A 109871-nucleotide genomic window follows, 5' to 3' on the forward strand; every position below is an offset into this window, starting at 1 on the left:
CGCCCGACCCTGCGTGGGGGCCGCGTGACGGCGGGGATGAGCAGAGAATAATAGCGCGCTTCGGGGCGGGGATAAATTTTTGATGGGGAGGCCCAAAAAAGCAAAATCCCCGAAGCGGGCTTCGGGGATTGGGGCCTGATCGTCAGCGTTTCGCTTGCAGCAGCCTTACGGGCGCTTGGTAACCGCGCCGATCAGCTGGTGCTGCATGCGGTAGCTGACCTGGCGTGTGGCTTCACGACCGCGGGCGTCGATGAGACCTCCCAGTGCAGTGCGGAAACCATTCTTGCTCTCAGTCATCTTCTACTCCATGCGCCGAGGGGTCTTTTGCCCATCGGCATCGTCTATCTAGGCTATTCGCGCGCCCCTGGTTAGGGCCCTGCCGGCAAGCCAGCCATGCCGTTTCTGCAAGGCGCGGTTAACGCCCCTTCATCTTGTCGTGCTGGCGGCCATGAGCGCGCTCGAACTGGGCGACATAGCGCTCGGCCTGCCGGGTGCGGCCCTCGACCAGGGCATCGACGGCGCGCTGGAAGAAATTGCGGTTCTTGCTCATTTTTCTCTCCTTGTCTCTCCTGTGTAAGATAGGATTCGCCAGCGCGGTGACCACCGCCAAAGGATCAAGCCAGCCATGACCGGAGCGCACTCCGGCGCCAGGATATGCCGATGAACGCCTCTTCTTTCCCGCCCGCCCGGTTCCAGTCCTTCGAGGAAAAGGCCGATCCCGGCCAGGTCGCGCCCCGCCTCGTCGCGCTGCGCGCCGCGATGAAAGCGGCGAGCGTGGACGGCTTCCTCATCCCCCGGGCTGACGCGCATCGCGGCGAATCCGTGCCCGCCAGCGAGGCGCGCCTGGCCTATGTCACCGGCTTTACCGGCTCGGCCGGGCTGGCGCTGATCGGGGCGAAGAAGGCGGCTTTGTTCGTGGACAGCCGCTATACGCTGCAGGCGCCCAGCCAGACCGATATTACCAAGATCGACGTGATCGAGGTGCAGGGCGGCATCAGCCCGGACATCAGGCTCTATGTGCCCAAGGGCGGCAAGCTGGCCTATGACCCCTGGCTGCATACGCCGGGGGAAATCCGCGACCTTGCCGACAAGCTCGCCGGCCATGCCGAAATCGTGCCGCATGCCAATCTGGTCGATGCCATCTGGACCGATCGCCCTGCCCCGCCGGTCAGCCCTATCGAATTCCTGGGCCATAACCGCGCCGGCCGCACCGCCCAGGACAAAATCGGCTATCTGCACGAGGTTCTGGCCGCCGAAAAGGCCGATGCCGCCGTGCTGACCCTGCCCGAATCCATCTGCTGGCTATTCAACATGCGTGGCCGCGACGTGCCCAACACGCCTTTCGTGCTCGGCTTCGCCATCGTGCCGAAATCCGGCCTGCCCACGCTCTATCTCGATGCCGCCAAGATCACTCCGGACCTCACCAGGGCGCTGGACGGCATTGCCCGGATCGCCAAGGCCACGACGCTCACCAAGGCGCTGGAAAAGCTCGGCGCGGGTCAGAAGGCCGTCTTGGTCGATCCCCAATCGGCCCCTGCCGCCATCGCCGAAACGCTGCGCGGGGCCGGCGCCCGGCTGATCGAGAAGCGCGATCCGGTCCTGGGCCCGAAATCGCGCAAGAACGACGCCGAACTGGCCGGCATGCGCGAGGCCCACAAGCTGGATGGCGTGGCCCTGGCCAAGTTCCTCTGCTGGTTCGACGCCAAAGCACCCAAGGGCGCGCTGACCGAAATCGGCATCGTCACCGCGCTCGAGGCCTTCCGCCGCGAGGAAGAGACCTGCATCGATGCCAGCTTCGACACCATTTCCGGCGCCGGCCCCAATGGCGCCATCGTGCATTATCGCGTGACCACCAAGACCGACCGCAGGCTCAATGCCGGCGAGATCATGCTGGTCGATAGCGGCGCCCAATATCTCTCGGGCACCACCGACATCACCCGCACGCTCCATACCGGCGCGGCGACCCCCGAGCAGAAGGACCGCTATACGCGCGTGCTCAAGGGCATGATCGCCATTTCCACGGCCCGCTTTCCCAAGGGCACGACCGGCGCGCAGATCGATATCCTGGCCCGTCAGTTCCTCTGGCAGGAAGGCATCACCTATAATCACGGCACCGGGCACGGCGTCGGCGCCTTTCTGGGGGTGCATGAGGGGCCGGTGGGCATCGCGCCCCGCTATGTCCTGCCGCTGGAAGCCGGCAATGTGCTCTCCAACGAGCCCGGCTATTACAAGGCCGGGGAATATGGCATCCGCATCGAAAACCTGATCGCGGTGCGCGATGCCGAGGATTTTCCCGGCTATCTCGATTTCGAAACCCTGACCCTGGCGCCGATCGATACGCGCCTGATCGACCGCACCCTGATGACGGCGGCGGAAACGGCCTGGCTCAACGCCTTCCATGCCCGCGTCTGGAAAGAAATCGGCCCCTTGGTGAGCGGCAAGGTCAAGGACTGGCTGAAAGCGGCGACGGCCGCGATTTAGGGCGCCAATACGCAAGTAGACCTCATCCTGAGCCTGTCGAAGGGCGAGGTCGTGGTACCCAGGCTTCGGTGCGCCCGACCTCGTGGTTCGACGGGCTCACCATGAGGTCTTCGGGCGTGCGCATTTGAACGTCAAAAGTGGAATGCGCTTCGCCTCACTCCCCGCCCAGGGCCGCCGCGAAGATATCGCTCAGCCGGTAGGGATATTCGCCGCCGCTGGACACGACGTCGTCGATCTTCCAGCCATTGCCCTCATGGACCAGTTCATAGGTCAGCGCGGTGGGCCGGCCGAAATTGGTGAAGCTGACAGCCACCGATGCGGCATCGCCCGAAATTTCGGCCGCATCGATCACCAGATCCGCGAGCTGGTAATCCTGTCCGTCGACATAGGGATCGAAGCCCAGCGCGCCCATTTCGCCCAGGGGCGTATTCTCGGCATCGGCCGCATAGAGCGCGTTCAGCGCGGCGGAGCGGAAGGCGCTTTCGTCCTCGGGAAATTCATCGGTGAAATAGGGTTCGTAGAAGGCCTCGAGCAGGGCCTCGGGCGTCTCGAATGGCTGCGCGATCGCCGCGCCGGCCAAGGCGAGCAAGACGCCCGCCGCAAGGAAAATCCGTCGCATCGCCGCCCGCCCGCTCAATTGAACCAGATGGCAAAGCTCGGCCAGTTCTCGCCGAACACCGCATTGCCCGCCGCGAAACTCTCGGCATCGGCGACCGGCCCGTCACGCAGGAAGGGCAGCGCGCCCTGCCCGGTGAACAGCATGACCAGGTCGGTTTCCGTCGCCGTTTCGAAATAGGCCTTGAGATCGAAACCCTGCTGGAAGCGCCAATGGGGCAGCAGCAGCTCGCCGGCCAGGATTTCATCCACCCGATCCAGCGTCGCCATCCAGGCCTCGACGACCTCGTCGGTGACATTATGGCCGGGCACCAGGGAGGTTTGGCCGGGCGCGGGCACGAGCTCGCGATTGTCGTCGGTCTCGGCCAGGATCGCCTCCCAGTTCCGTCGCGACAATTCCGTCACCGCCTGCGCCCGCGCGAGAACGCCGCGCAGGCGCTCGGCATCCTGCACCGGGAAGCTGGCCCGATGCAGGGCCGCGATCACGTCGGCGAAGAAAGCGTCGGATTCGGCATCCATCACCAATGTGCCGCCGCGCGCATGGTCCTGCATGGGCAGGTCGGCATTGGGGAAGAAGCGATGGCCGATCGCCGCGAAAAGGTCGGAGAAATCGTGCGCCAGAAGCAGGTCTACGGGGGCGGCGGTGATCTGCGTATAGCCGGCGAACCAGAAGGCATCGGCCCGGTCAAAGCCGATATTGGTTTCCGGCGCGCTGGTCTTGTCGCCCTTGGTGCGCGGCGCGGGCAGATCGATCATGTCGCCGAGCAGGGCCGCCAGGGTCTCGCCGTCCCCGGCCGTGCCGTCGCCGTCCATATCGAGCCGCACGCGCAGGGGATCAACGAGCATGAGATAATCGCCCGCCTCCCCGGCGCGCAGGAAGCTCTGCCGGGCCTGATCCAGGCCGGCCACGAAGTCCTCGAGAATGGCGCGCAGGCCTGCATAATCGAGCGGTTCCGGATCGGGATTGGCCGGTTCGACCTCGATATCCAGGGGCAGGCCGAGGAAGAACGCGGCCCCGGCCATGTCCGGCGTGGTGGCGCCATGCCGGTACAAGGCCTGCGACAGGCCCTCGGCGGTGGTGACGAGATCGATGAGGCCCAGCCCGAAACAGGCATCGGCGGCCCCGCCATCGCATTCGGCCAGCACGGCCTCGCGGTTCTCGACGGCCGTGCCGGCATAGAGCAGGTCCGGCAATTGTTCGCCCATGGGACTCGCCAGGACCGGGCCGAACATGATCATCCCGGCCAGCGCCAAACCGCAAAATGCCCGCATATTCCCTCCGGTTCTATCGTCCGACCCGCGCGAACCACTCGTCCTCGCTGATCACCTCGACGCCATGCTCCTGCGCCGTCTTCAGCTTGGAACCCGCGCCGGGGCCGGCCACCAGGATATCGGTCTTGGCCGATACCGAGCCGGCGACCTTGGCGCCCAGCCGCTCGGCCATAGCCTTGGCTTCCGATCGTGTCATTTTTTCGAGGGAGCCGGTGAAGACCACGGTTTTCCCCGCCACCTGGCTGTCGGCGGAAATATTGATCACATAGGGCTTTGGATGCACCTGGACCAGCAGGGCCTCCAGCACGTCGTCATTGCGCTCATTGCCGAAAAAGTCGACCAGCGCCTCGACCACGGTGGAGCCGATGCCGTCAATGGAGGGGAAGGCGGCCATGGGGTCCTCGGCCGCCGCCACCTCCTTGCCCACCCGCATCAGCTCTTCCATGGTGCCGAAGGTGCGCGCCAGCGCGGCGGCCGTGGTTTCCCCGATATGGCGGATGCCCAGCGCGAAGATGAAGCGGTCCAGTTCCGGCTCGCGCCGCGCATCGATGGCGCCGAACAGCTTGTCGAGCCCTTCATAATTGCGGTCCTGGACGGCGCGGACATTCTTGCGCGTCTTGCCCGAGGCCGCCTCGCGCGCCCGCGCCTGCTCCTCGCGGCGCTCCGCAAGCGCCTCCTGCACGGCGGCACGGCGCTCCCTGAGGGTGAAGATATCGGCGGCGTTGCGCACCAGGCCCTTGGCGAAGAACAATTCGATATTCTCCGCGCCCAGCCCTTCGATATCCAGCGCCCCGCGCGAGACGAAATGCTTGAGGTTTTCCACCGCCTGGGCGGCGCAGACCAGTTCGCCGGTGCAGCGGCGGCGCGAATCCTCCTTGCCGGTCTTGGGATTGATCTCCCGCGTCGCGGGCGAGCCGCAGACCGGGCAGGTCTCGGGCATGCGATAGGGCTCCGCCCCGGCCGGGCGCTTGTCGATCAGGACATCGACGATCTGCGGAATGACGTCGCCGGCGCGCTGGATGACGACGCTGTCGCCGATGCGGATATCCTTGCCCTCGCGGATGGGCAGGCCATTGCTGTCCCTGCCGGCAATATAATCCTCGTTGTGCAGCGTCACATTGACCACGGTGACGCCGCCCACGCTGACCGGGTCGAGCCGCGCCACCGGGGCCAGCGTGCCGGTGCGTCCCACCTGGATATCGATGCCGCGCAAGGTGGTCGTCGCCCGCTCGGCGGGGAATTTATGCGCAATGGCCCAGCGCGGCTCGCCGGTGACATAGCCCCATCGCTTCTGCAATTCGATGCTGTCGACCTTGTAGACCACGCCATCGATATCGTAGCCGAGCGAAGACCGCTGCGCCTCGATGGTGCGGTAATGGGCGATCAGGTCTTCGGCCGATTTCGCCCGCACCATGAGCGGGCTGACGGCAAAACCCCATTCGGCGAATTTCTGCACCGCCTCATATTGGCTGGTGGCCGGCTCGCTGCTGGCCAGGCCCCAGGCATAGGCGAAGAACTTGAGATTGCGGCTGGCGGTGATCGTGGGGTCCTTCTGGCGCAGCGACCCGGCCGCCGTATTGCGCGGATTGACGTAATCCTGCCCGCCAATAGCGGCCGAACGCTCCTTCAGCGCCTGGAATTCGGCATAGGTCATATAGACCTCGCCGCGGATTTCGATCACCTCCGGCCAGCCGGAGCCGGCCAGCTTTTCGGGAATGTCCTTGATGGTCCGGAGGTTGGCGGTGATATCCTCACCCACGCTGCCATCGCCGCGCGTCGCCCCCTGCACGAAGACGCCGTTCTCGTAGCGCAGCGAGGCCGAAAGCCCATCGATCTTCGGCTCGGCGGTGAAGGCCAGTTCCAGCCCCTCATCGCGCTGAAAAAACCGCTGCCCGCGCTCGATGAAATCGACCACGTCCTGATCGGTATAGGCCTTGGCCAGGCTCAGCATCGGCACGCCATGGCGCACCTTGGCAAAGCCCTCGGCCGGCGCCGCGCCCACCCGGCCCGTGGGGCTGTCCGCGCGCACCAATCCGGGAAAGGCTTCCTCGATGGCGTCGTTCCGGCGCTTCAGCGCGTCATATTCGGCGTCGCTGATCTCCGGCGCGTCGTTCTGGTGATAGGCGATATCGGCCGCGGCGATGGCAGCGGCCAGGCGCTCAAGCTCCAGGCGGGCCTCATCCTCGGACAGATCGGCAACGTCTTTTTGTGGTCGGTCGGACATCGTTCACTCTCGCCCGCTACGGCATTTTGGAGGCCTCATGGTGAGCCTGTCGAACCACGAGGTCGGGAACATTGGAATCCGGGTGCCACGACCTCGTCCTTCGACAGGCTCAGAATGAGGTCTACTTAGGAGATTCCCGAAGGCCGGGGAATGTCCACCTCTATCCCACCGCGCCGAGCAATTTCTTGGCAGCAGCCCGCGCTTCGTTGGTGATTTCCGCGCCGGCCAGCATGCGGGCCACTTCCTCCTGCCGCGCCGGCCTGTCGAGCGGGCGCACATGGGTGCGCATGAAGGCCCCCTCCTCCACCATCTGCTTTTCGATGAGCAGGTGGCGCTGCGCCCGCGCCGCCACCTGCGGCGCATGGGTCACCGTCAGCACCTGTACGCCATCGGCCAGCCGCGCCAGGCGCCGCCCGATGGCGTCGGCCACCGCCCCGCCCACCCCGGTGTCGATCTCGTCGAAGATCAGCACCGGCGCCGAACCGCGGTCGGCCAGGACCACCTTGAGCGCCAGGAGGAACCGGCTCAATTCGCCGCCCGAAGCCACCTTGAGCAGCGGCCCCGCCGCCGTGCCCGGATTGGTCTGCACGTGAAAGGCGATCTGATCGAAGCCCGTCGCGGCCACGCGCGCCGTATCGGCCTGATGATCGACGATGAATTTCGCGGCGCCCAGCTTGAGATCGGGCAATTCGGCCTCGACCGCCTTGCACAGCGCCTTGCCCGTCCTGGCACGGCCGGCACTGAGCGCCTCGGCGGCTTCACGATAATGGGCCCGCGCCGCTGCCTCGGCCGCTTCCAGCGCCCGGAGCCGGCTTTCTCCGCTCTGCAGGGTCTCGAGGTCGCCCTGATATTTCGCCAGCACCTCGACCAGGCCGTCGCAGGTCGTCTGATGCTTGCGCGCCGCCGCGCGCAACGCGAACAGGCGCTCCTCCACCGCTTCCAGTTCGCCCGGATCGAAAGCCATTTCGCGCTTCAAGTCCTCGAGCGCATCATTGGTGCGGTCCAGCACTTCGAGCGAGGCATCCAGCGCCTCCACGATCGGCTGGAACAGGCTCGTGCCGCCGTCGATCTTGCGCATCAGCCGACGCATCAAGGAGGCCAGAGCCGGGGTCGGCGCATTCGGCCCATTGAGGATTTCGTCGATCTCAACCACGTCGGCCGAAGCCTTCTCGGCCTGCTGCAATTGCTGGCGCCGCTCGGCCAGTTCCTCTTCCTCGCCAATGGCGGGGGCCAGCTTGCCCAATTCCTCCACGCTGTGGCGGGCATAATCCTCGGCCGCCAGCGCCTCGGCCACCAGGCCGCGCTGCTCCTCGACGGCCTGCTGGGCCTCCACCAGGCTGGCCCAGGTCTGGCGTACGGCGGCGACCTCGGCGGTCAATTCCCCGAAAGCGTCCAGCGCCGCGCGATGGGTGGCCACATCCACCAGCGCCCTGTCGTCATGCTGGCCGTGAATCTCGATGATCTGGCTGCCCACCTTCTGCAGCAGCGAAGCCGAAACCGGCTGGTCATTGATGAAGGCGCGGGTGCGGCCATCGGCGAATTGCACGCGCCGCAGGATGACATCCTCGTCGTCGGCAATGGCATTGTCGCGCAGCAGGGCGCGGGCCGGGTGATCGGCCGCCAGCTCCAGCACCGCGACCACCTGGCCGCTCTCCTGCCCCTGGCGCACCAGCGAGGCATCGCCGCGCCCGCCCAGCGCCAGCGCCAGGGCGTCGAGCAGGATGGACTTGCCGGCGCCGGTCTCCCCGGTCAGCACCGTCATGCCGGCATCCAGGGCCAGGTCGAGCTGGTCGATGAGGACGATATTGCGGACCGACAGCGCGTTGAGCATGCGCAAGTTCCCGAAAATGGACCGATGGCCACCTATAGCATCGCCCCGCCCGGTTCACCGGCCGCAGCGCAACGCTTCCACAACAAAGGCCGCAATCATCATAGCCGAACGGAACAAAATGGCAACACGATTTGGCCGGCGCCTTATCGCATTCGCCTGTCGTCACTGCCAGGGTTGTCCCGCCGATAGTGAGATGATCCGGCACAAACAAAAAGGGCCCCGAACGGGGCCCTTTCGCATAACAAAAACTCTGGATCAGTCTGTTGAATTGAGGCCCAGCGCTTCCCTATCACCGCTGTCATCCCGGCGCAGGCCGGGATCCATCTCGCGATCTCAAGATGGACCCCGGCCTCCGCCGGGGTGACAACCGAGTGTGTGGACGGTCCAGCTCGAAGCGTAACGTTCCGAGCTAATTCCGAACGGCGGCGAGCCAGCTTCCGGAATTGAGCTGCGGGGCCAGGCCCTGCTTGCCCAGAAGCTCGAAGGCGCGCTTGTACCAATCGCTGGAGGGGTAATTGTGCCCCAGCACGGCCGCCGCCGACATGGCCTCGTTGGTCAGGCCCAGAAGCAGATAGCTTTCGGTCAGCCGGTACAGGGCTTCCTCGATATGGGTCGAGGTCTGCCAACGCTCCACCACTTCGCGGAAGCGGTTGATGGCGGCGGCATATTGGCCATTGCCCTGGTAATAGCGGCCCACCGACATTTCCTTGCCGGCCAGCTGGTCGAACGCGACCAGGAGCTTTTCCTTGGCGTCGATGGCGTGTTCGGACTTGGGATAATTGTTGATCAGCAGCTGATAGGTGTCGATGGCATCGCGCGACAATTGCTGGTCGCGGGTGATGTCCTTGATCTGGGCAAAATAGGCCGTGCCCTTGAGCCAGAGCACATAGGGAACGTCCTTGCCATTGGGATAGAGCGCCAGGAAACGGTCGGCGGCCATGATGGCTTCGTCCAGCTTGCCGCTGCGATAATGGGCAAAGACCAGCATCAGCTTGGCCTGTTCGCTCAGCGGATCGCGCGGATGCTGGCGCTCGAGCTGTTCCAGCTTCTTGATGGCGGTCTGGAAATATTGCCGGTCCATATCGTCCAGCGCGCCCTGATAGAGCGAGGCAGCAGGCACGATCGGCTCTTCGCGCACCTTGGGCGGGCTGAACATGCTGCAGCCCGCGAGAGCCACGGCCAGCAGGCCAATGGCGGCGATCCGGGCGGCCCGGCTGGAAAACTGGCTCAAGTCGACAAGTTTCACGAACTGCCCCGTTTCTGGATATTCCGCATGAAGGGCTGCGGCGTAGTTGGCAAATGGATCAAAACTGTGGCGCGGCTTTCCGGGTCTTGATCCCGGATCAGCGCACGGACCGCAGATAATGATGGACCTCCAGACCCTCCGGCTGGTCATCGAATGCCTCGAATTCCAGCGGCAGATCTTCGGCGCTCACTATCTCATAATTGGCCTCGCTCGAAAAGAGACCGGCCAGAACATGTGCATTGAGCGCGTGGCCTCCCTTATATGAGCGAAAGCGCCCCCAGATAGGCAAACCGCCCAGCGACAGGTCGCCGATGGCGTCGAGCAGCTTGTGGCGGACGAATTCGTCCTCGAAGCGCAGCCCGCCCGGATTGAGAATCCGGTCCTCGTGCACCGTGATGGAATTGTCGAGGCTGGAGCCCAGCGCATAGCCGGCCTGGCGCAGGATCTTGGCGTCGCGCACGAAGCCGAAAGTGCGGGCGCGCGCCACATCCTCGTAATAGCGGCGCGGCGTCCAGTCGAAGATCATCCGCTGCCGGCCGATCACCTTGGAATCGAAATCGATCTCCAGGTCCAGCGCGCGGCCATTATAGGGTTCGAGCGCGGCGAAGGCATCGTTATTGCGCACCGTGACCGCGCGCAGCACCTTGAGGAACTTGCGCTGCGCCGGCTGGATCTCGATGCCGCGCGACAGGATCGCCTCGGCGAAGGGAAAGGCCGAGCCGTCCATGATCGGGCATTCCGGCCCGTCGAGCGTGATCAGCGCATTGTCGATGCCCATGCCCGAAAGCGCCGACACGACATGTTCCACCGTCGCCACGCTGACGCTGTCGCCCAGGTCGAGCGTGGTGCACAGGGTGGTGCGGCTGACACGCGTGTGATGCACCGGCACCGCACTGGTCATGCGGCCATTGCCGAGATCGCGGCGGATCAGATAGCCGCTATCGGGCGCCGATGGCCCGATAGTCAGCGTCACCGGCTGCGCGCCATGGACGCCATAACCGGCAAAACTTATCTCACCGGCGAGCGTGCGCTGGCGCGTCGAAAGCCTGTTCATGGGATGATTTACTCCGCGATAACGTCGCTCACCGAACTGTTAGCCAAAAAAAACTCGGTGCGGAAGCCGCACCGAGTGAGCATTTGGTAAAAGATTGCCAGCGGTTCAACCGTGCTTGCGCAGGAAAGCCGGAATTTCCAGGTGCTCCTTGGGCGCCGCAGCGGCCGGAGCACGACCCTGGCTGTCGAGCGTACCGCGAGCACCTTCGCTGGCCGGGGGCACCCGCGAAGCCCTTGCACCACCGGCCTCGATGGCGCTGCGGGCGGCCGCGTCGTCGGCCATGGACGGCTGCGGCTCGCTGCGGGCCGGAGCCTGGGGCTGGCTGAGATTGAGCCCGACATTGGAGGCCAGGCGCTTGAACAGGGCGCGGGCATTGCGCGGCTCGGCATCCTGCCGTTCCTGCGCGGCCTGTGTCCGACGCGCAACAGCGGGCAATTCCTCGGTGCGCGGCATGCGGCGCTGCCCATCGGGGCGAGCGGCATGGGACGGCACATAGACGCTGGGGATCGGCTGTTCCTGCACCATCGGCGCATCTTCCGGCTCGGCGATGGCTTCGGCGGCCGGCATATAGGGCTCGACCAGGATGCCGTCGTCTTCCTGCGCATAGCCGTGATGGTCCGGCTGCTGGGTGGCGAAAGCCTCGGCCACGGCGGCCTCGACCTGATGGCCGATATCCTCGACCTCTTCCATGGCCGGCTGGGGCGCCTGCGGCACCACCGAGCGCTCGGCCGGCACATGGCGCTTCACCGAAAGCGGCGTGCGCGAGGCATTCGGCTTCGGCGGCTCCAAGGCCTGCACCATGGTGGCGTCGGTGCCGGTGGCGACCACCGAGACACGGATCGTGCCATTGAGGTTCGGATCGTAGGTCGCGCCCAGAATGATATTGGCGTCGGTATCGACTTCCTCACGAATGCGGCTGGCCGCTTCGTCCACCTCGTACAGCGTCAGGTCCGGACCGCCGGTGATGGAGATCAAGAGGCCCCGCGCGCCATGCATGGAGACGTCGTCCAGGAGCGGATTGGCGATGGCCGCCTCGGCGGCATGGCGGGCGCGATCCTCGCCCGAAGCCTCGCCCGTGCCCATCATCGCCTTGCCCATGCCGCGCATCACGGCGCGCACGTCGGCGAAGTCGAGGTTGATCAGGCCTTCCTTGACCATGAGATCGGTAATGCAGGCCACGCCCGAGAACAGCACCTGGTCGGCCATGGCGAAGGCATCGGCGAAGGTGGTCTTTTCGTTGGCGACGCGGAACAGGTTCTGGTTGGGGATGACGATCAGCGTATCGACATGGCGATGCAGCTCGTCGATACCGTCCTCGGCCAGCCGCGCCCGGCGATTGCCCTCGAAATTGAACGGCTTGGTCACCACGCCAACCGTCAGGATGCCCTGCTCGCGCGCCGCGCGCGCCACCACGGGCGCCGCGCCGGTGCCGGTGCCGCCACCCATGCCCGCGGTGATGAACACCATGTGCGAGCCGGAGAGATGGTCGTTGATCTCGTCCCAGCTTTCCTCGGCGGCCGCACGGCCGACTTCCGGATGCGAGCCGGCGCCAAGCCCTTCGGTGACGCCCACGCCCAGTTGGATGATCCGCTGCGCCTTGCTGAGCGCCAGCGCCTGCGCATCGGTATTGGCAACGACGAAATCGACCCCGTCCAGGCCGGATTCGATCATGTTGTTGACGGCGTTGCCGCCGGCGCCACCTGTGCCGAACACGGTGATGCGGGGCTTGAGTTCTTGAATATCCGGGATCGTGAGATTGATGGTCATTACTGGCCCCATAGTGGCGTGGTTGGTTAAGATTTACCCGCCCATTCGTTAACTCCACCCTAACAAGTGCGCCCTTCCCGTTAACTTCCGCGCAAATTGCGACACTGCGCGCCGCCCCATTCACCGCCCATTAACCACGCCGAAAGCCCGGATTGCCGGGCTTGACAGGTTATTTTTCTGTATATACCTATACGGTAATATAGCCTTTTGGTTATATCAAATGTGAACGGAGAAGTTTCCATGACCAGCATCATGCCTTGCCTGTGGTTCGACAACCGCATCGACGACGCCATCGAATTTTACACCACCACCTTCAAGGACGCGAAAGTGCACGAGCGGGTGCGCCAGGCGCCGGACGCCCCGACCTTCACTGCGGTGCTCGAATTGCAGGGGCAGAAATTCCTGCTCCTCAATGGCGGCCCGCAATATCGCTTCAACGAGGCGGTGAGCTTCGTCATCGAGACCGATGGCCAGGAAGAAACCGACTATTTCTGGAACCGCCTTACCAGCGATGGCGGCGAGGAAAGCATGTGCTCCTGGTGCAAGGACAGGTTCGGCCTGTCCTGGCAGGTAACCCCCAAACAGCTCACCGCCGCCATTGCCGGTCCCGACCGCGACGGCGCCAACCGCGCGATGCAGGCCATGCTGCAGATGAAGAAGATCGACGTGGCCGCGATCGAACGGGCCTATGCGGGGGTGTGAAGCTGGATCGTTCGGCAAATGCGATGTGGCACCCTCCCCCTTGCGGGGAGGGTTGGGGTGGGGGGATGGGCGGCATGGGGCCTGATTTCTAACGCCTGTGCGTGGGAGCACCCCCTCCTAGCTTCGCTAGGCCTTCGGCCAAGCTGCGCTACCTCCCCCATCAAGGGGGAGGTGGGAGTTCCGCGTTTACCTCACTCACTGCGCGTCACCTTCGGGCTCGACCCGGGGGCGTTTGCCACGCACCCAAAACCAAAGAACCCTCGGGTCAAGCCCGAGGGTGACGAGCGGTGGGTCGAAACGCCTAAAAGCTGCTGCGCAGCCAGCTGCCGACCCGGGCCAGGTAGCCGTCGGTGCCGGTCAGCCTCGCCCTGCCGCGCGGCTCGGTATATTCCTGGGCGCAGACCTGCGGATAGACGAGCATGCCCGCCATGGTGGCGAAGGCCGCGCCCTTGGCGATATCGGGCAGGCCGGCAATGCCCATGGGCCGGCCATTGCGCACATTGCGCGCCAGCGTCCGGCGCGCCACTTCCGGCAATCCGGTCATTTCGCTGGCGCCGCCGGTCAGCACGAACCGCCGGCCGCACACATCCATCATGCCGGTGGCCTGCATGCGGTCGCGGATGGCGGTGAGGATTTCCTCGATGCGCGGGCGCATGATCCGGGTCAGCACGGCGCGCGGAATCTGACCCGGCGCTTCGTCATGGCTGGCACCGACTGGCTGGATGGCGATCATTTCACGCTCGTCAGCCTGCCCCGGCAGAACCGAGCCATGCAGGGTCTTCAGCCGCTCGGCATCGGCCACGCTGACCGAGAGCTGCCGCGCGATATCGAGCGTCAGATGGTGCCCGCCGATGGCGATGGCATCGGCATAGACCATGTGTCCGTCATTGAAGACGGAAACGGTGGTGGTCGCGCCGCCGAAGTCGATGCAGGCCACGCCCAATTGCGCTTCGTCGTCCACCAGCGTGGCAAGGCCCGATGCATAGGGCGTCGCCACCAATGCCTCGATCTGCAGGTGGCAGCGATGCAGCACCAGTTCGAGATTGCGCATGGCCAGGGTTTCCGCGCTGACCACGGCGACATCGACGCCGAGCTTCTCGCCCACCATGCCATTGGGGTCGCGGATGCCCTTGTGCCCGTCCAAGGCGTAACCGATCGGTAACGCATGGATGATGGAGCGTTCCGGGCGCACCGAGCGGGAATTGACCGCCTTCAGCACGCGCACGATGTCGGATTTCTCCACTTCCTGCCCGTCCAGGGAGACGGCGGCGGAGAAGGTTTCGGAACCCAGCCGTCCGGCGGTGACGTTGACCAGCACGCTTTCCAGCGTCAGCCCGGCGGCCCGCTCGGCCATGCCCACCACATTGCGGATGGCATGCTCGGCCCTCTCGATATCCACCACCACGCCGCTCTTGACCCCCGTGGAGGGGCCATAGCCGAAACCGATCACCTCGGCCTGGTGCGAGCGGCCCCTGAGGGACTTACCCTCGGGGCGCGGCGTCAGCCGGGCGATGACGCAGCAGATCTTGGTCGACCCGATATCGAGCACCGCAACCAGCGTCGTCTTGCCGGGCTGAACCGGCCGCAGCCGGGAGGTCATCGCATCGGTGATCATGATTTGTCGGAATCTTCGGTCTTGTTGGGGCGGATGGCGACGATATTGTCGATGCGCAGATCGATGATGGAAACGTCGCGATCGAGAAGCTGATATTCGTCCTGATAGGAAACGAGGCGCCGCAGCGCCTGGGCCACGCCCTGCTCCGGCAATTGCACCCGCAGGCCGGTATCGTAGAGCATGTCCCAGCGGCGGTCGGCGATGCGCGACAGCGCGATCAGCCCCTCTTGCAGGCGCGGCACATTTTCGAGCGCCCGGATCATCACCAGCGCATCGTCGGCCGCGCCATCGCCGATCACCAGCGGCAGGTCGCCATAAGTGCCGCGATCTTCCCCGATCTGTTCGCCACGGCCATCGATGAGGAAGGTCACCCCATCCACCCGCCAGCGGGCCACCGGTATCTTTTCGATGATGACCACATCGACGTCACCCGGATAGGTCTTGCGCACGGTCACGCTGTGGACCGCCGGCAATTCGGCGATGCGCTGGCGCGCCTCTTCCACGTCGAAGCCCAGTGTCGAGGTATGGGGCGCGATGCCGAGCGCATCGAAAATGGCCTGCTCGGAGGTCAGGCGCTGGCCCGAAATCGAGATTTCGCCGATGGCGAGGCCCGCCTGGGCGAAATTACCCTGGGCGACCTCCCCCAGCGTGGCGGCCAGCATGCCGATGGGCTCGCGGACCTGGTAGAGGCCCAAGGCCACGGCGCAGACGGCCATGGCCGTCATGGTCCGCCGGATGATGCGGCCATGCAGCACGAAGGCGCGATTGACCCTGTTGGCGAGGCGCTGGCGTGGCGAGCGGACAGGAACAGGCAATGTGCGCGGATGAACCATCTGCGCACCGGCGAGAAAGGACTCGCTCTTTACCTGTTGCAACTCGCGTCCTCCACCATCCAGGAGACCAGATCTTCAAAACTGTGCCCCACCTGCGCCGCCTGCTCGGGCACCAGCGAAGTGGGCGTCATGCCGGGCTGGGTATTGATCTCCAGGCAGACCAGTTCGCCATCCTCGCCGGCCGCGTCGTTGAAGCGGAAGTCCGTCCGCGTCACGCCGCGGCAGCCGAGCGCTGCATGGGCAGCAAGGCTAAGCTTTTGCACTTTGTCGTAAATTTTAGGTTTAACATCGGCCGGCAGGATATGGCGCGATCCGCCCTGGGCATATTTGGCTTCGTAATTGTAGAAGCTGAGATCAGTGACGATCTCGGTCACCGGCAGGGCCACGTCACCCATTACCGCGCAGGTCAGCTCGCGCCCGGGAATATAGCGCTCCACCATCAGGTCTTCGCCGCCATTCCATTCTTCGCCCAGGATTTCCTGGGGCGGATGGGACTGGCCCGCCTTGACGATGATGACGCCGAAACTGGAGCCGTCGGCGATCGGCTTGACCACATAGGGCGGCGGCATGACATGGCCGCGGCCCACTTCGGCGCGATTGGCCACGACATGGTCGGTCACCGGAATGCCGGCCGCCTTCATCATGATCTTGGCCTGGTGCTTGTCCATCGCCAGGGCGGAGGCCAGCACGCCCGAATGGGTATAGGGAATGCGCAGGAATTCCAGCACGCCCTGAATGGTGCCATCCTCGCCGAACCGGCCATGCAGGGCATTGAAGGCCACATCGGGGGCCAGGTCGCGCAATCGCTCGGCCACGTCATAGCCGACATCGAGTTCGGTGACGCGATAGCCCGCCCGGCGCAGCGCCTCGGCGCAACCCTTGCCGGTGCTCAGGGATACGGGGCGCTCATTGGAGAGCCCGCCCATCAGGACGGCGACGTGTTTGGTCATGGATTGGTCCTGTCGAGAGTTTCGAGCACGAGGAACACCCCCTCACCCGTCTCGGCCTGCGGCCGATCCACCCTCTCCCCGAGGGGGAGAGGAATAAGAGGCATCGTACGAAAACGGATGCCGGAGCAATTCTTCTCCCCCTCGGGGAGAAGGTGGCGCGTAGCGCCGGATGAGGGGGATGCCGCAACTTGCACCGTCACTTTGCCTCCGCCCCGATCAACTCGCCCAGCTCACCCGGCAGCGCCGCCGCCCATTGGGTGATGTTGCCGGCGCCGAGGCAGACCACGTAATCGCCGTCCTCGACCCGGCTTGCCAGGAGCGGCGCCAGGGCTTCCGGGCGGTCGATCACCCGCGCATCGCGATGGCCGCGCGCCATGATGCGGTGCACCAGTTCCTCATGCGTGACGCCGGGGATCGGCTGTTCGCCTGCCGCATAGATGGGCGCCACGATCACCGTATCGGCGTCGTTGAAGCAGGCGGCGAAATCGTCGAACAAATCCTTGACGCGGCTATAGCGGTGCGGCTGCACCACGGCCACGACATCACGCCGCGCCGATTGCCGCGCCGCCTTGAGCACGGCCGCGATTTCCACGGGATGGTGGCCGTAATCGTCGATCACCGTCACCCCGCCGACCTCGCCGGTCTTGGTGAAGCGCCGCTTGACCCCGGTGAAACCCTTGAGGCCGCGCCGGATGGCCTCGGCCGGCACATGCAATTGGTCGGCCACGGCGATGGCCGCGGTAGCGTTGAGCGCGTTGTGGATGCCGGGCATGGGCAATTCCAGCCCATCGATGCGCAATTGCGTCTGCCGGATGCGGTCGCGGATTTCCACCGAGAAATGCTGCACCCCGTCCCGGTTCTCGAGGTCGATCAGGCGCACATCGGCCTGCGGGTTCTGCCCATAGGTGATGACGCGGCGGTCTCGGATATCGCCGACCAGCGACTGCACTTCGGGATGGTCGAGGCACATGACCGCGAAGCCATAGAACGGCACGTTCTCGACGAATTGGTGGAAGGCCTTCCGCACCCCGTCGAAATCGCCGTAATGGTCGAGATGTTCGGGATCGATATTGGTCACCACCGCCACGTCGGCCGGCAGCTTGATGAAGGTGCCGTCGCTTTCATCGGCCTCAACCACCATCCATTCGCCGGCGCCCAGCCGGGCATTGGTGCCATAGGCATTGATGATGCCACCATTGATGACGGTGGGATCGAGATTGCCGGCATCGAGCAGCGTAGCCACCAGCGTGGTCGTCGTGGTCTTGCCATGGGTGCCGCCGATGGCGATGGCGGTCTTGAAGCGCATGATCTCGGCCAGCATCTCGGCGCGCCGTACGATGGGCAGCGCCTTGGCGCGGGCGGCAACGAGCTCGGGGTTGTCCTTGCGGATGGCCGAGGACACCACCACGACCTCGGCCTTGCCCAGATTGTCACCGCTCTGGCCGATCTCGACCTTGATCCCCATGTCCAGGAGGCGCTGCACATTGGGATTGAGCGCCGCGTCAGAGCCCTGAACCACATAGCCCTGGTTGTGCAGGATCTCGGCGATGCCGCTCATGCCGATACCGCCGATGCCGATGAAATGGACCGGCCCGATATTGCGCGGCATCTTCATGGTGTGGGTCCTTCTTCCATCTGGACATGCTTGCCGGCCAGCGCCTCGGCGAGGCCGGCGAGTTTTTCGACCGCGTCCGGGCGGCCCAGCGCGCGCGCCGCCTCGGCGGCCCGCTGCAGGGCTGGCGGATCGGTCAACAGGTCGTGAAGCCGAGTGGCAAGCGATTGCGGTGAAAGCGTGGCCTGCTCGGCCACCCAGCCGCCGCCACCCTGCTCGAGGAACAGTGCATTGTGCTTCTGGTCCGCATCGAGCGATCCCGGCAGGGGCACGAGAATGGCCGGCCGGCCCAGAACGGCGAGCTCTGTAATGGTCGACGCCCCGGCCCGGCAGATGACCAGATGGGCATCGGCGATGCGTTCGGGCAGATCGGGGATGAAGCTGGCGATCTCCACGCTGGTCCGCGAGCGGCGGTAATTGTCGGTGACCCGCTCGACATCTTCCGGCCGCGCCTGCTGCACGATTTGCAGCCGGTTGCGCAATTCGGGCGGCAGGAGCGCGATGGCTTCGGGAACCATGTCCGAAAGCACCCGCGCGCCCTGGCTGCCCCCGGTCACCACCAGCCGGATGGGGCCGTGCCCGTCCAGGGCTGGATAGGGCTTGCCGATCAGGGCGCGCACCCGGTCGCGGACCGGATTGCCGGTCAAGACCTTGTCCAGCCCGTGCCTGTCGGCGAATTTGGTTTGCGGGAAACTCATCGCCAGCATGTCGGCAAAGCGCGCCAGCGCCCTGTTGGCCCGGCCCATCACCGCGTTCTGCTCATGCAGAATGCCCGGAATGCCCAGCACATTGGCCGCGATGAAGGGCGGAAAAGTGGGATAGCCGCCAAAGCCGATCACGGCGTCGGGGCGCAGCTTGCGCAGCTTGCCATGCGCCACGGCCATGCCGCGCAGGATGGTCATCGCCGCAGCGGCCAGTTTCAGCGGATTGCCGCCCGATGGCGTGGCCGCCGGCACGATATGGATCTGCCGGGCCGGGAAATCGGCGCCGTAGCTTTCCACGCGATGGTCGGTCATCAGTTCGACGGCATGGCCGCGGCGGATGAGTTCCTGGGCCAGCGCCATGGCCGGGAAGAGATGGCCGCCCGTGCCACCTGCCATAAGGACAAATGTTTTCATTCGGCGGGGGCTACCACGGCGCTGCGGTAAGAGGGAAGCCCGGTGGCCATGCGCTCTTCCGGCTTGGTGCGGGTCAGGGCCAGCATCAGCCCCATGCCGAAGGCGACGGCCAGCATCGAGGTGCCGCCATAGGAGACGAAGGGCAGGGTCATGCCCTTGGGCGGGATGAGGTTGAGGTTCACGGCCAGGTTGATGCCCGATTGCATGGCGAACTGCACCGCAATGGTGGAGGCGGCCAGCCGCGCGAACAGGCTCGTCTGCCGCTGCGCCGCAATCATGGCGCGAATGACGATGAACCCGATCAACCCCACCAGCCCCATGCAGAACAGGATGCCGAACTCGCCCGCCGCCGCCGAGAACACATAATCGGCATGGGCGTCGGGGATCAGCTTCTTGGCCATGGATTCACCCGGGCCCCGGCCGAACCAGCCTCCCTCCATCAGCGATTGCAGCGCGCGGTCGATCTGGTAGGTGTTGCCGCCGCCTTCGGGATTGAGGAAGGTATCGATGCGGCGGGCGAAGTGTGGAAAGAACACATAGGCGCCGACCAGCAGCGCCCCGCCGGCCCCGGCCAAGCCGAAGATGATCCACCAGGAAATGCCCGAGAAGAACAGCAGCACCGCCCAGGTCGCCAGGACCAGCGCGGTCTGGCCGATGTCCGGCTGAAGCAGCAACGCTCCCACGATGGCGCCCATGATCAGGGTCGCGATCAGGCGTCCGGGCACGTTGCGGTGGATCATATATTCGGAGAACAGCCAGGCCCCGATGACCGCGAAGGCCGGCTTGACGAATTCCGACGGCTGCAGGGACTGTCCGGCAATGGATAGCCAGCGCCGCGCGCCCTTGACCTCGGTGCCGAAGCGCAGCGTCGCCCAGAGCATGAGCACCATGACGATCAGCACGCCCAGGGCCGCGAGCCGGGCCTGGCGCTGGCTGAGCAGCGAGGTGACCATCATTACCGGCACGGCTAGGACCGCGAACAGGGCGTGGCGGATGACGAAATGCCATTCGTCGAGGCCGATGCGTTCGGCCACGGCGGGGCTGGCGCCGAAGCTGAGCACCACGCCCACGGCCAGAAGCATGATCAATGCCCCCAGCAATTCCTTGTCAATCGACCACCACCATTCGGCAAGCGGGGTCTTTTCGGCGCGGGAGAACATCATCGGGGCAGCCCGGTACTCGATACAAACTGCCTATAATTGTAGACAGCTTTGGTTACCGATTTGCCAAGGCTTTCGCGTTTTGCGAGTCAAAAGATGAAGAAATTCCGGCCCGCGTTCGGCTCGCGCGAATGTGACGAAGACTGTTAGCGCAGCTTGAGGCTCGACAGACCGATCAGCGCCAGCACGAAGGAGATGATCCAGAAGCGGATCACCACCTGGCTCTCGGTCCAGCCCAGATGCTCGAAATGGTGATGTATGGGCGCCATGCGGAACACGCGCTTGCCGGTGAGCTTGAACGAGGCCACCTGCACGATCACCGACACGGTTTCCAAGACGAACAGCCCGCCGATAATGGCCAGCACAATTTCGTGCTTGGTGGCGACGGCAATGGCGCCCAGCGCGCCGCCCAGGGCCAGCGAGCCGGTATCGCCCATGAAGATCTGCGCCGGCGGGGCATTGAACCAGAGAAAGCCGAGGCCTGCCCCAATCAACGCGCCGCAGACCACGGCCAGTTCAGCCGTGCCCGGCACGGCGTTGAGCAGCAGGTAATCGGCATAATTCTGCGAGCCGACCAGATAGGCGATGAGCCCGAAACAGGCGGCCGCCACCATGACCGGAACGATGGCCAGGCCATCCAGCCCATCGGTGAGATTGACGGAATTACCCGCCGCCACCACCACGAAACCGCCGAACAGGATATAGAAATAGCCCAGGTTAACCGCCAGGTCCTTGACGAAGGGGAACAGCAGCGAGGTGCCGTAAGCGCCTGACGCCAATTGGGAAATGGCGAAGGCCGCGATACCGCCGATCAGGGCTTCCAGGATCAGGCGCTGCTTGGAGCCGAACCCGGTATGGCTCATCCGCTTGACCTTGAGGTAGTCGTCGTAAAAGCCGATGGCGCCGAAGCCGACGGTGACGAACAACACCACCCAGACATAGCCATTGGTGAGGTTCGACCAGAGCAGCGTGGAAATCACCGCGCCGGAGAGGATCATGAGCCCGCCCATGGTCGGCGTGCCCTTCTTGGTCAGCAGGTGTCCGGCCGGACCGTCCTCGCGGATCGGCTGGCCCCGCCCCTGCTTGACCCGCAGCAGGGCGATCATGCCCGGTCCGAACAGGAAAACGAAGAACAAGGCCGTAACCACCGCGCCCGCCGTGCGGAAGGTGATGTACCGGAACACGTTGAAGGCGGCGAATTGTTCGCCCAGCTGGCCGAGAAAATAGAGCATTTATTCCGCTGTTCTGCTTGGTGTTTCAGCTCTTTTCGAAGCGCGCGGTAATCGCATTCACAATGCGCGCCAGCCCGACACCGTTGGACCCTTTGACCATAATAGCATCGCCATAAGCAAGATCGGCGACGATAACGTCTTCTCCATTCCCAACGGTTTCCGCATGGCTGGCGACCAGACCTCCGGGCAGCGCCGCGGCCAGGGCGGCCATGTGCTTTCCCACCAGATGCACCCGTTCGGCGCCGCTCATCCGCACCGCTTCGGCGAGGCCGGCATGGAGATTGTCGGCCTGCTCGCCCAGCTCCAGCATGTCGCCCAGGACCAGGATCTTCCGGCCGCCCGGGGCGTCGATGGCGGAGAAGACATCCAAGGCCGCGACCATAGAGGCGGTGTTGGCATTGTAGCTTTCATCGATAAGTAACAAGGGCTTAGCGGCCGGTCCGAGGGTCTTGCGCAGCCCCCTGCCCGGCTGGGCGCCGAAGCCGGCCAGGGCCCGGATGGCGACATCCGGCTCGATGCCGGCGATATGGGCGGTGGCCAAAGCCGCCGTGGCATTGGAGAGCATGTGGCGGCCGGAAACGCCCAGGGCAAGGGCGTATTGCCGGTCGCCATGCAGCACGGTGGCGAAGCTGCGATCGGCCGCGCTTTGCGGATTGACGATCTGCCAATCGGTGCCCCTTGCGAAGCCAAAAGTCAGCAGACTGTTCACCTTTGCCGCTGCACTTGCCGCGATAAGGTCACCAATCTGCGCATGATCGGCATTGACCAGGGCCGTACCGCCCGGTTCGAGCCCGTCGAAGATTTCCGCCTTCGCCCTGGCGATGTTTTCGAGACTGCCGAGACGCTCCAGATGCGCCGGCGCGATGGCGGTGATCACCGCCACATGCGGCCGCACCATCTGGCTCAGGGGCCGGATTTCGTCGAGGGCGTTCATGCCCATCTCGAAAATGCCGAACTGCGCCGTCTCGGGCATGCGCGCCAGCATCAGCGGCACGCCCCAATGATTGTTGAAACTCTTGATCGAGGCATGGGTCTCCCCGGCCGCCTCGAAGACCACGCGCAGCGCTTCCTTGGTGGTGGTCTTGCCGACGCTGCCGGTGACGCCAACGATGAAGGCGCGGCTGCGCGCACGGGCGGCGCGGGCGAGGTCGCGCAACCCACCGAGGGCATCGGGAACCACGATCCGCCCCGGACCGCTGCCGCGCCCCTCGCTGACCAGGGCCGCCACGGCGCCATTGGCCAGAGCCGCATCGACGAAATCATGGCCGTCGAAGCGATCGCCCTTGATGGCGACGAACAGGGCGTCGGGGCCGAGCTCGCGGGAATCGATGGAGATCGAATTGATCGCCTCGGCCTCGATGCCCTCGGTGCGTCCGCCCGTGGCCTTGAGGATGGCGTCGATGGTGAAGAGGGGTGGGGTCATGTCGTGATGCTGCCGCTTGCGCCACCTCTCCCTCTTGGGGGAGAGGTCGACCCTCTTGGGTCGGGTGAGGGGGACTTTACTGAATGCAGCGAGGGGGAAGGCCCCCTCACCCGGCGCTGCGCGCCGACCTCTCCCCCAAGGGGAGAGGTGAAACGGGCCACCTGCCAAGCATTCAAAATCCTACCCCCCGATCGCCGCTTCGACCACTTCGTGGTCGGAGAAATGGTGCTTGGTGGTGCCGATGATCTGGTAGGTCTCGTGGCCCTTGCCGGCGACGAGCAGCACGTCGCCCTTTTCGAGGGCGCGCACGGCCTGTTCGATCGCTTCCTTGCGGTCGGCAATTTCCCTGGCCCCCTTGGCCCCAGCCAGCACTTCGGCGCGGATGGCAGCCGGGTCCTCGGTGCGCGGATTGTCGTCGGTGACAATCACGATATCGGCAAGCTCGCTGGCAATTTCGCCCATTTGAGGGCGCTTGCCCTTGTCGCGGTCGCCGCCGCAGCCGAAGACCACATGCAGCTTGTTCTTCGCATAGGGGCGCAGCGTCTTGAGCGCGGTGCGCAGCGCTTCGGGCTTGTGGGAATAATCGACGAAAATGGCGGCGCCGTTATATTCGCCGACCAGTTCCAGCCGCCCGCGCGCGCCCACCAGCTCGGACAGCGCCGCAAAGGCATCGGCCTTGTCGACGCCCGAGGACATGGCCAGGGCCGCCGCGACCAGGGCATTGGACACCTGGAATTCGCCGGGCACCTTGAGATGGAAGCTCACCTTCTCCCCGACATGGCGCACTTCCACGCGCTGCCCGTAATTCTCCGGCTCGATGGAGAGGATTTCGATATAGGCGCCCTCGCGGCCCACGGTCAGCAGCGTGGCGCTGGCCGAAAGCGCGGCGAACATGAATTGCTCATGCTCGGGATCGTCGACATTGACGATGGCCGCGCCGCCATCGACGAGCAGGTCGGTGAACAGCCGCAGCTTGGCATTGCGGTATTCGTCCATGTCCTTGTGATAGTCGAGATGGTCGCGGCTGAGATTGGTGAAGGCCACGGCCTCGAAATGGATGCCGTCCAGCCGGTGCTGGTCGAGACCATGGCTGGAGGCTTCCAGCGCCACATGGTCGATGCCCTGCGCCTTGAGCGCCCGCATGGCCTGATGCAGGGTGCGGGAATCCGGCGTGGTCAGCGCGCCCTCGATCCGCCGCTTGGCCGTCTCGATGCCCAGCGTGCCGATGCTGGCCCCGGCAATGCCGGCATAGTCCCAGATCTGGCGGACGAAGGAGGCCACCGAGGTCTTGCCATTGGTGCCGGTGACCGCGACCAGGATTTCCGGCTGCGGCTCGAAGACACGCGAGGCGGCACGCGCATAGGCGGCGCGCACATCCTTGACGATGATGACCGGCACGCCCGGATCGCCCGGCGGGGCCACATCGGTGACGATGGCCAGCGCGCCGCGCTCGATGGCGTCGGCCACGAATTGATTGCCATGCACCTTGGCGCCCGGCAGGGCGAAGAAAACGTCGCCGGGCTCGATCCGCCGGCTATCCGAGTTCAATCCGAAGACGGCGCCGAGCCCTTTCTTGGGACGGGCGCCCGAACCTTCGAGGAGTTGAGTTACGCTGATAGACAAGAGCTCATATCCTTCTGGATCGATCTAGCGGAGTGCGGGTGGCACGATTTGGCGGTCGAGCGCTTCGTTGAAGTCGGGCGCGACGCCGAGCATCGGCGCCACCCGCTGGATGAGGCGTCCCGTCAGGGTACCCGCATTCCAGCCGGCCGTCGTGCCCGATTGGGGATTTTCCGCCTTGGGCTCATCGACCATGACCACGATGGCATAACGCGGATTGTCGAGCGGAAAGGCGGAGGCGAAGAAATTGGTGACCTTGCTGGACGAATAGCGGCCATCCACCACCTTTTCGGCCGTGCCGGTCTTGCCGCCGGCGCGATAGCCCTGCGCGGCGCGGTTCATCTGCGAGCCGGAGCCTTCCAGGGCATTGAGCCGCATCAGATAGCGCATGACATCGCTGGTCTGCGGCGAGAGGACCCGCTCGTAAAGCGTTTCGGCTTCGGCCACGTCGCGCTTGTAGAGCGTGGGGGCGATGTAATTGCCGCCATTCACCAGCGCCGCATAGGCCGTCACCATGTGCAAGGGCGAGACCGAGAGGCCATGGCCGAACGAGGCGGTCGCGGCGCCGACTTCGGACAGCGTCTTGGGCACCGTGGGCACGCGCATTTCCGGCAGCTCGAACGCGACGCGCTCGTCGAATTTCAGCCGGCTCAGGAAGTCGCGGAAATTGTCCTTGCCCATGGCCTGCATGATGCGGATCGTGCCGATATTGGACGAGTATTTATAGACTTCCGGCAGGCTGAGGATACGGTTCTTTCCGTGGAAGTCGGAAATGGTATAGCGGCCGAAACGCACGCCATAGCGGGCATCGAACTGATCGGTCACCCGCACGGCGCCGCTGTCCAGCGCCCCGGCAATGGTGATGGTCTTGAAGATCGAGCCCGGCTCGAAAATGCCCGAAGTGATGCGGTTGAACGTATCCTTGACCAGCGCGGTGGCGGGCTCGTTGGGGTTGAAATCGGGCACCGAGGCCAGGGCGATGATCTCGCCGGTATAGATGTCCATCATCACGCCGGCCGCCGCGATGGCCTGATAGCGCGTCATGGCGTCCATGAGTTGGTCGTGCAGCACGTGCTGCACCCGCATGTCGACAGATAGCTCCACCGGCGTCAGCGCATTGCCGCGCGCCAGGCCGAGCTCCTGCAGGAGCGCAATGGATTCGCTGTCCATATGCCGTTCGATGCCGGCAATGCCCTGATTGTCCACATTGGTGGACCCCAGAATATGGGCGGCCTCGTTCATGGCCGGGTAGAAGCGCTTGGATTCGGTGATGAAGTCGATGCCGGGAATGCCCAGCCGCATCACCTGGTCCTGGATCGCCGGGGTCAGCTCGCGCTGCACCCAGACAAAGCCCCGGTCGCCGCTGAGACGGTTGCGCAGCCATTCCTCGCTGAGATCGGGCAGCACCGTGCGCAGTTTCTGCACGGCTTCCTCGACATCGATGATCCGGCGCGGCTCGGCATAGAGCGAGGGCACGCGGATATCCACGGCCATTTCCAACCCGTTGCGGTCCAGGATGGGCGGCCGACTGGCCTGGATGGCGTCGCGCGTCTGGCCCTCGATGGTCTGGTCGGTCTCGACCATGCCCAATTGCACCAGCCGACCGCCCACCAGCGCGAAGCCGATGAGCACGCCCAGGATCATCCAGCGGATGCGGGCCTGGGTCAGGCTGCCGCGCTGCTTGCGGGCGCCATCCAGCGCGATTGTCGGCGCATGGCCTTCGGCGAGCGCAGCCATTACTCAATACCTTCCAGTTCAAGAATGGCATCGATGGGGTCGATGCCCTGGGCGATCGCCTCGAACAAGGCGTTCATGGCCGCGCTGTCCGGCTTGGCCGGGCGCATCGGCAGGCCGGCGAACGAGCCGAACTGCTCCTGCTTGACCTGGGCGATCTCCAGCTCCGCCTCATGCCGGCGCACTATGGGATCAATATGGCCGGGCTGGTTCAGCACCGCCCAATCGGCCTTGAGCAGGGAAAGCTGCCCCTCCTGGTCGGCGATGCGCGCGGTCAAAGCCGTGCGCTCGGCCGCCGTGCCCTCGATGGAGAATTTCAGCGCATAGACGCTGGCCAGCATGACGATGGACAGCACGATGAGGAAGATATTGATCGAGCGGATCATGCTGCACCCCGGATTGTCGGCACGCCGAGCCCCGCCATCTGCACCGGACGGGCCGGCAACCCCGTCCGCGTGGCGCTGCGCAGGACCGCCGAGCGGGCCCGCGGATTGCGCGCCAATTCCCCTGCCCCGGCCTTGACCGCCTTGGCGACCTCATGCCAGCGCAACGGTTCCGTTTCGGCCTGCGGCAGGTGTCGCGACTGGGCCGGGCCGCCCTTGCCGGGATCGAAATAGCGTTTGACGATCCGGTCCTCCAGCGAATGGAAGCTGACCACGGCCAGCCGCCCCCCTTCCGGCAGGAGGCGCTCGGCCGCGAACAGGCCTTCGACCAATTGCTCGAATTCGCCATTGACGGCGATGCGCAGCGCCTGGAAGGAGCGGGTCGCGGGGTGGGCGTCGCCCGGCTTGCGCCCGATGGCCTTCTCGATGATCCGGGCCAGGTCCAAGGTCGTGGTGATCGGTTTCTCGGCGCGCGCCGCAACGATGAATTGCGCGATCCGGCGCGACTTGCGCTCTTCCCCGAAGGCATAGAGCAGATTGGCCAGCGCCTCGGGCTCCAATTCGTTGACCAGATCGGCCGCGCTGGTGCCCGCCTGGCTCATGCGCATGTCGAGCGGCCCCTCGCGCATGAAGGAAAAGCCGCGCCCGGCCTCGTCGAGCTGCATGGAGGAAACCCCGATATCGAGCACCACGCCATCGACCGGGCCATGGCCCGCGGCGAGGCTGTCGAGTTCGGAAAAGGTGCCGGGCACGAAGGTGAAGGTATCGGGAAATTCGGCCTCGAGCGCCGCCACATGGGGCGCGACCGAGGGATCGCGGTCGATGCCGATGACATGGGCGCCCGCCTGCAGCAGGGCGCGCGAATAGCCGCCGGCCCCGAACGTGCCATCGACGATGCGACGGCCAGGCTCCGGCGACAAGGCCGCCAGGACCGCATCGAGCAGGACGGGAACATGCGGTCCGCCCGCCTCGGTTTCGGGCAGGGAAGGCTTGCCCATATCCGCCACAACTCCACTCCGGCACGAACCGGTTACTGAAACTCTCGCCGGATTTTGCATGGCGACGCTTAAGATTCTGTTTCCCATTTCGCCGCCTGGCCAAGCTTGGGGAAATCGCAAAATCCTCCCGCGACTTAATCTATGCATATTGCCCTGGCCCGCCATCCGGGCCATGAAGTCCTATTCGTCGGGGAGCGTCATGCCGATCACAAGCCAGACATTTGTGCGGTCCACCGCCCTGCTGCTGCTGATTGGCCTGCTGACGCTCATGGGTATCGTCGGCACCAATATCTGGCTGGTCGAACGCTCGCAGGTCTATTTCGACGAGGTGCTGGAAGGCCGCATCGCCCGCCGCGCCGCCATCGAGCTGCGCACCTCCATGCAGGACGCCGAGAGCGGGCAGCGCGGCTATATCATCACCCTCGAGGACGATTACCTCACCCCCTATAACAGCGCCATCGACCGGATCGACGAACAGCTCGAGCAATTGCGCCTGGTCCTCGCGCCCTATCCGGAAGCCCAGGCGCCGCTGCGCCAGCTCGAGGCCGACATCGCCCTGAAGCTCGACGAGCTGGCCGAAACCGTGCAACTGGCGCAATCCGGCGACGTGCAGGGCGCCATGCAGCAGGTGCGCACCGATCGCGGCAAGGACGCCATGGATTCGGCGCGCGCCTTCGTCGACGCCCTGATCCAGACCATCGACAACCGGCTGGTCGAGGGCGTCGCCAATCAGCGCAATACCATGACCGCGCTGCGCTGGGTGACGATCATCGGCGGCATCATCATCCTGGGCGTCATCGGCGGCGCCATCTGGGCGGTGTGGAGCTATACCCAGGAACTGGCCGGGGCCCGCCGCGCGGTGGAGGAGGCCAATGCCAGCCTCGAGGACCGCGTCCGGGAACGCACCTCCGACCTGGGCCGGGCCAACGAGGAAATCCAGCGCTTCGCCTATATCGTCACCCACGACCTGCGCGCGCCGCTGGTCAATATCATGGGCTTTACCAGCGAGCTGGAAACCAGCGTCGCTTCGGTGAAATCCTATATGGAGACGCAGCCGGAAACCGACGATCCCGTCGCCGGGGAAGCGCGCCAGGCCGCCACCGAGGACCTGCCCGAAGCGATCTCCTTCATCCGTGCCGCCACCCGCAAGATGGACGGGCTGATCAACGCCATTCTCAAGATTTCGCGCGAGGGCCGCCGCCAGCTCAAGCCCGAGCCGGTCGATATCGCCGAAATCGCCGAAATCAGCGCCGCCGCCGTCCACCACCAGGTGGCCGATAATGGCGGCGAGATCGCCACCGATATCCGCATCGGCAAGATCATCACCGACAAGCTCTCCATCGAGCAGGTGCTGGGCAATATGCTCGACAACGCGGTCAAGTATCAGCAGCCCGACCGGCCGCTGCGCGTGCGCATCAGCGCCCGCCACCTGCCGGGCAATCGGGTCATGATCGAGGTCGAGGACAATGGCAGGGGCATAGCCGACACCGACCACGAGCGGGTCTTCGAGCTCTTCCGCCGCTCCGGCTCGCAGAACAATCCGGGCGAGGGCATTGGCCTGGCCCATGTCCGCACCATGGTGCGCAGCCTGGGGGGCGATGTCACCTTGACCTCCCGCCTGGGGGAAGGCACCACCTTCATCATCAACCTTCCGCGCGACCTGCGCCTCTATCTGGGGAATACCGGAGCATGAACACCGCACGGCCAGTGACCATCATCATGATCGAGGACGACGAAGGCCATGCGCGGCTGATCGAGAAGAATATCCGCCGCGCCGGCGTCGCCAACGAGATCATCCCCTTCACCAACGGCACCGACGCGCTCGCCTTCCTGTTCGGCGCGGACGGCAGCGGCATGGTCAACAAGGGTCGCCAGCTCCTGGTGCTGCTCGATCTCAACCTGCCCGACATGACGGGCATCGATATCCTGGAAAAGGTGAAGGCCAACGAGCATACCCGCCGCTCGCCCGTCGTGGTGCTGACCACCACCGACGACCAACGCGAAATCCAGCGCTGCTACGACCTGGGGGCCAATGTCTATATCACCAAGCCGGTGGATTATGACGGCTTCGCCAATGCCATCAAGCAATTGGGCCTGTTCTTTTCGGTCATGCAGATTCCCGAGGCCGAATAGACACCATGCCCAATCGTACGCCGCATGTTCTTTATATCGACGACGATCCGGGACTCATCCGCCTGGTGGACAAGGCCATGCAGCGGCGCGGCTATCGGTTCAGCCAGGCCAGCGACGCCGAAACCGGCCTCAGGATCATCGGCAATGGTGACGTCGATGTCGTGGCGCTCGACCATTACCTGCCCACCGGCACCGGCCTCGACCTGCTCCAGGCGCTCGACGGCATGGAGAACAAGCCGGCCATCGTCTATGTGACCGGCTCGGCCGACATGGCCATCGCCGTGGGCGCGCTCAAGGCCGGCGCCACCGATTTCGTGCCCAAATCCGGCGCCGAGGAGTTCATGGAACTGCTCCTGGCCGCCATCGACCAGGCCATCGCCCATGTGCGCCTGTCGCGCGCCAAGGCGGCCGCGGAACGCGAAATGCAGGAAGCGCGCGAGCGCGCCGAAATGCTGCTGGGCGAGGTCAATCACCGGGTGGCCAATTCGCTCGCCATGGTCGCGGCGCTTGTGGGCCTGCAGGCCAATGCCGTCGAAGACCTCGAGGCCAAGCGCGCCCTGAGCGAGACCCAGGCCCGCATCCAGGCCATTGCCGGCGTCCACCGCCATCTCTACACCTCCGACGATACCCGCTGGGTGCAGATCGCCGATTATCTCAACGGGCTGATCGGCGAACTCGAAAACACCATGCAGGCCGAAGACCGCACGCCCAGCATAAGGGTGCAGGTGGAGCGCTTCCCCATGCCCACCGAAAAGGTGGCCTCGCTGGGCGTCATCGTCACCGAACTGGTCACCAATGCGGTCAAATATGCCTATTCCGACCGCGAGCCGGGCGAAGTGCGGGTGTCGATGAGCCGCGACGGCGAAGTGGTGCGGCTGGTGGTCGAGGACGACGGCATCGGCTGGACCGGCACCGGCAAGCCACAGGGCACCGGCCTGGGCAGCCGCATCGTGCGCGCCATGGCCCACAGCCTGGACGCCGACGTCGCCTATGGCGAAGGCCCGGGCACCAAGGTGCTGGTGACGTTCAGCGCGTGAGGGGAGCTGACTGTTCCTCACTCGTTCGTCACCCTCGGGCTTGACCCGAGGGTTCTGGCCTTGCGCGGCTGAGGGACCGTGCTCCGGTCTTGCCAATCACGTCAGATGCAATCGCCAGGTAAGAGCCCTCGGGTCAAGCCCGAGGATGACGAACGGTGGGTGTGGCTGGTCAGGGGTGACGAGTGGTGGGTTTGGCTGGTCGAGAGACGGTGGGGCTGGCCGCACCTATGCCGGATGAGCGCCGCGTTTCAAAACAAAACGGCCGGGAAATCCCCGGCCGTTCGTGCATGTCGCCGATGTCAGGCGCCGCGGACCTGGGCGGTCTGGCGGCGGTCTTCGCGGAATTCGGCAGGATCGAATTCCCGGTCGCCTTGGGCGTCCCGCACCCGGGTCGGCAGGCCGATCTTGCCCAGGAGCTCGATGAAGGGCACCGGAGGCAATTCCTCGACATTGGCCATGTGGTGGCAATCCCAATCGCCTTTGGCGATCAGCATGGCCGCGGCGATGGCGGGCACGCCGGCCGTATAGGAGATGGCCTGGCTGTTGGTTTCGGCGAAGGCGTCTTCATGATCGCTGATATTGTAGACCAGCAATTCGGTCTCGACCCCGTCGCGGACGCCCTTCACCAGGTCGCCGATAAAGGTCTTGCCGGAATAATCCGGCGCCAGCGACATCGGATCGGGCAGCACGGCCTTGACCACCTTGAGCGGCACGACTTCGAGCCCCTCGGCGGTAAGAACCGGCTTTTCCGACAGCAGGCCGAGATTGTTCAGCACGGTGAAGACGTTGATGTAATGCTCGCCGAACCCCATCCAGAAGCGGATATCGGGCACATCGAGATTGGCCGAGAGCGAATGCACCTCGTCATGGCCGGTGAGGTAGGTGGTATGGGTGCCCACCACCGGCAGGTCGTCGGTGCGCTTGACCTCGAACATCTTGTTGGCCTGCCACTGGCTCTCCTGCCAGCTCCAAACCGTGCCGGTGAATTCCCGGAAATTGATCTCCGGATCGAAATTGGTAGCGAAATAGCGGCCATGGCTGCCCGCATTGACATCGATGATATCGATGCTGTCCACGCGGTCGAAATAGGCATTGGCGGCCAGGGCGGCATAGGCATTGACCACGCCCGGATCGAAGCCGGCGCCGAGCACGGCGGTCACGCCCTTGCGTTCGCATTCCTCTCGGTGCTTCCACTCGTAATTGCCGTACCAGGGCGGCGTCTCGCACACCTTGGTGGGGTCTTCGTGGATGGCCGTGTCGATATAGGCAACGCCCATATCCATGCAGGCGCGCAGCACGCTCATGTTGAGGAAGGCCGAACCGGCATTGAGGACGATCTGGCTCTTGGTCTGCCGGATCAGGGCCTTGGTGGCCTCGATATCCATGGCATCGAGATGATGGGCGGCCAGAATGCCCGGGCGCTTCAGCGCCTTTTTGTCGAGTATGCCGCCAATTATGGCCTCGCATTTCGACAGCGTGCGGGAGGCAATATGAATGTCTCCAAGCACATCGTTGTGCATTGCTGCCTTAAACGCAGCGACTTGCGCGACACCTCCGGCGCCGATGATCAACAGATTCTTTTTCAATTGGCACGAAACACCTTTTTGCGGGTGGACGATATCAGCCTGTCCTCAGGACAGACTGGCGACATAGTCGGCATAATCGAACGATTTCACAAGATCGATTGCGCCATTTTTCCTGCGGATGGCTATAGCGGGCATTGCCACGCCGTTGAACCAGTTTTTCTTCACCATGGTGTATCCCCCCGCATTGAGCAGCGAAATCCGGTCCCCCACGGCCAGCGGGGCGGGGAAATCGAACTCCCCGAACACATCGCCGGCCAGGCAGGATTTGCCGGCGATCACATAGTGGTGAGGCCCGGAATCGGGCGCCAGTGACGCGCTCTCGCGATAGACGAGCAGATCCAGCATATGGGCCTCGACGGCACTGTCGACAATGGCCACGGCCTTCTCGTTTTCCACAATATCAAGCACCGAGACTTCCAGTGTGGTCGTATTGGTGACGATGGCATCACCCGGCTCGAGATAGACCTGCAGCGAGAACTTTTCGGCAAAGGCCCTGAGGCGCGCGGCCAGGGCGTCCAGCGCATAATTCTCGCCGGTGAAATGGATGCCGCCGCCGAAGCTGATCCAGTCAATGCGCTCGAAGAAGGAGCCCAGCCTGGCCTCGAAGGCATCGAGCAAGGCGGCGAAGGACTCGAAGGAATCGTTTTCGCAATTGCAGTGGATCATGAAGCCGCTGACGCGATCCATGGCCTGTTCCACCCGCGCCAGGTCCCATTCGCCCAGCCGGCTGAAGGGACGCGCCGGATCGGCGATGTCGAAATGGGAATGGCTGACGCCCGGATTGACGCGAATGCCGATGGGCAGGTGCTTTGCCTTGTCGCCGAAGCGGTCGAGCTGGTTCAGCGAATTGAAGATGATCTTGTCGGCATAGGAGATCGCCTCGTCGATTTCCCCATCCGACCAGGCCACCGAATAGGCATGGGTCTCGCCGCCGAACTTTTCCCGGCCCAGGCGCACTTCGTTGAGCGAGGAAGAGGTGGAGCCATCCATGTGCGGCGCGATCTGGGCGAAGGTCGACCAGGTCGCGAAGGCCTTGAGCGCCATGACGCATTTGGCCCCGGACAAGGCGCGCAGCCGGTCCACCTTGGCCAGATTGCGGTCCAGCGCGGTTTCGTCGACAAGGTAATAGGGGGTAGCCAGGGGCATCGCGCCGCAACTCCAACAAGCGTGTGCCCGCCGGATTGCACGGCGGAAGGAAGGGCGACGGTGTACCGGGCGCGGCGCGGCTTCGCAAGAGTTGAGGCCGAATATCACCTATGCCGCGGGGCTTTGCCACCAGGTCATTTCACCATCGAACTGAAACGATTGTCCCATCATCGTCACCACCGGGCCATCCTTGGGCTTGACCCGAGGACCCGGTGGTCCATGCCTGCGGCAAGATGGATTGCCGGGACAAGCCCGGCAATGACGATAAACCTTAATGAGAGCGTCTGCCATTTCAGTCGATGAAATGCTCCAGCACTCAACGCGGCGAGGCGTTGCAAAGCCTGGTGCAGGGAGTCAACGCCAGTTGACCTGTAAGCCGGGTTCTGTAGGGCCGCTTGCGCGACGTGGTGACCATTCATCTGAGGCGGCCGTTGCCGGCGCGCTCGTGCAACCAACCCGGACGACATGGCCTCGAAACAGGCTGGAGCCGAGGCTCCGCGTCATCCCTATTTGGTCTTGCTCCCGGTGGGGTTTACCGTGCGGCCTCTGTCGCCAGACGCCCGGTGCGCTCTTACCGCACCCTTTCATCCTTACTCCGGCAAGCCGGAGCGGTTTGCTTTCTGTGGCACTTTCCCTGGGGTCGCCCCCGGCGGCTGTTAGCCGTCACCGTGTTTCGATGGAGCCCGGACTTTCCTCCGGCATGGAGTTACCTCCATGCCAGCGGCCACCCGGTCAACTGGCCGCGCTTATGTGCGGTAGGCGCAAGCCGCCGTCAAGTGAGCAGCGGCTGCGGCCGGGGCCGGGTAATGGCCTGATAGGCGAGGTTGATGGCCGACATGCGGGCCGTCGCCATGTCGATCAGGTCTTCCGGCACGCCCTTGGCGATCAGCCGGTCGGGGTGATGCTCGGCCACGAGGAGCCGGTAGACCCGGCGCACTTCCTCGGGCGGGGCATCGTGGGACAGGCCGAGCACCGTATAGGGATCGACATCGTCATCCAGCATCACATGCTGGGACGCGATCTGCTCGAAGCGGGCCTCGTCGAAGCCGAAAATGACGCTGACCTCGCGCAGGTATTCGAGCTCGGCCTCGTGCACCAGGCCATCGGCCGTGGCGATGAAGAACAGCCCGTCGAGCACATGTTCCAGCGTTTCGGGCGTATCGGCGAAGAACCGGGCCACCTTGCGGGCATAGGCCTCGTAGCCGGCCACGTCCTGCTTGGCCAGGTTGAACAGCTTTTCCACCTGCGGTTCCTGCCCCTTGGCGATCTCCACCGTGGCGTTGAAGGCGCGCACTTCCGACGCCGTCACCGCGCCATCGGCCACCGCCATCTTGGCCGAAAGGGCGATCAGCGCCAGGGTGAAGGCGGCGTCGCGCCCGCCGGGCAGCCAGGTATCGGGGTCCAGAATGTCGGCGACCTTGCCGGCAAGCCCGGTGCGCGCCGAGAACGAGCCGAGAAACTGCGTGAAATGCTGCCACACATCCCGGTTTTCCTCAGCCTTGCGGACGCAGCACAACATGTCGGGACTTCTCCTGCTTGGCCCTCAGACTAGCGCCTGGCACGATTGGGGTCCATGCCCCCGGCCGCATGGCCGCCCTGCCCTATTGGCCGAACGGATAATAATAGGTGTCGCCATAGGCGGGGGGATAAGGCCGATTGGGCCCGGAGCCGGGGCCCTGGTCGAGCCAGAACCCGCCGGCATCGTAATCGCTGGGCGGCGGACTGCCCTGCCCGCGGCGATTGGCCAGGAATTCGGAAAGCGGGCCGGATTCCCAATCCTCGAGCTCCTGGGCGGTAACGACCGGGGCCGGATTGTCGACGATCAGCGGCGGCTGGTTCACCGTCGGCTGGGGATTGATGACGGGTGCCGGCGGCCTCGAGGCCACCGAAGCGGGACGCTCGGAAACCGGGGTCGGGAAGGTGACGGTCCTGGTCGGCGAGGCGACGGGCGGCGTCACCGGCGGCTGGGTCGGGGCCGCGGGCGCAGGCTGCGGCGTCACCGCGGGAGATGGCGGGCTTGCGGCCGGACGTGGAGCCGGAGCCGGCGTGGCGGGAGCCGGTGCGGCGGGCGTGTCGCCATTGCTGATATAGCTCGGCAGGGGCCGGCCCGATTGCAGATAGGCATCCACCGCATCGCCGTCCGATGTCGCGGCTGCGGCGGTGCGCACCGGCTCTTCGGCAGGCGGCGGCGCCTCGGCCTCGGCGGCGGGGGCAGGAGCGGCCGGCTCCGGGCGCTCGGCCGCGGCTTCCTCGGGCTCTTCCTGCACCACGGCCACTTGCGGCTCGGGCGCGGAGGCGAATTGCCTGGCGATCAGGTCGGCCGTGGGAATGGCCACGATCAACGCGGCCCCGGCCCAGGCCAGTCCATTGGTGATGCGGCGACGATCGAATTGCATAGGCTTGGTTCCGAAGGCATGTGCCCTTTTGGGGCGAACATGCCCCTGTTCATGGCCAGAATATGGAAAGGCGCGCGGCAAATATCGCGCCGCGCGCCTGAACTGGCGATGAACGGGACGCCTTCAGGGCCGCCGGCCGAGCAGCCGCGCCAGCGCCAGAACCAGGTTCGAGCGGTTGAGCGTATAGAAGTGGAACTCGGTCACGCCCTCGTCGAGCAGCTCGGTCACCTGCTCGGCGGCGACCGCCGCGGCCACCAGCGCATGGGTCTCCGGATCGTCCTCAAGTCCTTCGAAACGCTCGGCAAGCCAGGCCGGGATGGAGGCGCCGCAGCGGGCGGCGAAGCCCGAAATCTGCTTGAAGGAATGGATCGGCTGAATGCCCGGCACGATGGGCGCCGTGACCCCGGCCCGGCGCGCCCGCTCGAGATAGCGCAGGTAATCGGCATTGCTGAAGAACATCTGCGTGATGGCCCGGTCGGCCCCGGCATCGAGCTTGCGCTTCAAATTATCGATATCGGCATCCCAATCGGCGCTCTGGGGGTGTTTTTCGGGATAGGCGGCGACGGAAATGTCGAAATCGCCGATCCTGCGGATGCCCGCCACGAGATCGGCGGCATTCTGATAGCCCTCGGGATGAGGCGTGAAGGGCTGGCCGACGCCTTCCGGCGGATCGCCGCGCAGGGCCACGATGCGGGACACCCCGGCGGCCTGATAGCCCCGCACGACCTCATCGACTTCATCGCGGGTGGCGCCCACGCAGGTGAGATGGGCCGCGGCCGGCACGCCGGTATCGGACTTGATGCGGCTCACCATGCGCAGCGTGCGCTCGCGCGTGGAGCCGCCCGCGCCATAGGTGACGGAGACGAAACGCGGATGCAAAGGCGCCAGCTTCTGGATGCTCTCCCAGAAGCGCTCTTCCATCGCGTCGGTCTTGGGCGGGAAGAATTCGAAGGAAAGCTGCAGGTCCGGGCGCTGGCCGGCGGTCAGTCGGCTGGCGCGGAGATTGTCGTCGAGCATAATGGTCTAGTCCGTTCTGTTGCGGTCGCCGAGGTGCCAGAGGCAGACCGTCAGGCCGCGATCCTTGGTATCGCTGGGAAATTCGCGCATGGCGAGCACGTCGAGCCCCGCCAGAGCGGCCCAGCCATTCATCTGCTTCGGCGACAGGCCGAGCCGCCGATGGGCATGCTCGCTGCGCAGGAATTCGAGGTCGTGCGGCGCGAAATCCACGATGAGGATTTCCCCGCCCGGCTTGAGCAGGCGTCGCGCCTGCGCCAGCATCCGGCCCGGATCGTCGAAATAATGCAGCACCTGGTGGATGACGATGACATCGGCCGGCCCGATGGCGGGGTCCAGCGCGCCGATATCGCCCAGGCGCACCTGGGCATGCGTCAGGCCGGACGCGGCGAGGCGCGAGCGCGCCACGGCCAGCATTTCGCGGCTGGAATCGATGCCGATCCCGTGCTTGTAGGCCGGCGCCAGCACTTCCAGCATGCGGCCGGTGCCGGTGCCCAGATCGACCAGGAAATCGACGCTGCGCCCGCCCAGCTCGGCCAGGATGGCCGCTTCCACCGCCGCTTCGGGCACGTGCAGGGTTTTCAGCAGATCCCAGCTTTCGGCCACCTTGGCGAAATAATCGCCCGCCAAGGCCTGCTGCGCCGCCCGCGCCTCGGCCTGGCGGGCCTTGTCGCGGCGGCGCTCGGGATCGGCCGGATCGACCCGCGCCGTCAGCCAGCGCGCCAGATCGGCCCCCTGCCCGTTCGGCGCCAGCCGGTAATAGGCCCATGCGCCCTCGGCATGCCGCTCCACCAGGCCCGCATCGGCCAGGAGCTTGAGATGGCGCGAGACGCGCGGCTGGCTCTGGTCCAGAATTTCGGTGAGATCCTTGACCGAGTGATCCCCATCGGCCAGAAGCGCGAGCAGGCGCAGGCGCGTGCTTTCGCCCGCTGCCTTCAACACCCCGACAAGTTTGTTCAAACCGCCCATCGCGCCCTCGGATATAAAGATATCTTTATATGCAATTCGCGCGCGAGGTCCAGCCCGTTCTTGCGATCGGTTTAGGGGAGGCGCCTCCCTCCCCCTTGAGGGGAGGGAATGAGGGTGGGGGTTCGGGCCTATCAGCAATCGCCACAACCATGCGAGTACGCTGCACCTCCAGAACCCCCACCCCGGCCCTCCCCTCAAGGGGGAGGGAGGCGATGGAGCCCCCCCCGATTTGAGCCATGCGGAAAATCGTGTTAGGCGCGGCGGACAAAGTCTTTTCGTCAACCAGCCAATCCCCACACCGGAGCCGACCTGGCCGCATCCCCCGATGCGCCGCGTGGAGCATTTGACCGGGGGCCAGAAGGAGAGCCATGCCGACCGAGCTGATCGAGACCTATCCGTTGATCGGAACCGCCATGGCGCTGGTGCTGCTGGCCCTGGCGGCGCTGTTCGCCAATTTCGTGGTCAAGGTCCTGCTGCTGCGGCTGGTCAATCGGCTGGTGTCCTATACGGCCTATGGCAAGGACGCCGAATTGCGCCGCCATGGCGTCATCGAGCGGCTGGCCAATGTGATGCCCGCCCTGGTGGTTTCGGCCGGGATCGCGCTGGTGCCCAACCTGCCCGAATTCCTGGTCATCGTCGTGCGCAACGTGGCCAATGCCACGATCATCCTGACCGTGGCCATGGCGGTGAGCGCCAGCTTCAACGTCATCGACGTCATCTATCACCGCCGGCCCCAGGCCCGGCTTCGCCCGATGAAGGGCTATATCCAGGTCTTCAAGATCGCCATCTATGTGGTGGCGGCGCTGCTGATGCTGGCCACCCTGCTCGATCAATCGCCCCTGATCCTGCTGTCGGGCCTGGGCGCCATGGCCGCCGTGCTGATCCTGGTGTTCCAGGACACCTTGCTGGCCCTGGTGGCCGGCATCCAGATTTCGTCCACCGACATGGTGCGCGTCGGCGACTGGGTGGAGATACCCGGCCAGAGAGCCGATGGCGCCGTCATCGCCATCGAACTGCACACGGTCAAGGTGCAGAACTGGGACAAGACCATCACCACCGTGCCGATCCGCAAGCTCGTGACCGAGCCGTTCATCAATTGGCGCGGCATGCAGGAATCGGGCGGCCGCCGCATCAAGCGGGCCATCCATATCGACCAGAGCAGCATCCGCTTCCTCAGCCAGGACGAGTTGGACCGGCTGCAGGCCATCGGCCTGCTGGAGCATTACCTGCTGAAAAAGCGCGAAGAGCAGTCGGAATGGAATGCCGGGCTCGGCGAGCGGGCCAAGATATCGGCCAATACCAGGCGCTCCACCAATATCGGCACTTTCCGCGCCTATGCCGAGGCCTATCTGCGCAACCATCCCCATATCCATCAGGGCATGACCATCATGGTCCGGCAATTGGCGCCCGGCCCTGACGGCCTGCCGATCGAGCTCTATGCCTTTACCGACACCGTGGCCTGGGTCGATTACGAGGGCATCCAGGCCGATATTTTCGACCATCTCTATGGCGTGCTGAGCGAATTCGACCTGCGCGTGTTCCAGAACCCGGCGGGACACGACATGCAGCGGATTGGTGCAGTTGGTGAGAGTGGGGGTCCGGCGTGATCTCCAGAGCCTCATGGTGAGCTTGTCGAACCACGAGGTCGGGCGCGCCGAAAGCTAGAGCGTTTCATCGACTGAAACGGCAGACGCTTTCACCCAATTTGCCGTCATTGCGGGGCCTGTCCCGGCAATCCATCTTGCCGCAGGCATGGACCACCGGGTCCTCGGGTCAAGCCCAAGGATGGCCCGGTGGTGACGATGATGGGGATAGTTGTTTCAGCTCGATGGTGAAACGACCTAATTGCCACACGCGTAGTGGCGCTGGCATTTCCGCGTGACTCTCAGGCCGTCTGCCGGTCTTCGGTCATGGCGCGCTTGCGGAAGGAATGGGCGCGCCAGAGTTCGAAGATGTTCCGGGCGTCCTCGCTGTCCAGCGCCTCGAAACGCGACAGGACCATGCTCTTGTCGGCTTCGCTCGGCAGGTCGCGCCAGGGCAGAGTCGCCACGATGGCCTCGAACAGGTCGGGGCTGAGCCGGGCGGCGCGCAGGGCGACGGTGACCGCCACGTAATCCTGGCTGGCGAGCCACTTGACCACCACTTCGGGCGAAACGCTCAGGATCACCGCCATGGCGGCGGCGGCATGGTGCCCATAGCCGAAGCGGGCGAACCGGGCCAGGGCGCGGTCATCGAGCTGCTTGCGGTCGGCCAGGCCCTTGACCTGGTTATAGGCGACTTTCCATTCCTGGGCGCTGAAACCGGCCCGGTTGCGGATGCGGTTATAGACGACGGTATTGACCTTACCGGCAGCGACCGGGTCGAAGCGGCGCTCGACCTCGCCCAGGGATTCCAGCACCTTGCCGGCGACTTCGTCGATCTCGCCGCGCAGCGATTTCCAGTCGATATCGGCACGGCCCCGCAGGTCGGCGGCGATTTCGGCATCCTTGGCGGCGCGCTCGACCAGCTTTTCCAGCGTCGCGCGATCCAGCTCGGCGCGGCTATTGCGCACCAATTGCACCACGGAGGCCTTCTCGCCATGCTCGACAATGGCTTCGCCGACGCGCTCATTGAGCCCGGCGCGGCTGGCAATGGCCAGGCGATGGCCCTCGGATTGCTTGGCGATGATGTCGATGAGATCGTCGTCGCTCAGCACGCTGGAAAATTCCAGCAGCGGGCGGGCCACCTCGATATCGTCATTGGCGAGCTTCAGCACCACCGTGCCCGGCGCGCGGTCCAGCGGCGCCAGCAGCTTGGCGACATGCACGCGGGCCTCGAGCTCGACCAATTCGGCGAGCTGGCACAGGACCTCGTCATATTGGGCCACCTGCTCGTCGTCGCAGCGATCGGACACGAAGCTGAACAGCCGCGCCATGTTGCGGAACAATTGCTCGCGCTCGGTCTGATTGTCGTCGCCGTTGAGCACGCGAAAATTCGCGAATGCGCGATGGCCTTCGTCCAGGTCGGTCATGGCGTCGGTCATTGGTGGTCTCTCCCGGCTTCTGCCGCACAGTTCCACCAGCTTGCCCGGGAACGTCTTGCGGGACCTGAAGGTGGCGCGGGGGATTTGAATCAAATTGTAGCCATCGGCCCGCCGGCCATGAAAAAGGCCCCGGAGACTGTGCTCCGGGGCCTCGTTCGATCTTGTGGAAATCCTAGCGGAGATCGAAGCGATCGGCGTTCATCACCTTGGTCCAGGCCGCCACGAAATCCTTCGTGAACCGGGCCGGGCTGTCGGCCTGGCCATAGACCTCGGCAACGGCACGCAATTGCGAATGCGAGCCGAAGATGAGGTCGATGCGCGTGCCGGTCCAGCGGATCTCGCCGCTCTTGCGGTCACGACCCTCATAGACACCCTCTTCGCCCGCCTTGGGCTGCCAGACGATGTCCATGGTCAGCAGGTTCGTGAAGAAGTCATTGGTCAGCGTCTCGGGGCGATCCGTGAACACGCCATGATCGTTGACGCCGATCTTGAGGACACGCAGGCCGCCCAGCAGCACGGTCAGCTCCGGTCCGGTCAGGCCGAGAAGCTGCGCCTTGTCCACCATGGCCTCTTCCGGCTTCATGAATTGCCGGCCGCTGAGATAATTGCGGAAGGCATCGGCGCGCGGCTGCAGCGCGGCGAAGGAGTCCACGTCGGTCTGTTCCGCCGAGGCATCCATGCGGCCGGGCGTGAAGGGCATGACGACTTCCTGCCCGCCATCGCGGGCCGCCTTCTCGATGGCGGCGCCACCGGCCAGCACGATCAGATCGGCCAGCGATACCTTCTTGCCGCCGCTCGCGGCTGCATTGAACTCGGCCTGGATGGCTTCGAGCGCCGAAAGCACCTTGGCCAATTGCTCGGGCTTGTTGACTTCCCAATCCTTCTGCGGGGCGAGGCGGATGCGCGCACCATTGGCGCCGCCGCGCTTGTCCGACTTGCGGAAGGTGGAGGCCGACGCCCAGGCCGTTCCGACCAGCTCGGCAACCGAGAGGCCCGAATCCAGGATCTTGCCCTTGAGCGCCGCGATATCGGCGTCATCCACCAGCGGGTGATCGACCGCCGGGATGACGTCCTGCCAGATCAGGTCCTCGGCCGGAACCTCGGGCCCGAGATAGCGGACCTTGGGGCCCATGTCGCGGTGGGTCAGCTTGAACCAGGCGCGGGCAAAGGCGTCCGCGAACTGGTCCGGATTTTCCATGAAGCGACGGGAAATCTTTTCATAGACCGGGTCGAAGCGCAGTGACAGGTCGGTGGTGAGCATGCGCGGCACATGGCGCTTTTCCGGATCGAAAGCGTCCGGAATGGTGGCGCCGGCGCCCTTGGCGCGCCATTGCTTGGCCCCGGCCGGGCTCTGCTCCAGCTCCCATTCATAGCCGAACAGGTTCCAGAAGAAATTGGTGCCCCACTTGGTGGGGGTCGTGGTCCAGGTGACCTCGAGGCCCGAGCCGATCGTGTCGGCGCCCAGCCCGCTATTGTAGCCGCTCTTCCAGCCCAGGCCCTGGTTCTCGATATCGGCGCCTTCCGGGGCCGCCGCGATCAGCGAGGGATCGCCCGCGCCGTGGGTCTTGCCGAAGGTATGGCCGCCGGCGATCAGCGCCACGGTTTCCTCGTCGTTCATCGCCATGCGGCGGAAGGTCTCGCGGATATCGCGCGCCGCCGCGATCGGATCGGGATCGCCGTTCGGGCCTTCGGGATTGACGTAGATCAGGCCCATCTGCACGGCCGCCAGCGGCTCCTCGAGCTGGCGCTCGCCGCTATAGCGGCTGTCGCCCAGCCAGGTGCCTTCCGGACCCCAGTACAGCTCCTCGGGCTCCCATACATCGGCGCGGCCGCCGGCGAAACCGAAGGTCTTGAAGCCCATGGTTTCCAGCGCCACGTTGCCGGTGAGGATCATCAGGTCGGCCCAGGAAATTGCATTGCCGTATTTCTGCTTGATCGGCCAGATCAGGCGGCGCGCCTTGTCCAGATTGACATTGTCCGGCCAGGAATTGAGCGGGGCGAAACGCTGTTGGCCCATGCCGGCGCCGCCACGGCCATCGGTGATGCGATAGGTGCCGGCGCTATGCCAGGCCATGCGGATGAACAGGCCGCCATAATGGCCGAAATCGGCCGGCCACCAATCCTGGGAATCGGTCATAAGCGCGGCGAGGTCCGCCTTGACCGCGGCCAGGTCCAGCGACTTGAACGCCTCGGCATAGTCGAAATCCGGCCCCAGCGGGTCGGACAGGGAAGAATTGGTGTGCAGCACCTGCACGTCCAGCGCCTCGGGCCACCAATCGCGGTTCTTGCTGCCGCCGCCATGCGGGAACGGGCACTTGCCGGCTTCGGACTTGGGATTCGGATCGGTCATGAGGGGCCTCCAAAGATATGTCAGCGGCCTTATAGGGGGGTGACAATCATTAGGCCAATCGATAATTCTTGAGCCAGTGATAGGAAAAAATTATCGTGAGCATTACCCTCAAACAGATGCGCTACGCCCTGGCCGTGGCCCGAACCGGCCACTTCGGGCGGGCGGCGGAAGCTTGCGCCGTCTCGCAGCCGGCCTTGTCCCAGCAAATCCTGGCGCTGGAGGCCCATTGCGGCACGCCCCTGTTCGACCGGCTCAAGTCGGGCGTGCAATTGACCCCGTTCGGACAGGACTTCCTGGCCCTGGCGCGAGAGACCGTCCGCAGCGCCGAGGCGCTCGACACTTTCGTGCTCAGCAACAACGGCAGGCCCAGGCGGCCGCTCCGCTTCGGCCTGATCCCCACCGTGGCGCCCTATCTGCTGCCCACGATCTTTCCGGCGCTGACCGATGCCCTGCCGGAGCTGCGCTTCGCCATCAGCGAAAGCCGCACCGAAACCCTTTTGGACGGCCTCAGGGACGGCAGCCTCGACATCGCCCTCATCGCCACCGAATTGCCGCTGAACGGGCCGAAACTGGCGGTCTCCCCGCTCTTCGACGATCCCTTCGTGCTGGCCACGCCGCGTGGCGAGCCGACGGCACAGCCGGTCTCGCTTTCGGCCCTGGCGCCCGAGCGCATCCTGCTCTTGGACGAGGGCCATTGCTTCCGCGACCAGACCATTTCCGCCTGCCGTCTGGACGCCGACCGCAGCGCTCGGACCTTCGCGGCCACTTCGCTCTCGACCATCGTGGAATTCGTCGCCAACGGCCAGGGGGTCACCCTGCTGCCCGAGATCGCGCTGCGCAAGGAAGGCAGCGATCCTCGCATCGCCCTGCACAGGCTCGACGACCCCGAGGCGGGCCGCCAATTGCGGCTGGTCTGGCGCGACGCCACGCCCTATGGCGCCACGTTCGAACGCATTGCAACGGTTATCCGCGCGGCGCGAAAATCAAGCCAGGCGCGCCCGGCGCTGGCGGAAACTGTCATAGCTGAAGACCACCAGCGACAGCCAGATGAGCACGAAGCTCAATAGCCGCAGGGAATTGAGCTGCTCGCCGAACAGCAGGATCGCCACCAGGAACTGGATGGACGGCGCCAGATATTGGAACATGCCGATCGTGGTGAGACGCAGCCGCCGCACGCCATAGGCAAAGAGCAGGAGCGGCACCGCCGTGGCCGGCCCGGTGAGCACCAGCAGCAGCATCATTGTCGGGTCGGCATGGGCCCCGGGGCCATTGGTGGCGATGTCGAAGACGATATAGGCCATGGCGAAGGGGGCGACGACCAGGGTTTCGGCAAACAGGCCCGTGGCTGGGCCGGCCTGCGCCGTCTTGCGGATGAAGCCATAGAAGCCAAAGGAAAAGGCCAGGCCCAGCGCGACATAGGGCACATTGCCCAGGCCCGCTGCCTGGATGAGAATGGCGATGGCGGCAATGACGATGGCGATGGTCTGCAACCGGTTCTGCCGCTCGCCGAGAAAGATCATGCCGATGGCGACATTGACCAGCGGATTGATGAAATAGCCGAAACTGGCCTCCAGCACCTGTCCCGTTTCCACCGCCCAGACATAGAGCAGCCAATTGCCGACCAGCAGCAGCGCCGAAAGCGCGATAATGCGCATCTTGCGCCAATCGGCGAGCAGGCTGCGAACCTCCGGAAAGCCTTTCACCACGAAAAGCACCCCAGCCAGCAGCACCAGCGACCACACGGTCCGCTCGGCCACGATCAGCACCGCGCCGGCCGCTTCCAGCAGGCGGAACAGGATGGGCAGGAAGCCCCAGAGCAGATAGGCGGCCAGCGCCGCGATCACGCCCCTGCGGGTCTCGCCGGCATCGGCATGGGGCGTGGACGCCACGGGACGGGCGATTTCGGGCGATTGCTCGGGCAGGGTCATGGATATCTCCGCGCCACGACGGGCGCCTTCCCCATCTAGCAGCCGGAAGCGAATGCGACAAATCAGACTTTGTGATCCGCGCGCCTTGCATTGGTGATGGGCGAGGACAACCTTTTGACTCGGTCGGACGTTTGGCCCCGAGGCATGCCTGCAACCATGCCCGAGCCCATCCCCAATGCGAGGAGCAGCAAATGAAGAAGACCACCACCTGGATTCTGATCGCCGACGGCACCCAGGCCCGTGTGCTTGAACATACCGGTCCCGGCAAGGGCCTGGCCAATGTGAAGGGGCTCGACTGGTCCATTCCCCCGCTGCAATCGCAGGACATCGACACCGACAGGCCCGGCCGCGCCCATTCGACGGTCGGGCGCTCCGCCATGGAGCCCAAGACCGATCCGGCGCAGCACCGCGAGGCCGAATTCGTGCGCAACATTGCCGGCGCGCTGGACGAAAAGGCCAAGGCCGGCGCCTTCGACCGGCTGATCGTGGCTGCAGCTCCCATCGCGCTCGGCCAATTGCGCAAGGTACTGTCCGACCACGTCAGGAAGGCCATCGTCGCCGAACTCGACAAGGACCTGACCAACCTGCCGACGCCGCAATTGGCCAAGCACCTGGACGGGATTATCGCGGTTTAGCACCTCTCGTCATTGGCCGTGAGACTGGATGGACCACCGAGCCAGGCCCGGTGGTAACGAGGACCGAAAAGACGGCACAATAGCTTTTGCAATCAAAGGGTTGAGCGAAAAAGAGGAATCAAACTGCCAACGCATTGAATCAGTTTGGCAAGCAGCTGACTCGACGTGCGAAGGCATTGAATCGGGAGGTGAGCCATTGGTTCCTACCCCCTCCCCCTTTGGTTCGATTACCTGCACCTTCGCAGCTGGCAGTGGGTTCGACCCGAGGGTTCTTTGTTTCTGGGTGTACCGCAAACGCCCTCGGGTCGAGCCCGAGGTGACGATCCGTGGGTGGGGTGGTTCGGCTGTCCATTGATGGACCTCCTCCCTCATTTCTTCCGCTCAAGGGGGGACTGACCCGAGGGTGACGAGCGGTGGACGGGGAGGTTCAGTCCTCGTCGTCTTCATCGTCCTCATCCTCGCCATCGAAAGCGTCGAGGAATTGCAGCAACAGGGAATTGACGAGGTCGGGGCGCTCGATGCTGGGCAGGTGGGCGACGCCGTCGAGCAGCACCGCGAAGGCATTGGGCATGGTTTCCGAGAGGGTTTCGTGCCGCTCGATAATGGCTGAAAAATCCTCGCTGCCCACGATGAGCAGGCTGGGCGCGGCGATTGCCTCAATGCGGGACCAGGCCTCGGGCCGTTCTTCCTCGCCGTTCAGCGCCGGCTTGGCGAGGGCATTGCCGTTCATATCGAGAAAGAGCGCCCGCGCCGCGCCGCCGACGCGGACGCTCTGGGCGCGCGGGCCATCGAGCCAGGCATGAGCTTCGACGCGGTTGAGCAGGTCCCGGTCGCCCCGCTCCCAGGCATCGTCGCCGGCCATTTCCACGGCCTGTTCGTCGGCCGTGACGCTCCAGGGCGCACCGGTGACCGAGGTGCCGATCAAAACGAGGCCAATCACCCGGCCCGGATGGCGCAGGGCGAAGTCCAGCGCCAAACCGCCACCCAGCGAGCAGCCGACGAAAAGCGCCGCATGGATATCGCGCGCATCGAGCAGCGCTTCGAGATCGTCGAGGTGATTGAAAGTCTCGTCGGGGCTTTCGGTTTCGCCATAGCCGCGCCGGTCATAGGCGATGGCATGCCAGCCGGCATCGGCCACCTCCCGCATCTGGTCCAGCCACATGCGCTTGTCGCCGACCCCGGCATGGAGGAAGATGACGGGGAGGCCTTCGCCCTGTTCCAGCCCAACCAGAACGGCGCCGCCGCTCCGCACGGAAAAGGGCGTGGCGGCATGCCCGTCTTCAATTGTCACTGCAGCAACGCCGCGCAGAACCTAGTACCGTCCTGTCCACCCTGCCAGCAGCCCGCCTCGTCGGGAACGGGCCGGAACGTGCCCAGATCCTGCGGAAAGCTGCCCGGGCCGGGTTCGGCGGCGCCGATATAGCCAATGCCCTCGCCATCGGCGACATGGGCGAAGACGAAGACCTGCCCATCGGGCAGCGCGAAGGTGATGCCGCCGCCATCGGCGGTGACATCGCACGCGAAGCTGCCATAGCCGGTGAATGAACATTGTCCCGGCGCGGCATGGGCCGGACCGGCGAGGGCGAGGCCAGCCAGCAATACCGCCCCCGTCACAAAAATCTTCATGCATTCCCCCAGAACGCGAACCCGATCGGGCCTTATCCCCGTTTTGTACAGCTTATCGCAGAAAGTCCAGCGAACCCAACGGCTTTTCACGGGCGGCGGTGGAGACTTGGTAAAGGGCGGGATGGACCCGCTATCAGCGGCGCGGGAAGAATTCGGAGGTGACTTCGAGATCGCGGTCGGCGCGGGTGGCAATGCCCTCTGGCGGGCGATGGGCGGCGAGAACCCGGTCGCGCTCGCGGATCAGATGGGCGATCTCGTCGTGATAGGCGGCGAAAATGGCGGTGAGCCAGCGATTGACCAGATAGGACGGGCGCGGCATCTGCATGTCGAAGCGGGGCAAGAGGGCGATGCTGGTTTCCGCATCGGCCCAGTCGTCCCCCACCACCCATTGATTGACCGTGAAGAGGCGCAGCAATTGACCCTGCCCGTCCACGCCGATGGCGGCCAGGTGGTGGATGGGCCCGCCCGGCCCCTCGGGCCGCAGGAAGCAATGGAAATGGCCGTGCTCGGCTGCGCCCGCCTCGGCCGGATGGCAATGATAGAACCATTGCGCATTGCTGGCCGGGTCGAAGACGTCGCCGGCCGGATAATGATCCCAGGCGGCGATCTGATCGACGCCCGCGAAAGTTTCGGAGAGCACGTTGAGCCCGCCCTTGGCCAGGACGGCCTCGCAGATGGCGATTTCGGCCAGGGCCCGTTCGCGCTCTCCGGACATCAGGACGGCACCACCAGGTCCGGAGCCTCCTCGCCTTCCGGCTTGGCCAGCGGCGCGGGCGGAGGCGGCTGCAATTGCGGCGCAGCTTCGGCGGCCGGCCGCTGTGCCGGCGGCGGCGGGGGCGCGAGCTTTTGCGGCTCGGCCGGGCGTTGCGCGGGGGGCGGAGGCGGCGGCGCCTTGGCCGGCGCGGCGGGAGCGCCCGCGGCACAGGGCGCCAGGGGCGCGCCGGCGGCGCAAGGTGCGCTCACCGCGCCGGCCGCACAGGGCGCGGCAGCGCAAGGCGACGCGCCGGCACTGGCGGTCGTGCTGCCATAGACCGGGCGCGGCGGCACCGGCTTGTTCAGGTGATCTGCGGCGATGGCGGCAGTGGTGACGGCAAGCGCGGCGCCGAAGAGAAGCGTATTGCGACCGCTCATTTCTTGAACCCATCCAGGCCGAAGACCGGGCGGAGCCAGACCCCGCCAATGGAGCCGACAAAGGCGGCGGCGAACCAGAGCCAGCCGTGCAGGCTCCCCGTGGCGATGCCGGAGAACAGCGCCCCGATATTGCAGCCGAAGGACAGGCGCGCGCCGTAGCCCATCAACAGGCCGCCGATAATGGCGGCCAGCAGCGAGCCCAGCGGCAGCTTGGCCTTGGGCGCGAATTTCCCGGCAATGGCGGCGGCCAGGGCCGCGCCCAGCACCAGGCCGAAATCCATGACGGACACCGTATCGGCCAGGACGCTGGAATTGAGCGCCTGAGCCTGGGCCGGCCAGGTCCAGAATTCCCAGCTTGCCACGTCCACGCCGACAGCCTGGGCGATCTTGGCGCCCCAGAGGCCGAAACCATAGGTGATCGACCAGGGATGGCCGGCCACGAGCAGAGTGGCGATATTGAGCAGGGCCAGCACCAGTCCGGCGCCCACCAGCGGCCAGGGACCGTAGAAAATCCAGCTCCAGCCCTGGCGCGCCGGGGCCGGTTCGGCTTCTATATTGCCATGGACGCGCTTTTCGATGAGCGCAGTGACCAGCGCCACGAGCGCCAGGCCCGCAATGGTGGCGGCGATGGCGAAGCCGACGCCCAGCTCGCTGCCCAGGCTCATGGCCGGCAGCGCCGGCTGTTCGAGCCAGAAGGGCAGATGCGCCGTGCCGATGACCGCGCCGATGATGAAGAAGGCCAGCGTCACCAGCATGCGGGCGGAGCCGCCGCCCACGGTGAACAGGGTGCCCGAGCCGCAGCCGCCGCCCAATTGCATGCCGAGCCCGAAGATCGCGGCGCCCAACAGCACCGAAACCCCGACCGGCGCCATGGCGCCGACCATGGCCTGGCCGCCGATATTGCCGGCCGCGACCAGCGGGATCATGGCCAGGGCGGCCACCCCGATGGTGAGCATCTGCGCCCGCATGCCACGGCCGCGCTTTTCCACCACCATGCGCTTCCAGCCGCCGGTGAAGCCGAACGAGCCGTGATAAAGCGCCACGCCCAGCCCGCCCCCGATCAGGAACAGCGCGCCCTGGCGCAGATCGACCTGCCAGGTGATGAAGGCGAAGCCGGCCAAGAGGAAGGCGGCGGCGACGAAAAGCGGCGCGCGATCCATTGCCGCGGGCGGCAGGAATTTCGGCGCGGATGCGGAAATATCGCTCATGATTCTCGAAAAGTCCGGTGTTTTAAAAGTTTTGGATGCTGCTGCCGCAAGGCGCAACATCCAAAACGGGATATTTGTCTCTGATCCCGCACCGCTCGTCACCCTCGGGTCAAGCCCGAGGGTGACGAAGGGTGGGGAATGGCCCGCAGCTCTTACTGGATCGGGCGGGCCGGGTCGGCGGCCCATTCGGCCATGGAGCCGTCATACATGGCGGTGTTCTTGTTGCCACCCACCTCGCTCAGCGCGAACCAGGCGATCGAGGCCCAATGGCCGGTATTGCAGAAGACGATGTTCTTCTCGCCCTCGGCCAGGCCTGCGCCCTGGGCCAGTGCCGCCACGGTTTCGGGCAGGGCGAAGCTGGCATAATCGGCGCTGTAGAAGCTCGAATGCGGAATGTTGCGGGCGCCGGGAATGGTGCCCTCGATGCGCACGACCGGGCTCTTGGACTGGCCCAGGAACTGCGCTTCCGGCCGGCCGTCGATCAGCGCGGTGCCGTCGGCCAGGGCCGCCTCGACATCGGCGGTCGTGGCGCGATATTCGGGGCGCACATTGATCGGGAACGTGGCGGCTTCCGGCACGACGGCCTCGGCAACGCGCTCGCCGCCAACGGCGTCGTATTGGCGCCAGCCGCCGTCAAGGATCGAAACAGCGTCGTGGCCGAGATATTTGAAGGTCCAGTAGACACGGGTGGCGCCGCCGAATTCGGAGGAATCGGTGCCCCAGGGCACGATCACCACATGGTCATCGCCATCGATGCCCAGCCCGCCGATCAGCGCGGCGATTTCGGCATCGCCCGGAATCTGCCCCGGCACGCCTTCGACCTCGGTGCGCCAGCCATAGGAGCCATAGGGCGCCACGACGGCATTGGCGATATAGGGCAGCTCGCCCAGGTCGGTATCGGCGATGTTGTCGCGGATATCGATGATCTTGAGGTTCTCGTCGCCCGCATGGGCCTTGAGCCATTCGGCCGTCACCAGCGGGGTGACATCCTGGGCCTGAACGAGGACGGGCGAAGCCACCACGAAAGCGGCAGCGGCGATGAGCGATGCAAGACGCATTGCGGGCACTCCGGATTTGAATTCACCTGCTTTCTACACCGGATCGGTCGGGTAAAGCGAAGGACGGCGGCCTAAAATCCGTTCGCCCAAGGGAAAATTTGCGCGCCGGAGGCGCTGAAAAGGAAAAGGGGCGACCCGCCGGATCGCCCCCTCACCTCTTACCGCGTCAGCGGCTTGTATGTCGCCCGTTTCGGGTTCACCGCATCGGCGCCGAGGCGGCGGACCTTGTCGGCTTCGTAGTCCTGGAAATTGCCTTCGAACCATTCGACATGGCTGTCGCCTTCGAAGGCCAGCATGTGGGTGGCGAGGCGGTCGAGGAACATGCGGTCGTGGCTGATGATCACGGCGCAGCCGGCGAATTCCTCTAGCGCTTCCTCGAGCGCGGCCAGGGTTTCGGTGTCGAGGTCGTTGGTCGGTTCGTCGAGCAGGAGAACGTTGGCGCCCGACTTGAGCATCTTGGCCAAATGCACGCGGTTCCGCTGGCCACCCGAAAGATTGCCGACCTTCTGCTGCTGGTCGCCGCCCTTGAAGTTGAAGGCCGAGGTATAGGCGCGGGAATTCATCTCGCGCTTGCCCAGCATCAGCACTTCGTCGCCCTCGGAGATTTCCTCCCAGACCGTCTTGTTCGGGTCGAGCGCGTCACGGCTCTGGTCGACATAGCCCAGATGTACGTTCTCGGCGACGGTGACGCTGCCGCTATCGGGCTTTTCCTGGCCCGTCAGCATCTTGAACAAGGTGGTCTTGCCGGCGCCGTTGGGGCCGATGATGCCAACAATGCCGCCGGGCGGCAGCTTGAAGCTGAGATCGTCGATCAACAGGCGATCGCCGAAGGACTTGCTGAGATTTTCGACGGTGATGACGTTCTGGCCCAGCCGCTCGCCGGGCGGAATGATGATCTGGGCGGTGTGCGACTGGGTGCGCGCCTCGTTGAGCTTGACCAGCTCGTCATAGGCCTTGATACGCGCCTTGGACTTGGCCTGGCGGGCCTGGGGCGACTGGCCCATCCATTCCTTTTCGCGCTCCAGCACCTTGGCGCGGGCAGCGTCCTCGCTCTTTTCCTGGGCGAAGCGCTTGGCCTTGGCGTCGAGATAGGCCGAATAATTGCCCTCATAGGGCACGCCGCGACCGCGGTCGAGCTCGAGAATCCAGCCGGTGACATTGTCGAGGAAATAGCGGTCGTGGGTGATGATCAGCACCGCGCCGTCGAATTCGCGCAGGTGCCGCTCCAGCCAGGCCGTGGTTTCGGCATCGAGATGGTTGGTCGGTTCGTCGAGCAGCAGCAGGTCCGGCTTGGAGAGCAGCAGCGCGCAGAGCGCGACGCGGCGCTTTTCACCGCCGGACAGATTGGTGACATCGGCATCGCCGGGCGGGCAACCCAGGGCTTCCATGGCCACTTCCACCTGGGATTCGAGATCCCACAGGTTCTGCGCGTCGATGATGTCCTGCAGGCGGGTCGCCTCGTCGGCGGTCTCGTCGGAATAGTTCATCATCAACTCGTTGTAGCGGTCGACGATGTCCTTCTTTTCCTTGACGCCCATCATGACGTTGCCGAGCACGTTCAGCGCCGGATCGAGCTGGGGTTCCTGGGCCAGGTAACCCACGCGGGCGCCATCGGCCACCCAGGCCTCGCCGGTGAAATCGGTATCGATGCCGGCCATGATCTTGAGCAGGGTCGACTTGCCCGAGCCATTGGGGCCGAGCACGCCGATCTTGGCATCGGGGTAGAAGGAGAGGTTGATATTATCCAGCACCTTCTTGCCGCCGGCATAGGCCTTGGACATTCCGTGCATGTGATAGATGAACTGGCGCGCCATGGCGTCGAGACCTCTTCTAGGGGTAAGCTGATTTGGCGCCTATGTAGGCCATGGCGCAGACCGGGGCAACGCCCCGGCGGAACAACATGGCCGCGCCTCCGTTGCCTAGGAGCGACGAAGGAGCGTCAATGTCGGACCTGTGGTACAAGAACGCCATCATCTATTGCGTGGATGTCGAGAAATTCATGGATGCCGACGGCGATGGCGTCGGCGATTTCCGGGGCCTGGCGGACAGGCTGGATTATCTCGAACGGGTCGGCGCCAATTGCCTCTGGCTCAATCCCTTCTTCCCCACGCCCAACCGCGACAACGGCTATGACGTGACCGATTATTACGGCGTCGATCCGCGCCACGGCACGCTGGGCGATTTCGTCGAATTCATGCATGCGGCCGAAGATCGCGGCATGCGGGTGATCATCGATCTCGTGGTCAACCACACCTCGGTGGAGCATCCCTGGTTCCAGGATGCGCGCACTTCGCCGGATTCGCCGTTCCGCGACTGGTATGTCTGGCGTGACGAAAAACCGGCCGATGCGGCGGACGGCATCATCTTCCCCGGCGTACAGAAATCCACCTGGACCTATGACCGCAAGGCCGGCGCCTATTACCTGCATCGGTTTTATCCGCACCAGGCCGACCTCAACACCGCCAATCCCGAAGTGCAGGCGGAAATCCTCAAGATCATGGGGTTCTGGCTGGCCCTGGGCGTCTCCGGCTTCCGGGTCGATGCCGTGCCCTTCCTGGTCGAGGACAAGGATGGCGGCGGCCGGCAGGAGGATTTCGGCCTGCTGACCCGCATGCACGATTTCCTCGCCTGGCGCCGCGCCGGCGCGGTGCTCCTTGCAGAAGCCAGCATCACCTATGAGCGCACGGACGATTTCTTCGACCGGGGCGACAGGATGAGCATGGTCTTCGATTTCCTGCTCAACCAGCACCTGATCCTGGCTTTCGCGCGCGAGAGCGCTGCCCCGCTGCGGCAGGTCTTTGCGCGCCGGCCACTGCCCGGCGGCACCGGGCAATGGGCCAATTTCCTGCGCAGCCACGACGAATTGAGCCTCGAGCGGCTGAGCCTGCAGGAGCAGCAGGAATGCTTTGCCGCCTTTGGCCCCAGGCCCGAGCACCAGATTTACGATCGCGGGCTGCGGCGACGGCTGGCCGGCATGTTCGACGGCGACCAGAAGCGGCTGGAACTGGCCTATTCGCTGCTCTTCGCCCTGCCCGGCACACCCGTCCTGTGGTTCGGAGAGGAAATCGGGCTCGGCGAGGACCTGTCCCTGCCCGAGCGCGAGGCGGTGCGCACGCCCATGCAATGGGCCGATGAACGCCATGGCGGCTTTTCCCGCGCCGGCAGCGACATGCCGGAAATGCCCCGGCGCGGCGGCCGGTTCGGCTATCGAACCATCAATGTCGCCGACCAGATCCGCCGGCCGGATTCGCTGTTGCAGGCCATCCGCGCCATGATCGGCAATCGCCGTTCAGCGCCGGAAATCGGCTGGGGCGAAACCAGCCTGATCGATGTAGGCGATGACGACGTGCTGGTGCTCGTCTCGGAATGGCGCGGCGGCAAGGTGGTCACCCTGCACAATTTCACCGCCCGCTCCAAATCCATTCAATTGTCCATCGAGGGGGTGGAACGCTACCTGCCCATGCTGTCCACCATCGGGGAATTGCAGACCTTCCCCGCCAGCCAGGCGGTGGACCTGCCGCCCTATGGCTATTGCTGGCTGCGTTGTGACCGCGAGCGGCGGTAACCGGCAGCAATGTCGTTCCTTTGCCCATTAGGACGCAAGAGTTCGACAGATCTATGGACCCGCCCCCATCGTCATTGCCGGGCTTGTCCCGGCAATCCAGTCTTGCTGCGCCGCCCATGGACCACCGGGACAAGCCCGGTGGTGACGGAGGAGAGAAAACGCATTCTCTCCAAACCATGCGCCGGTTCAGTCTTCCCGCGTAAGAGCGCATCACGCCGCTTCCACCTGCACCGGCACCGATTTGAACGCCGGGGTTTTGCTGCGCGGATCGACTGCCGTGCCGACCAGGACATTGGCCTCGGGGTAATAGGCCAGCGCGGAGCCGGGCGGCAGGTCGAACAGGGTGGCGATCCCCTCCATAATGCCGGCATCGGAGGTGACGACCACCCTTTGGCCCTCCACCAGACCTCGCGCCCGCATGTCCTCGGCGCTGAGGAAGATGGAGCGCCGTCCCGCCTTGCCGCGATAGGAATCTTCTTCCTCGTAGATGATGGAATTGAACTGCCCCTCGCTGCGCACCGAGGCCAGCATGAGCCGGCCGGGCTCGACGACCGGCACAGGGGTGACGACGAAATGCGCCCGCCCGTCCGGCGTGCCGAATTCGGGCACATGCAGCACCCTGTTGCGGATGTGGAATTCGCGCTTGGCCACGTCGATATCGGCCAGGTCCTCCATGCCCGGCACGATGGCGGCGATGGCATCGCGAATGCGGGCATGGCCGGAAAAAGCTTCGAAATCGATGGGCGAATGGGGCAGCATGCGCTTGCCCAATTGCCCGAGAATCCAGCTTTCCGGGCGGACGCTGTCGATGCGGGAGATGCCGCCATCGGAAAGGCGGACGAAATTGAACATGGATTCCTGCGTCGTTGGTTCCCATTCCTCGTCACGGGCGGTGACCGGCAGGATCATCACCTCGCCGTCGCCCAGGCCATGCACATGCCCCTGGTTGAGCGTGGTGGTGAGGAAGAGCTTGAAGCCGATGGCCGCCATGGCGCGGGTGGAAAACGCGGTGTCGGGCGTCGCCGCCCAGAGATTGCCGCCCATGATCACCGCCGCATCGACCTGCCCCGCCTCGGCCTGGGTGAGGCAGGCCATGGTGTCGAGGCCCTTCTCTGGCGGGAACGTGACGCCGAAGACTTCTTCCATTTTCGTGAGGACATCGCGCGCCAATACCGGCTTGACCCCGATCGTGCCGATGCCCTGCACATTGGAATGCCCCCGCAGCGGCAGGAGGCCGGCAAAGCGCTTGCCCACCATGCCGCGCAGCAGCGCCAGATTGGCGATGGCCTCGACATTGGCGGTGCCGTGGACATGGTGCGTCATGCCCATGCCCCAGGCGAAGACGGCGTTTTCGGACCGGCCATAGGCGGCGGCGACCCGGCCGATCTCCTCGCGGGAGAGCCCGCAGCGCGCGGTGATCTCGTCCCAGGCCAACGCATCGAGATCGGCGCGGAACGCTTCGAAGCCGGCGCCATGGGCGGCGATGAAATCCATATCCGCCCTGCCCTGCTCCAGCACCGCCTTGGCCAGGCCCTTGAACAGGGCGATGTCCGAGCCGATGCGCGGCTGGAGATAGTCCGAAGCGATCTCGCTGCCGCCCTTGAGCATGGAAGACGGCGATTTCGGCACCGCGAATTTGACCAGGCCCGGCTCCTTGGCCGGATTGATGACGATGACCTGCCCGCCCCGCTCGCGGCAATTCTTCAGCATGTGGATGAAGCGAGGATGGTTCGACGAGGGATTGGCGCCGATGACGAAGATCAGGTCGGCGCCCGTCAGGTCTTCGAGCTCGACCGTCGCGGTGCCCTTGCCGATCGTGGTGGCCAGCCCTTCGCTGGTCGCCTGATGGCAATAATAGGAGCAATTGTTGACATTGTTGGTGCCATAGGCCCGCGCCAGCAATTGGAACAGGAACCCCGCTTCATTGGACGAGCGGCCGGAGGAATAGAAAAAACTGCGCCGCGGATCGGTCTCGGCCAGCCGGTGGGCGGCATGCTCCAGCGCCGTGTCCCAGTCGATGGGCGTAAAACGGCTGGCACCGGCGCGGCGGAACAGCGGCGTGCCCAGCCGACCCAGATGCTCCATTTCCCTGCCGCTCAGCTCGGCCAGGTCCGCGATGCTGTGCTCGAAGATGGGGTGGGGAATGGGCGGCTGGATGTCGGTGGATTGCGCCTGCACCGATTTGTTGCAGACCGAGGGGAATTCGCCCAGCTCATTGGTCATGCCGCCATTCTGCCCGCCCATGCCATAGGCGCAGGCCTTGCAGGTATTCTTGGCGCCCAGCGCCTTGGCGGCCTTGCCCACGCCCATCCGGCCGATGGTCTGGAGGGTATAGAGGACCTTTTTGGGGCCACCGCCCACGATGCTGCTGGTATCGGCCAAGTCTCGCTCCCTGATTGGCGCCAGTTTCGGCCGCGCGCCGGCCCGAAACAAGGGATAATTTGAAGCCCCGGACCGGAACGTCCGGTCCCCGCCGCCGTTGGCCCATATCCCCAACCCCGTTGCAGGAGAAGATCATGCACCGCCTGATCGGATTATCCGTCATTTCCATTCTGCTCGCCGCCCCCGCCGTCGCCCAGGAGGCGACGGGCACCTTCATCGATGCCCAGGGCGCTGAAATCGGCACGGTGACGCTCAGCCAGGGCGAAGGCTCGGTGTCGATTTCCGGTGAGGTCACCGGCCTCGAGCCGGGCGAACGCGGCATTCATTTTCATGAGGTGGGCGATTGCGATGCCTCGACCCAGTTCGAATCGGCAGGCGCGCATTTCAATCCGATGGACCATCAGCACGGGCTGGAAAATCCCGAAGGCGCCCATGCAGGCGACCTGCCCAATGTCACCACCGACGAGGACGGAACCACCCCCATCGCGCTCGAAACCGACCGGATTTCGCTCAATGAGGGCGAGGACGGCTATGTCTTCGACGCCGACGGCACGGCCCTGGTGATCCATGCCGACGCCGACGACCAGATGACCGATCCCTCCGGCAATTCGGGCGACCGGGTCGCCTGCGCCGTCATCGAGGCCGCCGGCCAATAATGACAAAGGCGGCCTCTGGTCCGCCTTCCCTTGTCAACAATGCCAAGGCACCCGCCCCGATCCGTCGCCGTTCCCTCGGTGAATCGTCGGATCGGGGCAAAGCCCAGGCTCCCTTATGCCCGGGCCGGGTAGCCAGCGCTCGGCCCGTTGTTGCGGGCCGGAAGCGTCACGCCCGAAGGCTCCGGGCGCTCAAGACCGACATCAGCGCGCCGTTCCTGTGCGAGAAATCAAGCGCAGGACAAGGCCCGGCGCAAGCAGATTCTGTCTATAATGGCATCAAAATTTGAACCTGCATAATTGATAGGCATGTTGCTGCCCTTTTGCCGGCTGAGCGGGCAAAAAACAGGGTGCGAAACCGAAGTTTCGCACCCCTTCGGGGACATCAGGCAAAGGAGCGTCAACCTTCACCCGCATCCGCCGTCCAGATGGCGGAGGCTCTATTGGCGATCCGCCATGTTCCGGCTGGAGCCAGGCTCCGCGGTTCGTCAGCAGAACGATGCGGGCCGGACAGGGTTCCCGGCAAAAACGGGAGATGAAATTTTGTGATCGGGATCGCGTCAGGTCCGTCCGCCAAGGGTGAGGCCCAGCGTGGTGACGGGATAGGCGACGCCGGGCTCTTCGACCATGGCATGGCTGGCGCGCAGCTCTGCATCGAGACCGGGCGCGATTGCCACGGCCAGGCCGCCATTGACGCTGGTTTTCCTAGACACCAGCAGCGCGTCGTAAAGACCCTGCTCCCGGCTGGCCCCGAGGCCAAGTGACAAGGCCACACGGTCGGACAGGGCGAGGCGGGCGCTGAAATCCAGCTCCAGCCTGTGGCTGGCGACACCATCGAGCGGCTCGAACATTTCCATGGCCGCCAGTGCGCGGGCCGCGAGCCCCAGACGTTCCGTGACCGCCAGGTCGGCCTTGGCATCGAGATAGGGCCGAACCTGCCGCAGGTGCGGCGCGGCCTGCGGCCAGGCGAGATCGAAACCGCCTTGCGCCTCGGCATACCAATGGTCCTGCCGCAGGCGCAGGCCTGCGGCCAGCCGGGCCATCCTGGCCGGTTCGCGCCCGAAGGTCTCTCGGTCGGCTTCCGGCACTGCCGTGGTAATCCAATGCAGGCGCGCGAGGCCGGCCAGGCCCGGACCGATCGCCCATTCCGCATCCACCCGCCCCGTGACCTGCCGGATTTCGGGATCGATGACCTCCGGCGGCAGCGGCAGGCCTTCGAAACTGGCCGGGCCGGGCTGCCGGTGGCGGATATCCACGCCCAGGGTGACGACGCGGCCCGCGCCGGCCGCGATCAGCTCGCCCAGCATTTCATGCTCCCGCGCCGGATTGCTTATGTTGAGCAGGACCGGGCCGAGATCGAGCATTTCCCCTTGCCAATCCTGCGTCAGCGCATAGCCGAGCCGGAGGCTCAGTCCCTCGCCCAGCCGCAGCCCGGCCTCCACCCCGCCGGTCAGCGTCAGATCGTTCTCGCCGCGATAGGTGCGGAACACCTGCTGTTCCAGCAATAGCCCGCCGCGCAGGGCCAGCGGCCCCACGACGCCGCCCACCGCAAGATCATGGCTGTGGCGCAGGTAGAAATCGGGCGAGCCGCCCGGGCTTTCCAGCGCATTGGAGGTCCAGCCGCTCTCCACCCTGCTGGCGAGCACCAGCGGCGATTGCGCCAGGACGCCGGGTGCGAACAGGACCATTGCCAAGAGCAGAACAAGGGCACGCATCACGTCCTCCAGGGTCTTGCCTGCCAGTATGGAAGGCCCCGGTAACCAATATTCCACGTAGAGAATGCGGATTTTCCCGGAGGAAATCCTGGTTCACATTAATGGTGAACTGGCTGAATCCGCTACGTAAGTATTTGATTAACTATGCTCTTCTCGCCGAAGCGCCAATCCTCGCCCGCATCGGGAAGGATTTGCGATGCATCAGCATGCAAGCGACATCTGCCGGGCCCTGCGCGATTGGCGCATCCATGCCCGCCTGGGACAGGCCGAGATCGCCGAATGCCTCGGCGTGACCCAGAGCCAGGTGAGCCGCTGGGAAAGCGGCCGCGACCTGCCGCGCCCGCACAATGTGGATGCCATCCGCCGCCTGATCTGGGGCGCCGATGCCGATCCCCTGCAGGCGCTGACCCATTTCGTGGAGCAATCCAGCCAGCATCTGCTGCTGATCGACATGCACCACGCCATCATCGCCCGCAGCAGGCCGCTGCGCGGCACGCCGAACCCGCTGGAACGCTTCGAGTGGGTGCTCGACCCCGAGCGTAATCCGGCCTTCGCGCCGGCCTGGCGCCGTTTCGTCGCCATTCTCGAACAGCCCTCGGGCGCGGTCGGCCTGACGGTCACCCTGCCCTTCACCCAGGACGGCGAGCCCTGGTGCGCGACGCTGGCCATGGTGGTCTATTCGGTCGCCGGCATGCGCATCTGCCTGGCAGAACCGCGCTTCGCCCCCTGCGAGCGTCCCGGCGATATCCGCTTCGAGGAAACCCGCATCGCCGCCGACGCTCCCGACCGGCACAGGCTCACCCTCTGGCAGGCCTGAGCGGCACATAGCGGGCGGTAATATCCCCAGTCTTGCGGTTCTCCCGCCTCCCTCCCCTTTGTGGGGAGGGAGAAAAAGAGCCGAAGCTCCGGTTTGGCAGCGCAAGTCGCGCTCACCCCAAACACATGGCGACCCGCGCCGGGGGCGCGGCGCGGGTCTCGTGAGGGAAGGAGGTGATTTCCCCCACGGGGAGGGAAAAGCGCCTTTACCAGCGCTTGCCGCCGTGACGCTTGTTGAAGCTGTTCCAGCTATTGCCGGAATTGACGTTGTTGTTCGTGGTATTTCCCGAATTCACATTCGTCGTGTTGCCGGAATTGGAATAGCTGGTGTTCTGCCCGCCCAGGCCCAGAATGCCGTTGCCGCTGAGGATATTGGACAGGATCGAGCTGTTATTGCCCACCGCGACGGTGGTGCCGTTGAGGACATTGATGTCCTTGAGGCCCAGGGCCGCCGTGATATTGCCGAGCAGGCCGCCATTGGACTTGTTGAAGAAGCCGGCATGGGCCGCGGGGGCCATGGCCAGGGTGGCGACGACGGAAAGCGCGATAATGGTTTTCATCTCAGGTACTCCCTTTACTGATCCGTGAAGGACACGGGGCAAGGGAGCGCCTGACGCGCCGCAAGGCAATTTCGCGCCCCGATTTTATGCGTTCCATGCGCAAGATGCGCGAAAATACGGGAAAGTTCAGAGCTCGAACGGAGCCTGGAACGACTGGATCGCCTTGATGGCGGCCGAGGCGCGGTTTTCCACGCCCAGCTTGGTATAGACCTGTTCGAGATGCTTGTTCACCGTGCGGGGGCTGAGGCCGAGGATGTCGCCGATATCGCGATTGGACTTGCCATGGGCGATCCAGAGCAGCACCTCGCTCTCGCGCTGGGTGAGGCCGAAGGCCTGGCGCAACATCTCCTCCTGCCCCTCGCCCTGGGCGGGGCCGAGGCGGAAGAGATATTCATCGCCGCCCACCATGCCGAGATAGGCAAATTGCAGGGCCTGGCCATTGCCGGCCGCCAGGTCGAACCCGGCGCCGGGCTGGGCCCGTTCGCCCGCAGCCAGGCGCCAGGCGGCAAAGCCATCGGCGAGTTGATCCTGGCGCTCGGCATCGAGCCCCCAGCGCGCCAGGAGGCGATTGGCCTGCGGCGTCGACCACAGCAAGGCGCCATCGGCCGCTAAGGCCAGCAGATGACGACCAGCCGCATCGAGCGCGATGCGGGCGCTCTGCGCGCGGCGGGCATTGGCCAGATGCACCCGGATACGGGCGCGCAATTCATCGACATGGATCGGCTTGGAGAGATAATCCACCCCACCGCTTTCCAGCGCATGCACGATATGCTCGGTCTCGGTCAGCCCGGTCATGAAGATGATCGGCACATGGGCAAGCGGAGCCATGGCCTTCATGCGGCGGCTCGTTTCGAAGCCGTCGAGCCCGGGCATGATTGCATCCATCAGCACCACATCGGGCGTGACGCGCTGCACGATATTGAGCGCCGCCTCGCCCGAGCGCGCCACCAGCAGGGTGACCCCGGCATCTTCCAGCGCCGTGGTGAGGAAGCCCAGCGATTCCGGGGAATCGTCGACCAGGAGCACGATGTCCTGTTCCTTCTCAATCCGGCTCATGGCTCATCCGTTCCAGCGTTTCGGCATAGGCCTCGAAATCGAAATTCTCCATGTGCCGGCGCAAGAGCGCGACCAGCGGCATATTGTCGGGCTCGGCGGCCAGCTCGGCAAGCCGGGCCTCTATGCCCCGGACATGGCCGATCTGGCCCAGATTGGCGAGATCGCGCAAGGCTTCGGCACCCGGAGACTTCAGCGCACCCGGAGCAGTCTCAGCCGGCGGTGCATCGTCATAAGTCCATTCGAGCCCCAGATGCGTACTCAGCTTGTCAAGGAGCTGGTTGATGTCGAACGGCTTGGCCAGCGTGTCCGAATGGCCGGCATCCGCACTGGTGGGATTGGCGCCGTCGCCTATATTGGCGGACAGCATGATGATGGGCGCGCCGATCCCGCGCTCGCGAAGCGACCGAACCAGTTCCCAGCCGCTCATGCCGGGCATGCGGATATCGATGAAGTAGAGGTCGGCTGCTGAGTGTGACGTTCTTTCCATCTCCCCTTGAGGGAGAGGGTGAATCGGCCGGAGGCCGAGACGGGTGAGAGGTTCCGGCGTCGCCTCGTATTCAACGTTCGCGGAAACGCCCGAACCCCGCATCCGCCCTTCGGGCGCCTTCTCCCTCAAGGGGGGAAGGCCACCCGGCGAGATTTCGCTATCCGGGAAACCCAATGCCGCAAGACACCCCATCCCGCTCTCCGCCGTCACCACCTCAAATCCCAGCGGCTCCAGCATCTCCCGCATCATCCTGCGGTGATCCTCATTGTCATCGACCACCATGATGGACAGCCGCGGCCCCATATAGCTGGTGACCGACCTTGCCACAGACGAACGCCGCGTTGGTCGCTCCACCTTGGCCAGCATCAGCCGCGCCTGAAAGCGTGTGCCCTCGCCCGGTGTGCTGGACACGGTGATTTCTCCGCCCAGGGTTTCGGTCAGCAGCTTGGTGATGGTGAGGCCCAACCCAAGCCCGGGCGTAAACCGGTTCCTCTCCGCCTCCCCGCGCACGAAGGGCTCGAAGATATGCGGCAAGTCCTCCGCGCCGATGCCGCTGCCACTGTCGGAAACGATGAAGGTCGCCACCTGCATGCGGTAGCCGACCTCGAAGCTGACATGGCCGGAGGGGGTGAACTTGATGGCATTGGAGAGCAGATTGACCAGGATCTGGCGCAGCCGCTTTTCATCGGTGCGCACATAGGCCGGCAGCGCCGCCGCCCGCACGTGGCGGAATTCCAGCCCCTTGGCCGCCGCCTGCAGGCGGAACATGTCGACGATCTGGTCGAGGAAGTCCTGGATATTGACCTCGCCGGAATAGACCTGCAGGCGCCCCGCCTCGATCTTGGAAATGTCGAGCAGGCCATCGATGAGCCCGGAAAGGTGCTCGGCACTGCGCCGGATGACCTGCACCGAGCCCTTGCGGTTTTCCGGCAGGGCAGCGTCGCGTTCGAGGATTTGCGCATAGCCCATCACCGCGTTGAGCGGCGTGCGCAATTCATGGCTGAGCCCCACCACGTAACGCGACTTGGCGTGGTTGGCGGCCTCCGCCTTTTCCTTGGCGCGCTGCAAGGCGGCGTCGGTCTTCCTATGCGCCTCGATTTCCTTGAGCAGCAGCGTGTTCTGCCGCGTGCTCTCCTCTTCGGCCACGAGCCGGCTGTCATGGGCCAATACCAGGAACCAGGTCATCACCCCGGCGGCGACGGCGAAGACGAAGAACACGACCAGCAGCGTGCCGCCCACCACATCGGCCGTATGCGGCGCCGAGCCGATTGCGAAGTAATAGATGAGCCCCAGAATGCCGCCGAGAATGGCACTGGCGATGGCCATGGACATGCCGTAGCGGCCCAGCCGGGTCTGCAATTTATCGATTGCCCATTGCGGCAGCACGCTGGCCGCCACCGCATGGGTCTGCGCCCGGAAATGCGCATGCGGCTTGCACATGTCGTGGCAGCGGGCATCCAGCGAACAGCAGAGCGAACAGATCGGCGCCGCATAGGCCGGACACCAGGCCATGTCCTCGGGCTCGAACGGATGTTCGCAGATCGAGCAGGTGAGCGAGGGCTTGGACGCCCAGGCCTTGCGCGGCTTGCGAGCGAGATAATATTTGCCCCCGGTCGCCCAGGCGATGGCGGGCGAAGCGATGAAGCAGACGACGAGCGCGATATAGGGCGCCAGAGCCGAAGCCATGTCCCCGAACGCCCCGAAATGGGCCGCCAGCGCAACGCCCGCCGAAAGCAGCATGGAGCCGACGCCCACCGGATTGATGTCGTAGAGATGCGCCCGCTTGAACTCGATGCCGGGCGGGGCGAGGCCCAGCGGCTTGTTGACGAAAAGGTCGGCCGAAATCGAGCAGAGCCAGGCCATGGCGATGATCGAGAAAATGCCCAAAGTTTCCTCAAGCAGCCGGTAGATGCCCAATTCCATCAGCAACAGCGCGATGGCGACGTTGAACAGGAGCCAGACGACGCGCCCAGGATGGCTGTGGGTGAGACGCGAGAAGAAGTTCGACCAGGCCAGCGACCCGGCATAGGCATTCATCACATTGATCTTGAGCTGGCTGATGACCACGAAGACCGCCATCAGCATCAGCGCCAGGAACTCATTGGGGATCATGTAGCCGAAGGCCACCGCGAACATATGGCCGGGCTCGGACGCATGTTCGGGCGAGACGCCCGCCGAGAGCGCGAGGAAAGCAAGGAAGGAACCGGCGATCAGCTTGGGCGCGCCGACCACGACCCAGCCGGCCCCGGCCAGGAAGATGCCGACGCGGTGCCGCCATTTCGGCACCCCTTCCGCCGGCAGGAAGCGCAGAAAGTCCACCTGCTCGCCGATCTGCGTCATCAGCGCCAGGATCACCGCCGAAGCGGCGCCGAACTTGGCAATGTCGAAAGCGGCGATACTGCCCGCCGCGCCTTCGAGCTCGCCCAGCCCGTTGAAGGCCCGCCACAGCTCGAACTTTTCCCAATCCATGAAGGCGATGAAGATGAAGGGCAGGATATTGAGGACGATCCAGACCGGCTGCGTCAGCAGTTGAAACCGGCTGATCATGCGAATGCCATGCGTCACCAGCGGAATGACCGCCACGGCGGAGATGATATAGCCGATCCAGAGCGGCAGCCCGAACGCCAATTGCAGCGCGCTGGCCATGATCGAGGCTTCGATGGCGAAGAGGATGAAGGTGAAGCTGGCATAGACCAGCGAGGTAATGGTGGAGCCGATATAGCCGAAACTCGCTCCGCGCGTCAGCAGGTCCACATCGACGCCGTGGCGGGTGGCGTAGCGCGCGATCGGCACGCCGACCAGCAGGATGGCGATGGAAGCGATGAGGATGGCGATCAGCGCATTGGTGGTGCCGTAGCTAAGCGTGATGGCGCCGCCGATCGCCTCCAGCGCCAGGAAGGAAATCGCGCCGATGGCGGTCTGTGAAATGCGGTCATTGGAGAAGCGCCGCGCCGACTTGGCGGTGAAGCGCAGGGCATAGTCCTCCAGCGTCTGGTTGGCCACCCAGCGGTTATATTCACGCCTGATCGGGATGATCCGCTGCCGCGCCATTCGCCCAGTTCTTAGACAAGATCGAGCAATGCTCAAAAATTCACCAATCCCTGCATAGCAGTTTTTGCCGCGAAATCACGCGGTTTTTCAGCACCTTCCGCGCTTAGGCGGAATCTTCGCGCCAGCCATTACGTCAATCGACGTATTGGGCTCGCATGGAAAGCTGTCCCAAGGTCCCCCTCGACGCCTCCCTGGGTGTCTTCGGGGAACAATCTTCAGAGGGACTTCACATGATCCGTTTCAGCGCCAAAAGCGCCCTGCTCGCTGCGGCCTTCGCCGGCAGCGCCTTCCTGCCCATGACGCCGGTTCTGGCGCAGGACGACACCATCAAGGTGGGCATCCTGCATTCGCTGTCCGGCACGATGGCCATTTCCGAAACCACGCTCAAGGACACGATGCTGTTTCTGATCGAGAAGCAGAATGCGGCCGGCGGCGTGCTCGGCAAACAGATCGAACCCGTCGTGGTCGACATCGCTTCCGACTGGCCGCTTGCCGCCGAACTCGCCCGTCAATTGGTCGAAGTCGACAATGTCGATGCCGTGTTCGGCTGCTGGACCTCGGTATGCCGCAAGTCGGTGCTGCCGGTGTTCGAGGAACTCAATTCGCTGCTGTTCTACCCCGTCCAGTACGAGGGCGAGGAAAGCCAGCGCAACGTGTTCTATACCGGCGCTTCGCCCAACCAGCAGGCCATTCCCGCCGTCGACTACCTGATGGAGGAAGAGGGCGTGGAGCGCTGGGTGCTGGCCGGCACCGATTATGTCTATCCCCAGACCACCAACAAAATCCTCGAGCAATATCTGCTCGATGCCGGCGTGGCGCCGGAAGACATCATGATCAATTACACGCCCTTCGGCCATTCCGACTGGCAGACCATCGTTTCCGACATCAAGGCCTTCGGCTCGGCCGGCAAGAAGACCGCCGTGGTCTCCACCATCAATGGCGACGCCAACGTGCCGTTCTACCGCGAACTGGGCAACCAGGGCATCAAGGCCGAGGACATTCCGGTCGTCGCCTTCTCGGTGGGCGAGGAAGAATTGTCCGGCTTCGACACCACGCCGCTGGTGGGGCACCTGGCCGCCTGGAACTATTTCATGAGCGTCGATACGCCTGAAAACGAAGCCTTCATCGCCGATTGGCAGGCCTATATCGGCTCCACGGATCGCGTCACCAACGACCCCATGGAAGCCCATTACATCGGCTTCAACCTCTGGGTGAAGGCCGTGGAAGCCGCCGGCACCACCGATGCCGACGCTGTCATCGACGCCATTGTGGGCCTCGAAACCCCCAACCTGACCGGCGGCACCGCCACCATGCTTCCCAACCACCACATCACCAAGCCGGTGCTGATCGGTGAAATCCAGGATGACGGCCAGTTCTTCGTGGTCTGGGAAACCGAAGACCTCGTCCCCGGCGATGCCTGGTCCGATTTCCTGCCCGAAAGCGCCATGCTGGAAGCCGATTGGACCGCCCCGATCAATTGCGGGAACTACAACACGCAAACCCAGACCTGCGGCGCCGCGGCGCAGTAGGCGCCAATGGGGCAGCCAACCCTGCCCCACGCTCGATGCGCCCCCTCCCCCTTGAGGGGAGGGCTGGGGTGGGGGTTCAAGCCCATCGCACGAAGCAGAATGTGCGGGACAAGCAGAACCCCCACCCCTAACCCCTCCCCTCAAGGGGGAGGGGAACTTTCCCAAGAACGACAAGGACTTGCTCCGCGATGCTGACTCTCCGTGCGATCCGCCTGGTGCTTCTGGCCCTGCCGTTCCTGCTGACCTCCATCGACGCGGCCCGCGCCCAGGAGACCGACATTCCCGCCCTCGTCCAGTCCATGGGCGAAGCCAGTTTGCGCGAGCTCGGCCAGATCGTGAGCGACCTCGCCTCCACCGGCGACCCCGCCGTCGTCCCTGCCCTCCAGGCCCTCGCCGACGGCAATCTCTACCTCGATGAAGCGTCCAGCGCCGTCGTCATCCAGCGCGGGTCCGCTTTGTCCGATCCGGTTTCCGGCGATGCCGTCGCGCTCGGCGCCGATGCCGATCTCTCCCGCATCCGCGTCAACAACAGTCTGCGCCGCGATATCGCCACCGCCCTCGCCGGCATGACGCTGATGAGCGACAATCCCGCCACGCGCCTCGCCGCAGCCAATGGCTTCATGGCGCGGCCCGATCCGGCCAATATCCCGCTGCTCGACGAGGCCATTGCCGCGGAAACCAATGCCAATGTGCTGCGGCTCATGCAGGCCGCGCGCGCCGTCACTATTCTCGGCGACGATGAATTCGACCTGGCCGACCGGCAGGCGGCGATACCGGTCATCGCTTCAAATGCCGGGCGTTCCGCGATCACCATTCTGACCGGCGCCCTCAGCACCGCGCCCGACGACCTCAAGCCCGCAATCCAGTCCGCGCTGGCCGGTCTCGAACAAGAACGTGCCGTCTGGGGCGCCTTGCAGAATGTCTGGTTCGGCATCTCGCTGGGTTCGGTGCTGCTGCTCGCGGCCATTGGCCTGGCCATCACCTTCGGGGTCATGGGCGTCATCAACATGGCCCATGGCGAAATGGTCATGCTGGGCGCCTATACGACCTTCATCGTTCAATTGATCATCCGCCAGAATTTCCCCTTCCTTCTGGATTATTCGCTGCTGATCGCCCTGCCTGCGGCGTTTTTCCTCACCGGCGCCATCGGCGTGGGCATCGAGCGCGGCGTCATCCGCTGGCTCTACGGCCGCCCGCTCGAAACCCTGCTCGCCACCTGGGGCATTTCGCTGATCCTGCAGCAATCGGTGCGCTCGATCTTCGGCCCGACCAACCAGATGGTGATCGCCCCGACCTGGATGAGCGGCTCCTTCGAATTCTATGGCCTGTCTATCACTTACGGCCGTTTCTGGATCGTCATCTTCGCCGCCATCGTCTTCGCCCTGCTCTTGCTGGTGCTGAACCGAACCGCGCTGGGCCTGCAAATGCGCGCCGTGACACAGAACCGTCGCATGGCCTCCTCCATGGGCATCCGCACCCCCTTCGTCGATGCCATGACCTTCGGCCTCGGCTCGGGCATTGCCGGCCTCGCCGGCGTGGCGCTGACCCAGATCGACAATATCTCGCCGAACCTGGGCCAGAACTACATCATCGACTCTTTCATGGTCGTGGTCTTCGGCGGCGTCGGCAATCTCTGGGGCACCCTGGTCGGCGCGCTGACCCTGGGCGTCGCCAACAAGTTCCTCGAACCCTATGCCGGCGCCGTTCTGGGCAAGATCCTGATCCTGGTACTGATCATCCTCTTCATCCAGCGACGGCCGAGAGGGCTGTTCGCGCTGAAAGGACGGGCGGTGGAGCAGTGAGTTTTAAGGCCCCCTCACCCGCCGGCTTCGCCGTCGACCTCTCCCCCAAGGGAGAGGTGTCGCTCCGCGACTTTGGCATCCTTCACCTCTCCCTTTGGGGGAGAGGTCGGCGCGCAGCGCCGGGTGAGGGGGCCTTCCTGAAAGGTACAAAAGCATGCTGACCCAAGCCCTGTTCCGCGCGCTCGACCGAAAGGCGATCTGGCTGATCGGCATCTTTCTCGCCGTCGCCATTCTCGTGCCCATGGCCAATCTGCTGATCCCGCCGGGGCAGTTCGGGCACGTGCCGACCTATCTCGTCTCGCTGCTGGGCAAATATCTGAGCTACGCCATCCTGGCGCTCGCGCTCGATCTGGTCTGGGGCTATTGCGGTATTCTCTCGCTCGGCCACGGCGCGTTCTTCGCGCTCGGCGGCTATGCCATGGGCATGTATCTCATGCGCCAGATCGGGTCGCGCGGCGTCTATGGCAATCCGGTCCTGCCCGATTTCATGGTGTTCCTCAACTGGCGCGACCTGCCCTGGTATTGGCTGGGCTTCGACAATTTCTGGTTCGCCATGGCCATGGTTCTGTTCGTCCCCGGGCTGCTGGCCTTCCTTTTCGGCTTCTTCGCCTTCCGCAGCCGCGTCACCGGCGTCTATCTCTCCATCATGACCCAGGCCATGACCTTCGCGCTGCTGCTGGCCTTCTTCCGCAACGATATGGGCTTTGGCGGCAATAACGGGCTCACCGACTTCAAGGATATCCTGGGCGGGCCTATCCAGGCGCAGACGACCCGGGCGGCCCTCTTCGCCGCCACCGCCATCGCCTTGGCCCTTTCGGTTCTGGTCTGTTCGGGCATTGTCAATTCCAAGCTGGGCAAGGTCATGATCGCGGTGCGCGACGCCGAAAGCCGCACGCGCTTTCTCGGCTATCGCGTCGAATATGTGAAACTCTTCGCCTTCACCGTCTCCGCCATCATGGCGGGCATCGCCGGCGCGCTCTATGTGCCCCAGGTCGGCATCATCAATCCGGGCGAATTCGATCCGGCCAATTCCATCGAGATTGTCATCTGGACGGCCTTGGGCGGACGCGGCACGCTGGTCGGGCCGATCATCGGCGCCATCGTAGTCAATCTGGGCAAATCCTGGTTCACCACCACCCTGCCCGAGCTCTGGCTCTTTGCCCTGGGCGCGCTCTTCGTCTGTTCGACCCTGTTCCTGCCCAAGGGCATTGTCGGCCTCTGGCACCAGGTGTTCGGCCGGCGCCAAAAGCCGATTGGAGCGGCGCCGACGCAATCCTCCGACATAGAGAAGGGCGAGGACGCCGCCAGTTTGAGTGGCAATCCCCAACCCAAGCCGGCGGAGTGAGACCATGAGCAAGGCACAGGATACGATGCTCTATCTCAACGGCGTCTCGGTCGCCTTCGACGGGTTCAAGGCCATCAACAATCTGTCCATCATCGTCGGCCCGGCCGAAATGCTGGCCATTATCGGCCCCAATGGGGCGGGCAAGACGACGATGATGGATATCATCACCGGCAAGACAAGGCCCGATGCGGGCGATGTGCTGTTCGACGGGCGCACCGATCTCACCCGGCTGGACGAGGCCGCCATCGCCAATCTGGGCATCGGCCGGAAATTCCAGAAGCCGACCGTCTTCGAAAGCCACACCGTCTGGGACAATCTCGAACTGGCGCTGAAAAAGCCGCGCGGCATCTTCCCAACCCTGTTCTATGCCGCTGACGCCCCCGATACGGCCCGCATCGCCGCAATCCTCGACCAGGTGCGCCTTTCCCATCGCCGGCACGAGCTGGCCGCCAATCTCAGCCATGGGCAGAAGCAATGGCTGGAGATTGGCATGCTGCTTGCACAGGATCCCAAGCTGTTGCTGGTCGATGAGCCGGTGGCCGGCATGACCGACAGCGAGACCGAGGAGACCGCCAAATTGTTGCGTGACATTGCCGGAACACGCTCGGTCGTGGTGGTCGAGCACGATATGAGCTTCGTGCGGGAACTGGGCTCGCGCGTCGTCTGCCTGGCCGAAGGGGCGGTGCTGGCCGAAGGCTCGCTCGACCAGGTCAGCGCCAATCCCCTGGTCATCGAAAGGTATCTGGGCCGATGAGCGCCGCACTCGCCATCAACGCGATCGACCTCCATTACGGCGCCGCGCAGGCGCTGAAAGGCATTTCCATCACCTGCCGGCCGGGCCGCATCACCGCGGTGCTGGGCCGCAATGGCGTGGGTAAATCCTCCACCCTGCGCGCCATTGCCGGCATCAATCATGTATCGTCCGGTGACATCGTTTTCGGCAGCGCGGTGCTCAAAAAAGCGGCACCCTATAAACGCGCGCGGCTGGGGCTAGGTTATGTGCCGCAGGGCCGCGAAATCTTTCCGCTCCTTACAGTCCGGGAAAATCTCGAAACCGGCTATGCCGGCCTGCCCCGCAGCGAGCGCAATATTCCCGACTATATCTTCGAGCTGTTCCCGGTGCTCAAATCCATGCTGGGGCGGCGGGGCGGCGATCTGTCCGGCGGCCAGCAGCAGCAATTGGCCATTGCCCGCGCCCTGGTGACGCGGCCCAAAGTGCTGGTGCTGGACGAGCCCACCGAGGGCATCCAGCCCTCGATCATCAAGGATATCGGCCGCGCCCTGCAATTTCTGCGCGACGAGAGGGGCATGACCATCCTCCTGGTCGAGCAATTCCTCGATTTCTGCCGCGAGATCGCCGACGACATCTACGTCATGGACCGCGGCGAGATCGTGCATTCGGGGCCCGCAGCGGACCTGGATCGTCCGGAAGTCAGGAGGCATCTCATGATATAAAAATGCCCGGCTCGAAAGCCGGGCGCTTTTGACGACGGATCGACCGGATTACGGCTGAGTAACCCAACCGCCCGTAACGCAGTCATCGAGAGTGATGGTGGACAGGTCGATAGTGGTGGCAGCGTTGGCAGTGCCTTCAGCCGGGGGGCTTTCATTGCTGCTGGTCTGCGAAGCAGGGCCATCTTCGTCATCGGCACCGGTTTCGGTGTCCGTGGTGACACTGGAACTGGTTGAACCTTCCAACGCCAGAAGCTCGTCGCAGCGTGCCTGCACGGCGGCCTGATCTTCTTCAGCAACGGGATTGCCAGCGATGGTCAAAGACGCAGCGGCGTCCTGAGCAATAACCGGAGCCACAAGCATGGCCGACGTCAGGGCAAGAGCGGAAACTACAGATTTGACAAGCATTTCTATTCGCCTCGTTGATTATCTCTGTGAAGAGCGATTGCTCGGGAAAAGAACGTCGAGCCATGCGATTGGTTGCCGATATTTCTCTTGACCAAACCCTGCCGGCCGCCCTGCAACGGGCGCGCGGGAGCGGTGCGTTGCGCACCAAACAAGCCGATGGCCGCACCCGGCTGGACACGCTTTTCCAGGAAGGCTGCGGCAAGATCAGGCTGCCCAATACGCATTCGGAATCCCTTGAGGCGGTCTTCATCAATACGGCTGGCGGCATCACCGGCGGCGACCATCTGCAATGGGGCGCCGAGGTCGCCGAGGGTGGGCATCTCGTGGTCACCACCCAGGCCTGCGAGCGCTCCTATCGTTCGACCGGAGATTTCGGCCGGGTGCGGACCCACCTTACGGTCGGTGCCGGCGCGCATCTTGATTGGCTGCCGCAGGAAACCATTCTCTTTGCCGGCAGCAAGCTGGACCGGCAGCTGGAGATCGACCTGGCGGAGAACGCCACCTTGACCGCCATCGAAGCGGTGCTGCTGGGCCGGGACGCCATGGGCGAGGAGGCCCGCGACGCCATGCTGCGCGATAGCTGGCGCATCAGGCGCAATGGCAGGCTGCTCCACGCCGAGGCCACTGCGCTTTCGGGCCAGGATGCCGAGCGCGACGGCCTCTCCCTGCTTGCAGGCAATCGGGCCTTCGCCACCCTGCTGCACATCGCCGCTAATGCCGACCGGGCCGCGGCGCTGGCCGAGCGCCTGCGAGGGTCTTTTGCTGCTGACCGGGCGATCGGCGCCAGCGCCAATGGCGAACGCCTCGTCATTCGCGCCATGGCGGAAAGCGGGCTCGCCCTGCGCCGCATGATCGTTCCCGCCCTGATCGAACTCACCGGCGCCGGCAGCCTGCCGCGCCTCTGGCATCTCTAGGATAAACGAAAAGATGAACCTGACGCCGCGCGAAAAAGACAAGCTGCTCATCGCCATGGCCGCCATCGTCGCCCGCAACCGGCTGGCGCGCGGGGTGAAGCTCAATCACCCAGAAGCGCTGGCGATCATCAGCGATTTCGTCGTGGAAGGCGCGCGCGATGGCCGCCCCGTAGCCGAACTGATGGAAGCGGGCGCCCATGTCATCGATCGCAGCCAGGTCATGGAAGGCATCGCCGAGATGATCCACGACGTCCAGGTCGAAGCCACTTTTCCCGACGGCACCAAGCTCGTCACCGTTCACCAGCCCATTCGATAAGAGGGAATTTCATGCTCAAGCGCAGCCTCCTGGTCCTCGCCCTGTCCATCGCCGCCACCTTGCCGGCCTTTGCCCATCTCGATCCGGGGACCCACGGCTCCTTTGCCGCCGGCTTCAGCCATCCCCTGTTCGGCGTGGATCATATCCTTGTCATGGTCGCGGTTGGGTTATGGGCTGCCCAGCAGGGCGGGCGAAGCATCTGGCTGGTGCCTGGCGCCTTTGTCGGCGCCATGGCCATCGGCTTCGCGGCCGCCATTAGCGGCGTGCCCCTGCCCTTCGTCGAGCCGGTCATCCTGGCTTCGGTGGTCTTCATTGGCGTGGCCATCGCGCTGGCCCTGCCCATCCCGGCCCCGGCCGTGGCCGCCATGGTGGGCTTTTTCGCCCTTTTCCACGGCCATGCCCATGGCGGTGAGCTCGGCGAGGCCGGCGCCTGGCAATTCGCCATCGGCTTCATCCTCGCCACCGCGGCCCTCCATGCCGCCGGCATCGTGGCGGGCCTGCTGCTTGGCCGCATCAGCGGCAAGGTGCTGACCCGCATCGCCGGAGCCATCACCGCCCTTGGCGGCCTGTGGCTGGCCTTCGGCGCCTGAACGGAGGCTGGAATGATCCCCGGAGAAATCATCACCGCCCCTGGCGATATCGAGCTCAATGCCGGTGCCGCCCAGATCGTGATCGAGGTCGCCAATAGAGGCGACCGCCCGATCCAGGTCGGCTCGCACTATCATTTCCACGAGACCAATGCCGGCCTGCTTTTCGACCGCGACAAGGCGCGCGGCATGCGTCTCGACATCGCCGCGGGAACCGCCATCCGCTTCGAACCGGGCCAGACCCGGGAAGTGCGGCTGGTGCCGATTGGCGGCGACCGCAAGGTTTTCGGCTTCCGCCAGATGGTCATGGGCCCGCTGTGAGCCCGGCGCACCCCATGGGCAAAAACGCGGCCGCGCCATGGCGCGCCGGGGCGAAAGCTGCTTTAAGAACGCCGCAATATTGGAATTGGCCAGGCAGCGATGACGACCGACAAGACCCCGACGCCCAATCCGGACGAGCAGTTCCGGCAGAAATTCTCCGCTGTGCTGCAGGATCTGCAGGTGACGGCGCAGGAGGACGGCGAGGCCATGGCAATGATCGGCATCTTGGCGCTGCAGCTTGCCGACAAGCTCGGGCAGCAGAGCTGGAGCGAGGCCAAGCAGGTCATGTCCGCCGCCAATTACGCCGAAATGCTGCAGGTCTTCGACGAGAAGGGCAATGCCTACCATCAGGCGGGCAGCACCAAGCAGGCTTATGCCGTCCAGGCGCTGGCGGCCTCGCTGGTTGCCCGCTCGCGCCGGCAGGACCAGGCCATCGCCGAGGGCGAGAAATTGCTCGACGCGCTGATCGACCACACGATCGCCGTTCACCGTCGCGAAATGGCCAAGCGCCACTAGACCGCATCCCCTCCTCGGGCACTATCGGCTGGCACCCCAAGGGCGCCGGCCGCTTTGCCATGGCCGGACGCCATCCCGGACAATCCCCAAGCATCGGAGCCTGACCATGCCCGCCCGCATTTCCCGCGCCAGCTATGCCGACATGTACGGCCCCACCATCGGCGACAAGGTGCGGCTGGCCGATACAGAGCTTTTCATCGAGGTGGAGAATGACTTCACCACCTATGGCGAGGAGGTCAAATTCGGCGGCGGCAAGGTCATCCGCGACGGCATGGGCCAGTCGCAGCGCACCCGCTCCGAAGGTGCGGTGGATACCGTCATCACCAACGCGCTGATCGTCGACCATACCGGCATCTACAAGGCCGATATCGGCCTGAGGAACGGGTTGATCGCCGCTATCGGCAAGGCCGGTAATCCCGATACGCAGCCGGGCATCGACATCATCATCGGCCCCTCCACCGAGGCCATTGCCGGCGAAGGCCGGATCCTGACGGCCGGCGGCATGGATGCGCATATTCACTTCATCTGCCCCCAACAGATCGAGGAAGCGCTGATGAGCGGCATGACCACCATGCTCGGCGGCGGCTCCGGCCCCGCCCATGGCACGCTGGCCACCACTTGTACCGGTGCCTGGCATATCGAGCGCATGATCGAAAGCTTCGACGCCTTCCCGATGAACCTGGCGCTGGCTGGCAAGGGCAATGCCGCCCTGCCTGCCCCGCTGGAGGAAATGATCCTCGCCGGCGCCTCCTGCCTCAAGCTGCACGAGGACTGGGGCACCACGCCCGCGGCAATCGACAATTGCCTCTCCGTCGCCGACGATTACGACGTGCAGGTGATGATCCATACCGACACGCTCAACGAAAGCGGTTTCGTCGAGGACACGATCGGCGCCTTCAAGGGCCGCACCATCCATGCCTTCCACACCGAAGGCGCCGGCGGCGGCCACGCGCCCGACATTCTCAAGGTCGCGGGCCTGCCCAATGTCATCCCGTCCTCGACCAATCCCACCCGGCCCTACACGATCAATACCATTGCCGAGCATCTCGACATGCTCATGGTCTGCCATCACCTCGACCAGTCGATCCCCGAGGACGTGGCCTTCGCCGAAAGCCGCATCCGCAAGGAGACCATTGCTGCCGAGGATATCCTGCACGACATGGGGGCGCTCTCGATCATCTCATCCGACAGCCAGGCCATGGGCCGCGTCGGCGAGGTGCTGATCCGCACCTGGCAGACGGCCGACAAGATGAAGCGCCAGCGCGGCCGCCTGCCCGAGGAAAGTGGCGACAATGACAATTTCCGCGTCCGCCGCTACATCGCCAAATACACCATCAACCCCGCCATCGCCCATGGCATGAGCCGGCATATCGGCTCGGTGGAAGTGGGCAAGCGCGCCGATCTCGTGCTCTGGAACCCAGCCTTTTTCGGCGTGAAGCCGGAAATGGTGCTGCTGGGCGGCTCCATCGCCGCCGCGCCCATGGGCGATCCCAATGCCTCGATCCCCACGCCGCAGCCCATGCATTACCGGCCCATGTTCGGCGCCTATGGCAAGCTGGTCAGCCGCTCGTCCGTGGTCTTCATTTCCCAGGCCGCGCATGATGCGGGCCTGCGGGCGCGACTGGGGGTCGACAAGCAGCTTCTGCCCGTGTCCAATACGCGCGGGGGGATCGGCAAGGCGGCGATGATGCTCAACCACGCGACGCCCCATGTCGAGGTGCATCCGGAGACCTATGAAGTGCGCGCCGATGGCGAATTGCTGACCTGCGAACCGGCCACGATCCTGCCCATGGCGCAGCGCTATTTCCTGTTCTGATGAAGGCATCGACCAAGATCGCTTCGGGCATGCCCGGCAATCCCGCCCTGGCGCGCCGCGCCGGTGAAATCCTGCAGGCCAGCGCCGACCTGTTGCAGCAGGACAAGGTGGCGGAAGCCGTGCCGCTGGCCGTCGAGCTGGTGCGCATCGCTCCCGACCTGCCCAATGGCCATCGCCTGATGGGGTCGCTGGCCCTGCGCACCGGCGCCGCCGACATCGCCATCGGCAGTTTCGAGCGCGCCCTGGCGCTGAAACCGGCCTCGGACAGCCTCCATCTCGATCTCGGCGCTGCCCTGCTGGTCGCCGGACGGGCGGAAGATGCCGCCGCCATCCTTCGCAAGGGGCTGGTCCTCAACGCCAGGAATGGCGACCTGCTGCGAGAACTGGGCCAGGCGCAATTGCTGCTCGGCGAGCGGCAGGCCGCGCTCAAATCGTTCCGGCGCGCCCTGAAGCTCCTGCCGGACGATCGCTACGTGGCCCATATGGCCGGCGCCCTGGCCGATCCCGGCCTGGCCAATAGCGATTACGTGGCCCATCTCTTCGACACCTATGCCGGCCATTTCGACGAGCACCTGACCGGCAAGCTGCATTATCGCGTGCCCCAAGCCCTGGCCGATATGCTGAAGCGGAGCGGCAAGGCGCTGGGCCCAGCCATCGATATCGGCTGCGGCACCGGGCTGGCCGGGGCCGCCCTGGCCGAAGCCGCCCGGCCCATCGACGGCATCGACATCGCGCCGCGCATGGTCGAGAAGGCGCGCCAGCGCGGCCTCTATCGCCACCTCGCCACCGGCGATGCCGCCCGGGTGCTGCGGACAGATGCCGATTTCGCCGGGCCATATGCCCTCGCCATCGCTGCGGACGTCTTCATCTATGTCGGCGCCATCGAAGACCTGTTCGGCGCGATTCTGGACAAGCTGGCCGCGGGCGGATTGTTCGCCTTCTCCATCGAAACCAGCGTCGGCGACGACATCGAAATCCGCGCCAGCGGCCGGTTTGCCCATTCCCCCGCCTATGTCGAGGGGCTCGCCCAGGCCCATGGCCTGGCCCTCGCGGCGCGCGCGGACCACGATATCCGGCTGGAAAACAACCAGCCCATTGCCGGCGCGCTTTATGTATTGGAGCGCAAGTAATGACTGTCTCACTTCTGCCGCCGCATTATACAATAGTGCCGAACGACCGACACAGGAGTGCCTTATGAGCCGAATTCTCGCCCTGCCCCTCGCCGCTGTCGTCCTCTGCACATCGGCCTCGCTCGCCCTGGGCCAGGCTACGACCAGCGCCAGCCTGACGCTCACCCTGGAAAGCGCCGGGGATATCGAGCGCAATGTGGTCGCCTATCAATGCGACGACGAGCAGACGCTGGCGGTGCAATATATCAATGCCGCGCCCAATTTCCTGGCCATCGTGCCCATCGAGGGCGTGAATCACGTCTTCGCCACTACCGTGGCCGCCTCGGGCGCCCGCTATATTTCGGGGCCCTATGAATGGTGGAGCCACCAGGGCGAGGCCACCTTGCGCGATCTCATGCAGGACGAAGATGCCGAGCCGCTGGCCACGTGCAACGAAGTCAGCAACACGCCCTGATCCGCAAAGATGGATGCCGCGCCCGCCACCGAACTTTTTCCGCATGTCCGCATCGTCATGGGCACCGTCATCGGGCTGGGCATCACCCGGCTGCTGATGACGGTTGCCGGCATCATCCAGCATCCGCACCGCGGCAAGATTTCGACCCTGCATATCCTCTGGGTCGCCTCGCTGCTGCTGGAGCTGGTGCTGTTCTGGTGGTGGGAATTCGCGCTGCACTCCATCCAGGTGTGGAGCTTCGGCATCGTCCTCTTCGTGCTGAGCTATGCCATCACCCTGTTCCTGATGGCGGCCCTGCTCTCGCCGGACAGCGTTTCCGAATACAAGGGCTACGAGGATTTCTTCCTCAAGCGCCGCAACTGGTTTTTCGGCCTCCTGGCCGCCACCTTCGCACTCGACACCATCGACACGCTGATCAAGGGGCAGGCCCACTGGACCCGCTTCGACTGGAGCTATTTCATCCAGGTGCCTGTCGGGCTCGTCCTGTGCGTCCTGGCCTGGCGCAGCGAAGACCGCCGGGTCCATCTCGGCATTGTCGGGCTGCACATCACCTACCAGCTCTTCCTCATCGTCCGCTTCTTCAACATCGTCAGTTAGAAAACCTCATGCGCCGCGCCCTTTCGCATCTCCCCGCCCCGCACGGCCAGGTCCCCGTCGTCGATACCATCACCCTGGCCCATGACGAGCGCCGGCTGCGCCGCAAATTGCTGACCGGGGCCAAGGGCACCGAGATCATGGTGGACTTTCCCACCACGACGACGCTGGACCATGGCGACGCCCTGCTGCTGGAGGGCGGCGGCGCGGTGGAAATCGCCGCAGCGTCCGAACTGCTTTACGAGATCCGCGCCCAAGACGGCGGGCATCTCCTGCGCCTGGCCTGGCATATCGGCAATCGCCATACGCCGGCTCAATTGGAGCCTGACCGCATCCTCATCCGCCGCGACCATGTGCTCAAGACTATGCTGGAAGGACTGGGAGCGACGGTAGCCAATGTATCGGAACCCTTCTTCGCCGAGCATGGCGCCTATCATGCCCATAGCCACGGCGATGGCGGCCATGCATTGCTGAACCGGAATTGAGCGCTGAGCTGCAAAAGCTGCTGACCTGGCTCTCCCCGGCTTTTCCGGTGGGCGTCTTCGCCTGGTCGGCGGGGCTGGAAACGGCCATCGTCGAGCGCCGGGTCAAAGACCGGATCACGGCGCAGGACTGGATCGAGGGCGCCCTGCGCCATGGCGGCATCAGGACCGACGCGATCCTCCTGGCCCAGGCCCACGCTGCCTGCCGGGACGCCGCCAGGCTGGCCGAACTGGCCGATCTCTGCCTGGCCCTGACGCCGGCCCGCGAGCGCCATGCCGAGACGGTGCAGACCGGCAATGCCTTCGTGCTGGCCAGCGCCGCCTGGCCGAATGACATGCCGGTCCCCCTGCCCAGGCCCTGCCCCTATCCCATCGCCGTCGGCGCACTGGCCGGCGCGCATGGCATGGATGGGCGCGATGCGCTGATCGCCTTCCTGACCGCCATCGTGCATGGCCAGGTCTCCGTCGCGGTGCGCCTGGTGCCCATCGGCCAGAATGACGGGCTCGCCATCATGGCAAGCCTGGAAGCTCCTGTCGCCGAACAGGCCGAACTGTGCCAGCATGCCACACTGGACGATATCGGCGCGGTAGCCTATGGCGCCGATATTGCGCAAATGAAGCACGAAACGCTGCCGACAAGGATATTCCGCTCATGAACATGTTCATCGCCTCCTTCATGTTCATTGCCCTCTTCGCCATTTCCATGGCCCATTTCCTCTGGGCCTTCGGCCGCACCTGGCCGATCCGCAACGAGAAGCTGCTGGCCCAGACGGTGGTAGGCTTCAAGGATATCGAGCGCATGCCGCCCCGGCTGGCCTCGCTGGCCGTCGCCATCGCCACCTTCGCGGCCGGCATTTTCGCGCTGGCGCTCGCCGATCATGACAGCGGCGGCTTCTGGCTCAGCGCCGCCGGGCTGGCCCTGGCCGCGATATTCCTGGCGCGCGGCATCGTCGGCTACACCGCATGGTGGGCCGGCGTGACGCCCGAGCCCAATTTCCGGCTCAATGACCGCCGGGTCTATTCGCCCCTGTGCCTGTTCCTGGGCCTGGGATTCATCGTCCTCGTCTATTTCCGCCTCACCTGAATTTTGGGAGTTCGATCATGTCCAAGAGCCTCAATGGTCCCCTGCGCATCGGCATTGGCGGCCCGGTGGGCTCGGGCAAGACGACCCTGTGCGAAATGCTGCTCAAGGCCATGCGCGACCGCTATTCCATGGCCGTGGTCACCAATGACATCTATACCCGGGAAGACGCCCTGATCCTGGCCCGCGCCCAGGCGATTTCGGAGGACCGCATTGTCGGCGTCGAGACCGGCGGTTGCCCCCATACCGCCATCCGCGAGGATGCCTCGCTCAACCTCGCCGCCATCGACGAGCTGACCCGCAAATTCCCCGATCTCGACATCGTGCTGATCGAAAGCGGCGGCGACAACCTGGCCGCCACTTTCTCGCCCGACCTGGCCGACCTCACCATCTACGTGATCTCCGTCGCCCAGGGCGAAAAAATTCCCCGCAAGGGCGGCCCCGCCATCTCCCGCTCCGATCTGCTGGTCATCACCCATACCGACCTCGCCCAATATGTCGGCGCCAGCCTCGAGATCATGGAAAGCGATACCCAAAAGGTGCGCGAGGGCCGGCCCTATGTCTTCACCGACCTGCTGCGCCGCGAAAGCCTGGACCGGATCGTGGCCTTCATAGAAAAGCATGGCGGCTTCACGGCGCAGGCGGCGGAGTGATGAGCGAACAGCAAGCCCATCTGCGGCTTCGCAAATATCTCGACAGGCCCGAACACGCGGTCTGGCCAGGCGGCTTCCGGCCGGCCGAACTCGGCACTATCGACCCACGCCAGGCCCATGCGGTGCTGGACCTGGCCTTTCCAGGCCTCGTCGCTCCCTTAACGGATTGGCACGCGAACCTCATCCAGGATTCCGAGTACGATCCATCGCTCTGCATCGCCGCAATTTCGGCCGACGGCATGGTGGTTGGATTCGTCCAGTGCTGGACCAGCAACTTCGTCAAGGACCTTGCCGTGGCGCCGGCCCATCGCGGCCAGGGCATCGGGGAGGCTTTGATGGGCGAGGTGTTCACGCGCTTCGCGGCGCGCGGCTCCACGCATGTGGACCTCAAAGTGGTGACGGAAGAAACGACCGCGCGCCGGCTCTATGCGCGCCTGGGCATGGTCGAGGTGATGGAATAGGGCGTTCCATCTAGAGTTGAGATGCGCTCTCCCGAAGACCGCATGGTGAGCCTGTCGAACCACGAGGTTGGGAACGCTGTAAGCTGAGCGCCACTACCATAGCCCTTCGCGCATAGCGCTACGGGCGTTCTTCGCCGGCAAAGGTCCACTGGACCTTTGCATAGGCAGCTCATCACCCTTCAACAGGCTCAGGATGAGGTCTATTGGTCTTGCGGCGCAGGACGCACCAGCGCCACCACCGAACGCGGCGGCAGGGTAGCCGTGCCCTCGGTAAACGGCACTTCACTGGCATCGTCCGATTGAATGCCCACCGCCCAGTCGCCCTCCGGTAGGCGGGCCACGACCGGCTCGACCCGGCGATTGAACCAGACCAGCACCTCGTCGTCCTTGTAACGGACATGCATGCCCAGCACCGAGGCGCCGGCATCGTTCCAGTCGCCCTCGTTCATTTCGCGCCCGTCGGGATGCAGCCACACCACGTCGCGTACGCCGTTGCGCTCCTGCCCCGTCAGCCAATGATCGTGGCTGATCGCCGGATGCGCCTTGCGGAAGGCATTGATGGCGGCAACGAAATCCACCAGCGCCCCATCGGCGCTTTCCCAGTCTATCCAGGTGATTTCATTGTCCTGGGCATAGGCATTGTTATTGCCCTGCTGGGTCCGGTACATCTCGTCGCCCTGCTGGATCAGCGGGGTGCCGCGCGACAGGAACAGCGTGGCCAGCAGGGCGCGGACATCGCGCTTGCGGGCTGCATTGATCCCCGGACCGTCGGTTTCCCCCTCCGCGCCGCAATTCCAGGACTGGTTGTTGTTGTGCCCGTCCTTGTTGTCCTCGCCGTTCGCCTCGTTGTGCTTGTCGTGATAGCTGACGAGGTCGCGCAGGGTGAACCCGTCATGCACGGCCAGCATATTGACGCCGTGATGCGGCTTGCGCCCCGCCACGTCGAAGATTTCGGCCGAGCCGGAAACCTTGCCCGCCAGCGCCCCGATCTTGCCGCCCTCGCCTTTCCAAAAGGCACGGATTTCATCGCGAAACGTGTCGTTGTGCTCCTGGAATTCCTGCCCGAATTTGCCCAGGGCATAGCCGCCCGGGCCCGGATCCCAGGGCTCCGCCACCAGGATCACCTGGCTCAGCACAGGGTCGGCCTTGATCTTTTCGAGCATTTCCGCTTCCGGGTTGAAGCCCGGATCGCGCCCGAGAATTGTCGCCAGGTCGAAGCGGAAGCCGGCAACGCCCAGTTCCTCGACATAATAGCGTAGGCTCTCGATCACCAGCCGCTGCACCGCCGGATGGTCGCAGCGCAGCGTATTGCCGGTGCCGGTATCGTTGACCAGGTGCTTTTTGCCATTCACCTCCACCCAGCGATAATAGGTCTGCGGATCGAGCCCCATCATCGAAAGGATCGGTCCCTGCTGGTCGCCTTCCCCGGTGTGGTTGTAGACCACGTCGAGGATGACGTTGATCCCCGCCTTGCGATAGGCATGGGTCATCACCCGCAATTCCTGCGGGCCGCGCGGCACCAGCCGCGGATCCACCGCGAAATAGGTGACCGGGTTGTAGCCCCAGGCATTGGTGAGCCCCAGGGCCGGCAGATGCCCCTCATCGATCCACGCCGCAATGGGCATCAATTGCACGGTGTCGACGCCCAGATGCTTGAAATGCTCGATGACGCGGCGCGTGGTCAGCCCCGCAACGGTGCCGCGCAGCGGCCCCTGCACACCCGGATGGCGCATCGAGAAGCCGCGCACATTGAGCTCGTAGAACAGGCCCGGCACCTTCTTGCGCCGTGGCTTGGCCTTCTCCTCGGCGATTCCCCGCACGATGGCCTTGGGCACGAGCGGGGCAGTGTCCACCGCGTCCTCGCGGGCCAGCCGCAGGCGCGGCGAGCGCACGAAAACCCGGTCCAGATGCCGCGCATAGGGATCGACCAGCAATTTGTGCGGATCGAAGAACAGGCCCTGGTCGGGGTCGTAGGGCCCGTCGGCCCGCAGTCCGTAGCGCGCCCCCGCGCCGATATTGGCAATCAGCCCAGCATGGATATTGTCCTCATGCACGTCGAGCTCGAACCGCTCGATCTCCTGGTCCTGTTCGTCAAACAGACAGACCCAGATGCAAGAGGCGCTTTCCGAATAGACGGCGAAGTTTACCCCTTCCGGCGTGATGGTGGCGCCCAGATGCTCGGTTCGCCCACCCTGGGGCACAAGTTCGGGTGTCATCGGCCGCGCCGGCTCAAGTGATGACGCTGGGGGCCTGCCGGCCCGTCCGGCTGCGGATGCCGGCAAGGGTTTCTGCGATCCCGATAAGGGGCTCGAGAGCGAGCTGGGTGTCGAGATCGTGGCGTCCATCTGGGGCCTCATAGCGTTCAAGGTAGACCCGCAACGTGGCGCCCACGGTCCCGGTTCCTGACAGGCGCAGCACTATTCTCGACCCGTCGGTAAAGCCGATGCGAATGCCCTGCTTGGCGCTGGTCGAGCCATCGACCGGATCGTGATAGGTAAAGTCGTCGGCATAGGCGATCTGCAGGTCGTCGGCGAACACCTTCCCTGGAAGCGAGATCAGGCTCGCGCGCAGGTCATCGACCAGCTTGCCGGCAATGGCGGCATCGACCTCCTCGTAATCGTGTCGCGTATAGTAATTGCGGCCATAGGTGCGCCAATGCTCACGCACGATCTCGTCCACGCCTTGCTTACGCACCGCCAGGATATTGAGCCAGAGCAGCACGGCCCAGAGCCCGTCCTTCTCGCGCACATGGTTGGAGCCGGTGCCGGCGCTTTCCTCGCCGCAAATGGTGACGCGGCCGGCATCGAGCAGATTGCCGAAGAATTTCCAGCCCGTCGGTGTCTCGTGCATTTCGATGCCGAGCTTTTCGGCCACCCGGTCGGCGGCGGCGCTGGTGGGCATGGAGCGGGCAATGCCGGCAATGCCGTCCTTGTAGCCCGGCGCCAGATGCGCATTGGCCGCCAGCAGCGCCAGCGAGTCCGAAGGCGTCACGAACCTGTTCTTGCCGATGATGAGATTCCGGTCGCCATCGCCGTCGGAAGCCGCGCCGAAATCGGGGCCCTCCGGGGTCATCAGCAGGTCGAACATGTCCTTGCAATAGACCAGGTTCGGATCGGGATGCCCGTTATTGAACGTGGGCGAGGGCACTCCGTTGATCACCGTGCCCTTGGGTGCGCCCAGCATGTCCTCGAGGATGGCATGGGCATAGGGGCCGGTAATGGCGTGCATGGCATCGAAGGTCATGCGGAAGCCCGAGCGGAACAGCGCCCTGATGGCCTCGAAATCGAACAGGGTCTGCATCAGCGCCGCATAATCGGCCACCGGGTCGATGACCTCCACCACCATGCCGCCGACCTGCTGGGTGCCGAGAACATCGAGGTCGATATCGGGCGTGTCGAGCGTCTTGTAGCTGTCGATCACCTGTGTGCGGGCAAAGACCGCGTCGGTGATCTTCTCCGGCGCCGGCCCGCCATTGCCGACATTGTACTTGATGCCGAAATCGCCATCCGGCCCGCCGGGATTGTGGCTGGCGGAGAGAACGAGGCCGCCGAAGGCCTTGTAATGCCTGATGATATTGCTCGCCGCCGGGGTGGACAGCAGACCGCCCTGCCCCACCAGCACCTTGCCGAAGCCATTGGCCGCCGCGATGCGGATGGCCTTCTGGATGGCGACGTTGTTGTAGAAGCGGCCATCGCCGCCGATCACCAATGTCTGCCCCCCGACCTCGTCCAGGCTGTCGAAGATCGCCTGGATATAGTTCTCGACATAATGGGGCTGGCTATAGACGCTCACGCGCTTGCGCAACCCGGACGTGCCTGGCTTCTGGTCGGCATAAGGCGTTGTTTTAATTGTTTGAATTGGCATTTGTCGGCATTCCGGTCAGATTGGAATAGAGCTGGGCATAGCGGGCCGCGCTGGCGGCCCAGCTGACATCCGATTTCATGCCGCGCCGCTGCATTTTCTTCCAGGATTTCTGGTCTTCATAGAGACTGAGCGTGCGGCGGATGGCATGGGCCAGGGCGCCGATATCGGGCGGCGAGAATTGCACACCCGTTGACACTTCGGCCGAAAGCGCTGCCACATTGCTATCGATGACCGTGTCATTCAGGCCCCCGACGCGACTCACCAGGGGAATGCAGCCATAACGCAGGGCATAAAGCTGGGTGAGCCCGCACGGCTCGAAGCGCGAGGGCACCATCAGCACATCGGCGCCCCCCTGGATGAGATGGCTCAGCGGCTCGTTATAGCCGGTGATCAGCCCCACCCGGCCGGGATGGCGCATCGACGCGGCGCGGATGGCGTTTTCCAGTTCGGCATCGCCGGAGCCGAGCACGGCGAGCTGGCCGCCCGCTTCCACCAGCATGTCGATATTGGCCGCGATCAGATCGATGCCCTTCTGCCAGGTCAGGCGGCTGACCACGGCAAAGAGCGGCCCTTCGAGCACGTCGAGCCCGAAGGCTTCCATCACCGCCCATTTATTGGCCAGCCGGTGCTGGATGGTGCTTGCGGTGAAATTCTGCTTCAGCGCCGGATCGGTGGCGGGGTTCCACGCCTCCATGTCGATGCCGTTGAGAATGCCGAACACCGTGGCCGAGCGATTGTTGAGCAGCCCGTCCAGACCCATGCCGAAATCCGGCGTGCCGATTTCCGCGGCATAGCTGGGCGATACGGTGGTGACCACGTCGGCGCATTCCACGCCGGCCTTGAGGTAGCCGACGCCCCCGTAATATTCCACGCCCTCCACCGAGAAGGCATGCGGCGGCAGGCGCAATTGGCTGAAAATCTCGGCGCCGAACGTGCCCTGGAAGGCCATGTTGTGAACGGTCATCACGGTCTTGAGCGTCGATGAGGGGCCGTATTTGACATAGGCGGGAACCAGGCCCGCCTGCCAGTCATGGGCATGGATCACCTGCGGGCGATAGCCATCCACCAGGCCGAGCCCCAGTTCCGAGGCAACCCAGGACAGGGCGGCGAAGCGCTTCCAATTGTCCGGCCAGTCCCAGCCCTCCGGGCCCATATAGGGATTGCCGGGGCGATCATATAGCGCGGGCGCATCGAGCACGATGAGATCGAGCCCCCCGGCCCGCCCCGCGACCAGCCGCCCGGTCACGCCGAACAGATCGTCGAAACGCGCGACCTCGCGGCCGCCTTTCATCTTGGCGAGCAGCGCCGGATAGCCCGGCACCAGGGTCCGCATGGTCACGCCGGTTTCGGCCAGCGCCCCCGGCAGGGCGCCGGCCACGTCGGCCAGCCCCCCGGTTTTGATCAGCGGATAGACTTCGGACGTGACCGAGAGAACTTCGATCATCGGTCCGCCAGATATCTGTTGACCATGGCCTGGGTGACGAGCGTGACGCCCTCATCGGTGCGGCGGAACCATTTGGCGTCGAATTCGGGATCCTCGCCCACCACCAGGCCCTCCGGAATGTTCACGCCGCGGTCGATGACCACCTTCTTGAGCCGCGCATTGCGCCCGATATCGCAATAGGGCAGCACCACGGCCTCCTCGAGCACCGAATAGGAATGCACCCTGGAGCCGGTGGAGAGCAGCGTGCGCTGCAGATGCCCGCCCGAAATGATGCAATCGCCCGAGACCAGCGAATTGACCGCCGATCCGCGCCTGCCGTCGAAATCGTGCACGAACTTGGCCGGCGGCGTGATCTCGGCATAGGTCCAGATCGGCCAGTCGCGGTCATAGAGATCGAGCTGCGGGGTGATGTCGGTGAGGTCGATATTGGCCTTCCAATAGGCGTCCACCGTGCCGACATCGCGCCAATAGGCGACCTTCTCATTGCTGGAGCGGACGCAGGAGCGGTTGAAGCGATGCGCCCAGGCGGTGCCGTTCTTGACGATATAGGGGATGATATCCTTGCCGAAATCGCGGCTGGAGCCCTCGGTGGCCGCATCGCGCTTGAGCTGCTCCATCAGGAACCGTGTCTCGAAGATATAGATGCCCATGGATGCGAGAGCCATGTCCGGCCGGTCCGGAATACCCGGCGGGTCCTTGGGCTTTTCGACGAAATCGACCACCCGGTCGCGCCCGTCCACATGCATGACGCCGAAGCCGGTGGCCTCCATGCGCGGCACCTCCAGGCACCCGATGGTCACGTCAGCGCCCGTATCCACGTGCTGGCGCAGCATGATTTCGTAGTCCATCTTGTAGATATGGTCGCCCGCCAGGATGACGATATAGCGCGCGCCGTAATCCTCGATGATGTCCATGTTCTGGTAGACGGCGTCGGCGGTGCCTTCGTACCATTGCGTCTCCGAAACGCGCTGCGATGCCGGCAGCACGTCGAAGCTCTCATTGCGCTCCTGGCGCAGGAAGTTCCAGCCGCGCGACAGGTGGCGGATCAGGCTATGGGCCTGATATTGCGTCGCCACCGAAATGCGGCGAATGCCCGAATTGATGGCATTGGAAAGCGCGAAATCGATGATGCGCGCCTTGCCGCCGAAATAGACCGCCGGCTTGGCGCGCCTGTCGGTCAGCTCCATCAGGCGCGTGCCGCGCCCCCCCGCCAGCACATAAGCCATGGCCTCGCGCGCCAAAGAAGACGGGACCCTGTAATCAGCCATTCTATTCTCCTCCACGCCCGGGTTGCCCCGGGTCCTACCCTATCCCCGACCGGCTCACGCCGGCTCGTATTTCAAGAAAAGCGTCGCCAGGGGCGGCAGGTAGATCTCTGCCTCCGCGGGCAGGTGCCGCCCCTCAACGGCACGCGCCTCGATGGCCCCCTGGTTGCCCGTATTGCCGCCCGAATACCAGCCGGCATCGCTGTTAATCCGCTCCACCCAGCGCCCCGCGATCGGCAGCGGCACCTTGTAATTGCTGCGCGGCATCGGCGTCAGATTGGTGATGACCAGCACCGGATCGGCGCCCGGCGCGCGGCGCAGCCAGGCCAGCACCGAATTGGAATGATCGTTGGCGATCACCCATTCGAACCCCTCCGGCTCGCAATCGCGTTCATGAAGGGCGCCCAGGCTCCGATAGGCGGCATTGAGATCGGCGACCAGCCGCCGCAATCCTTCATGGGCCGGCGCGTCCAGCAGCCACCAATCCAGCGCCTTGCTTTCCGACCATTCCTCGCGCTGGCCGAATTCCTGGCCCATGAACAAGAGCTTCTTGCCCGGATAGCCCCACATGAAGGCCAGGTAGGCACGCAGATTGGCGAATTGCTGCCAGTCGTCGCCCGGCATTTTGTTGAGCAGCGAACCCTTGCCATGCACCACTTCGTCATGGCTCAGCGGCAACACGAAATTCTCGCTGAAGGCGTACATCATACCGAACGTCATGTCGTTGTGATGAAAGCGCCGATGGATCGGGTTACGGCTCATATAGCGCAGGGTGTCGTTCATGAAACCCATGTTCCACTTGAAGCCGAAGCCCAGCCCGCCCGCATAGGTGGGCGCGCTGACGCCGGGCCAGGAGGTGGATTCCTCGGCGATCATGAAGGCGCCGGGAAAATTCCGGTACACTTCGGCATTGACCCTTTGCAGGAACGCCACCGCCTCCAGGTTCTGGTTGCCGCCATGCTGGTTGGGCACCCATTCCCCCGGCTGGCGGGAATAATCGAGGTAGAGCATCGAGGCCACGGCATCGACCCGCAGCCCGTCGATATGGAATTTCTCGAACCAGTAGAGCGCATTATTGGTGAGGAAGGACGAAACCTCCTTGCGCCCGAAATTGTAGATCGCCGTGTTCCAGTCCGGGTGATAGCCCTGCCGGGGGTCCTCGTGTTCGTAAAGCGCGGTGCCGTCGAAGCGGGCGAGGCCGAATTCGTCGGTGGGGAAATGCGCCGGCACCCAGTCGAGGATCACCCCCAGCCCGGCCTCATGCGCCGCATTCACCAGCCGCGCGAACCCGGCCGGATCGCCGAAGCGCGAGGTGGGCGCAAACAGCCCGGTCGGCTGATAGCCCCAGCTCGGATCGAAGGGATGCTCGGAGATTGGCAGGAATTCGAGATGGGTATAGCCCATGTCCGCCGCATAGGGCACCAATTGCTCGGCCAATTGATCATAGGACAGGAAGCTGCCATCGGGGCGGCGGCGCCATGAGCCCAGATGCACTTCATAGATGGACATCGGCGTGCGGCGCCAGTCGCGCGTCGCTCGCTCCTCCATGTAGCGCTGGTCGGTCCAGGTAAAGGGCGTGGGATCGGGCACCACCGAGGCATTGCGCGGCCGGACCTCGGCCTGGCGCGCAAAGGGATCGGCCTTGAGCGGCAGCACCACGCCGTCGGGCCCGACGATCTCGTATTTATAGATCGTGCCGGTGCCCAGCACCGGGATGAACACTTCCCATATGCCCTTGCGATTGCGCATGGGGTGGCGCCGGCCGTCCCATTCGTTCCAGGGGCCGACCACCGAGACGCGCTGCGCATTGGGGGCCCAGACGGCGAAATGGGTGCCGTGAATGCCCTCGAATTCCATTTCGTGGGCGCCCAGCTTGTCGAACAACCTGAGATGACTGCCCTCGCCGATATAATAATCGTCCATCGGCCCCAGTACCGGCCCGAAGGAATAGGCGTCATAAAGCGTCCAGGTGCCACCGGCATTCTTCGCCTCGTAGCGGATGGGCTGGCGCCGATCGATATCCACCTTGGCCTCGAAGAAGCCCGCCGCATGGCGCGGGATCATGTGGCCCAGGGGCATGCCATCCAGCGTGTAGGCATTGAGCGTTTCCGCATGCGGCACGAAGGCCCGCAGCACCCATTGCCCCGCGACCTCATGCAACCCCAGAAAGGCAAAGGCATCTTTATGCCGCCCGGCAACGATGGCTTCCACATCGCGCGCATCGGCCTGCCAGTTTTCCTTGCTTGAATTCACGCCCACAATCCCCCAGTCGCTTCCCGCCCTGGTCCGGGAAGGATGTCTATAACGCGCGCGGACTCTTTGTTGTTCACCAGGTCTGTTCCGCTTGTCTTCAATCTATGCCGTGGGCACGTTCCAGATATCGGCCGCATATTGCCGTATGGTCCGGTCCGAGGAAAAGAAGCCCACATTGGCCGTGTTGCGGATCGCCATGGCGTTCCAGCGCGCCGGATCGGTCCACAGCTTGTCGACCTGGGCCTGCGCCGCCGCATAGGCGTCGAAATCGCGCGCCACCATGAACCAGTCATGGTCGTAGAGCCCGCCGATCAGGTCGCGATAGCGGTTCGGATCGTCCGGCGAGAACACGCCCGAGGAAATCGATTCCAGCGCCTCGCGCAGCCGCGGCGAGGCATCGATGGCGCCCCGCGGCACTTCCGAGCGGCTGCGCTTGTCCTCCACCTCCTCAGTCGTCAGCCCGAAAATGACGATATTGTCGGCCCCGACCTCCTTGTGCATCTCCACATTGGCACCATCCATCGTCCCGATGGTCACCGCGCCATTGGCCATGAATTTCATGTTGCCGGTGCCCGAGGCTTCCATGCCGGCCGTCGAGATCTGTTCGGAAAGGTCGGCCGCCGGCACGATCATCTCGGCGAGGCTGACATTGTAATTGGGCAGGAACACCACCTTGAGCAGGCCCCGCACGGCCGGGTCGTGGTTTATCACCCGCGCCACGTCGTTGATCAGCTTGATGATCAGCTTGGCGTTCCAATAGCTCGGCGCCGCCTTGCCGGCGAAAATCTTGACGCGCGGCACCCAGTCCTTTTCCGGATGGGCGCGGATTTCGGCGTAGAGCGCCACGGCATGGATGATGTTGAGCAATTGCCGCTTATATTCGTGGATGCGCTTGATCTGCACGTCGAACAGCGCGTCGGGCGACACGCTGATATTCATCCGGTCCTTGATCAGCCGCGCCAGCCTTTTCTTGTTCTCGAGCTTCACCCCCGCGAATTGCTGCTGGAAGCCGGGATCGCCGGCATGGGCCGCCAGGGCCTTGAGCTTGTCGATATCGTCGAGGAATTCCGGCCCGATCCGCTCGCTGATCAGTCTGGTCAGCCCCGGATTGCACTGCATCAGCCAGCGGCGCGGCGTGATGCCGTTGGTCTTGTTGTTGATGCGCTCGGGATAAAGCCGGTGCAGGTCCGAGAACACGGTCTGCTTCATCAATTCGGTATGGAGCGCGGAAACGCCATTGACCGAATGGGAGCCCACGAAGGCCAGTTGCCCCATGCGCACCCGCCTTCCGCCATGCTCGTCGATCAGCGACAGCGCGGCGATCTGCTGCTCGCCGAAGCCGGGGCGCTTGCGCGCTTCGGCCAGCACGTCGGCATTGATCTGGTAGACGATCTGCATGTGCCGGGGCAGCAGCCGTTCCAGCAGCGCCACCGGCCAGCTTTCCAGCGCCTCGGGCAGCAGCGTGTGATTGGTATAGCCGAACGTGCCCTTGGTGACCTTCCAGGCTTCGGCCCATTTCATCCCGTTCTCGTCGACCAGGATGCGCATCAGTTCCGCCACCGAAATGGCCGGATGGGTATCGTTGAGCTGGATGGCCACCTTGTCGGGCAGCGAACCCAGGTCGCCATATTGCTGCAAGTGCCGGCGCACGATGTCCTGGAGCGAGGCCGAGGAGAAGAAGAATTCCTGCCTCAGGCGCAATTCCTGGCCCGCCGCCGTTGAATCGGCGGGATAGAGCACGCGGGTGATCGCTTCGGCCTTGGCGCTTTCCTCCAGCGCGCCGATATGGTCGCCGGAATTGAACTTGTCGAGCAGGATCGGGTCGATCGGCTGGGCGCTCCACAGGCGCAGCGTATTCACCCGCGACCCGCGCCAGCCCACGATGGGCGTGTCATAGGCCACGGCCAGCAAATGGTCATTGGGCCGCCATTCCTGCCGCACCGCGCCATCGGGATCGGTCACCGGCTCGACATGACCGCCGAAGCCGACCTCATAGGCGCTTTCCCGGCGCTCGAATTCCCAGGGATTGCCATGGGCCAGCCAGTCCTCAGGCAGTTCCACCTGCCAGCCCTCGCTCATTTCCTGGCGGAACAGGCCATGCACATAGCGGATGCCATAGCCGTAGGCAGGGATTTTCACCGAGGACATGGATTCGAGAAAACACGCGGCCAGCCGCCCCAGCCCGCCATTGCCCAGGGCCGCATCGGGCTCGAGATTGAGCAGGTCGCCCAGATCGACATTGAGGTTCTTGAGCGCTTCCTGCACCGGCTCCATCAGCCCCACATTGCTCATCGCATCGCGCATGAGCCGGCCGATCAGGAATTCTAGGCTGAGATAATAGACCCGCTTGTTGGAGGTCCGCCACGTCTCGCGTGACGATTCCATCCAGCGGTCCATGATGCGGTCGCGCACCGTCAGGATGGTGGCGCGCAGCCAATCGTGCGGCCGCGCGACAATGGGGTCCTTGCCGACTGAGTAGATCAGCCGTTCGAGGATTTCCGCCTGGATGGCCTCAACGTTGCTGGCACGGGGCTCGGGCGTGGGAGCATCGTAGACGATCGGCTTTTGCGGCATGTCGCAATCCAGAGTTCATGACGATATTCCCCTCAGAATAGGGATAGTCTTGCACTTAATTTGTGCAGGGAAAAGCCCCTATGGCGTTCGCTCCGGTCTAGCTGGCCTGCGTCTGGGTGACGGCCCGCTCGGCATTTTCCTCGGAAATGGATACCCCGCCCTCCCGCGCCTGCTCCTGGGCATTGCTGATCAGCAACTGGCTGAGATCGCGCCAGTCCTCGCCGGCCAATTGCCGCTCGAAGCGCTGCCGGTCGCGGCCCCTCACCCCCTCCATGACCTCTTCGGCCTCCTCGGCGGTCGCGCCCAGCAGGGTCACGGCGGCGCTGCCGAAGGCCAGGGCGGATTCGAAGGTTTCGCGCAGCTGATATTCGGCGCCCGCGCGCACCAGCTCGATGCCGTGCTGGCGATCGAAGGCCCGCGCCATGACCTTGGCCAGCGGAAATTCGTCGCGCAGCAATTCCACGATCCGCGTCGTCTGCTCCTTCTTGTCGGTGCAGACCAGGATGAGATCAGCAGTGCTGGCGCCCGCGGCATGCAGGATGTCGAGCCGCGTCCCGTCGCCGTAATAGACCTTGAAGCCGATCTGCGCGGCGGCCCGGATCATGTCGGTATCGTTGTCGATGATGGACACCGAATGGCGCAGGGCCAGCAGCGGCTGGCTGACGATCTGCCCGAAACGGCCGAACCCGATGATCAGCACCCGCGAGGAGAGCCCATTGGCGGTTTCCACCCCGTCCATGGATTGCACCGGCCCGGGCATCAGGTAGCGCATGCCGATAATGGCGAAGGGCGTCAGCACCATGGAGACGATCACCGTAGCGGTGAAGATGGCATTGGTGGGCGCATCGATCAGCCCGGTGGATGCCGCCGTCGTATAGAGCACGAAGGCGAATTCGCCGCCCTGCCCCATCAGCACCGCCCGCTCCAGCGCCTCGCCATGATCGGACTTGAGCAGCCGCGCGATGATGTAGATGGCCAAAGCCTTGACCAGCATATAGGCCACGACGCTCATGGCGATGATCTGCCAATTGTCCCAGACCACTTCCAGGTCCAGCGACATGCCGACGGCCAGGAAGAACAGGCCGAGCAAGAGGCCGCGGAACGGTTCCACATCGGCCTCGAGCTGATGCTTGAAGGCGGAGGTGGAGAGCAATACGCCAGCCAGGAACGCGCCCATGGCCATGGAGAGCCCGCTGACCTGGAACAGCAGCGCCGCCCCCAGCACCACCAGCAGGGCGCCGGCCGTCATCACCTCGCGCACCCGCGCCTGCGCCAACAGCCCGAAGAACGGGTTCATGATCTTGCGGCCGAGAAAGATCAGCAGCACGATGGCGCCCACCGCGATACCGAGCGCCACCACGCGCGTGATCAGGTCGGTCTCGTCATGGCTGGGCGCCAATAGCGCCACCACGGCCAGCAGCGGCACGATGGCGAGGTCTTCGAGCAGCAGGATCGACACCATTTTCTGCCCGCCTTCGGTCGCCAGCTCGCCCCGCTCGCCCAGGATTTGCATGACGATGGCCGTCGAGGTCAGCACGAAGCCCATGCCGAAGACGAAGGCCACGGCGGGCGCGAAGCCGAGCAGGATGCCGACGCCGGTGAGCAAGGCGCCGCAGACCACCACCTGCACCACGCCGAGGCCGAAGATTTGCTTGCGCAGGGCCCAGAGCCTAGAGGGCTCCATTTCGAGCCCGATGATGAACAGGAACAGCACCACGCCCAGTTCGGCCGCCGCCAGGATCGAGGCCGGATCGGAAATCAGCCCAATGCCGGACGGGCCGAGCAGCAAGCCGGCCGCCAGGTAGCCGAGCACGGCCCCCAGTCCCAGGCGCTTGAACAGGGGAACGGCAATGGTGCCGGCGGCCAGCAAGGCCACGATCGGCACCAGATCCACCCCGTGATGCGCGGCCTCCGCCGCGTGCGCAACAACCTCGCCTGCCATTAGGGGAACTCCCGTGCCATCAGGCCACGAAAGTGCTGCCGCGCCGGGGCCGCCGTCAAGCATCAGAAATGCAGGGAAGAATTGCGCCGCTTCGATGTGAGGCAACAGGACTTATCAACCCGATTTTGGCGGCTCTATCCCCTCCCTCCCCCTTGAGGGGAGGGCCGGGGTGGGGGTCGTGCGGTGATCCACTGATGGACCCCCACCCTCATTCCCTCCCCTCAAGGGGGAGGGAGGCGATGGAGCCGCCAGATCAATGCTGAAGAAGTCCAAAGTGAACGCTCCCCCTTACGAACGGAGAGAGTCTCCCCCTCAGTTCGCCGGTTCAACCCCGGTCGGGCCGGTGCCGCGCGGCGGCTCCATGCGCTCCTGCTTGCGGTCCTCTTCTTCGTCGTCTTCGCGCTGCTCGCGGATCGCCTGGGCCGCATTGGCCAGCAATTCGTCGCGGTCGCTCATGTTGCGCGTGCGGCGCACCGGGCGCCGCGGCTTGACGGGCCGGCTCGGCAGCGCATGGGTGATCAGCGATTGCGCGATCAAGAGCGTGGGCACGGCGACCAGCCCGCCCACCGGGCCCCAGGCCCAGATCCAGAAGGTGATGGAAAGGAAGATGATGAAGGGATTGAGCGTCAGCGTCCGCCCGATGAAATGCGGCGTGAAAATCTGCCCTTCGACGAAATTGATGCTGGCATAGCAGATCACCGGCAACAGGATGGCGAAGAGATCGGCCTGTGTGCCCAGCCCGACCGCCAGCAGCACGGTGATCATGATCGCCTGCCCCACATAGGGCACGTAGTTCAGCACGGCCGCCATGGCGCCCCAGAGCAGCGGTGAGGGCATGCCGATGGCCCACATGGCCAGCGTCACCGCCGTGCCGACGCAGAGATTGATCACCGTGACCGACAGCAGGAAGCGGCTGACCTTGAGTTCCACGTCACGAAACACATGCGCCGTGCGCCAGCGCATGCGCCGCGTGACGCACATGGAGAGCACCGACATGCGGATATGGTCGCGCGTGGCGACGAAGAAATAGAGGCTGGCCAGGAATATGGCGACCTGCGCCAGGACGGCCGGCGCCAGCATGGCCATGCCGGTCACCGCGCTGCCATCCTCCACTGTCACGCTCATGGCCTCGCCATTGCCCAGCACGGCGCCGATCTGCCCCTGGAAATCGCTGATCGATTGCAGTGGCTCCTTGAGGCTGGCCAATTGCGTTTGCAGCTTTTCCCAGATCAGCGGCGCCCGCGCCACCCATTCGCTGAGGGGCACGGCGAACAGCGTCGCAAAGCCGGCAATGACCGCCAGCAGCAATAGCACGACCACCCCCGCCGAGAGCGCCGGCGGCACGCCCCAGCTCTCCACCTTGTCGGCCACCGGGCCGAACATCAGCCCGATGACGATGGCGAGCGTCACCGGCGCCAGGAAGACCTGCCCGGCCTGCAGAACCATCAGCAGGACCGCGAGACCGATGCCGACCACGGCCAGCCGCGCCGCATTGTTGAGTACCCGCTCGAACTGGCTCTCGTTCATGTCGACAGGAGCGGCCTTGGCCCGGGGCTGAAGCATCGTTGATTCCACGTGGGAGAGATGGCCTCTGAAACGTTCGGCACCGCGCTTTCGTTCCTGCGCCGCTGGCCCATCGACCATGGCGCGCCGCTTGGATAAGCTCGCGGCGAATCCATTCCCTGCCAAAAGAAATTCCATGCCCCGCAAGATCATCATCGATACCGATCCCGGCCAGGACGATGCCGTCGCCATCCTGCTCGCCCTCGCCTCTCCCGAGGAACTGGAAGTGCTCGGTATCGTCGCCGTGGCCGGCAATGTCGGCGTACAGCAGAACGCCATCAATGCCCGCAAGGTGGTGGAGCTGTCCGGCCGCACCGATATCCCGGTCTATGCCGGCTGCTCCCGCCCCATGCGCCGCCAATTGGTCACGGCCGAGCACGTGCATGGCGATACCGGCCTCAACGGCCCCGACCTGCCCGAACCCACGATCCCGCTGCAGCCCCGGCATGGCGTCGACTACATTATCGAAACGCTGATGAATGCCGCGCCGAAAACCATCACGCTCTGCACGCTGGGGCCGCTGACCAATATCGCCATGGCCCTCGTCAAGGAGCCGGCCATTGCCGGCCGCATCCAGGAAATCGTCATGATGGGCGGCGCCTATTTCGAGGTGGGCAACATCACCCCGGCGGCCGAATTCAACATCTATGTCGATCCCGAGGCCGCCGACGTGGTCATGCGCTGCGGCGCGCCGATCACCATCCAGCCGCTCGACGTCACCCACATGATCCAGTCCACCCCGGCCCGTCTCGACGCCATCAAGGCGCTCGGCAACAGGAGCGGCCAGGCGGTCTATGACATGCTGACCTTCTCGGAGAGCTTCGATCTCAGGAAATATGGCTGGGACGGCGCGCCTCTCCACGACCCCACCGTCATCGCCTACCTGCTCCAGCCGGACCTGTTCGAAGGCCGCACCTGCAATGTCGCCATCGAAACGGCGAGCGAACTCACCATCGGCATGACCGTGGTGGATTACTGGCACGTGACCGACCGTCCCCACAACGCCACCTATATGCGCTCCGGCAATGCCGGGGGGTTTTACAAGTTGCTGACGGAGCGGCTGGCCAGGCTGCCATAGGCTGGCCGCTCTTATTCTTCTCCCCCTCGGGGAGAAGGTGGCGCGAAGCGCCGGATGAGGGGGATGCTACCGCGCGAGTGGAGGCATCCCCCTCACCCGTCTCGGCCTCCGGCCGATCCACCCTCTCCCCGAGGGGGAGAGGAACAGGATCACCCGCCCAGCCGCACCTCCCGCTCCACCCCGATATTCTCAAGAAACGCCCGGTCGTGGCTGACCACCAGGAGCGCCCCGTCGAACGCCCTGAGACCGGCCTCAACCACTTCGATGGCGTTGATATCGAGGTGATTGGTCGGCTCGTCCAGCACCAGCAGCATGGGCGGCGTCCTGCCGCCCAGCGCGCAGGCAAGGCCCGCCCGCAGCATTTCGCCGCCGCTCAGCGTCTCCACCTTCTGCAAGGCCGCATCGTTGCGGAACATGAAGGCCGCCAGCACCGCCCGGCAATCCTGGATCGTGCTCTCGGGATTGAGCCGCCGGAAATTGTCGACGATGCTGTCCTCCCGCCGGAGCAGCGCCACCTGCTGGTCGAGCAGGGCCATCGGCCCGCCGATCTGCACCTGGCCCGCCAGCGCCGGCAATTCCCCGGTCAGCAATTTCAGGAGGCTGGTCTTGCCCACGCCATTGGGCCCGGTGATCGCCACGCGTTCGGGCCCGATCATGTCCATCGAAAAATCCCGGATCGCCGGGCGCTCCGCGTCGTGTCCGCCGGTCAGCCCGGTGGCGCGCAGCACCACTTTGCCCGCCGGCAATCCGCTGGGCGCCAGCTTCACGGCGAACGGGGTCAGCACCTCGATCCGGGCCCGCGCCGCCTGCGCCTGGGCCGCTGCGGCCTCGGCCTGCTTTTCCGCCAGCCGATCGAGCCCGCCCGCCGTTTCCTCGGCGCGGCGCTTCAGCCCGCCCATGACGATCTTGGGCATGTCGCCCCTGGCGCCCTTCCGCCGCCCGCCCGCATCACGCTTGTCCTGCTTTTCGCGCGCCTCCTGGGCCGCCTTGGCCGCCTCGCGGACCTGCCGCTCGGCCACGTCCAGGTCGTGCTGCGCCGCGGCCAGTTCCAGCGCCTTGCGCTCCCGGTAATGGCTCCAGTTCCCGCCATAGCTGGTCGCGCCCAGCCCCGTCAGCTCGACAATGGCATCCATCTGCTCGAGCAGGGTCCGGTCATGGCTGATGACAATGGCCGCGCCGCGCCAGCGCGCCAGCATCTCCGCCACTGCCGCCCGGCCCGCTGTATCGAGATTATTGGTCGGCTCGTCGAGGAGGATCAGGTCGGGCGCGTCGAACACCAGCGCGGCCAAGGCCGCGCGCGTACGCTGCCCGCCCGAAAGATGCGACAGCAGCGTCTGCGCGTTCACCTCAAGCTTGAGCGCCGCCAGGGCCTCCTCCAGCCGCGCCTCCAGCGTCCAGTCGGCCTCCGCCAGCTCGTCCGCATCGGCCTCCCCGTTCATGGCCTTCTCGAGCAAAGCCAGCCCGGCGCGCACCCCGAACAGGTCGGCAATGGTCTCGTCCGGCCCCGGCCGCACCTGCTGGCGCAGCATGCCGATGCGGCCCGGCACGCTGATCGTGCCGCCGGATGGCGCCAATTCGCCGGTGATCAGGCGGAACAGCGTGGTCTTGCCCACGCCATTGCGGCCGACAAGCCCGGTGCGCCCGGGGCCGAAGCTCAGATCGAGATTGGAGAAAAGCGTGCGGCCGTCAGGGCCGGTATAGGTCAGTCGCGAAAGCGTAACGGATAAAGACATGGATCGACGGAGTCCCAGTGGCAAGGCAGTTCGGCATTGCGGTTGGGATGCGATCCATTGGATACCGTCCGGTCGGGTTGCGATGGCTGAAACATAATCGTCTTCGCCGCCGCGTCAACCTCTCTGGCAAATTGCCGCGCACAAGCGTAGTGTCCGCCGGCTCTTTGCCCGGACACGCCCCGAATGGATCTCTTCACCCTCGCCGCCTTCACCCTCGCCTATGCCATTGCCGTGCTGGTGCCCGGCCCCGGCGTCGCCGCCGTCGTCGCGCGCGCCCTGGGTGGCGGCTTCAAGGGCGCCTTCCCCATGGTGCTCGGCATCCTGGCGGGCGACCTGGTCTATTTCCTCTTCGCGGTTTTCGGCCTGGCCGCCATCGCCACCCATTTCGGCGCGGTCTTCACCATCATCCGCTGGGCCGGCGCCGCCTATCTGCTCTACATCGCCTGGAAATTCTGGACCGCCCGGCCCGGCGCCGAACAGATGAAGCCCAGGAACGAGGATGGCTGGAAGACCTTCTTGGCCGGCTTTTCCCTCACCATGGGCAATCCCAAGACCATCGTCTTCTACCTCGCCATCCTGCCCACCGTGGTGCCGCTGGGCGAGATGAATCCTCTCGCCTTCATCGAATTGACGGCCATCGTGGTCGTGGTGCTGCTGCTCATCGGCTGCGGCTATGCCTGGCTGGCCTCGGCGGCCCGCGACATGTTCCGCAGCGAAAAGGCCCTGGGCCGGCTCAACAAGACCGCCGGCGCCATGATGGCCGGGGCGGCAGGGCTCGTGGTGCTGCAGCACTAGGCGGCCCGCGCCCCTCCGCCCGGCATTAACATCCTGTTAATGCCCAGGCTCCATCCTGTTCCCATGACGATTTCGGGCCGGATCACGCGCTGGAACATGCATAAGCTCTCTTCCTATGAGCAGCTGCAATACCATCGCGAGCGCCGGACCAAGGCCCGCGAAGACATCGCCAAGATGAATTCGCAGGCCCAGGCCTTCAACAATATCCAGGTGCAGAAATCCATTGCCATGGGCGACATCGTCTCCCGCGTGGCCATGGCCCGGATGGTCTCCAAGAAGGCCTGAACGGGGCCTGGGATCACGCCCCCTGCGGCGCGATCCGTTTCAGCAGCACCGAAAGCGCCGCCGGCGGCTTCTGCTCGATGCGACGGTAAATCCGGCCATCGGACGTGCGCGCCACATAGCCCATATCCACCAGCGCCCGGCGCAGCAGCGCATGATCGCCGAAACTGGCCCAGGCATTGAGCAGGCGCGTATTGTCCGCATCCGAATAATCGCGCCCCGTCTCCATCCGGCTCCACAAGGCCCACAGGCAAAGCGGCTGCTGGCTGCGCCGCGCCGGCCAGCGCAGCAACACGCCCTCGGCATCGAAATGCCGGCTGACCTTTTCGACCAGCACGAGATCGACCGGCTCGGCCGGCGGCGCTTCGGCGCTGGCGGCCTTGAAATGCTGGTAATTGCGGAACCCGGCGGCCCGCGCCAGCATGTTCAGCATTTCGACATGGCTGGGCAGCGCACCAAGGCGACCGATCTGGTCACGCATGGTCCGGGCAAAGGCCGACAGATCGGCCACCATAAGGGAATGGATTTGTCTCGACATGGCTCATCCTCGAGCGTGCCCGCCCGCGCGATATCGCGGTGTCATGGTCGCCGGCCTGCGACGGAGCACGAAGGGGGAGTGCGTGTCGAATATCGGAACTGGGCAGGTTTAGCTTCCCTCGCGGGACGGCGACGCCTCGGTGAACTGCAGACCGTAACGCCGCTATAAACCCCACCCGACGCCGAAGCAAGCCACCTCAGCCCGGCCGCACCAGCCGGAACACGGCCTTGACCTCCCGGTAATAGTCGAGGTCATGGGCATAGCTGGTGGGCCAACGGTCCCGCTCATAGCGGATGAACCCTTCATAACCCAGCTTGCGGGCGGAGACGGCAAACCCCGCATCGAGGAAAAGCCGGGCATAATCGTCGATGGAGCGGTCGATGATCCGGGTGCGGGTCCTCTCCTCCACGATCCGGCGCCAGGCATCCAGATCGGGATTGCCTTTATGGCAGCCGGTCACCGCGTAATAGACCCCGCCCGGCCGCAGCGATGCGAGCATCTGGTCGGCATGGCCCTTCAGATCCTCGATCAGGTAGATGACCTCGTGGCTGATCGCCAGATCGAAGACACCCATATCGGCGAGGGGCCTGTCCCCCACCTCGAAATGCAGCGGCAAGCCGGCGCTCTGGTCCCGGGCGGTCTCGATTGAAGAAGCGGCGATATCGATGCCGACGCCCTCGGCGAAGGGCCGCGTCGCATGCAGCAATCGCAACAACCCGCCCTGATTGCAGCCGAAATCGAGCACCCTGCACCCCGACAGGTCGGTTTCCGGCATGAGCCCGATCAGATGCCGCCAGACCGGCAAATGCCCGTCAGCCATGGCATTTTCGGCGCGGGCATCGTCATACCAGGTGCCTTTTGCTGTGTCCGTCATCGCGTGAAACTCCACTTTTCCGATCCCTAACCCACAAAAATTCTTTAGGAAACCCTATTGCCATTTAAACAGAAACTCTTTTACAGTTTGAGCCATAGGGAACACAGAGGGATCGTAATGATCAAGTCAAACAGCCTTCACAGCCGCGCCAGCCTGGTGCTGATTGCCGGCCTCCTGACATCGGCCGCCGCCTTCGCGCAGGACTTCACCGTCGAGTCGCATATGCCGGCCAGCACCGATTGGGTCAGCTATCTGCCGGAAGACATCAAGGCGCGCGGCACGCTCAATGTCGGCACCACCGACGGCTATGCACCCTGGATTTTCTTCGACACCCAGACCGGCGCGCCCAGCGGCGTCGATGCTGACATCATCAATGAGGCGGCCAAGCGCCTCGGCCTCACCGTCAACTGGAACGACATCCAGTTCGCCACCGGCATTCCCGGCGTCGAGTCCGGCCGCTACGACTTCTATATTAGCGCCATGGCTAACACCGTCGCGCGCGAAGAAGTGGTCAATTTCATTGCCTATTCCACCGAAGGCTCGGGTGTCATCGTCCCCAAGGGCAATCCGCTCGGCATCACCGAAATGGCAGACCTGTGCGGATTGCGCGTCATGGTGCAGACCGGCTCGCTCTTCCCCGGCATCATCGAAAAGCTGAACGCCGAAACCTGCGACACCCCCGTGGTGATGTCGGAAGCGCCCGATAAGGTCGCCCCGCTCCTCGCCATTGCCAGCGGCCAGGCCGACGCGACCATGCAAACCTTCGGCGTCTCTACCTATACGTTCGCTGCCGCGACGGAAGGCGTGCAGACCCAGCTCGAAGTCTCCCCCGTGGAACGCTTCGCCCCGGCCAATCAGGGCATCGCCTTCTCCAAGCAGACCCCCGAGCTGATGGCGGCCGTCGCCGGCGCGCTGCAGAGCATGGTCGAAGACGGCACCTATCAGGAAATCTTCGACAAATGGGAGGTCGGTTCCTCGACCGTGGACCCGATCCTGCTCAACGCGCCGCTGCTTTAACACGCCCATCTCACCGGACCCACGACCATGAGTCAGACTGAAACCCGGGCGGAGGACCTGCTTATCCATCGCAGGTCCGGCCCAAGGATCGTCAACGCCATCATCGCGGTCATTGCCATAATCGTCGTGGCGGTCGCCGTGCAGGTTTTCATCGGAACCGGTCGTATCCGGTGGGATATCGTGTGGACCTATATGTGGTCGCCGGCGCTGTTCAACGGCGTTGGCACCACCCTGATGCTGACCGGCGTATCGCTGGCCGGCTCGATCGTCCTGGGCACGATATTGGCGGCGATGCTGATCTCGAACAATGCCGTGCTCAAGCTGATCGCCTCCTCCTATATCTGGTTCTTCCGCGGCACGCCGCTGCTGGTGCAGATCGTGTTCTGGTTCAATCTCGGCCTCTTCCTGCCGACGATCGAATTGCCCTGGACCTCGATCAACACCAACCTGCTCATCACCCCCACCACCGCCGCGCTGCTCGGCCTCCTGCTCAATGTCAGCGCCTTCATGTGCGAGGTGATCCGCGGCGGGCTGATTTCGGTGGACAAGGGCCAGACCGAGGCCGCGCTTTCCATCGGCATGACGCCGGTGCAGGCCCTGCTCCAGATCGTCCTGCCCCAGGCGGTGCGGGTGATCCTGCCTACGGCGGGCAACCTGGCCATCGACCTGCTCAAGACCACTTCGCTGGTCTATGTCATCGGCACCCGCGAAATCATGGGCTCCACCCAATCCATCGCCGCACAGACCTTCTATGTCATCGAGATGCTGGTGGTGGCATCGCTCTGGTACCTCATCCTCGTGACCGTCGCGACGCTCCTCCAGGCGCAACTGGAAAAGCGCCTGGCGCGCAGCCAGGGCGCGGGCCCCGTCCAGATCGGCAAGGTGATCTGATCATGCATAATCCATCTCCCGCCGATCGCAGCTTTCCCGACGGCATCGTCCGCATCCGCAATCTGCGCAAGTCCTTCAACGAGCACGAAGTGCTCAAGGGCATCGACCTGAATGTCCGGAAGGGCGAGGCCGCCTTCATCATCGGCGCGTCCGGCTCGGGCAAGAGTACCCTGCTGCGCTGCGTCAACAGCCTCGAAACCTACCAGGCCGGCGAACTCTGGGTGGAAGATTACCTGGTCGGCGCCGAGCGCTCAGGCAATCGCTGGGTCGAAGCCCGCGCCTCGACCACCGCCCGTCGCCGCTCGCAGATCGGCATGGTGTTCCAGCGCTTCAATCTCTTCCCCAACATGACCGCGCTCGAAAATGTAATTTCGGGCCTGGTCATGGTGCAGAAAATGCCGAAGGCCCAGGCGCGTGAGCGCGGCATGGATCTCCTGGCCAAGGTCGGGCTGGCCGAGCGCGCCGGCTCCTATCCCTCCCAGCTCTCCGGCGGCCAGCAGCAGCGCGTCGCCATTGCCCGCGCCATCGCCGCCAATCCGGCCGTCATTCTCTTCGACGAGCCGACCTCCGCGCTCGATCCCGAACTGGTGGGCGAAGTGCTCTCCGTCATGCGGGAGCTGATCAAGGAAGGCATGACCATGCTGATCGTCACCCACGAGATCAGCTTTGCCGAGGAAGTGGGCGACAGTGTCTATTTCATCGACAAGGGCGTGGTCGCCGAACATGGCAGCCCCCAGCAGGTCATCCGCCAGCCGAGCCATCCCCGCACCATCGAATTCCTCGCCCGTATCCGCTGAGCATTTTCATGTCGAGCCAATATACCTATATCAATTCCGCGCTGCCCAAGACCTTCGCGCCCCCCCGGATAGAGCGCCACCGGACGCTGTCGACCACTGAATTGTCCGACCTCATCCGCCTCAACGACGTCGCCGTCGAACCCGCTGCCACCGGCAGCATTGCCGAACGCATCCTCTCCATTTTCCAACATGCAGAAGTGCATTTCGGCCCCGATTTCATTCCCGCCAATCGCGCCGCCTGGCTGGAGCGCATCGAGCATTTCGTCGGCCGCGGATTGCCGCTGGAATTCGTGTCCATGGCGTTCCCCTACAAGGTGCCGAACCCGCTCAAGACCGACCGGAAGGCGCCCGACCTGGGCGAGGCCTTGATGCTGCGCCGCTTCAAGGCCGTGCTGGACGCGGTTGAAAGCGTCCATGCGCCGGGCGGCCGCCTGACCGTTCTGGAGGAAGGCATATTGGGCCGCTGCCAGGGCGTCGATCCCGCCAGCATCGCCGCCTATCGCGCCGGCATCGCCGATTGCGTGGCTATCGCCGCCATGCCCGAGCGCCAGCTCACCTTCCACAGCCTCGACGACATGGTCGAGAAAATCCCCAATTTCGAGGCGCGCTGGCTGTTCGAACAGGAGCGCATGCGCGAGCTTTGGCAGCAGGGCGACGAGGCGGTGGTACGCGCCTATGACGAAACCGTGCCGCCCTCCAAGGCGGCGGTGCCGACTGTCGATTTCCCGCCCCAGGTCGTGGCCGAGGCCTATGACCCGGCCCAGACCGATTCCGCCCTGCGCTATCCGCGCGAATATATCGACAAGATCGCCCACCGGAAGTTCTTCGCCTACCGCTCCATCCTCGCCCTGCGCGACAGCACCGGCTATCTCCACAATCTGCGTCCGCATGCGCTCAAGCTCACCGTTTCGCCCAAGCCGGAAAACCTGGCCGTGCTGCCGGTGAACAAATGGTCGGGCATCCTGCCCTATCATGGCGTGCCGGTGCTGCATGAAGATGGCCGCTGGCAGATCCTCTATTGGGGTGGTCTCGGCGACAGCCTGGGTCCGCTCGAAGCGCTTCATCTCGCCGGCGACAGTGACCAGGCGCCGATCGGCTACCGGGTGCTGGGATGAGTGACCTGCTCGGCGTCGATATCGGCGGCACCAAGATTCAGTTCAGCCGCATCGGTGCGGATTATGCCGTCTCGCCGTTGAAACGCATGCCCACGGCCCTGCTCCGGCGCGGCACGCCCGCCTTCGCGGCCGACCTGGCCGAGCTGATCCGCGCCACCATGCCGCCCGGCCTCCAGGGCGCGGCGGTCAGCCTCAATGGTGCGCTGCGGGGGAGCCATGTGGTCTATTCCTCGCTGATGGGCGGCAATGTGGGCTTCGAGCTGGCCGACTTCCTGCGCGACCGGCTGGATTGCCCGGTCTATGTGGACGACGACATCCACGCCATGACCCGGGCCGAGGCCGAAATGGGTCTGGGGCGCGGCTATGGCTCGGTGACCATGCTCAATATGGGCACTGGCATCGGCGTGGGCGCCTATGAGAGCGGAGTGCTGCGGGGCAAGTTCGGCGCCGGCCTCATCTCCGAGCAGCACGTCTATGTCGAAGAACTGGGCGAGCACCGCATTCTCGACCGCGTCACCTGCGGCCGCGGCATCAAGGATTTGCACCTCGCCCTCACCGGCGAGATCATGGAGGCGGTCAACGTCTTTGCCGGCGCTCGCGACAATGATCCGGCCTGCCAGCGCACCGTGGACATCTTCGCGCGCTATGTCGGAACCGTGCTCGAGATGATTTCGAAATTCTACAATCCCGAGCTCATCGTGCTGAACGGATCAGTCAAGCACGCCGCGCCGCAATATCTGGAGACGGCATTGCGCCATTATAGAAGCCTGGTCGGCGAACGCTTCCGGGCCGAGGTCCTGGTTTCGGAACTGGACTTTGCTGCCGAGATCGGGGTAGCGCTGCAACAAGGGGATATGATCGGAGGGGACAGCGATGTCGCTCGACACCAATAGGGATGCCGACGCGCGCCGGTCAAAAACGACCAGCGAGCGCATCTTTGCCCCGATCAAGGTGCGCCGGACCTTCGAAACGGTGGTGGAACGCATCGTCGACGCCATCGACGCGCAGGGCTTGGGCAAGGGTGACCGCCTGCCCACGGAATCAGAAATGGCGCAATTGCTGGAAGTGTCCCGCCCCACCCTGCGCCAGGCCTTCCGCATCCTCGAGAATTCGGGGGTGCTGCAGATCAAGGCCGGCCAGTCCGGCGGCGTCTTCGTGGCCACCGACATCGTACCCTTCGACGTCCTGGGCAAGAACATCGCCTCCGAAGTGCACCACATCGAGGAATTGATCTCGACCCGACGCCTGCTGGAGCCGATCGTCTATCACCTGGCCACCGAGAACGCCTCGGAACTGCAATTCCAGCATATCGCCGAGGCCATCGAACTCATGCGCAGCCATCTGCACGATCCGCGCGTGGTGCATCAGGCCGACGGCATGTTCCACCGTCGCGTCGCCCATGCCTCGGGCAACCAGATGCTGCTGCGGGTGATGACAGGGATCTATCGTGGCCTGGCGCCGCTGCGTTCCTCGCTTCCGAAGGACGAGGCACGGGCCCATCACATGATCGATGTGCATTCCCGCCAGTTGGAGGCCATGCGCAGCAAGGACCACAAGAAGCTCGAGGCGGTGCTGGATGAGACCTTCATCGACCTCGAGGAAGAATACGCGGTAACCAAGCGTTACTCGCTGAGCTGGATCGAGAAGAAGACCTAGCTTTTTCAACAGGTAAGGCCGCATTCAACCGGAGCCCCCGCGGCTCCGGGCGGGGCCTTGCTGTCTTGTCAAACGGAGTAGACATGCGCCACCTCAAATATAATCAGCTCAGCGTCGAGATCGCCGCTTCGGATCGGGAGCTGGGCGAAGCCGCCGCCGCGGACCTAGCCAACGTTATCAGTGAAGAACTGGCCAAGAAGGACGAGATTGCCATCATCATGGCGCTCGGCGCGGCCCAGGACGCCTTCTACACCGCCATCAAGGCCCGCAGCGATATCGAATGGTCGCGCATCACCGTGCTCCATGTCGATACCTATATGGGTGTCGCCGAAAGCCGCGAGGAAAGCGGCGCCTCGCGCATGCGCAAGCACCTGCTCGACGAGGTAAAGCCCAAGGCGTTCTTCCCCATGCGCGGCGATCATGAGCCGGTCGAGGAAGAACTGGCCCGCTACACCAAGCTCTATAACGAGCTCGATCCCGTGCTCTGCGTCGTCGGCATCGGCAATAGCGGCCACCTCGCCTTCAATGATCCCCCGGCCGATTTCGACACCAGGGACATCATCCGCGTCGTCTTCCTCGACGAGACCACTCGCAAGCAGATCGACAGCCGCGGCTATTTCAAGTCCTACGAGGAAGTGCCGCGCTATGGCCTGTCACTGACCATGCATGCCTTGCTCAAGCCGAAACGCGTGCTGGCGCTGGTGCATGACGAGAACAAGGCGGGCGTGATCAAGCAGATTCTCGAAGGCCCGGTGACCTTCATGTGCCCCGCTTCGCTACTGCAGCAATCCCCCAATGCCGTGCTCTATCTCAACGAGCCCGCCGCCAGCCAGCTTTCGCCCCGCTGATCATCTTGAAGGAGACAGGACATGGAAATCCTCAAATATGGCGAGCTTGAAGTACTCGTCGCCCCCAGTGACAGGGAGCTGGGCGAAGCCGCCGCTGCCGACCTGGCCGGCGTGATTAGGGAAGAACTGGCCAAGAAGGGCGAGATCGCCATCATCATGGCGCTCGGCGCGGCCCAGGACGCGTTCTATACCGCCATCAAAGCCCGCAACGATATCGAATGGTCGCGCATCACCGTGCTCCATGTCGACACCTATATGGGCGTCGCCGAGGATCGTGTGGAAAGCGGCGCCTCCCGCATGCGCAAGCACCTGCTGAACGAGGTTAAACCCAAGGCCTTCTTCCCCATGCAGGGCGACCATGAGCCGGTCGAAGAGGAGCTTGAACGCTATACCAGACTGTTCAACGAGCTCGACCCGGTGCTCTGCGTCATGGGCATCGGCAATAGCGGCCATCTGGCCTTCAACGATCCCCCGGCCGATTTTGACACCACGGATATCATCCGCGTCGTCTTTCTCGACGAGACCACCCGCGACCAGGTCAAGCGCGCCGGCATCTTCCAGAACATCGAGGATGTACCGCGCTACGGTCTCTCCCTGACCATGCATGCCTTGCTCAAGCCGCGCCGGGCCCTGGTCCTGGTGCATGAGCAAGACAAGGCCGAGACCATCAGGAACGTGCTGGAAGGCCCGGTCAGCTTCATGTGCCCCGCCTCCATCCTGCAAACGGCGCCGCATGCCAAGCTCTATCTCAACCAGCCCGCCGCCTCCCGCCTGACGCGATAAGTCGAACGGTAACCGACGCTTCCCCCAATCCAACGAGTCCCGATACCGCCCGCAAGGCCGCCTCGGGGCTTCCATCCCGCCGGCGTCGGCAGAGGCCCGTCGCATCGATATTTGTGGGGCGTGAGGCGGTGGCCGCAAAGTCCTGTTTGACACACGCCGCCACCCTGCTAAGACCCTGCCGAGGGCCTATAGCTCAATGGTTAGAGCCGACCGCTCATAACGGTCTGGTTCCAGGTTCGAGTCCTGGTGGGCCCACCAATTTTCTCTATGACAGGTTCAATTTCGCCCGGCCGAGGCTGCCGCGATCGCGCGCGGCCTGCCTATTCCTGCGCATATGGAATGATGCGCCGTTCCAGGCGCCCCCGCTGCGCCAGGTCGTCGATCAGGTTCCTGACCCCTCGTTTCAGGTAACGCTGAAGCCGGAGCACGGCGTGGGAAACGGGATGTTTCCGGGCATAGGCGTGAGGCACGACATCGTGAGCGATGTCGCTGCGTCCGGCATCGGCCCCGGCGCCAAGCTGACGACACAAGGCCGGATCGGTGAGGACGCGCTTCAGCGACCGGCCCGGTTCTTCGAAGGGATTGTAAAGGGCCAGGTCCGTCTGCCTCTCGCGCAGCCCCCGATGGCCGATCAGGCGCCGGGCGGCCTCTGCCTTAATGACATATCCCGCCGTCCCCATGGGCGTGGACCGAAAACCCCGCACGGCCACGCCGCTTTCGCCTCGGCTGGCAATCGGATAGACGCGAACCCACGCCCCGGTCGTTTCGATCCGGATCAGGTCGGCGTCGATCGCTTCCGCTTCGTCGAGGAAGGCCGGCAGCAGGTGAGACACCTCGGCATCGTCCTCGAGAACCAGTGCGGCGGGAGCCCCGTTGTCGAGCATGGCCTGCCAGGCGCGTTCATGGCTGAGCGTGCATCCGAGTTCTCTCCTGCGAAGAAAGGTCGGGCGATCGCTGTTGCAATAGCGATCGGCGTCTTCCTGGGAAATATCAGCTTCGGTGACGGCTTCGATGCGAATACAGGCCAGCCCCATGGACGCGAGTTGCCGCTCCATGAATGCGCGCCGGTCGGGCCGATTGGCCATGTTGATATAATAGATCGGCAGCATCGGGCCCCCAGCATTCTGTGCCCCATTTACCCCAAAGGCGCTCTGCCCGGTCAAGGCGTTTGCCCATGCCCGCGGGCCACAATCCTCGTTTTCCGGCGCTGCGCTGCCCATCCGGGCGCAAATATCGGTTTCAATATCCGAGACGCGCCGGAGCCAAAGGCGCTTCTCCTCCCCACCCGCCCTTCCCCTCCCGCC

General features: G+C 64.6%; 96 protein-coding genes, 1 tRNA gene and 1 other RNA gene. 42 read left to right on the plus strand and 56 right to left on the minus strand.

Going from position 1 to position 109871, the window contains the following annotated elements; all coding sequences use genetic code 11:
• Positions 1–165 precede the first annotated feature (165 nt).
• Together A3840_RS20105 and A3840_RS20110 are read right to left on the minus strand one after the other, a co-directional pair.
• On the minus strand, positions 166–297 hold the full coding sequence (locus A3840_RS20105) for a hypothetical protein (protein ID WP_281180537.1): 132 nt from the start codon (positions 295–297) through the stop codon (positions 166–168).
• Between the two features lie 118 nt (positions 298–415).
• Positions 416–550, minus strand: coding sequence for a hypothetical protein (locus tag A3840_RS20110; RefSeq protein ID WP_281180538.1), 135 nt, complete (start codon positions 548–550; stop codon positions 416–418).
• Between the two features lie 110 nt (positions 551–660).
• Here A3840_RS20110 and A3840_RS03610 point away from each other — a divergent pair, with 110 nt between their 5' ends.
• Positions 661–2481: an aminopeptidase P family protein gene (locus A3840_RS03610; RefSeq protein WP_067452017.1), complete on the plus strand. Its 1821-nt coding sequence runs from the start codon at positions 661–663 to the stop codon at positions 2479–2481.
• Between the two features lie 154 nt (positions 2482–2635).
• Here the strand turns inward: A3840_RS03610 and A3840_RS03615 are convergent, their stop codons facing one another.
• The 7 genes from A3840_RS03615 to ftsZ all read right to left on the minus strand — a co-directional run bounded on the left by A3840_RS03615 (position 2636) and on the right by ftsZ (position 12490).
• Positions 2636–3100, minus strand: a complete 465-nt coding sequence (locus A3840_RS03615; protein ID WP_067452020.1) for a DUF3828 domain-containing protein — start codon at positions 3098–3100, stop codon at positions 2636–2638.
• 14 nt (positions 3101–3114) lie between these two features.
• Positions 3115–4368, minus strand: a complete 1254-nt coding sequence (locus tag A3840_RS03620) for a hypothetical protein (protein ID WP_131798237.1) — start codon at positions 4366–4368, stop codon at positions 3115–3117.
• Positions 4369–4381: 13 nt separating this feature from the next.
• A complete protein-coding gene (gene ligA / locus A3840_RS03625; protein WP_067452026.1) occupies positions 4382–6592 on the minus strand; it encodes an NAD-dependent DNA ligase LigA in 2211 nt (736 codons plus the stop codon).
• A 160-nt stretch (positions 6593–6752) separates the two neighbouring features.
• Positions 6753–8423, minus strand: a complete 1671-nt coding sequence (gene recN / locus A3840_RS03630; protein WP_067452027.1) for a DNA repair protein RecN — start codon at positions 8421–8423, stop codon at positions 6753–6755.
• A gap of 409 nt (positions 8424–8832) precedes the next feature.
• Positions 8833–9669: an outer membrane protein assembly factor BamD gene (locus tag A3840_RS03635; RefSeq protein ID WP_165603116.1), complete on the minus strand. Its 837-nt coding sequence runs from the start codon at positions 9667–9669 to the stop codon at positions 8833–8835.
• Positions 9670–9766: 97 nt separating this feature from the next.
• Positions 9767–10723 carry a UDP-3-O-acyl-N-acetylglucosamine deacetylase gene (lpxC, locus tag A3840_RS03640; RefSeq protein WP_067452028.1) on the minus strand — a complete coding sequence of 319 codons (957 nt, stop codon included), beginning with the start codon at positions 10721–10723 and terminating at the stop codon, positions 9767–9769.
• A gap of 105 nt (positions 10724–10828) precedes the next feature.
• Positions 10829–12490 (minus strand): cell division protein FtsZ, encoded by a 1662-nt coding sequence (ftsZ, locus tag A3840_RS03645; RefSeq protein ID WP_067452034.1) that lies wholly within the window; start codon positions 12488–12490, stop codon positions 10829–10831.
• A gap of 240 nt (positions 12491–12730) precedes the next feature.
• Between ftsZ and A3840_RS03650 the strand changes: the two genes are divergently transcribed.
• Entirely contained in the window at positions 12731–13192 is a 462-nt protein-coding gene (locus A3840_RS03650) for a VOC family protein (RefSeq protein WP_067452037.1), read from the plus strand.
• Positions 13193–13493: 301 nt separating this feature from the next.
• On the opposite strand, the gene ftsA is transcribed toward A3840_RS03650, so the two are convergent.
• The 12 genes from ftsA to rsmH all read right to left on the minus strand — a co-directional run bounded on the left by ftsA (position 13494) and on the right by rsmH (position 27870).
• Positions 13494–14807, minus strand: coding sequence for a cell division protein FtsA (gene ftsA / locus A3840_RS03655; RefSeq protein ID WP_082903626.1), 1314 nt, complete (start codon positions 14805–14807; stop codon positions 13494–13496).
• Complete coding sequence (locus A3840_RS03660; RefSeq protein WP_131798238.1) at positions 14804–15682, minus strand: cell division protein FtsQ/DivIB; 879 nt, start codon at positions 15680–15682, stop codon at positions 14804–14806. Before A3840_RS03660 ends, ftsA begins: the two co-directional genes overlap by 4 nt.
• Complete coding sequence (locus A3840_RS03665; protein WP_067452043.1) at positions 15670–16590, minus strand: D-alanine--D-alanine ligase; 921 nt, start codon at positions 16588–16590, stop codon at positions 15670–15672. The genes A3840_RS03660 and A3840_RS03665 overlap by 13 nt, the downstream gene beginning before the upstream one ends.
• Before the next feature lie 196 nt (positions 16591–16786).
• Positions 16787–18205, minus strand: a complete 1419-nt coding sequence (murC, locus tag A3840_RS03670; RefSeq protein ID WP_067452049.1) for a UDP-N-acetylmuramate--L-alanine ligase — start codon at positions 18203–18205, stop codon at positions 16787–16789.
• Positions 18202–19320, minus strand: coding sequence for an undecaprenyldiphospho-muramoylpentapeptide beta-N-acetylglucosaminyltransferase (murG, locus tag A3840_RS03675; RefSeq protein WP_067452054.1), 1119 nt, complete (start codon positions 19318–19320; stop codon positions 18202–18204). Before murG ends, murC begins: the two co-directional genes overlap by 4 nt.
• Positions 19317–20483 carry an FtsW/RodA/SpoVE family cell cycle protein gene (locus A3840_RS03680; RefSeq protein WP_342669884.1) on the minus strand — a complete coding sequence of 389 codons (1167 nt, stop codon included), beginning with the start codon at positions 20481–20483 and terminating at the stop codon, positions 19317–19319. Before A3840_RS03680 ends, murG begins: the two co-directional genes overlap by 4 nt.
• A gap of 143 nt (positions 20484–20626) precedes the next feature.
• Entirely contained in the window at positions 20627–21712 is a 1086-nt protein-coding gene (gene mraY, locus A3840_RS03685) for a phospho-N-acetylmuramoyl-pentapeptide-transferase (protein ID WP_067452057.1), read from the minus strand.
• A 25-nt stretch (positions 21713–21737) separates the two neighbouring features.
• On the minus strand, positions 21738–23135 hold the full coding sequence (locus tag A3840_RS03690) for a UDP-N-acetylmuramoyl-tripeptide--D-alanyl-D-alanine ligase (RefSeq protein ID WP_067452060.1): 1398 nt from the start codon (positions 23133–23135) through the stop codon (positions 21738–21740).
• A gap of 180 nt (positions 23136–23315) precedes the next feature.
• Positions 23316–24752, minus strand: a complete 1437-nt coding sequence (locus A3840_RS03695; protein ID WP_067452281.1) for a UDP-N-acetylmuramoyl-L-alanyl-D-glutamate--2,6-diaminopimelate ligase — start codon at positions 24750–24752, stop codon at positions 23316–23318.
• A gap of 30 nt (positions 24753–24782) precedes the next feature.
• Positions 24783–26492 carry a peptidoglycan D,D-transpeptidase FtsI family protein gene (locus A3840_RS03700; protein ID WP_067452063.1) on the minus strand — a complete coding sequence of 570 codons (1710 nt, stop codon included), beginning with the start codon at positions 26490–26492 and terminating at the stop codon, positions 24783–24785.
• Complete coding sequence (gene ftsL / locus A3840_RS03705; protein ID WP_067452066.1) at positions 26492–26875, minus strand: cell division protein FtsL; 384 nt, start codon at positions 26873–26875, stop codon at positions 26492–26494. The genes A3840_RS03700 and ftsL overlap by 1 nt, the downstream gene beginning before the upstream one ends.
• Positions 26872–27870, minus strand: coding sequence for a 16S rRNA (cytosine(1402)-N(4))-methyltransferase RsmH (gene rsmH / locus A3840_RS03710; protein ID WP_067452284.1), 999 nt, complete (start codon positions 27868–27870; stop codon positions 26872–26874). The genes ftsL and rsmH overlap by 4 nt, the downstream gene beginning before the upstream one ends.
• Positions 27871–28069: 199 nt before the next feature.
• Between rsmH and A3840_RS03715 the strand changes: the two genes are divergently transcribed.
• From A3840_RS03715 to A3840_RS03725, 3 genes are read left to right on the plus strand one after another with little or no spacing between them, the layout of a single operon-like run.
• Positions 28070–29563, plus strand: a complete 1494-nt coding sequence (locus tag A3840_RS03715) for a sensor histidine kinase (protein WP_067452287.1) — start codon at positions 28070–28072, stop codon at positions 29561–29563.
• Complete coding sequence (locus A3840_RS03720) at positions 29560–30003, plus strand: response regulator (RefSeq protein WP_067452069.1); 444 nt, start codon at positions 29560–29562, stop codon at positions 30001–30003. Before A3840_RS03715 ends, A3840_RS03720 begins: the two co-directional genes overlap by 4 nt.
• Before the next feature lie 5 nt (positions 30004–30008).
• Positions 30009–31040, plus strand: a complete 1032-nt coding sequence (locus A3840_RS03725; protein WP_067452072.1) for a histidine kinase dimerization/phosphoacceptor domain -containing protein — start codon at positions 30009–30011, stop codon at positions 31038–31040.
• Between the two features lie 299 nt (positions 31041–31339).
• On the opposite strand, the gene A3840_RS03730 is transcribed toward A3840_RS03725, so the two are convergent.
• The 7 genes from A3840_RS03730 to A3840_RS03760 form a co-directional block, all read right to left on the minus strand.
• The gene (locus A3840_RS03730; RefSeq protein WP_067452075.1) at positions 31340–32626 is read right to left on the minus strand and encodes a saccharopine dehydrogenase family protein; all 1287 of its coding nucleotides are present in this window, start codon (positions 32624–32626) and stop codon (positions 31340–31342) included.
• Positions 32627–32671: 45 nt separating this feature from the next.
• Positions 32672–33772, minus strand: a complete 1101-nt coding sequence (locus tag A3840_RS03735; protein ID WP_067452078.1) for a carboxynorspermidine decarboxylase — start codon at positions 33770–33772, stop codon at positions 32672–32674.
• A gap of 356 nt (positions 33773–34128) precedes the next feature.
• Positions 34129–34512, minus strand: an RNA gene (rnpB, locus tag A3840_RS03740) — RNase P RNA component class A.
• 32 nt (positions 34513–34544) lie between these two features.
• Positions 34545–35252, minus strand: coding sequence for a J domain-containing protein (locus A3840_RS03745; RefSeq protein ID WP_067452290.1), 708 nt, complete (start codon positions 35250–35252; stop codon positions 34545–34547).
• A gap of 121 nt (positions 35253–35373) precedes the next feature.
• Entirely contained in the window at positions 35374–36168 is a 795-nt protein-coding gene (locus A3840_RS19835) for a hypothetical protein (protein ID WP_067452084.1), read from the minus strand.
• A 123-nt stretch (positions 36169–36291) separates the two neighbouring features.
• Complete coding sequence (gene metF, locus A3840_RS03755) at positions 36292–37185, minus strand: methylenetetrahydrofolate reductase [NAD(P)H] (RefSeq protein ID WP_067452086.1); 894 nt, start codon at positions 37183–37185, stop codon at positions 36292–36294.
• A gap of 6 nt (positions 37186–37191) precedes the next feature.
• Positions 37192–38142, minus strand: coding sequence for an ArsR/SmtB family transcription factor (locus tag A3840_RS03760; protein ID WP_245676541.1), 951 nt, complete (start codon positions 38140–38142; stop codon positions 37192–37194).
• Positions 38143–38519: 377 nt separating this feature from the next.
• Between A3840_RS03760 and A3840_RS03770 the strand changes: the two genes are divergently transcribed.
• Positions 38520–39758 (plus strand): mechanosensitive ion channel family protein, encoded by a 1239-nt coding sequence (locus A3840_RS03770; RefSeq protein ID WP_067452092.1) that lies wholly within the window; start codon positions 38520–38522, stop codon positions 39756–39758.
• A 278-nt stretch (positions 39759–40036) separates the two neighbouring features.
• Here A3840_RS03770 and A3840_RS03775 read toward each other — a convergent pair whose 3' ends face one another.
• Both A3840_RS03775 and katG read right to left on the minus strand, forming a co-directional pair.
• The gene (locus tag A3840_RS03775) at positions 40037–41173 is read right to left on the minus strand and encodes a DUF2336 domain-containing protein (protein WP_067452094.1); all 1137 of its coding nucleotides are present in this window, start codon (positions 41171–41173) and stop codon (positions 40037–40039) included.
• Between the two features lie 172 nt (positions 41174–41345).
• Entirely contained in the window at positions 41346–43523 is a 2178-nt protein-coding gene (katG, locus tag A3840_RS03780; RefSeq protein WP_067452097.1) for a catalase/peroxidase HPI, read from the minus strand.
• 95 nt (positions 43524–43618) lie between these two features.
• Here katG and A3840_RS03785 point away from each other — a divergent pair, with 95 nt between their 5' ends.
• On the plus strand, positions 43619–44590 hold the full coding sequence (locus A3840_RS03785; RefSeq protein WP_131798239.1) for a hydrogen peroxide-inducible genes activator: 972 nt from the start codon (positions 43619–43621) through the stop codon (positions 44588–44590).
• Here A3840_RS03785 and rarD read toward each other — a convergent pair.
• Positions 44507–45451, minus strand: coding sequence for an EamA family transporter RarD (rarD, locus tag A3840_RS03790; RefSeq protein ID WP_082903628.1), 945 nt, complete (start codon positions 45449–45451; stop codon positions 44507–44509). The genes A3840_RS03785 and rarD overlap by 84 nt on opposite strands.
• A gap of 191 nt (positions 45452–45642) precedes the next feature.
• On the opposite strand from rarD, the gene A3840_RS03795 reads away from it, so the two are divergent.
• A complete protein-coding gene (locus A3840_RS03795) occupies positions 45643–46086 on the plus strand; it encodes a host attachment protein (RefSeq protein ID WP_067452102.1) in 444 nt (147 codons plus the stop codon).
• Between the two features lie 427 nt (positions 46087–46513).
• Here A3840_RS03795 and A3840_RS03800 read toward each other — a convergent pair whose 3' ends face one another.
• From A3840_RS03800 to ettA, 7 genes are all read right to left on the minus strand, one after another.
• Positions 46514–47377, minus strand: coding sequence for an alpha/beta fold hydrolase (locus A3840_RS03800; protein ID WP_082903629.1), 864 nt, complete (start codon positions 47375–47377; stop codon positions 46514–46516).
• Entirely contained in the window at positions 47374–47712 is a 339-nt protein-coding gene (locus tag A3840_RS03805) for a hypothetical protein (protein ID WP_067452104.1), read from the minus strand. Before A3840_RS03805 ends, A3840_RS03800 begins: the two co-directional genes overlap by 4 nt.
• A 133-nt stretch (positions 47713–47845) precedes the next feature.
• Positions 47846–48427 (minus strand): DUF6969 family protein, encoded by a 582-nt coding sequence (locus A3840_RS03810; RefSeq protein ID WP_067452107.1) that lies wholly within the window; start codon positions 48425–48427, stop codon positions 47846–47848.
• Positions 48427–48843, minus strand: a complete 417-nt coding sequence (locus A3840_RS03815; RefSeq protein WP_067452110.1) for a hypothetical protein — start codon at positions 48841–48843, stop codon at positions 48427–48429. The genes A3840_RS03810 and A3840_RS03815 overlap by 1 nt, the downstream gene beginning before the upstream one ends.
• Positions 48840–50051 (minus strand): YeeE/YedE family protein, encoded by a 1212-nt coding sequence (locus A3840_RS03820; protein WP_067452113.1) that lies wholly within the window; start codon positions 50049–50051, stop codon positions 48840–48842. Before A3840_RS03820 ends, A3840_RS03815 begins: the two co-directional genes overlap by 4 nt.
• 152 nt (positions 50052–50203) lie before the next feature.
• Entirely contained in the window at positions 50204–51109 is a 906-nt protein-coding gene (locus A3840_RS03825) for a sulfurtransferase (RefSeq protein ID WP_067452116.1), read from the minus strand.
• A 158-nt stretch (positions 51110–51267) separates the two neighbouring features.
• Positions 51268–52923, minus strand: coding sequence for an energy-dependent translational throttle protein EttA (gene ettA, locus A3840_RS03830; RefSeq protein WP_067452118.1), 1656 nt, complete (start codon positions 52921–52923; stop codon positions 51268–51270).
• Positions 52924–53051: 128 nt separating this feature from the next.
• Here ettA and A3840_RS03835 point away from each other — a divergent pair, with 128 nt between their 5' ends.
• A complete protein-coding gene (locus A3840_RS03835) occupies positions 53052–54674 on the plus strand; it encodes an alpha-amylase family protein (RefSeq protein WP_067452120.1) in 1623 nt (540 codons plus the stop codon).
• Between the two features lie 210 nt (positions 54675–54884).
• On the opposite strand, the gene A3840_RS03840 is transcribed toward A3840_RS03835, so the two are convergent.
• Entirely contained in the window at positions 54885–57056 is a 2172-nt protein-coding gene (locus tag A3840_RS03840; protein ID WP_067452122.1) for an FdhF/YdeP family oxidoreductase, read from the minus strand.
• Between the two features lie 134 nt (positions 57057–57190).
• Between A3840_RS03840 and A3840_RS03845 the strand changes: the two genes are divergently transcribed.
• Positions 57191–57712: a superoxide dismutase family protein gene (locus A3840_RS03845; RefSeq protein ID WP_067452298.1), complete on the plus strand. Its 522-nt coding sequence runs from the start codon at positions 57191–57193 to the stop codon at positions 57710–57712.
• Between the two features lie 557 nt (positions 57713–58269).
• Here A3840_RS03845 and A3840_RS03850 read toward each other — a convergent pair.
• Entirely contained in the window at positions 58270–59424 is a 1155-nt protein-coding gene (locus tag A3840_RS03850) for a hypothetical protein (protein WP_067452124.1), read from the minus strand.
• Positions 59425–59620: 196 nt separating this feature from the next.
• On the opposite strand from A3840_RS03850, the gene A3840_RS03855 reads away from it, so the two are divergent.
• Positions 59621–60241, plus strand: coding sequence for a helix-turn-helix domain-containing protein (locus A3840_RS03855; protein WP_067452126.1), 621 nt, complete (start codon positions 59621–59623; stop codon positions 60239–60241).
• Positions 60242–60446: 205 nt separating this feature from the next.
• On the opposite strand, the gene A3840_RS03860 is transcribed toward A3840_RS03855, so the two are convergent.
• The 3 genes from A3840_RS03860 to A3840_RS03870 all read right to left on the minus strand — a co-directional run bounded on the left by A3840_RS03860 (position 60447) and on the right by A3840_RS03870 (position 65394).
• Complete coding sequence (locus A3840_RS03860) at positions 60447–60800, minus strand: hypothetical protein (RefSeq protein ID WP_067452134.1); 354 nt, start codon at positions 60798–60800, stop codon at positions 60447–60449.
• Between the two features lie 126 nt (positions 60801–60926).
• Complete coding sequence (locus tag A3840_RS03865) at positions 60927–61856, minus strand: response regulator transcription factor (RefSeq protein WP_067452135.1); 930 nt, start codon at positions 61854–61856, stop codon at positions 60927–60929.
• The gene (locus tag A3840_RS03870; RefSeq protein ID WP_082903630.1) at positions 61843–65394 is read right to left on the minus strand and encodes a hybrid sensor histidine kinase/response regulator; all 3552 of its coding nucleotides are present in this window, start codon (positions 65392–65394) and stop codon (positions 61843–61845) included. Before A3840_RS03870 ends, A3840_RS03865 begins: the two co-directional genes overlap by 14 nt.
• 230 nt (positions 65395–65624) lie before the next feature.
• Between A3840_RS03870 and urtA the strand changes: the two genes are divergently transcribed.
• From urtA to urtE, 5 genes are all read left to right on the plus strand, one after another.
• Complete coding sequence (urtA, locus tag A3840_RS03875) at positions 65625–66923, plus strand: urea ABC transporter substrate-binding protein (RefSeq protein WP_067452138.1); 1299 nt, start codon at positions 65625–65627, stop codon at positions 66921–66923.
• 188 nt (positions 66924–67111) lie between these two features.
• Positions 67112–68725: an urea ABC transporter permease subunit UrtB gene (urtB, locus tag A3840_RS03880; protein WP_067452140.1), complete on the plus strand. Its 1614-nt coding sequence runs from the start codon at positions 67112–67114 to the stop codon at positions 68723–68725.
• A gap of 154 nt (positions 68726–68879) precedes the next feature.
• Positions 68880–70070: an urea ABC transporter permease subunit UrtC gene (gene urtC / locus A3840_RS03885; RefSeq protein WP_067452143.1), complete on the plus strand. Its 1191-nt coding sequence runs from the start codon at positions 68880–68882 to the stop codon at positions 70068–70070.
• Positions 70071–70074: 4 nt separating this feature from the next.
• Entirely contained in the window at positions 70075–70824 is a 750-nt protein-coding gene (gene urtD, locus A3840_RS03890; protein WP_067452146.1) for an urea ABC transporter ATP-binding protein UrtD, read from the plus strand.
• Positions 70821–71525 (plus strand): urea ABC transporter ATP-binding subunit UrtE, encoded by a 705-nt coding sequence (gene urtE, locus A3840_RS03895; RefSeq protein WP_067452149.1) that lies wholly within the window; start codon positions 70821–70823, stop codon positions 71523–71525. The genes urtD and urtE overlap by 4 nt, the downstream gene beginning before the upstream one ends.
• A 48-nt stretch (positions 71526–71573) precedes the next feature.
• On the opposite strand, the gene A3840_RS03900 is transcribed toward urtE, so the two are convergent.
• On the minus strand, positions 71574–71930 hold the full coding sequence (locus A3840_RS03900) for a hypothetical protein (RefSeq protein ID WP_131798240.1): 357 nt from the start codon (positions 71928–71930) through the stop codon (positions 71574–71576).
• Positions 71931–72067: 137 nt separating this feature from the next.
• Here A3840_RS03900 and A3840_RS03905 point away from each other — a divergent pair, with 137 nt between their 5' ends.
• The 14 genes from A3840_RS03905 to A3840_RS03970 all read left to right on the plus strand — a co-directional run bounded on the left by A3840_RS03905 (position 72068) and on the right by A3840_RS03970 (position 81255).
• Complete coding sequence (locus A3840_RS03905; RefSeq protein WP_245676542.1) at positions 72068–72844, plus strand: urease accessory protein UreD; 777 nt, start codon at positions 72068–72070, stop codon at positions 72842–72844.
• A 13-nt stretch (positions 72845–72857) separates the two neighbouring features.
• Entirely contained in the window at positions 72858–73160 is a 303-nt protein-coding gene (locus A3840_RS03910; protein WP_067452158.1) for an urease subunit gamma, read from the plus strand.
• 11 nt (positions 73161–73171) lie between these two features.
• Complete coding sequence (locus A3840_RS03915) at positions 73172–73750, plus strand: HupE/UreJ family protein (RefSeq protein WP_067452161.1); 579 nt, start codon at positions 73172–73174, stop codon at positions 73748–73750.
• Positions 73751–73762: 12 nt separating this feature from the next.
• Positions 73763–74068: an urease subunit beta gene (locus A3840_RS03920; protein WP_067452164.1), complete on the plus strand. Its 306-nt coding sequence runs from the start codon at positions 73763–73765 to the stop codon at positions 74066–74068.
• Positions 74069–74167: 99 nt separating this feature from the next.
• A complete protein-coding gene (locus A3840_RS03925; protein WP_067452167.1) occupies positions 74168–74584 on the plus strand; it encodes a hypothetical protein in 417 nt (138 codons plus the stop codon).
• A gap of 106 nt (positions 74585–74690) precedes the next feature.
• On the plus strand, positions 74691–76400 hold the full coding sequence (gene ureC / locus A3840_RS03930) for an urease subunit alpha (RefSeq protein WP_067452170.1): 1710 nt from the start codon (positions 74691–74693) through the stop codon (positions 76398–76400).
• The gene (locus tag A3840_RS03935; RefSeq protein ID WP_067452173.1) at positions 76400–77530 is read left to right on the plus strand and encodes a tetratricopeptide repeat protein; all 1131 of its coding nucleotides are present in this window, start codon (positions 76400–76402) and stop codon (positions 77528–77530) included. Before ureC ends, A3840_RS03935 begins: the two co-directional genes overlap by 1 nt.
• Positions 77531–77594: 64 nt before the next feature.
• Positions 77595–77984 (plus strand): MliC family protein, encoded by a 390-nt coding sequence (locus A3840_RS19585; protein ID WP_165603117.1) that lies wholly within the window; start codon positions 77595–77597, stop codon positions 77982–77984.
• A gap of 9 nt (positions 77985–77993) precedes the next feature.
• A complete protein-coding gene (locus A3840_RS03945; protein ID WP_067452178.1) occupies positions 77994–78581 on the plus strand; it encodes a hypothetical protein in 588 nt (195 codons plus the stop codon).
• An 8-nt stretch (positions 78582–78589) separates the two neighbouring features.
• Positions 78590–79063, plus strand: coding sequence for an urease accessory protein UreE (locus A3840_RS03950; RefSeq protein ID WP_067452180.1), 474 nt, complete (start codon positions 78590–78592; stop codon positions 79061–79063).
• On the plus strand, positions 79060–79716 hold the full coding sequence (locus A3840_RS03955; RefSeq protein ID WP_245676543.1) for an urease accessory protein UreF: 657 nt from the start codon (positions 79060–79062) through the stop codon (positions 79714–79716). Before A3840_RS03950 ends, A3840_RS03955 begins: the two co-directional genes overlap by 4 nt.
• On the plus strand, positions 79713–80144 hold the full coding sequence (locus A3840_RS03960; protein ID WP_067452184.1) for a DUF3995 domain-containing protein: 432 nt from the start codon (positions 79713–79715) through the stop codon (positions 80142–80144). The genes A3840_RS03955 and A3840_RS03960 overlap by 4 nt, the downstream gene beginning before the upstream one ends.
• 17 nt (positions 80145–80161) lie before the next feature.
• The gene (gene ureG / locus A3840_RS03965) at positions 80162–80794 is read left to right on the plus strand and encodes an urease accessory protein UreG (RefSeq protein WP_067452193.1); all 633 of its coding nucleotides are present in this window, start codon (positions 80162–80164) and stop codon (positions 80792–80794) included.
• Complete coding sequence (locus A3840_RS03970; protein WP_067452196.1) at positions 80794–81255, plus strand: GNAT family N-acetyltransferase; 462 nt, start codon at positions 80794–80796, stop codon at positions 81253–81255. Before ureG ends, A3840_RS03970 begins: the two co-directional genes overlap by 1 nt.
• Positions 81256–81455: 200 nt before the next feature.
• Here the strand turns inward: A3840_RS03970 and glgX are convergent, their stop codons facing one another.
• From glgX to A3840_RS04010, 8 genes are all read right to left on the minus strand, one after another.
• Complete coding sequence (gene glgX, locus A3840_RS03975; RefSeq protein ID WP_067452199.1) at positions 81456–83471, minus strand: glycogen debranching protein GlgX; 2016 nt, start codon at positions 83469–83471, stop codon at positions 81456–81458.
• A 13-nt stretch (positions 83472–83484) separates the two neighbouring features.
• Positions 83485–85119: an alpha-D-glucose phosphate-specific phosphoglucomutase gene (locus A3840_RS03980; RefSeq protein WP_067452202.1), complete on the minus strand. Its 1635-nt coding sequence runs from the start codon at positions 85117–85119 to the stop codon at positions 83485–83487.
• On the minus strand, positions 85100–86560 hold the full coding sequence (glgA, locus tag A3840_RS03985) for a glycogen synthase GlgA (protein WP_067452301.1): 1461 nt from the start codon (positions 86558–86560) through the stop codon (positions 85100–85102). The genes A3840_RS03980 and glgA overlap by 20 nt, the downstream gene beginning before the upstream one ends.
• Positions 86560–87831 (minus strand): glucose-1-phosphate adenylyltransferase, encoded by a 1272-nt coding sequence (glgC, locus tag A3840_RS03990; protein WP_067452204.1) that lies wholly within the window; start codon positions 87829–87831, stop codon positions 86560–86562. Before glgC ends, glgA begins: the two co-directional genes overlap by 1 nt.
• A gap of 54 nt (positions 87832–87885) precedes the next feature.
• Entirely contained in the window at positions 87886–90081 is a 2196-nt protein-coding gene (glgB, locus tag A3840_RS03995) for a 1,4-alpha-glucan branching protein GlgB (RefSeq protein WP_245676544.1), read from the minus strand.
• 102 nt (positions 90082–90183) lie between these two features.
• Positions 90184–92655 (minus strand): glycogen/starch/alpha-glucan phosphorylase, encoded by a 2472-nt coding sequence (locus A3840_RS04000; protein WP_067452208.1) that lies wholly within the window; start codon positions 92653–92655, stop codon positions 90184–90186.
• 97 nt (positions 92656–92752) lie between these two features.
• Positions 92753–94597, minus strand: a complete 1845-nt coding sequence (locus tag A3840_RS04005; protein ID WP_067452210.1) for a monovalent cation:proton antiporter-2 (CPA2) family protein — start codon at positions 94595–94597, stop codon at positions 92753–92755.
• 312 nt (positions 94598–94909) lie between these two features.
• Complete coding sequence (locus A3840_RS04010) at positions 94910–96160, minus strand: AI-2E family transporter (protein ID WP_067452212.1); 1251 nt, start codon at positions 96158–96160, stop codon at positions 94910–94912.
• A 136-nt stretch (positions 96161–96296) separates the two neighbouring features.
• On the opposite strand from A3840_RS04010, the gene A3840_RS04015 reads away from it, so the two are divergent.
• Complete coding sequence (locus A3840_RS04015; protein ID WP_067452227.1) at positions 96297–97238, plus strand: nucleoside hydrolase; 942 nt, start codon at positions 96297–96299, stop codon at positions 97236–97238.
• Between the two features lie 149 nt (positions 97239–97387).
• Here the strand turns inward: A3840_RS04015 and A3840_RS04020 are convergent, their stop codons facing one another.
• Positions 97388–98971 (minus strand): ABC-F family ATP-binding cassette domain-containing protein, encoded by a 1584-nt coding sequence (locus A3840_RS04020; protein WP_067452229.1) that lies wholly within the window; start codon positions 98969–98971, stop codon positions 97388–97390.
• Positions 98972–99154: 183 nt separating this feature from the next.
• Here A3840_RS04020 and A3840_RS04025 point away from each other — a divergent pair, with 183 nt between their 5' ends.
• Both A3840_RS04025 and A3840_RS04030 read left to right on the plus strand, forming a co-directional pair.
• A complete protein-coding gene (locus tag A3840_RS04025) occupies positions 99155–99766 on the plus strand; it encodes a LysE family translocator (RefSeq protein WP_067452233.1) in 612 nt (203 codons plus the stop codon).
• A gap of 96 nt (positions 99767–99862) precedes the next feature.
• Positions 99863–100051, plus strand: a complete 189-nt coding sequence (locus tag A3840_RS04030) for a hypothetical protein (protein WP_131798241.1) — start codon at positions 99863–99865, stop codon at positions 100049–100051.
• A gap of 13 nt (positions 100052–100064) precedes the next feature.
• On the opposite strand, the gene A3840_RS04035 is transcribed toward A3840_RS04030, so the two are convergent.
• Positions 100065–100586, minus strand: coding sequence for a DUF2087 domain-containing protein (locus tag A3840_RS04035; protein ID WP_067452239.1), 522 nt, complete (start codon positions 100584–100586; stop codon positions 100065–100067).
• A 196-nt stretch (positions 100587–100782) separates the two neighbouring features.
• Positions 100783–101460 carry a class I SAM-dependent methyltransferase gene (locus tag A3840_RS04040; protein WP_067452242.1) on the minus strand — a complete coding sequence of 226 codons (678 nt, stop codon included), beginning with the start codon at positions 101458–101460 and terminating at the stop codon, positions 100783–100785.
• A 117-nt stretch (positions 101461–101577) separates the two neighbouring features.
• Between A3840_RS04040 and A3840_RS04045 the strand changes: the two genes are divergently transcribed.
• The 9 genes from A3840_RS04045 to A3840_RS04085 all read left to right on the plus strand — a co-directional run bounded on the left by A3840_RS04045 (position 101578) and on the right by A3840_RS04085 (position 108825).
• Complete coding sequence (locus A3840_RS04045) at positions 101578–102477, plus strand: ABC transporter substrate-binding protein (protein ID WP_067452248.1); 900 nt, start codon at positions 101578–101580, stop codon at positions 102475–102477.
• Positions 102478–102504: 27 nt separating this feature from the next.
• A complete protein-coding gene (locus tag A3840_RS04050) occupies positions 102505–103368 on the plus strand; it encodes an amino acid ABC transporter permease (RefSeq protein WP_082903633.1) in 864 nt (287 codons plus the stop codon).
• A gap of 2 nt (positions 103369–103370) precedes the next feature.
• The gene (locus tag A3840_RS04055; RefSeq protein ID WP_067452251.1) at positions 103371–104165 is read left to right on the plus strand and encodes an amino acid ABC transporter ATP-binding protein; all 795 of its coding nucleotides are present in this window, start codon (positions 103371–103373) and stop codon (positions 104163–104165) included.
• Between the two features lie 8 nt (positions 104166–104173).
• Entirely contained in the window at positions 104174–105280 is a 1107-nt protein-coding gene (locus tag A3840_RS04060) for an L-tyrosine/L-tryptophan isonitrile synthase family protein (RefSeq protein WP_067452253.1), read from the plus strand.
• Positions 105277–106173 (plus strand): ROK family protein, encoded by an 897-nt coding sequence (locus A3840_RS04065; RefSeq protein WP_067452255.1) that lies wholly within the window; start codon positions 105277–105279, stop codon positions 106171–106173. Before A3840_RS04060 ends, A3840_RS04065 begins: the two co-directional genes overlap by 4 nt.
• Positions 106154–106936 carry a FadR/GntR family transcriptional regulator gene (locus A3840_RS04070; RefSeq protein WP_067452261.1) on the plus strand — a complete coding sequence of 261 codons (783 nt, stop codon included), beginning with the start codon at positions 106154–106156 and terminating at the stop codon, positions 106934–106936. The genes A3840_RS04065 and A3840_RS04070 overlap by 20 nt, the downstream gene beginning before the upstream one ends.
• Before the next feature lie 83 nt (positions 106937–107019).
• Positions 107020–107784 carry a 6-phosphogluconolactonase gene (locus A3840_RS04075; protein ID WP_067452263.1) on the plus strand — a complete coding sequence of 255 codons (765 nt, stop codon included), beginning with the start codon at positions 107020–107022 and terminating at the stop codon, positions 107782–107784.
• Between the two features lie 21 nt (positions 107785–107805).
• Positions 107806–108567 carry a 6-phosphogluconolactonase gene (locus A3840_RS04080; protein WP_067452265.1) on the plus strand — a complete coding sequence of 254 codons (762 nt, stop codon included), beginning with the start codon at positions 107806–107808 and terminating at the stop codon, positions 108565–108567.
• Positions 108568–108749: 182 nt separating this feature from the next.
• Positions 108750–108825, plus strand: a tRNA-Ile gene (locus A3840_RS04085).
• 62 nt (positions 108826–108887) lie between these two features.
• Here the strand turns inward: A3840_RS04085 and A3840_RS04090 are convergent.
• A partial coding sequence (locus A3840_RS04090) for a glycosyltransferase family 25 protein (protein WP_131798242.1) occupies positions 108888–109871 on the minus strand: 984 nt, incomplete at its 5' end.

The sequence above is a fragment of the Devosia elaeis genome, assembly GCF_001650025.1.
Lineage (GTDB): Bacteria > Pseudomonadota > Alphaproteobacteria > Rhizobiales > Devosiaceae > Devosia > Devosia elaeis.

What these genes read in the sequence shown, in the direction of transcription:
- A3840_RS03770 (WP_067452092.1), top strand. Translation starts at nt 38,520, where the DNA reads ATGCCGACCGAGCTGATCGAGACCTATCCGTTGATCGGAACCGCCATG.
- recN (WP_067452027.1), bottom strand. Translation starts at nt 8,423, where the DNA reads ATGCTCAACGCGCTGTCGGTCCGCAATATCGTCCTCATCGACCAGCTC.
- urtC (WP_067452143.1), top strand. Translation starts at nt 68,880, where the DNA reads ATGCTGACCCAAGCCCTGTTCCGCGCGCTCGACCGAAAGGCGATCTGG.
- urtB (WP_067452140.1), top strand. Translation starts at nt 67,112, where the DNA reads ATGCTGACTCTCCGTGCGATCCGCCTGGTGCTTCTGGCCCTGCCGTTC.
- A3840_RS04025 (WP_067452233.1), top strand. Translation starts at nt 99,155, where the DNA reads ATGGATCTCTTCACCCTCGCCGCCTTCACCCTCGCCTATGCCATTGCC.
- A3840_RS03845 (WP_067452298.1), top strand. Translation starts at nt 57,191, where the DNA reads ATGCACCGCCTGATCGGATTATCCGTCATTTCCATTCTGCTCGCCGCC.
- A3840_RS04060 (WP_067452253.1), top strand. Translation starts at nt 104,174, where the DNA reads ATGTCGAGCCAATATACCTATATCAATTCCGCGCTGCCCAAGACCTTC.
- A3840_RS03915 (WP_067452161.1), top strand. Translation starts at nt 73,172, where the DNA reads ATGCTCAAGCGCAGCCTCCTGGTCCTCGCCCTGTCCATCGCCGCCACC.
- A3840_RS03775 (WP_067452094.1), bottom strand. Translation starts at nt 41,173, where the DNA reads ATGACCGACGCCATGACCGACCTGGACGAAGGCCATCGCGCATTCGCG.
- A3840_RS04050 (WP_082903633.1), top strand. Translation starts at nt 102,505, where the DNA reads ATGAGTCAGACTGAAACCCGGGCGGAGGACCTGCTTATCCATCGCAGG.
- A3840_RS03855 (WP_067452126.1), top strand. Translation starts at nt 59,621, where the DNA reads ATGCATCAGCATGCAAGCGACATCTGCCGGGCCCTGCGCGATTGGCGC.
- A3840_RS03650 (WP_067452037.1), top strand. Translation starts at nt 12,731, where the DNA reads ATGACCAGCATCATGCCTTGCCTGTGGTTCGACAACCGCATCGACGAC.
- A3840_RS03980 (WP_067452202.1), bottom strand. Translation starts at nt 85,119, where the DNA reads ATGCCAATTCAAACAATTAAAACAACGCCTTATGCCGACCAGAAGCCA.
- ligA (WP_067452026.1), bottom strand. Translation starts at nt 6,592, where the DNA reads ATGTCCGACCGACCACAAAAAGACGTTGCCGATCTGTCCGAGGATGAG.
- metF (WP_067452086.1), bottom strand. Translation starts at nt 37,185, where the DNA reads ATGCTCGACGACAATCTCCGCGCCAGCCGACTGACCGCCGGCCAGCGC.
- A3840_RS03910 (WP_067452158.1), top strand. Translation starts at nt 72,858, where the DNA reads ATGAACCTGACGCCGCGCGAAAAAGACAAGCTGCTCATCGCCATGGCC.
- A3840_RS03850 (WP_067452124.1), bottom strand. Translation starts at nt 59,424, where the DNA reads ATGCGTGCCCTTGTTCTGCTCTTGGCAATGGTCCTGTTCGCACCCGGC.
- A3840_RS04075 (WP_067452263.1), top strand. Translation starts at nt 107,020, where the DNA reads ATGCGCCACCTCAAATATAATCAGCTCAGCGTCGAGATCGCCGCTTCG.
- A3840_RS04055 (WP_067452251.1), top strand. Translation starts at nt 103,371, where the DNA reads ATGCATAATCCATCTCCCGCCGATCGCAGCTTTCCCGACGGCATCGTC.
- A3840_RS03935 (WP_067452173.1), top strand. Translation starts at nt 76,400, where the DNA reads ATGAAGGCATCGACCAAGATCGCTTCGGGCATGCCCGGCAATCCCGCC.
- A3840_RS03620 (WP_131798237.1), bottom strand. Translation starts at nt 4,368, where the DNA reads ATGCGGGCATTTTGCGGTTTGGCGCTGGCCGGGATGATCATGTTCGGC.
- A3840_RS20105 (WP_281180537.1), bottom strand. Translation starts at nt 297, where the DNA reads ATGACTGAGAGCAAGAATGGTTTCCGCACTGCACTGGGAGGTCTCATC.
- urtA (WP_067452138.1), top strand. Translation starts at nt 65,625, where the DNA reads ATGATCCGTTTCAGCGCCAAAAGCGCCCTGCTCGCTGCGGCCTTCGCC.
- A3840_RS03700 (WP_067452063.1), bottom strand. Translation starts at nt 26,492, where the DNA reads ATGGCTGCGCTCGCCGAAGGCCATGCGCCGACAATCGCGCTGGATGGC.
- A3840_RS03835 (WP_067452120.1), top strand. Translation starts at nt 53,052, where the DNA reads ATGTCGGACCTGTGGTACAAGAACGCCATCATCTATTGCGTGGATGTC.
- A3840_RS19835 (WP_067452084.1), bottom strand. Translation starts at nt 36,168, where the DNA reads ATGCAATTCGATCGTCGCCGCATCACCAATGGACTGGCCTGGGCCGGG.
- A3840_RS04065 (WP_067452255.1), top strand. Translation starts at nt 105,277, where the DNA reads ATGAGTGACCTGCTCGGCGTCGATATCGGCGGCACCAAGATTCAGTTC.
- A3840_RS04015 (WP_067452227.1), top strand. Translation starts at nt 96,297, where the DNA reads ATGCCCCGCAAGATCATCATCGATACCGATCCCGGCCAGGACGATGCC.
- A3840_RS03950 (WP_067452180.1), top strand. Translation starts at nt 78,590, where the DNA reads ATGCGCCGCGCCCTTTCGCATCTCCCCGCCCCGCACGGCCAGGTCCCC.
- rsmH (WP_067452284.1), bottom strand. Translation starts at nt 27,870, where the DNA reads ATGGGCAAGCCTTCCCTGCCCGAAACCGAGGCGGGCGGACCGCATGTT.
- urtE (WP_067452149.1), top strand. Translation starts at nt 70,821, where the DNA reads ATGAGCGCCGCACTCGCCATCAACGCGATCGACCTCCATTACGGCGCC.
- murG (WP_067452054.1), bottom strand. Translation starts at nt 19,320, where the DNA reads ATGAAAACATTTGTCCTTATGGCAGGTGGCACGGGCGGCCATCTCTTC.
- mraY (WP_067452057.1), bottom strand. Translation starts at nt 21,712, where the DNA reads ATGCTCTATTTTCTCGGCCAGCTGGGCGAACAATTCGCCGCCTTCAAC.
- A3840_RS03865 (WP_067452135.1), bottom strand. Translation starts at nt 61,856, where the DNA reads ATGAGCCGGATTGAGAAGGAACAGGACATCGTGCTCCTGGTCGACGAT.
- A3840_RS03925 (WP_067452167.1), top strand. Translation starts at nt 74,168, where the DNA reads ATGACGACCGACAAGACCCCGACGCCCAATCCGGACGAGCAGTTCCGG.
- A3840_RS04030 (WP_131798241.1), top strand. Translation starts at nt 99,863, where the DNA reads ATGCATAAGCTCTCTTCCTATGAGCAGCTGCAATACCATCGCGAGCGC.
- ureG (WP_067452193.1), top strand. Translation starts at nt 80,162, where the DNA reads ATGTCCAAGAGCCTCAATGGTCCCCTGCGCATCGGCATTGGCGGCCCG.
- A3840_RS03870 (WP_082903630.1), bottom strand. Translation starts at nt 65,394, where the DNA reads ATGGCGCGGCAGCGGATCATCCCGATCAGGCGTGAATATAACCGCTGG.
- glgX (WP_067452199.1), bottom strand. Translation starts at nt 83,471, where the DNA reads ATGACACCCGAACTTGTGCCCCAGGGTGGGCGAACCGAGCATCTGGGC.
- A3840_RS03665 (WP_067452043.1), bottom strand. Translation starts at nt 16,590, where the DNA reads ATGACCAAACACGTCGCCGTCCTGATGGGCGGGCTCTCCAATGAGCGC.
- A3840_RS04035 (WP_067452239.1), bottom strand. Translation starts at nt 100,586, where the DNA reads ATGTCGAGACAAATCCATTCCCTTATGGTGGCCGATCTGTCGGCCTTT.
- A3840_RS03825 (WP_067452116.1), bottom strand. Translation starts at nt 51,109, where the DNA reads ATGCGTCTTGCATCGCTCATCGCCGCTGCCGCTTTCGTGGTGGCTTCG.
- A3840_RS03615 (WP_067452020.1), bottom strand. Translation starts at nt 3,100, where the DNA reads ATGCGACGGATTTTCCTTGCGGCGGGCGTCTTGCTCGCCTTGGCCGGC.
- A3840_RS20110 (WP_281180538.1), bottom strand. Translation starts at nt 550, where the DNA reads ATGAGCAAGAACCGCAATTTCTTCCAGCGCGCCGTCGATGCCCTGGTC.
- A3840_RS03920 (WP_067452164.1), top strand. Translation starts at nt 73,763, where the DNA reads ATGATCCCCGGAGAAATCATCACCGCCCCTGGCGATATCGAGCTCAAT.
- A3840_RS03720 (WP_067452069.1), top strand. Translation starts at nt 29,560, where the DNA reads ATGAACACCGCACGGCCAGTGACCATCATCATGATCGAGGACGACGAA.
- ftsZ (WP_067452034.1), bottom strand. Translation starts at nt 12,490, where the DNA reads ATGACCATCAATCTCACGATCCCGGATATTCAAGAACTCAAGCCCCGC.
- A3840_RS03815 (WP_067452110.1), bottom strand. Translation starts at nt 48,843, where the DNA reads ATGAGCGGTCGCAATACGCTTCTCTTCGGCGCCGCGCTTGCCGTCACC.
- A3840_RS03795 (WP_067452102.1), top strand. Translation starts at nt 45,643, where the DNA reads ATGAAGAAGACCACCACCTGGATTCTGATCGCCGACGGCACCCAGGCC.
- A3840_RS19585 (WP_165603117.1), top strand. Translation starts at nt 77,595, where the DNA reads ATGAGCCGAATTCTCGCCCTGCCCCTCGCCGCTGTCGTCCTCTGCACA.
- A3840_RS04070 (WP_067452261.1), top strand. Translation starts at nt 106,154, where the DNA reads ATGTCGCTCGACACCAATAGGGATGCCGACGCGCGCCGGTCAAAAACG.
- A3840_RS04020 (WP_067452229.1), bottom strand. Translation starts at nt 98,971, where the DNA reads ATGTCTTTATCCGTTACGCTTTCGCGACTGACCTATACCGGCCCTGAC.
- A3840_RS03945 (WP_067452178.1), top strand. Translation starts at nt 77,994, where the DNA reads ATGGATGCCGCGCCCGCCACCGAACTTTTTCCGCATGTCCGCATCGTC.
- A3840_RS03610 (WP_067452017.1), top strand. Translation starts at nt 661, where the DNA reads ATGAACGCCTCTTCTTTCCCGCCCGCCCGGTTCCAGTCCTTCGAGGAA.
- A3840_RS03715 (WP_067452287.1), top strand. Translation starts at nt 28,070, where the DNA reads ATGCCGATCACAAGCCAGACATTTGTGCGGTCCACCGCCCTGCTGCTG.
- murC (WP_067452049.1), bottom strand. Translation starts at nt 18,205, where the DNA reads ATGAAGATGCCGCGCAATATCGGGCCGGTCCATTTCATCGGCATCGGC.
- A3840_RS03735 (WP_067452078.1), bottom strand. Translation starts at nt 33,772, where the DNA reads ATGCCCCTGGCTACCCCCTATTACCTTGTCGACGAAACCGCGCTGGAC.
- A3840_RS04010 (WP_067452212.1), bottom strand. Translation starts at nt 96,160, where the DNA reads ATGCTTCAGCCCCGGGCCAAGGCCGCTCCTGTCGACATGAACGAGAGC.
- A3840_RS04045 (WP_067452248.1), top strand. Translation starts at nt 101,578, where the DNA reads ATGATCAAGTCAAACAGCCTTCACAGCCGCGCCAGCCTGGTGCTGATT.
- A3840_RS03810 (WP_067452107.1), bottom strand. Translation starts at nt 48,427, where the DNA reads ATGTCCGGAGAGCGCGAACGGGCCCTGGCCGAAATCGCCATCTGCGAG.
- A3840_RS03860 (WP_067452134.1), bottom strand. Translation starts at nt 60,800, where the DNA reads ATGAAAACCATTATCGCGCTTTCCGTCGTCGCCACCCTGGCCATGGCC.
- rarD (WP_082903628.1), bottom strand. Translation starts at nt 45,451, where the DNA reads ATGACCCTGCCCGAGCAATCGCCCGAAATCGCCCGTCCCGTGGCGTCC.
- A3840_RS03900 (WP_131798240.1), bottom strand. Translation starts at nt 71,930, where the DNA reads ATGCTTGTCAAATCTGTAGTTTCCGCTCTTGCCCTGACGTCGGCCATG.
- ettA (WP_067452118.1), bottom strand. Translation starts at nt 52,923, where the DNA reads ATGGCGCGCCAGTTCATCTATCACATGCACGGAATGTCCAAGGCCTAT.
- lpxC (WP_067452028.1), bottom strand. Translation starts at nt 10,723, where the DNA reads ATGAACAGGCTTTCGACGCGCCAGCGCACGCTCGCCGGTGAGATAAGT.
- A3840_RS03960 (WP_067452184.1), top strand. Translation starts at nt 79,713, where the DNA reads ATGAACATGTTCATCGCCTCCTTCATGTTCATTGCCCTCTTCGCCATT.
- ftsL (WP_067452066.1), bottom strand. Translation starts at nt 26,875, where the DNA reads ATGATCCGCTCGATCAATATCTTCCTCATCGTGCTGTCCATCGTCATG.
- A3840_RS04000 (WP_067452208.1), bottom strand. Translation starts at nt 92,655, where the DNA reads ATGCCGCAAAAGCCGATCGTCTACGATGCTCCCACGCCCGAGCCCCGT.
- A3840_RS03690 (WP_067452060.1), bottom strand. Translation starts at nt 23,135, where the DNA reads ATGACCCCACCCCTCTTCACCATCGACGCCATCCTCAAGGCCACGGGC.
- A3840_RS04005 (WP_067452210.1), bottom strand. Translation starts at nt 94,597, where the DNA reads ATGGCAGGCGAGGTTGTTGCGCACGCGGCGGAGGCCGCGCATCACGGG.
- A3840_RS03820 (WP_067452113.1), bottom strand. Translation starts at nt 50,051, where the DNA reads ATGAGCGATATTTCCGCATCCGCGCCGAAATTCCTGCCGCCCGCGGCA.
- glgC (WP_067452204.1), bottom strand. Translation starts at nt 87,831, where the DNA reads ATGGCTGATTACAGGGTCCCGTCTTCTTTGGCGCGCGAGGCCATGGCT.
- A3840_RS03970 (WP_067452196.1), top strand. Translation starts at nt 80,794, where the DNA reads ATGAGCGAACAGCAAGCCCATCTGCGGCTTCGCAAATATCTCGACAGG.
- A3840_RS03680 (WP_342669884.1), bottom strand. Translation starts at nt 20,483, where the DNA reads ATGATGTTCTCCCGCGCCGAAAAGACCCCGCTTGCCGAATGGTGGTGG.
- A3840_RS03805 (WP_067452104.1), bottom strand. Translation starts at nt 47,712, where the DNA reads ATGAAGATTTTTGTGACGGGGGCGGTATTGCTGGCTGGCCTCGCCCTC.
- A3840_RS04080 (WP_067452265.1), top strand. Translation starts at nt 107,806, where the DNA reads ATGGAAATCCTCAAATATGGCGAGCTTGAAGTACTCGTCGCCCCCAGT.
- urtD (WP_067452146.1), top strand. Translation starts at nt 70,075, where the DNA reads ATGAGCAAGGCACAGGATACGATGCTCTATCTCAACGGCGTCTCGGTC.
- A3840_RS04040 (WP_067452242.1), bottom strand. Translation starts at nt 101,460, where the DNA reads ATGACGGACACAGCAAAAGGCACCTGGTATGACGATGCCCGCGCCGAA.
- A3840_RS03725 (WP_067452072.1), top strand. Translation starts at nt 30,009, where the DNA reads ATGCCCAATCGTACGCCGCATGTTCTTTATATCGACGACGATCCGGGA.
- ureC (WP_067452170.1), top strand. Translation starts at nt 74,691, where the DNA reads ATGCCCGCCCGCATTTCCCGCGCCAGCTATGCCGACATGTACGGCCCC.
- ftsA (WP_082903626.1), bottom strand. Translation starts at nt 14,807, where the DNA reads ATGATCACCGATGCGATGACCTCCCGGCTGCGGCCGGTTCAGCCCGGC.
- katG (WP_067452097.1), bottom strand. Translation starts at nt 43,523, where the DNA reads ATGACCGATCCGAATCCCAAGTCCGAAGCCGGCAAGTGCCCGTTCCCG.